The 113,904-nt window shown below is 60.0% G+C and carries 102 protein-coding genes, 2 tRNA genes, 2 rRNA genes, 1 other RNA gene, 7 pseudogenes and 1 riboswitch (1 of these 115 only partly in view); of the genes and pseudogenes, 50 read left to right on the top strand and 64 right to left on the bottom strand.

The features are described 5' to 3' along the window. The 7 genes from BZ163_RS28870 to rsmI form a co-directional block, all read right to left on the bottom strand. Positions 1-1,213, bottom strand: the 5' portion of a protein-coding gene (locus BZ163_RS28870) for a UDP-N-acetylmuramoyl-L-alanyl-D-glutamate--2,6-diaminopimelate ligase (protein WP_128873749.1). It extends 251 nt beyond the left edge of the window; the window shows 1,213 of its 1,464 coding nt (coding positions 1-1,213); the start codon lies at positions 1,211-1,213; the stop codon falls past the left edge of the window. Next, a complete protein-coding gene (locus tag BZ163_RS28865) occupies positions 1,213-2,952 on the bottom strand; it encodes a penicillin-binding protein 2 (RefSeq protein WP_178110514.1) in 1,740 nt (579 codons plus the stop codon). The genes BZ163_RS28870 and BZ163_RS28865 overlap by 1 nt, the downstream gene beginning before the upstream one ends. Then, the gene (gene ftsL / locus BZ163_RS28860; protein WP_128873747.1) at positions 2,952-3,245 is read right to left on the bottom strand and encodes a cell division protein FtsL; all 294 of its coding nucleotides are present in this window, start codon (positions 3,243-3,245) and stop codon (positions 2,952-2,954) included. The genes BZ163_RS28865 and ftsL overlap by 1 nt, the downstream gene beginning before the upstream one ends. Further along, positions 3,242-4,189 carry a 16S rRNA (cytosine(1402)-N(4))-methyltransferase RsmH gene (rsmH, locus tag BZ163_RS28855; RefSeq protein ID WP_168187419.1) on the bottom strand — a complete coding sequence of 316 codons (948 nt, stop codon included), beginning with the start codon at positions 4,187-4,189 and terminating at the stop codon, positions 3,242-3,244. Before rsmH ends, ftsL begins: the two co-directional genes overlap by 4 nt. After that, positions 4,186-4,644, bottom strand: coding sequence for a division/cell wall cluster transcriptional repressor MraZ (mraZ, locus tag BZ163_RS28850; protein ID WP_128873746.1), 459 nt, complete (start codon positions 4,642-4,644; stop codon positions 4,186-4,188). Before mraZ ends, rsmH begins: the two co-directional genes overlap by 4 nt. A 356-nt stretch (positions 4,645-5,000) precedes the next feature. Then, positions 5,001-5,354: RNase P RNA component class A (rnpB, locus tag BZ163_RS28845), an RNA gene on the bottom strand. 75 nt (positions 5,355-5,429) lie between these two features. After that, positions 5,430-6,335 (bottom strand): 16S rRNA (cytidine(1402)-2'-O)-methyltransferase, encoded by a 906-nt coding sequence (rsmI, locus tag BZ163_RS28840; protein WP_168187418.1) that lies wholly within the window; start codon positions 6,333-6,335, stop codon positions 5,430-5,432. 176 nt (positions 6,336-6,511) lie between these two features. Between rsmI and BZ163_RS28835 the strand changes: the two genes are divergently transcribed. From BZ163_RS28835 to BZ163_RS28820, 4 genes are all read left to right on the top strand, one after another. Then, the gene (locus tag BZ163_RS28835) at positions 6,512-8,323 is read left to right on the top strand and encodes a penicillin-binding protein activator (RefSeq protein ID WP_128873744.1); all 1,812 of its coding nucleotides are present in this window, start codon (positions 6,512-6,514) and stop codon (positions 8,321-8,323) included. Continuing rightward, positions 8,323-8,685, top strand: coding sequence for a YraN family protein (locus BZ163_RS28830; RefSeq protein ID WP_128873743.1), 363 nt, complete (start codon positions 8,323-8,325; stop codon positions 8,683-8,685). The genes BZ163_RS28835 and BZ163_RS28830 overlap by 1 nt, the downstream gene beginning before the upstream one ends. A gap of 104 nt (positions 8,686-8,789) precedes the next feature. Further along, positions 8,790-9,383, top strand: a complete 594-nt coding sequence (locus tag BZ163_RS28825; RefSeq protein WP_007972584.1) for a phosphoheptose isomerase — start codon at positions 8,790-8,792, stop codon at positions 9,381-9,383. Continuing rightward, positions 9,380-9,958, top strand: a complete 579-nt coding sequence (locus BZ163_RS28820; RefSeq protein ID WP_128873742.1) for a BON domain-containing protein — start codon at positions 9,380-9,382, stop codon at positions 9,956-9,958. Before BZ163_RS28825 ends, BZ163_RS28820 begins: the two co-directional genes overlap by 4 nt. 117 nt (positions 9,959-10,075) lie before the next feature. On the opposite strand, the gene BZ163_RS28815 is transcribed toward BZ163_RS28820, so the two are convergent. From BZ163_RS28815 to rplM, 7 genes are all read right to left on the bottom strand, one after another. Next, positions 10,076-10,489, bottom strand: a complete 414-nt coding sequence (locus tag BZ163_RS28815) for a ClpXP protease specificity-enhancing factor (protein WP_128873741.1) — start codon at positions 10,487-10,489, stop codon at positions 10,076-10,078. 16 nt (positions 10,490-10,505) lie between these two features. Continuing rightward, positions 10,506-11,123 (bottom strand): glutathione S-transferase N-terminal domain-containing protein, encoded by a 618-nt coding sequence (locus tag BZ163_RS28810; RefSeq protein ID WP_008155978.1) that lies wholly within the window; start codon positions 11,121-11,123, stop codon positions 10,506-10,508. A 150-nt stretch (positions 11,124-11,273) separates the two neighbouring features. Further along, entirely contained in the window at positions 11,274-12,056 is a 783-nt protein-coding gene (locus tag BZ163_RS28805; RefSeq protein WP_128873740.1) for a cytochrome c1, read from the bottom strand. Then, the gene (locus tag BZ163_RS28800) at positions 12,056-13,267 is read right to left on the bottom strand and encodes a cytochrome bc complex cytochrome b subunit (protein ID WP_064675962.1); all 1,212 of its coding nucleotides are present in this window, start codon (positions 13,265-13,267) and stop codon (positions 12,056-12,058) included. The genes BZ163_RS28805 and BZ163_RS28800 overlap by 1 nt, the downstream gene beginning before the upstream one ends. Beyond that, the gene (gene petA, locus BZ163_RS28795; protein ID WP_128873739.1) at positions 13,267-13,860 is read right to left on the bottom strand and encodes a ubiquinol-cytochrome c reductase iron-sulfur subunit; all 594 of its coding nucleotides are present in this window, start codon (positions 13,858-13,860) and stop codon (positions 13,267-13,269) included. Before petA ends, BZ163_RS28800 begins: the two co-directional genes overlap by 1 nt. Positions 13,861-14,128: 268 nt before the next feature. Continuing rightward, positions 14,129-14,521 carry a 30S ribosomal protein S9 gene (rpsI, locus tag BZ163_RS28790; protein WP_003216038.1) on the bottom strand — a complete coding sequence of 131 codons (393 nt, stop codon included), beginning with the start codon at positions 14,519-14,521 and terminating at the stop codon, positions 14,129-14,131. Between the two features lie 14 nt (positions 14,522-14,535). Then, positions 14,536-14,964 (bottom strand): 50S ribosomal protein L13, encoded by a 429-nt coding sequence (gene rplM, locus BZ163_RS28785; protein ID WP_046048262.1) that lies wholly within the window; start codon positions 14,962-14,964, stop codon positions 14,536-14,538. 245 nt (positions 14,965-15,209) lie between these two features. Here rplM and BZ163_RS28780 point away from each other — a divergent pair, with 245 nt between their 5' ends. Next, positions 15,210-16,250: an NADP(H)-dependent aldo-keto reductase gene (locus tag BZ163_RS28780; protein WP_128873738.1), complete on the top strand. Its 1,041-nt coding sequence runs from the start codon at positions 15,210-15,212 to the stop codon at positions 16,248-16,250. Positions 16,251-16,258: 8 nt separating this feature from the next. Here the strand turns inward: BZ163_RS28780 and BZ163_RS36115 are convergent. Together BZ163_RS36115 and BZ163_RS28775 are read right to left on the bottom strand one after the other, a co-directional pair. Further along, positions 16,259-16,345: pseudogene (locus tag BZ163_RS36115) on the bottom strand (outer membrane lipoprotein carrier protein LolA); the annotation flags it as partial. 105 nt (positions 16,346-16,450) lie between these two features. Then, positions 16,451-17,587, bottom strand: coding sequence for an acyl-CoA dehydrogenase family protein (locus tag BZ163_RS28775; RefSeq protein ID WP_128873737.1), 1,137 nt, complete (start codon positions 17,585-17,587; stop codon positions 16,451-16,453). A 244-nt stretch (positions 17,588-17,831) separates the two neighbouring features. On the opposite strand from BZ163_RS28775, the gene BZ163_RS28770 reads away from it, so the two are divergent. The 5 genes from BZ163_RS28770 to BZ163_RS28750 all read left to right on the top strand — a co-directional run bounded on the left by BZ163_RS28770 (position 17,832) and on the right by BZ163_RS28750 (position 24,269). Further along, complete coding sequence (locus tag BZ163_RS28770; RefSeq protein WP_178084740.1) at positions 17,832-18,728, top strand: GlxA family transcriptional regulator; 897 nt, start codon at positions 17,832-17,834, stop codon at positions 18,726-18,728. A 250-nt stretch (positions 18,729-18,978) separates the two neighbouring features. Further along, a complete protein-coding gene (locus BZ163_RS28765) occupies positions 18,979-20,925 on the top strand; it encodes an FAD-dependent oxidoreductase (protein WP_128873735.1) in 1,947 nt (648 codons plus the stop codon). A 177-nt stretch (positions 20,926-21,102) separates the two neighbouring features. Continuing rightward, positions 21,103-21,990: a nitrilase family protein gene (locus tag BZ163_RS28760; RefSeq protein ID WP_128873734.1), complete on the top strand. Its 888-nt coding sequence runs from the start codon at positions 21,103-21,105 to the stop codon at positions 21,988-21,990. 15 nt (positions 21,991-22,005) lie between these two features. Next, positions 22,006-23,223 (top strand): hypothetical protein, encoded by a 1,218-nt coding sequence (locus tag BZ163_RS28755; RefSeq protein WP_128873733.1) that lies wholly within the window; start codon positions 22,006-22,008, stop codon positions 23,221-23,223. Between the two features lie 65 nt (positions 23,224-23,288). Beyond that, on the top strand, positions 23,289-24,269 hold the full coding sequence (locus BZ163_RS28750; protein ID WP_128873732.1) for an asparaginase: 981 nt from the start codon (positions 23,289-23,291) through the stop codon (positions 24,267-24,269). A 242-nt stretch (positions 24,270-24,511) separates the two neighbouring features. On the opposite strand, the gene zapE is transcribed toward BZ163_RS28750, so the two are convergent. The 3 genes from zapE to BZ163_RS28735 form a co-directional block, all read right to left on the bottom strand. Beyond that, positions 24,512-25,606 carry a cell division protein ZapE gene (gene zapE / locus BZ163_RS28745; RefSeq protein WP_128873731.1) on the bottom strand — a complete coding sequence of 365 codons (1,095 nt, stop codon included), beginning with the start codon at positions 25,604-25,606 and terminating at the stop codon, positions 24,512-24,514. Between the two features lie 91 nt (positions 25,607-25,697). Further along, positions 25,698-27,053, bottom strand: coding sequence for a tryptophan--tRNA ligase (locus BZ163_RS28740; protein WP_128873730.1), 1,356 nt, complete (start codon positions 27,051-27,053; stop codon positions 25,698-25,700). A gap of 24 nt (positions 27,054-27,077) precedes the next feature. After that, positions 27,078-27,707, bottom strand: coding sequence for an alpha/beta hydrolase (locus BZ163_RS28735; RefSeq protein WP_128873729.1), 630 nt, complete (start codon positions 27,705-27,707; stop codon positions 27,078-27,080). Between the two features lie 145 nt (positions 27,708-27,852). Here BZ163_RS28735 and BZ163_RS28730 point away from each other — a divergent pair, with 145 nt between their 5' ends. Continuing rightward, positions 27,853-28,287, top strand: a complete 435-nt coding sequence (locus BZ163_RS28730; RefSeq protein WP_128873728.1) for a YhcB family protein — start codon at positions 27,853-27,855, stop codon at positions 28,285-28,287. A gap of 290 nt (positions 28,288-28,577) precedes the next feature. On the opposite strand, the gene BZ163_RS28720 is transcribed toward BZ163_RS28730, so the two are convergent. From BZ163_RS28720 to BZ163_RS28685, 8 genes and pseudogenes are all read right to left on the bottom strand, one after another. Beyond that, complete coding sequence (locus BZ163_RS28720; protein ID WP_128873726.1) at positions 28,578-29,963, bottom strand: aspartate aminotransferase family protein; 1,386 nt, start codon at positions 29,961-29,963, stop codon at positions 28,578-28,580. 23 nt (positions 29,964-29,986) lie between these two features. Continuing rightward, a complete protein-coding gene (locus BZ163_RS28715) occupies positions 29,987-31,459 on the bottom strand; it encodes an NAD-dependent succinate-semialdehyde dehydrogenase (RefSeq protein ID WP_128873725.1) in 1,473 nt (490 codons plus the stop codon). Positions 31,460-31,736: 277 nt separating this feature from the next. Next, positions 31,737-32,216, bottom strand: coding sequence for an Lrp/AsnC family transcriptional regulator (locus BZ163_RS28710; protein WP_128873724.1), 480 nt, complete (start codon positions 32,214-32,216; stop codon positions 31,737-31,739). 66 nt (positions 32,217-32,282) lie between these two features. Further along, on the bottom strand, positions 32,283-33,284 hold the full coding sequence (gene doeB / locus BZ163_RS28705) for a N(2)-acetyl-L-2,4-diaminobutanoate deacetylase DoeB (RefSeq protein ID WP_128873723.1): 1,002 nt from the start codon (positions 33,282-33,284) through the stop codon (positions 32,283-32,285). Positions 33,285-33,287: 3 nt separating this feature from the next. After that, positions 33,288-34,478, bottom strand: a complete 1,191-nt coding sequence (doeA, locus tag BZ163_RS28700; protein WP_128873722.1) for an ectoine hydrolase DoeA — start codon at positions 34,476-34,478, stop codon at positions 33,288-33,290. Positions 34,479-34,520: 42 nt separating this feature from the next. Next, a pseudogene (locus BZ163_RS28695) lies at positions 34,521-35,515 on the bottom strand (cyclodeaminase). 36 nt (positions 35,516-35,551) lie between these two features. Beyond that, positions 35,552-36,523 (bottom strand): hydroxyectoine utilization dehydratase EutB, encoded by a 972-nt coding sequence (gene eutB, locus BZ163_RS28690; protein ID WP_128873721.1) that lies wholly within the window; start codon positions 36,521-36,523, stop codon positions 35,552-35,554. A 105-nt stretch (positions 36,524-36,628) separates the two neighbouring features. Beyond that, complete coding sequence (locus tag BZ163_RS28685; protein WP_128873787.1) at positions 36,629-38,023, bottom strand: PLP-dependent aminotransferase family protein; 1,395 nt, start codon at positions 38,021-38,023, stop codon at positions 36,629-36,631. 290 nt (positions 38,024-38,313) lie between these two features. Here BZ163_RS28685 and ehuB point away from each other — a divergent pair, with 290 nt between their 5' ends. The 4 genes from ehuB to ehuA all read left to right on the top strand — a co-directional run bounded on the left by ehuB (position 38,314) and on the right by ehuA (position 41,426). Further along, positions 38,314-39,171, top strand: coding sequence for an ectoine/hydroxyectoine ABC transporter substrate-binding protein EhuB (gene ehuB, locus BZ163_RS28680; RefSeq protein WP_128873720.1), 858 nt, complete (start codon positions 38,314-38,316; stop codon positions 39,169-39,171). 67 nt (positions 39,172-39,238) lie between these two features. Further along, a complete protein-coding gene (gene ehuC / locus BZ163_RS28675) occupies positions 39,239-39,898 on the top strand; it encodes an ectoine/hydroxyectoine ABC transporter permease subunit EhuC (protein ID WP_128873719.1) in 660 nt (219 codons plus the stop codon). Further along, positions 39,895-40,551, top strand: coding sequence for an ectoine/hydroxyectoine ABC transporter permease subunit EhuD (gene ehuD, locus BZ163_RS28670; RefSeq protein ID WP_128873718.1), 657 nt, complete (start codon positions 39,895-39,897; stop codon positions 40,549-40,551). The genes ehuC and ehuD overlap by 4 nt, the downstream gene beginning before the upstream one ends. A gap of 80 nt (positions 40,552-40,631) precedes the next feature. Further along, positions 40,632-41,426 carry an ectoine/hydroxyectoine ABC transporter ATP-binding protein EhuA gene (gene ehuA, locus BZ163_RS28665; protein ID WP_056740927.1) on the top strand — a complete coding sequence of 265 codons (795 nt, stop codon included), beginning with the start codon at positions 40,632-40,634 and terminating at the stop codon, positions 41,424-41,426. A gap of 142 nt (positions 41,427-41,568) precedes the next feature. On the opposite strand, the gene BZ163_RS28660 is transcribed toward ehuA, so the two are convergent. The 6 genes and pseudogenes from BZ163_RS28660 to BZ163_RS28635 all read right to left on the bottom strand — a co-directional run bounded on the left by BZ163_RS28660 (position 41,569) and on the right by BZ163_RS28635 (position 51,413). Beyond that, positions 41,569-42,309, bottom strand: a complete 741-nt coding sequence (locus BZ163_RS28660; protein WP_128873717.1) for an OmpA family protein — start codon at positions 42,307-42,309, stop codon at positions 41,569-41,571. A 114-nt stretch (positions 42,310-42,423) separates the two neighbouring features. Further along, a complete protein-coding gene (locus BZ163_RS28655) occupies positions 42,424-43,065 on the bottom strand; it encodes an MBL fold metallo-hydrolase (protein ID WP_128873716.1) in 642 nt (213 codons plus the stop codon). A gap of 88 nt (positions 43,066-43,153) precedes the next feature. Continuing rightward, positions 43,154-45,891: pseudogene (locus BZ163_RS28650) on the bottom strand (LuxR C-terminal-related transcriptional regulator). A 171-nt stretch (positions 45,892-46,062) separates the two neighbouring features. Beyond that, positions 46,063-47,427, bottom strand: coding sequence for a DUF1329 domain-containing protein (locus tag BZ163_RS28645; protein ID WP_128873715.1), 1,365 nt, complete (start codon positions 47,425-47,427; stop codon positions 46,063-46,065). Between the two features lie 28 nt (positions 47,428-47,455). Further along, positions 47,456-49,393, bottom strand: a complete 1,938-nt coding sequence (locus tag BZ163_RS28640) for a DUF1302 domain-containing protein (RefSeq protein ID WP_128873714.1) — start codon at positions 49,391-49,393, stop codon at positions 47,456-47,458. A gap of 337 nt (positions 49,394-49,730) precedes the next feature. Next, the gene (locus tag BZ163_RS28635; RefSeq protein WP_128873713.1) at positions 49,731-51,413 is read right to left on the bottom strand and encodes a fatty acid--CoA ligase; all 1,683 of its coding nucleotides are present in this window, start codon (positions 51,411-51,413) and stop codon (positions 49,731-49,733) included. Positions 51,414-51,758: 345 nt separating this feature from the next. Between BZ163_RS28635 and BZ163_RS28630 the strand changes: the two genes are divergently transcribed. Next, the gene (locus tag BZ163_RS28630) at positions 51,759-52,652 is read left to right on the top strand and encodes a glycosyltransferase family 2 protein (protein ID WP_128873712.1); all 894 of its coding nucleotides are present in this window, start codon (positions 51,759-51,761) and stop codon (positions 52,650-52,652) included. Between the two features lie 27 nt (positions 52,653-52,679). Next, entirely contained in the window at positions 52,680-53,309 is a 630-nt protein-coding gene (locus BZ163_RS28625) for a CatB-related O-acetyltransferase (protein ID WP_128873711.1), read from the top strand. 46 nt (positions 53,310-53,355) lie between these two features. Here the strand turns inward: BZ163_RS28625 and BZ163_RS28620 are convergent, their stop codons facing one another. Then, positions 53,356-53,985, bottom strand: a complete 630-nt coding sequence (locus BZ163_RS28620) for a LysE family translocator (protein WP_128873710.1) — start codon at positions 53,983-53,985, stop codon at positions 53,356-53,358. 91 nt (positions 53,986-54,076) lie between these two features. Between BZ163_RS28620 and BZ163_RS28615 the strand changes: the two genes are divergently transcribed. From BZ163_RS28615 to BZ163_RS28605, 3 genes are all read left to right on the top strand, one after another. Next, positions 54,077-55,042 carry a 2-hydroxyacid dehydrogenase gene (locus BZ163_RS28615; protein ID WP_128873709.1) on the top strand — a complete coding sequence of 322 codons (966 nt, stop codon included), beginning with the start codon at positions 54,077-54,079 and terminating at the stop codon, positions 55,040-55,042. A 33-nt stretch (positions 55,043-55,075) separates the two neighbouring features. Beyond that, positions 55,076-56,074: a class I SAM-dependent methyltransferase gene (locus BZ163_RS28610; protein ID WP_128873708.1), complete on the top strand. Its 999-nt coding sequence runs from the start codon at positions 55,076-55,078 to the stop codon at positions 56,072-56,074. 52 nt (positions 56,075-56,126) lie between these two features. Beyond that, a riboswitch (yybP-ykoY riboswitch) is annotated at positions 56,127-56,249 on the top strand. A gap of 89 nt (positions 56,250-56,338) precedes the next feature. Further along, a complete protein-coding gene (locus BZ163_RS28605; RefSeq protein ID WP_128873707.1) occupies positions 56,339-56,923 on the top strand; it encodes a TMEM165/GDT1 family protein in 585 nt (194 codons plus the stop codon). A gap of 99 nt (positions 56,924-57,022) precedes the next feature. Here BZ163_RS28605 and BZ163_RS28600 read toward each other — a convergent pair whose 3' ends face one another. The 4 genes from BZ163_RS28600 to BZ163_RS28585 all read right to left on the bottom strand — a co-directional run bounded on the left by BZ163_RS28600 (position 57,023) and on the right by BZ163_RS28585 (position 59,141). Next, positions 57,023-57,841 (bottom strand): M48 family metallopeptidase, encoded by an 819-nt coding sequence (locus BZ163_RS28600; RefSeq protein WP_128873706.1) that lies wholly within the window; start codon positions 57,839-57,841, stop codon positions 57,023-57,025. Positions 57,842-58,025: 184 nt separating this feature from the next. Continuing rightward, the gene (locus BZ163_RS28595) at positions 58,026-58,649 is read right to left on the bottom strand and encodes an SOS response-associated peptidase (protein WP_128873705.1); all 624 of its coding nucleotides are present in this window, start codon (positions 58,647-58,649) and stop codon (positions 58,026-58,028) included. Positions 58,650-58,684: 35 nt separating this feature from the next. Continuing rightward, a complete protein-coding gene (locus BZ163_RS28590) occupies positions 58,685-58,945 on the bottom strand; it encodes a putative signal transducing protein (RefSeq protein ID WP_128873704.1) in 261 nt (86 codons plus the stop codon). Between the two features lie 13 nt (positions 58,946-58,958). Continuing rightward, complete coding sequence (locus tag BZ163_RS28585; RefSeq protein ID WP_008153387.1) at positions 58,959-59,141, bottom strand: CPXCG motif-containing cysteine-rich protein; 183 nt, start codon at positions 59,139-59,141, stop codon at positions 58,959-58,961. Between the two features lie 139 nt (positions 59,142-59,280). On the opposite strand from BZ163_RS28585, the gene BZ163_RS28580 reads away from it, so the two are divergent. After that, positions 59,281-60,447: a 1-acyl-sn-glycerol-3-phosphate acyltransferase gene (locus BZ163_RS28580; RefSeq protein WP_128873703.1), complete on the top strand. Its 1,167-nt coding sequence runs from the start codon at positions 59,281-59,283 to the stop codon at positions 60,445-60,447. A 72-nt stretch (positions 60,448-60,519) separates the two neighbouring features. On the opposite strand, the gene BZ163_RS28575 is transcribed toward BZ163_RS28580, so the two are convergent. Both BZ163_RS28575 and BZ163_RS28570 read right to left on the bottom strand, forming a co-directional pair. After that, a complete protein-coding gene (locus BZ163_RS28575) occupies positions 60,520-60,798 on the bottom strand; it encodes a hypothetical protein (RefSeq protein WP_128873702.1) in 279 nt (92 codons plus the stop codon). 340 nt (positions 60,799-61,138) lie between these two features. Continuing rightward, positions 61,139-61,723, bottom strand: coding sequence for a YajG family lipoprotein (locus BZ163_RS28570; RefSeq protein WP_128873701.1), 585 nt, complete (start codon positions 61,721-61,723; stop codon positions 61,139-61,141). A 198-nt stretch (positions 61,724-61,921) separates the two neighbouring features. Here BZ163_RS28570 and BZ163_RS28565 point away from each other — a divergent pair, with 198 nt between their 5' ends. Beyond that, positions 61,922-62,155 (top strand): hypothetical protein, encoded by a 234-nt coding sequence (locus tag BZ163_RS28565; protein WP_128873700.1) that lies wholly within the window; start codon positions 61,922-61,924, stop codon positions 62,153-62,155. Between the two features lie 737 nt (positions 62,156-62,892). Beyond that, the gene (gene mqo / locus BZ163_RS28560) at positions 62,893-64,401 is read left to right on the top strand and encodes a malate dehydrogenase (quinone) (protein ID WP_128873699.1); all 1,509 of its coding nucleotides are present in this window, start codon (positions 62,893-62,895) and stop codon (positions 64,399-64,401) included. Positions 64,402-64,535: 134 nt separating this feature from the next. Here mqo and BZ163_RS28555 read toward each other — a convergent pair whose 3' ends face one another. The 4 genes from BZ163_RS28555 to BZ163_RS28540 all read right to left on the bottom strand — a co-directional run bounded on the left by BZ163_RS28555 (position 64,536) and on the right by BZ163_RS28540 (position 66,585). Continuing rightward, entirely contained in the window at positions 64,536-64,823 is a 288-nt protein-coding gene (locus tag BZ163_RS28555; protein ID WP_059406169.1) for a PA4642 family protein, read from the bottom strand. Positions 64,824-64,886: 63 nt separating this feature from the next. Beyond that, complete coding sequence (locus BZ163_RS28550) at positions 64,887-65,372, bottom strand: hypothetical protein (RefSeq protein WP_128873698.1); 486 nt, start codon at positions 65,370-65,372, stop codon at positions 64,887-64,889. Between the two features lie 177 nt (positions 65,373-65,549). Next, positions 65,550-66,023, bottom strand: coding sequence for a WbuC family cupin fold metalloprotein (locus tag BZ163_RS28545; RefSeq protein WP_128873697.1), 474 nt, complete (start codon positions 66,021-66,023; stop codon positions 65,550-65,552). 4 nt (positions 66,024-66,027) lie between these two features. Beyond that, complete coding sequence (locus BZ163_RS28540) at positions 66,028-66,585, bottom strand: hypoxanthine-guanine phosphoribosyltransferase (protein ID WP_128873696.1); 558 nt, start codon at positions 66,583-66,585, stop codon at positions 66,028-66,030. 174 nt (positions 66,586-66,759) lie between these two features. Here BZ163_RS28540 and upp point away from each other — a divergent pair, with 174 nt between their 5' ends. Together upp and BZ163_RS28530 are read left to right on the top strand one after the other, a co-directional pair. Next, a complete protein-coding gene (gene upp / locus BZ163_RS28535; RefSeq protein ID WP_128873695.1) occupies positions 66,760-67,398 on the top strand; it encodes a uracil phosphoribosyltransferase in 639 nt (212 codons plus the stop codon). Positions 67,399-67,400: 2 nt separating this feature from the next. Then, positions 67,401-68,675: a uracil-xanthine permease family protein gene (locus BZ163_RS28530; protein ID WP_128873694.1), complete on the top strand. Its 1,275-nt coding sequence runs from the start codon at positions 67,401-67,403 to the stop codon at positions 68,673-68,675. 108 nt (positions 68,676-68,783) lie between these two features. Here the strand turns inward: BZ163_RS28530 and hemH are convergent, their stop codons facing one another. Together hemH and BZ163_RS28520 are read right to left on the bottom strand one after the other, a co-directional pair. After that, entirely contained in the window at positions 68,784-69,806 is a 1,023-nt protein-coding gene (gene hemH, locus BZ163_RS28525) for a ferrochelatase (RefSeq protein ID WP_128873693.1), read from the bottom strand. 13 nt (positions 69,807-69,819) lie between these two features. Next, entirely contained in the window at positions 69,820-70,722 is a 903-nt protein-coding gene (locus tag BZ163_RS28520) for a TIGR01777 family oxidoreductase (protein WP_128873692.1), read from the bottom strand. Between the two features lie 196 nt (positions 70,723-70,918). Here BZ163_RS28520 and BZ163_RS28515 point away from each other — a divergent pair, with 196 nt between their 5' ends. The 7 genes from BZ163_RS28515 (at position 70,919) to BZ163_RS28485 (ending at position 77,993) form a co-directional block, all read left to right on the top strand. Beyond that, positions 70,919-71,905: an NAD(P)/FAD-dependent oxidoreductase gene (locus BZ163_RS28515; RefSeq protein WP_128873691.1), complete on the top strand. Its 987-nt coding sequence runs from the start codon at positions 70,919-70,921 to the stop codon at positions 71,903-71,905. A gap of 121 nt (positions 71,906-72,026) precedes the next feature. Then, positions 72,027-72,986 (top strand): DUF523 and DUF1722 domain-containing protein, encoded by a 960-nt coding sequence (locus BZ163_RS28510; RefSeq protein ID WP_128873690.1) that lies wholly within the window; start codon positions 72,027-72,029, stop codon positions 72,984-72,986. Continuing rightward, positions 72,986-73,927 carry a MerR family transcriptional regulator gene (locus tag BZ163_RS28505; protein ID WP_128873689.1) on the top strand — a complete coding sequence of 314 codons (942 nt, stop codon included), beginning with the start codon at positions 72,986-72,988 and terminating at the stop codon, positions 73,925-73,927. The genes BZ163_RS28510 and BZ163_RS28505 overlap by 1 nt, the downstream gene beginning before the upstream one ends. 21 nt (positions 73,928-73,948) lie before the next feature. Then, entirely contained in the window at positions 73,949-75,394 is a 1,446-nt protein-coding gene (gene phrB / locus BZ163_RS28500; RefSeq protein ID WP_128873688.1) for a deoxyribodipyrimidine photo-lyase, read from the top strand. A gap of 116 nt (positions 75,395-75,510) precedes the next feature. Next, the gene (locus tag BZ163_RS28495; protein ID WP_128873687.1) at positions 75,511-76,293 is read left to right on the top strand and encodes an SDR family oxidoreductase; all 783 of its coding nucleotides are present in this window, start codon (positions 75,511-75,513) and stop codon (positions 76,291-76,293) included. Further along, positions 76,290-77,537 (top strand): NAD(P)/FAD-dependent oxidoreductase, encoded by a 1,248-nt coding sequence (locus BZ163_RS28490; RefSeq protein WP_128873686.1) that lies wholly within the window; start codon positions 76,290-76,292, stop codon positions 77,535-77,537. The genes BZ163_RS28495 and BZ163_RS28490 overlap by 4 nt, the downstream gene beginning before the upstream one ends. A gap of 150 nt (positions 77,538-77,687) precedes the next feature. After that, on the top strand, positions 77,688-77,993 hold the full coding sequence (locus tag BZ163_RS28485) for a YkgJ family cysteine cluster protein (protein ID WP_074880229.1): 306 nt from the start codon (positions 77,688-77,690) through the stop codon (positions 77,991-77,993). Positions 77,994-78,119: 126 nt separating this feature from the next. On the opposite strand, the gene BZ163_RS28480 is transcribed toward BZ163_RS28485, so the two are convergent. From BZ163_RS28480 to hemA, 6 genes and pseudogenes are all read right to left on the bottom strand, one after another. After that, positions 78,120-78,638, bottom strand: a complete 519-nt coding sequence (locus BZ163_RS28480; RefSeq protein ID WP_128873685.1) for an acyloxyacyl hydrolase — start codon at positions 78,636-78,638, stop codon at positions 78,120-78,122. A gap of 124 nt (positions 78,639-78,762) precedes the next feature. Next, on the bottom strand, positions 78,763-79,554 hold the full coding sequence (gene murI / locus BZ163_RS28475) for a glutamate racemase (protein ID WP_128873684.1): 792 nt from the start codon (positions 79,552-79,554) through the stop codon (positions 78,763-78,765). Continuing rightward, on the bottom strand, positions 79,547-80,302 hold the full coding sequence (locus BZ163_RS28470) for a molybdopterin-synthase adenylyltransferase MoeB (RefSeq protein WP_128873683.1): 756 nt from the start codon (positions 80,300-80,302) through the stop codon (positions 79,547-79,549). Before BZ163_RS28470 ends, murI begins: the two co-directional genes overlap by 8 nt. Continuing rightward, positions 80,296-81,126 carry a peptide chain release factor N(5)-glutamine methyltransferase gene (prmC, locus tag BZ163_RS28465; RefSeq protein WP_128873682.1) on the bottom strand — a complete coding sequence of 277 codons (831 nt, stop codon included), beginning with the start codon at positions 81,124-81,126 and terminating at the stop codon, positions 80,296-80,298. The genes BZ163_RS28470 and prmC overlap by 7 nt, the downstream gene beginning before the upstream one ends. Then, positions 81,127-82,209 (bottom strand): peptide chain release factor 1, encoded by a 1,083-nt coding sequence (prfA, locus tag BZ163_RS28460; protein ID WP_128873681.1) that lies wholly within the window; start codon positions 82,207-82,209, stop codon positions 81,127-81,129. It lies immediately after the preceding gene. Beyond that, positions 82,206-83,494: pseudogene (hemA, locus tag BZ163_RS28455) on the bottom strand (glutamyl-tRNA reductase). The gene prfA and the pseudogene hemA overlap by 4 nt, the downstream one beginning before the upstream one ends. A 349-nt stretch (positions 83,495-83,843) precedes the next feature. Between hemA and BZ163_RS28450 the strand changes: the two are divergent. The 8 genes from BZ163_RS28450 (at position 83,844) to ychF (ending at position 90,764) form a co-directional block, all read left to right on the top strand. Then, complete coding sequence (locus BZ163_RS28450) at positions 83,844-85,568, top strand: tetratricopeptide repeat protein (RefSeq protein WP_128873680.1); 1,725 nt, start codon at positions 83,844-83,846, stop codon at positions 85,566-85,568. A gap of 4 nt (positions 85,569-85,572) precedes the next feature. Continuing rightward, complete coding sequence (lolB, locus tag BZ163_RS28445; RefSeq protein ID WP_128873679.1) at positions 85,573-86,190, top strand: lipoprotein insertase outer membrane protein LolB; 618 nt, start codon at positions 85,573-85,575, stop codon at positions 86,188-86,190. 2 nt (positions 86,191-86,192) lie between these two features. Further along, positions 86,193-87,044 (top strand): 4-(cytidine 5'-diphospho)-2-C-methyl-D-erythritol kinase, encoded by an 852-nt coding sequence (ispE, locus tag BZ163_RS28440; RefSeq protein ID WP_128873678.1) that lies wholly within the window; start codon positions 86,193-86,195, stop codon positions 87,042-87,044. Between the two features lie 36 nt (positions 87,045-87,080). Continuing rightward, positions 87,081-87,155, top strand: a tRNA-Gln gene (locus BZ163_RS28435). Positions 87,156-87,200: 45 nt separating this feature from the next. Next, a complete protein-coding gene (locus tag BZ163_RS28430) occupies positions 87,201-88,142 on the top strand; it encodes a ribose-phosphate pyrophosphokinase (protein WP_003208392.1) in 942 nt (313 codons plus the stop codon). A 141-nt stretch (positions 88,143-88,283) separates the two neighbouring features. Continuing rightward, positions 88,284-88,886, top strand: a complete 603-nt coding sequence (locus BZ163_RS28425; protein ID WP_128873677.1) for a 50S ribosomal protein L25/general stress protein Ctc — start codon at positions 88,284-88,286, stop codon at positions 88,884-88,886. Between the two features lie 170 nt (positions 88,887-89,056). Next, positions 89,057-89,641, top strand: coding sequence for an aminoacyl-tRNA hydrolase (pth, locus tag BZ163_RS28420; protein WP_128873676.1), 585 nt, complete (start codon positions 89,057-89,059; stop codon positions 89,639-89,641). Positions 89,642-89,663: 22 nt separating this feature from the next. Then, positions 89,664-90,764, top strand: coding sequence for a redox-regulated ATPase YchF (ychF, locus tag BZ163_RS28415; RefSeq protein WP_064675906.1), 1,101 nt, complete (start codon positions 89,664-89,666; stop codon positions 90,762-90,764). Positions 90,765-90,856: 92 nt separating this feature from the next. Here ychF and BZ163_RS28410 read toward each other — a convergent pair whose 3' ends face one another. Further along, a complete protein-coding gene (locus tag BZ163_RS28410) occupies positions 90,857-92,074 on the bottom strand; it encodes an MFS transporter (RefSeq protein ID WP_128873675.1) in 1,218 nt (405 codons plus the stop codon). A gap of 296 nt (positions 92,075-92,370) precedes the next feature. Here BZ163_RS28410 and BZ163_RS28405 point away from each other — a divergent pair. Beyond that, positions 92,371-92,447, top strand: a tRNA-Met gene (locus tag BZ163_RS28405). A 116-nt stretch (positions 92,448-92,563) separates the two neighbouring features. On the opposite strand, the pseudogene BZ163_RS28400 reads toward BZ163_RS28405, so the two are convergent. Then, a pseudogene (locus BZ163_RS28400) lies at positions 92,564-93,666 on the bottom strand (DUF2817 domain-containing protein). A 164-nt stretch (positions 93,667-93,830) separates the two neighbouring features. Here BZ163_RS28400 and ggt point away from each other — a divergent pair. The 3 genes from ggt to BZ163_RS28385 all read left to right on the top strand — a co-directional run bounded on the left by ggt (position 93,831) and on the right by BZ163_RS28385 (position 96,617). After that, positions 93,831-95,663: a gamma-glutamyltransferase gene (gene ggt, locus BZ163_RS28395; protein ID WP_128873674.1), complete on the top strand. Its 1,833-nt coding sequence runs from the start codon at positions 93,831-93,833 to the stop codon at positions 95,661-95,663. Positions 95,664-95,939: 276 nt separating this feature from the next. Then, the gene (locus BZ163_RS28390; RefSeq protein WP_128873673.1) at positions 95,940-96,242 is read left to right on the top strand and encodes a type II toxin-antitoxin system HigB family toxin; all 303 of its coding nucleotides are present in this window, start codon (positions 95,940-95,942) and stop codon (positions 96,240-96,242) included. 3 nt (positions 96,243-96,245) lie between these two features. After that, positions 96,246-96,617, top strand: a complete 372-nt coding sequence (locus BZ163_RS28385; RefSeq protein WP_128873672.1) for a type II toxin-antitoxin system HigA family antitoxin — start codon at positions 96,246-96,248, stop codon at positions 96,615-96,617. Between the two features lie 70 nt (positions 96,618-96,687). On the opposite strand, the gene ddlA is transcribed toward BZ163_RS28385, so the two are convergent. Beyond that, positions 96,688-97,782: a D-alanine--D-alanine ligase gene (gene ddlA / locus BZ163_RS28380; RefSeq protein WP_128873671.1), complete on the bottom strand. Its 1,095-nt coding sequence runs from the start codon at positions 97,780-97,782 to the stop codon at positions 96,688-96,690. Between the two features lie 29 nt (positions 97,783-97,811). Beyond that, positions 97,812-99,125, bottom strand: a complete 1,314-nt coding sequence (locus BZ163_RS28375) for an MFS transporter (RefSeq protein ID WP_128873670.1) — start codon at positions 99,123-99,125, stop codon at positions 97,812-97,814. 202 nt (positions 99,126-99,327) lie between these two features. Between BZ163_RS28375 and BZ163_RS28370 the strand changes: the two genes are divergently transcribed. After that, entirely contained in the window at positions 99,328-100,746 is a 1,419-nt protein-coding gene (locus BZ163_RS28370; RefSeq protein WP_128873669.1) for a short-chain fatty acid transporter, read from the top strand. A 109-nt stretch (positions 100,747-100,855) separates the two neighbouring features. After that, positions 100,856-102,028, top strand: a complete 1,173-nt coding sequence (locus BZ163_RS28365) for a hypothetical protein (RefSeq protein ID WP_128873668.1) — start codon at positions 100,856-100,858, stop codon at positions 102,026-102,028. A gap of 111 nt (positions 102,029-102,139) precedes the next feature. Here BZ163_RS28365 and can read toward each other — a convergent pair whose 3' ends face one another. Beyond that, positions 102,140-102,784, bottom strand: coding sequence for a carbonate dehydratase (gene can / locus BZ163_RS28360; RefSeq protein WP_128873667.1), 645 nt, complete (start codon positions 102,782-102,784; stop codon positions 102,140-102,142). A 168-nt stretch (positions 102,785-102,952) separates the two neighbouring features. On the opposite strand from can, the gene BZ163_RS28355 reads away from it, so the two are divergent. Beyond that, a complete protein-coding gene (locus tag BZ163_RS28355) occupies positions 102,953-103,357 on the top strand; it encodes a serine kinase/phosphatase (RefSeq protein ID WP_128873666.1) in 405 nt (134 codons plus the stop codon). Between the two features lie 112 nt (positions 103,358-103,469). On the opposite strand, the gene rimI is transcribed toward BZ163_RS28355, so the two are convergent. Both rimI and BZ163_RS28345 read right to left on the bottom strand, forming a co-directional pair. Continuing rightward, complete coding sequence (rimI, locus tag BZ163_RS28350; protein WP_128873665.1) at positions 103,470-103,922, bottom strand: ribosomal protein S18-alanine N-acetyltransferase; 453 nt, start codon at positions 103,920-103,922, stop codon at positions 103,470-103,472. Further along, a pseudogene (locus BZ163_RS28345) lies at positions 103,915-104,656 on the bottom strand (energy transducer TonB). Before BZ163_RS28345 ends, rimI begins: the two are co-directional and overlap by 8 nt. 207 nt (positions 104,657-104,863) lie before the next feature. Between BZ163_RS28345 and mksB the strand changes: the two are divergent. The 3 genes from mksB to mksF are packed head-to-tail and all read left to right on the top strand — an operon-like array spanning position 104,864 to position 109,684. Next, entirely contained in the window at positions 104,864-106,156 is a 1,293-nt protein-coding gene (mksB, locus tag BZ163_RS28340; protein ID WP_224790917.1) for an Mks condensin complex protein MksB, read from the top strand. Continuing rightward, positions 106,146-106,847, top strand: coding sequence for an Mks condensin complex protein MksE (gene mksE, locus BZ163_RS28335; protein ID WP_128873663.1), 702 nt, complete (start codon positions 106,146-106,148; stop codon positions 106,845-106,847). Before mksB ends, mksE begins: the two co-directional genes overlap by 11 nt. Beyond that, on the top strand, positions 106,844-109,684 hold the full coding sequence (gene mksF, locus BZ163_RS28330) for an Mks condensin complex protein MksF (RefSeq protein WP_128873662.1): 2,841 nt from the start codon (positions 106,844-106,846) through the stop codon (positions 109,682-109,684). The genes mksE and mksF overlap by 4 nt, the downstream gene beginning before the upstream one ends. A 144-nt stretch (positions 109,685-109,828) precedes the next feature. Here mksF and BZ163_RS28325 read toward each other — a convergent pair. The 5 genes and pseudogenes from BZ163_RS28325 to BZ163_RS28305 form a co-directional block, all read right to left on the bottom strand. After that, positions 109,829-112,131 (bottom strand): annotated as a pseudogene (locus tag BZ163_RS28325) (MlaD family protein). Further along, on the bottom strand, positions 112,124-112,747 hold the full coding sequence (locus BZ163_RS28320) for a paraquat-inducible protein A (protein WP_128873661.1): 624 nt from the start codon (positions 112,745-112,747) through the stop codon (positions 112,124-112,126). Before BZ163_RS28320 ends, BZ163_RS28325 begins: the two are co-directional and overlap by 8 nt. Further along, entirely contained in the window at positions 112,734-113,393 is a 660-nt protein-coding gene (locus tag BZ163_RS28315) for a paraquat-inducible protein A (RefSeq protein WP_128873660.1), read from the bottom strand. Before BZ163_RS28315 ends, BZ163_RS28320 begins: the two co-directional genes overlap by 14 nt. 148 nt (positions 113,394-113,541) lie before the next feature. Beyond that, a 5S ribosomal RNA gene (gene rrf, locus BZ163_RS28310) occupies positions 113,542-113,657 on the bottom strand. Positions 113,658-113,814: 157 nt separating this feature from the next. Continuing rightward, a 23S ribosomal RNA gene (locus tag BZ163_RS28305) occupies positions 113,815-113,904 on the bottom strand; the annotation flags it as partial.

Below are 113,904 nucleotides of genomic sequence, written 5' to 3'. Positions count from 1 at the left end.
GCGGGTTGTCATCGGTCACCAGCACACCGTCAGCCAGGCGCTCGACCACTTCGGCCATCAGCGGACGCTTGCCGCGATCGCGATCACCGCCGCAACCGAACAGGCACAGCAAACGACCTTTGGCGTGCGGACGCAGGGCCATCAAGACTTTTTCCAGCGCGTCCGGCGTGTGGGCGTAATCGACCACCACCAACGGCTGGGAACCCCCGCCAAGCCGCTGCATGCGACCGGCCGGGCCTTCGAGTTTCGGCAGCACCTTGAGAATTTCGTCCAGGGCGTAGTCCAGGCCGAGCAAGGCGCCAATGGCGGCGAGCACGTTGCTCAGGTTGAAGCGGCCGAGCAAAGTGCTGCGCAGGAGGTGTTCGCCCTGCGGGGTAACCAGGGTGGCACGTACGCCTTCGTCGTCGAACTGCGCTTCACGGCAATATAGATAGGCGCTGGAATCTTGCAAGCTGTAGGTGATCAGGCGCGACTCGCGTTTTTCGGTGGCCAGTCCCCGGCCGAAATCGTCGTCCAGGTTGATCACGCGGCATTTCAGATCGTTCCAGGCAAACAGCTTGGCCTTGGCTTCGCCGTAGGCCTGCATGGTGCCGTGGTAATCCAGATGATCGCGGGACAGGTTGGTCATCACCGCCACATCGAACGCCAAGGCCGTCACGCGGCCCTGATCCAGACCGTGGGAAGAGACTTCCATCGCCACGGCTTTGGCACCGGCCTTTTTCAGGTCGGCCAGGGTCGCTTGCACGGCGATCGGGTTCGGCGTGGTGTGCAGGCCGCTTTGCAGCGCGCCATGGAAACCGGTGCCAAGAGTGCCGACGATGCCACAATGCTGACCGAGCAGATCCAGCGCTTGCGCGACCAACTGCGTGACGCTGGTTTTACCGTTGGTGCCGGTAACCCCGATCAGATTCAGATGGCGGCTCGGATCACCGTAAAAACGCCCCGCGATGTCCGACAACTGCGCCGCCAGGCCCTTGACCGGAATCAGCGGCACGTCGGTGATCGGCAGCACTGTGGCGCCTTCGACCTCGTAAGCCACGGCCGCGGCACCGCGCTGCAAGGCATCGGCAATGTGCGCGCGACCGTCGAACTTGCCGCCAGGAACGGCGAGAAACAGATCGCCCGCCCGTACATTGCGGCTGTCCAGGGTCAGTTCGCGGATCAGCAGATCGCGACCGGCGTGGGCAAAAATCTTATTCAGGCTCAGAGACATCAGCCGCGCCCTCCATTGGCTTTCAGCGGAACGACCGGTGTTGCGTTCGCTTGTTGAACAGGTGGCAGATTGTCCGGGGTGATGTTCATCAGGCGCAGGGTCCCGGACATCACTTTGCTGAACACTGGCGCCGATACCAGGCCACCGTAGTAACCGGCCTTGGTCGGTTCATCGATCACCACGACGATCGCATAGCGCGGATCGTTCATCGGACCGAAGCCGGCAAACAGCGAGCGGTAGGAGTTCACGGCATAGCCTTTGGTGCCGACCGAGGTTTTACGCGCGGTACCCGACTTGCCGCCAACGTGATACGCCGGGACCTGCGCCCGGAACACACCGCGTGGGGCTTCGATCACTTGCTGCAGCATGGTCTGCATGGTTTTCGCGACCGCTTCCGGCAGCACCTGGCTCGATTGCGGCGGCTTGTCGGTCTTGATCAGCGTCAGCGGCGCGAGGCGACCGTTGTTGGCCAGGGCGGAAAAAGCGTGGACCAGCTGGATCGCGGTCACGGAAATGCCGTATCCGTAGGACAACGTGGCGGTTTCAGCCTTGCGCCATTCGCGGTAGTTCGGCAGGTTGCCGACGCGCTCGCCCGGGAAACCCAGACCGGTGTCCTGGCCGAGACCGACTTTCTGTGCCAGACGGAAAATGGTTTCGCCGCCGATGTCGAACGCGACCTTGCTCATGCCCACGTTACTGGAGTTGATCAGAATCCCGGTCAGGTCGAGGACCGGGCCTTCGGATTTGGAAACGTCACGAATGGTGTACTTGCCCAGCTGCAGCGTGCCCGGGTACACCTCGACGGTATCGCTGGGTTTCCAGCGACCGGTTTCGATGGCGGCGCTCATGGAGATCGCTTTCATGGTCGAGCCCGGCTCGAACACATCGATCATCGCGCGGTTACGCATCATCGCCGGTTGCAGGTTGCGCCGGTTGTTCGGGTTGTAGGTCGGCTGGTTGACCATGGCGAGGATCTCGCCAGTCTTCACGTCCATGATCACCAGGCTGCCAGCCTTGGCGCCGTTCTCGATGATCGCGTTGCGCAGTTCGCGGTTGGCCAGGTATTGCAGGCGCAGGTCAATGGACAACGCCAAGGGCTTTCCGGCCTTGGCGTTTTTGGTGACCTGGACATCCTTGATAAGTCGACCGCGCCGGTCCTTGATGACCTGTCGCTTGCCCGGCACCCCGGCCAGCCATTCGTCGTAGGCCAGCTCGACCCCTTCTCGACCGTGGTCGTCGATGTCGGTAAATCCGACCATGTGCGCGGTGACTTCACCGGCCGGGTAGAAACGCCGGAATTCTTCAATGCCATACACGCCCGGCACTTTCAGATCGAGCACGGACTGGCCTTGCTCGGGGGTGAGCCCGCGTACCAGATAAATGAATTCTTTATTGGCCTGGGCTTCGAGACGTTCGGCCAGGGCTTTGGGATCCTGCCCCAGCGCTGCGGCCAGTGCTGGCCACTTCTCTTTGGCCAGCTGCATTTCCTTGGCGTTGGCCCATAGGGTGGTGACCGGCGTACTCACGGCCAAAGGCTCGCCATTACGGTCGGTGATCAGGCCACGGTGAGCCGGAATAGGGATATGTCGAACACTGCGCGCGTCGCCCTGGCCTTTGAGGAAGGCACGGTCGACCACTTGCAGGTCAATGATGCGCCAGGCAATGGCCGCGACCATGATGCCGAGCAAGCCCAGCACCAGGCGGAAACGCCAGGGGAAAAGCGCGCCTTCGAGTTTCATCATGGCGCCACCATCTGCACTTCAGCGGCACCGGGAATGCGCATTTTCAGCTGCTCGGTGGCCAGGACTTCAATACGGCTGTGGGCCGTCCAGGTGCTCTGTTCGAGAATCAGCCGGCCCCATTCCGCCTGGGCCTTGTCGCGCACGCTCAACTCGTTGTACAGCGTGTTCAGTAGCTGACGGTTCCAGTGGGCGCTGTAGGACACGCCGACGGCAGACACGAGCACGCCGATAAACAGCAGCAGCATGAAAAAGCTTCCGCCAGGAAGTGGCTTGGCGAAAAGCCTGCTCACCGCAATTTCTCCGCGACACGCATGATGGCGCTACGGGAACGTGGGTTGGCTTTGAGTTCGGCCTCGGAGGCGGACTGCGCTTTGCCATGGACCTTGATTTTCGGTTCGAAGGCGACGTGACGGACCGGCAGGTTGCGCGGCAGGTTGTCGGCTTCGCCTTTCACCAGTTTGCGCATGAACAGTTTGACGATGCGGTCTTCCAGCGAATGGAAGCTGATCACCACCAGACGACCGCCGATTTCCAGGGATTCCAGGGCGGCTTCGAGGCCGGCCTCCAGATCGCCCAGTTCGTTGTTGACGTGGATGCGCAGGCCCTGGAACGCACGGGTCGCCGGGTTCTTGCCCTTTTCCCACGCAGGGTTGGCGACTTTCAGGACTTCAGCCAGATCGGCAGTGCGCTCGAACGGCTTGATGTCGCGACGCTCGGCCACGGCACGGGCCATGCGACCGGAAAAACGTTCTTCGCCATACTCCTTGAACACCCGGGCAATTTCTTCCACCGGCGCGGAGTTGACGAATTCGGCAGCGCTGATCCCGCGAGACGGGTCCATGCGCATGTCCAGCGGGCCATCGTTGAGGAAACTGAAACCGCGCTCAGGGTCGTCGAGCTGCGGCGAAGACACGCCCAGGTCGAGCAGGACGCCGCTGACCTTGCCCGCCAGGCCGCGTTCGGCGACTTCCGAACCGAGCTCGGCAAAGCTACGCTGTACAACGACAAAGCGGCCGTCTTCGGCCGCTAGCGTTTGCCCGGTGGCAATCGCTTGAGGATCTTTATCGAACCCGAGCACCCGACCATCGGGGCCGAGCTGGCTGAGGATCAACCGGCTGTGTCCGCCGCGCCCGAACGTACCGTCCAGATAGCAGCCATCAGGTCGTACGGCAAGAGCCTCGACGGCTTCGTCAAGCAGTACGGTGATGTGGTTAAAGCCGCTATCAATAGTCACAGGATCAAATCACGCAGTTCATCAGGCATGGCGCCCGGTTCTTGTTTAATAGCAGCCAGGTCAGCGGCAGAAACCGCATCCCAGGCATCCTCGTCCCACAATTGGAACTTGTTCAGTTGGCCTACCAGCATCGCGCGCTTATCCAACTTGGCATATTCACGAAGACGCGGCGGAACCAGAAAACGACCACTGCCATCGAGCTCGAGGTCGACGGCATTACCAATCAGCAAACGTTGCAGACGGCGGTTCTCTTCGCGAAGCGAAGGCAGTGCACGCAGTTTGGTTTCAATAATTTCCCACTCATCGAGGGGATAAACACACAGGCATGGATCAACGGCATCGATCGTGACGATCAACTGACCGGAACTGCGCGAAACCAGCTCGTCGCGGTACCGACTCGGCATGGCGAGACGGCCCTTTGCATCGAGACTGATTGCATTAGCTCCGCGAAACACGTCAGCGTTTCTCCAAATTGTAGCGTTTTTAGCTCAAAAAACCCACTTCATGCCACTTTCCGCCACTTGCGCACACTATAGGAATGCGGCTGCCGCAGCGTCAAGGCGCACATCAAAGGAAAACCCTTACAGAACTTGGATTTAGGAGCATAAAGGAAGGGGTAACGAGGATCTGGCAGGTGAATCTACGCAATAACTTGAGCCTACACAGAAGGTTGGGCTCGAAAGTTAAAGTAGTTTGTTAAGAGTAAGATTTTTTCGATATTACCAAAGCGCTGCTGCTGACCATTTTGAAAGGAGGGAAATGGCCATCATGGCACCCTGCTCAATGAGTAAAGCAGAGGTTGGAAAAAAAGGTGGAGAGTCGATCTGTAAGCCGGGTTCTGTCTTGAACAGTCATTCGTCTACGATGGCCATCACTGGACATCTTTAGCAACCTACCCGGTCCCAGCGCGGGCCACGCCTTGGGACCCTATTTGGTCTTGCTCCAAGTGGGGTTTACCTAGCCACGAACTGTTGCCAGTCGTGCGGTGCGCTCTTACCGCACCTTTTCACCCTTACCGGCGCCGAAGCGCTTAGGCGGTTATTTTCTGTGGCACTTTCCGTAGGCTCACGCCTCCCAGGCATTACCTGGCACTTCGCCCTATGGAGCCCGGACTTTCCTCCCCCCCCTAATTTTCATAGAGGGCAGCGACTGTCCGATCGACTCTCCGCCGCGAAGGTTAACGGTAGAGCGGCCGAAGAACAAGCGCTAAACGCCTCTGGCCCTGCCTTCGCGTCGGATTTTACTCGCCCTTCTGCTTATCCAGCGCGACCTGATAGAGCACATTCTTGCGCTCGCCGGTAATCTGCGCCGCCAACGCGGCGGCACGCTTGAGCGGCATTTCCTCGAGCAACAGATTGAGGATACGCATCGCTTCACTGCTGACGGCATCCTCGGTTTCGGGCGCCGACCAGCCCGCCACCAGCACCACGCATTCGCCGCGCTGCTGATTGCTGTCCGACTCGACGAACTCGCGAAGTTCGGCCAACGGCAAGCCCTTGAGCGTTTCAAACGTTTTGGTCAGCTCGCGCGCCAGCAACGCCGGACGCTCCGGCCCGAAGACCAGCTCCATGTCTTGCAGGCATTCCAGGATGCGGTGCGGGGCCTCATAGAAAATCAGCGTGCGCGGCTCCTCCTTTACCTGCTCCAGACGCGCACGGCGACCCACGGTCTTGGCCGGGAGGAAGCCTTCGAAGATGAAACGGTCCGACGGCAGGCCCGCGGCCGACAACGCCGCAATCAATGCACAGGCACCCGGCACCGGCACCACATTGATCCCCGCGGCACGGGCCTGACGCACCAGGTGATAACCTGGGTCGGAAATCAGCGGCGTCCCGGCATCGGAGATCAGCGCCACATCGTCACCGGCCAGCAGGCGGGTAATAAAGCGGCTACCTTCATCCCGCTCGTTGTGTTCATGGCAGGCCGCCAGCGGCGTGGGAATGCCGAAGTGCTGCATCAACCGCTGCGAGTGGCGGGTGTCTTCGGCGGCAATCAAGGCCACCTCGCGCAGGATCTTCAGTGCCCGCGCACTGATGTCGTCCAGGTTGCCGATGGGCGTCGCCACCACATAAAGCGAGCCAGCAGCGGAATTCAAAGCACCTGGAGCAGTCAAAGCGCACACCTCATGATCGGTAAAAACCGCCATTGTAGCGCGTAGAGACGTTCACGACAGGCGCAAGCCATCCTCGGTTTTTCTGCCTTTTTTACCGTACTGCAACATTTGCATGAGCTAAATTGATCGATTCACGCCAGTAACATCGCGCCCCGGCCAGTGCTTGGGTACAATTCCACGCTTATTTGATCGAGTATCAGGAACACTACATGATCGCTTGCCTGCGGCTGTTCACTGCCCTCTGCCTCGCTGCCTTGCTGGCGGCTTGCGCCAGCTCGCCCTCCTCCAGCCTTGGCGAACTTCCACGGACCCCTGATGCCAGTATCGAGCAACTGCTCCAACAGGCCGCTCAAAGCAAGGACTCGGAAAAAGCCGCATTGCTGCGCCTGAATGCGGCAGACCTGGCTTATCGCCAGGGCAATGCCGGCCAGTCCGCGCAAATCCTGCAACAAGTGCCCGTCGCACAACTCAAGCCTGGCCCGCAGGTTTTCGCCAGCACCCTGGCGGCTGAACTGGCCATGGTTCGCAACCAGCCGAAAGCGGCGCTGACGGCACTGAGCCATCCGAGCCTGCAACGCCTGGGCGAACTGCCGGTCGAGCAACAAATCCGTACCAGTACCGTTCATGCCCGCGCCCTTGAAGCCGATGGCCAGACCGTGGCCGCGGCACGGCAACGCATCTTTATCGCCCCGATGCTTGAAGGTGAAGCTGCCAGCAGCAACCACGAAGCGATCTGGACCCTGATCTCATCGCTGCCAATCGATCAATTGCAGCCGGCCGCCACCGAAGACCTCGGCGGCTGGATGCGCCTGGCCCAGGTCGTGAAAACCGCCGGCACCCTCGAACAGCAGCAAGCCGCGATCGACAACTGGCTCGCCCAGAACCCCAAGCACCCTGCCGCCCTTCAACTGCCGTCGCCGCTGACCAAACTCAAGGAACTGGCCAGCCAGCCCCTGGGCAAGATCGCCCTGCTGCTGCCGCAGGAAGGCCCGCTGGCGGCGGTGGGCAAGGCATTGCGCGAAGGGTTCATGGCTGCTCACTACCAGGCGCAACAGGCCGGCCAGCAACCACCCGCTATCGAGTTCTATGACAGCTCGCGCCTGACGTCCCTGGACGAGTTCTATAGCAAGGCCCAGGCCGATGGCGTGCAACTGGTCGTCGGCCCGCTGGAGAAGCCGCTGGTCAAGCAGCTCAGCGTCCGTCCGCAATTGCCGATCACCACCCTGGCGCTGAACTACAGCGAAGGCGAACAAGGTCCGGCACAGCTGTTCCAGTTCGGCCTGGCCGCCGAAGACGAAGCCCGCGAAGTATCCCGTCGCGCTCGCGCCGATGGCCTGCATCGCGCCGCCATCATGGTGCCGAAAGGCGAATGGGGCGACCGTGTCATGAGGGCTTTCAGCCAGGACTGGCAGGCCAATGGCGGCAGCATCGTAGCCACCGAGCGTGTGGATCAGCCCGTGCAACTGGCCCAGCAGATTGCCGACATGTTCCAGCTGCGCCAGAGCGAAGGTCGCGCCAAGAGCCTGCAGAGCACCGTTGGCGGACAGGTCGCTGCCCAGCCTTCGCGTCGCCAGGACATCGAGTTCATCTTCCTCGCGGCAACGCCTCAGCAAGCCCAGCAGATCAAGCCGACCCTGAACTTCCAATACGCGGGTGACGTGCCGGTCTACGCCACTTCCCACGTGTTCAGCGCCAGCGGCGACCAGAACCAGTACAACGACATGAATGGCGTGCGCTTCTGCGAAACCCCATGGCTGCTGGACGCCAACGATCCACTGCGCCGCCAGGTGACCGCTCAATGGCCGCAAGCCGGTGGCAGCCTGGGTCGCCTGTATGCGATGGGCGTCGACGCTTATCGCCTGGCGCCACGCCTGGGGCAACTCAAGGCCTTGCCGGACAGCCGTATCGAAGGTCAGTCGGGCAGCCTGGGCATGACGCAAAACCAACGCGTGGTGCGCCAGTTGCCATGGGCCCAATTCGTCAATGGCCAGGTTCAACGCCTTCCGGACACCCCACGCTGATGCCTGACAGGTCACGCCAGCAAAGCGGAAAAGATGCCGAGCGCCACGCGCTCGAGCACCTTCAGCAACAGGGTCTGCGCCTGCTGGCGCAGAACTGGTTGTGTAAACGCGGCGAGCTTGATCTGGTCATGCTTGATGGCGATACAGTAGTATTCGTTGAAGTCCGCTACAGAAAAAACACCCAATGGGGTGGCGCACTCGATAGCATCGATGGGCGCAAACGGCAGAAACTGATTTTCGCCGCGCAGTATTTTCTTCAGCGCGAGTCGCGTTGGGCCAATTCCCCCTGCCGCTTCGACGTGGTTGCCATCGACAGCAACCTCGCTCAGTTGAATTGGTTGCAGAATGCCTTCGACAGCTGATCGCGTGTGCCGCGAACCGGACACTTTTACCCAACACTTTTGCTCTTTGCTTTGCGGGCTGCACATTCATGTGCCCAGTAGCCGCGCTAATTAAGGTCACACAGATGGACATGCAATCGCGAATTCGCCAGCTTTTTCAGGCCAGTATCGACACCAAGCAACAGGCGATGGAAGTACTTGCACCGCACATCGAGCAAGCCAGCCAGGTCATGGTCAACGCCCTGCTCAACGAGGGCAAGATGCTCTCCTGCGGCAACGGCGGTTCCGCCGGCGATGCCCAGCACTTCTCGTCGGAGCTGCTCAACCGCTTCGAACGTGAACGCCCGAGCCTGCCAGCCATCGCGCTGACCACCGACAGCTCGACGATCACCTCGATCGCCAACGACTACAGCTACAACGAAATTTTCTCTAAACAGATCCGCGCCCTTGGCCAACCGGGCGATGTATTGCTGGCAATTTCCACCAGCGGCAACTCGGCGAACATAATTCAAGCGATCCAGGCCGCACATGATCGCGAAATGATTGTCGTAGCATTGACGGGTCGTGACGGTGGCGGCATGGCGTCCCTGCTTTTGCCCGAGGACGTCGAAATTCGCGTACCGGCCAACGTCACCGCACGTATTCAGGAAGTCCACCTGCTGGCGATCCATTGCCTTTGCGACTTGATCGACAGCCAACTGTTCGGGAGTGAAGAATGACCCCTAATCGCCTAGGCCTACTGGCCTTGACCCTGTGCCTCGGCATCAGCGGCTGCACCTCGGTGGTTAACGCCAGCCGTGAAGCACCGATCGATGACGACCGCGGCACCCGCACCTTCGGCAGCAAGATCGACGACTCCCTGATCGAAACCAAGGCCGGCGTGAATATCGCCAAGGCCGATCCTGCCCTGGACAACGAGTCACACATCGTCATCACCAGCTTCAACGGTGTTGTGTTGCTCGCGGGTCAAACGCCGCGCGCAGACCTCAAGGCCAAGGCCGAGCAGGTTGCCGCTGCGGTTCAGCGCGTGAAGAAAGTGCATAACGAATTGCAAGTGTTGGCACCCTCTTCCCTGCTGGCGCGCCAGAACGACACCTGGCTGACGACCAAGATCAAGAGCCAGATGCTCACCGACCCGTCCATTCCCGGCTCGCGCATCAAGGTCGTGACCGAAAACGGCATCGTTTACCTGCTGGGCTTGCTGACCAAACAGGAGGCCGCTCAAGCGACGAATCTGGTGCAGGGCGTTTCCGGGGTGCAGAAGATTGTGAAGTTGTTCGAATACATCGACTGACACCCCCTGCTGTAGGAGCCAGGCTTGCCGGCGAAGACACCCTTGAGATCGCCTTCGCCGGCAAGCCTGGCTCCTACAGTAATAAAAAAAGGCGATCCTTTCGGATCGCCTTTTTTATTACTTCACCACCTTCAAACTCGGTCGACCGCTTGGACGCGGCGGCTCACTGTCGGGTGGCGGGATATCATCATCCGGCTCGATCTCCTCCTCGCCATCCATGGGCGATTCCAGATCGAACACCATGCCTTGACCGTTCTCCCGGGCATAAATGCCCAGGATCGATGCGATAGGCACGTACAGCGTGTGTGGCACGCCACCGAAGCGCCCTTCGAAGCTGACAGCTTCGTTATCCATGTGCAGATGGCGCACGGCCGCCGGCGATACATTCAGGACAATTTGTCCATCACTGGCAAAACCCTGCGGCACCTGCACCGACGGATACTCGGAATTGACCAGCATGTGCGGGGTGCAATCGTTGTCCACAATCCACTCGTAGAGCGCGCGGACCAGATAAGGTCGACTGGAGTTCATAGCGGCTCCTTAAGCCTTAGCGCATATCGCGTTCGACACCAGACAGACTCGCCTGGAATGCCTCACGCGCAAACGAGCGCTCCATGTAATCAAGCAGCGGCTTGGCAGGCCGCGGCAGTTCAATGCCCAGAATCGGCAATCGCCAAAGTATTGGCAATAGGCAGCAGTCCACCAGACTTTGTTCCTCGCTGAGGAAAAACGGCTTGTCGGCGAACAACGGCGACACGCCGGTCAGGCTTTCGCGCAGCTCTTTACGAGCCACGACACGGGCTGCTTCCTTGGACCGGGAATCCAGGATCAGATCCACCAGACCACACCAGTCACGCTGAATGCGATGAATCAGCAGACGGCTGTTGGCACGCGCCACTGGATACACCGGCAATAACGGCGGGTGCGGGTAACGCTCATCCAGATATTCCATCACCACGGTCGACTCCCACAACGCCAGGTCACGATCGACCAGGGTGGGCAGGCTGCCGTAAGGGTTCACTTCAATCAGTTTAGGCGGCTGGCGACCAGCTTCCACGTAAATGATCTCGGCGCTGACACCCTTCTCTGCAAGTACGATACGCACTCGGTGGGAATAGTGGTCGGCGGGGTCGGAGTAACAGGCCAACCGATTGGTCACGCCCATGGCGGTCCTCCTCGCTTGTTGAAATTATCGGAAGCGGAAAAACGAGCGCGCCCAGAGGGCGCCTCCCGTAACGCCTGGATCACCAGGCTCGTTACACCTTCAGAGACGCCCTTGGGCGCGCGCGATTAACAGCAATTGCTTGAAGCTTGATCAGTGCACGTCTTTCCAGTACTCACGCTTGAGCAAATAGGCGAATACGAAGAAGAACGCCAGGTACAGCAACACGTATGTACCGATGCGCTGATGTTCCAGCTTAACCGGGTTAGCCGAGTAAGCGAGGAAGGTTACCAGATTCTTGACCTTCTCATCGAACTGCTCTTCGGTCAGGGCACCGCTTTTCGGCACGATGGTCAGCTGATCGCACGCTTCATGAGTCAGCGGCGTACCGGTCAGCGGATCATATTGCTTCTTGCCGTCTTCGACGACCTGGACCTGTTTGCAACCGACGACCTGACGACCTTGCAGGCCGACCAGGACGTTAGGCATCCCGACGTTCGGGAACACCTTGTTGTTCACACCCCAAGGACGCGACGGGTCTTCATAGAACGATTTCAGGTAACCGTAGAGCCAGTCGGTACCTCGGACACGAGCCACCAGGGTCAGGTCGGGTGGCGCGGCACCGAACCAGGTCTTGGCGTCAGCCGGCTGCATGCCGATGCTCATGTGGTCGCCGATCTTGGCACCCGTGAACACCAGGTTCGAGAGCATCAGCTCGTGCGGAATGCCCAGGTCATCGGCAACACGCTCGTAACGCTGGAACTTGGCGCTGTGGCAGCCCATGCAGTAGTTGGCGAACGTACGGGCGCCATCCTGCATGGCGGCCTTGTCGGAAACGTCGATGTCGACCTTTTCCAGCTCGGGACCACCTTGTGCGGCCGCGAAGGACAGTACAGGCATGGCAGCAAGAATCAGTACAGCAAATAGCTTTTTCATCAGCCAGTCACCCTTTCCGGAACCGGTTTGGTCTTCTCGAGCCTGGTGTAGAACGGCATCAGAATGAAGTAGGCGAAGTACAGGAAGGTACAGACCTGCGACAGCAACGTACGCCCTGGCGTTGGAGCCAGAACACCGAGGATGCCGAGGATCACGAACGAAACGCAGAACACCACCAGCCAGATCTTGCTCAGCCAGCCTTTGTAGCGCATCGACTTGACCGGACTGCGATCCAGCCACGGCAGGACGAACAGCACCGCGATGGCCGCACCCATGGCGATTACGCCAAGAAGCTTGTCCGGAACCGCCCGCAGAATCGCGTAGAACGGTGTGAAGTACCAGACCGGAGCGATGTGCTCTGGGGTCTTGAACGCGTTCGCCACTTCAAAGTTCGGCTTCTCGAGGAAGTAGCCGCCCATTTCCGGGAAGAAGAACACGATGGAGCAGAAGATGAACAGGAACACCACCACGCCGACGATATCTTTCACGGTGTAGTACGGGTGGAAGGCAATGCCGTCCAGCGGTACGCCGTTTTCGTCCTTGTGTTTCTTGATGTCCACACCGTCCGGGTTGTTCGATCCGACTTCGTGCAGCGCCAGAACGTGCAGCACCACCAGACCGAGAATCACGATCGGCAAAGCCACGACGTGCAAGGCGAAGAAGCGGTTCAGGGTAATACCCGAAATCAGGTAGTCACCACGGATCCACTGGGTCAGGTCGTCGCCGATGAGCGGAATCGCACCGAACAGCGAGATGATCACCTGGGCACCCCAGTAGGACATCTGGCCCCACGGCAGCAGGTAGCCCATGAAGGCTTCCGCCATCAGCGCCAGGTAGATCAGCATGCCGAAGACCCACACCAGCTCACGCGGCTTCTGATACGACCCGTAGAGCAAACCACGGAACATGTGCAGATAGACCACGATGAAGAACATCGAAGCGCCGACCGCGTGCAGCATACGCAGGATCGAGCCGTACTCGACGTCGCGCATGATGTATTCAACGGAGGCAAAGGCTTCTTCCGCCGACGGGGTGTAGCTCATGGTCAGCCAGACACCGGTGACGATCTGGTTGACCAGGACGAGCAGTGCGAGGGAGCCAAAGAAATAGAAGAAGTTGAAATTCTTCGGAGCGTAGTACTTGCTGAGATGGTCTTCCCACATTTTGGTTGCGGGAAAGCGCGCATCAACCCAATCCATGAACTTGCTCATCACGCGTTCTCCGTATCGACGCCAATGACAATAATCTCATCGGTTTCATAGGAATGCGGGGGAACTGGCAGGTTCAAAGGCGCAGGTTGCGACTTGTAGACGCGGCCAGCCAGGTCGTAGTGGGAACCGTGGCAAGGGCAGAAATACCCCCCCACCCAATCCTTGCCCAGATCTGCAGGTGCCACTTCCGGACGGAAAGTCGGCGAGCAACCCAGGTGCGTGCAAATACCGATCAGCAGCAGAACCTCTGGCTTGATCGAACGCGTTTCCGGGTCGACATAGGTCGGTTGTGTCGAGTTCTTGGAGGTCGGGTCAGCCAGCTGGCCCTCGATCTTTTTCAGATTCCCCAGGATTTCCTCGGTACGGCGGACAATGAACACCGGCTGACCGCGCCACTCAGCAATCATCTGCTGACCTGGTTCGATTTTGCTGACATTCACTTTCACCGGTGCACCTGCGGCTTTCGCCTTGGCACTGGGAAACCATGACCCCACGAACGGGACCGCAGCCCCCACCGCTCCTGCAGCACCCACCACGGATGTGGCTGCTACCAAGAAGCGACGCCGGCCTGCATTCACGCCGTCATTGCTCATTCAGTCCTCTCCCATCAGCTTTGTGGCCTGTTAAATCAGGCATCTACTAAGTAAATCTATGTACTTATAAAAATTTTGCCGAATGGTAATGAAAAGCCCCAATTCTGACAAGGTAATTACCCAAGGGCTCCACTGCCAAGCCTTGCAGTATAGGGGCTCTGTGCATGTGGCAAGTTGTCACAGCGCAATTATTGCTGAATTCACGCCCATAAAAAAACGCCCAGCTCCGTGAGGAAACTGGGCGTTCTTTTTTGAACGTGGAAGCGAATTAACGCTTCGAGTACTGCGGACGCTTACGCGCTTTACGCAGACCAACTTTCTTACGTTCAACTTCACGAGCATCGCGAGTAACGAAGCCAGCTTTGCGCAGAGCGCCACGCAGGGTTTCGTCGTACTGCATCAGTGCGCGAGTGATACCGTGGCGGATTGCGCCAGCTTGACCACTTACACCACCACCGATCACGGTGACGTAGATGTCGAATTTCTCGACAGTCTCAGTCAGTTCCAGCGGCTGACGAACTACCATGCGGGCAGTTTCGCGGCCGAAGAAATTTTCCAGGGTGCGGTTGTTGATGGAGATGTTACCAGTACCCGGACGCAGGAAAACGCGTGCGGTTGCGGTTTTGCGACGGCCAGTGCCGTAATTTTGAGTCGCCGACATAATGAACTATTCCGTTAAAACTTCAGTTCTTGGGGCTGCTGAGCAGTATGAGGGTGTACAGCGCCCGCATAGACTTTCAGCTTACGATACATGTCGCGACCCAGCGGGTTCTTAGGCAGCATGCCTTTGACCGCGGTCTCGATCACGCGCTCAGGGGCTTTAGCGATCAGCTTTTCGAAGTTGATCGACTTGATGCCGCCCGGGAAACCGGAGTGGGAGTAGTAGATCTTGTCGGTGGTTTTAGCACCAGTTACACGAATCTGCTCGGCATTGATAACGACGATGTAGTCGCCGGTGTCAACGTGAGGAGTGTACTCAGCTTTATGCTTGCCACGCAGACGGCTCGCGATTTCGGTGGCCAGACGACCCAGGGTCTGACCTGCAGCGTCGACGACAAACCAGTCGTGCTGTACTGTTTCCGGTTTAGCAGTAAAAGTTTTCATTCTTTATAGCCTCAGGGGCCGCCCTGTAAATTAGACGGCGGATCTTACTGAATAGTGCGTACTTTGACAAGTCAAAGGCAGCCGGATACAGACGCTTTCGGGGGCTCGGGTCGGCGCGTCCGTTCAACGGCAAGATTCTTCGGCGGCGGCGCATCACTTCCACTGCAGAAAGAGGTGCGCAATTATGCAGATTGCGAAAAATAATTCAACCTGCTTTTATGATTGTTTTGCCGAAGGAGCACCCGATGGACTATCGCCAGCTAGGCCGAACCAATCTGAACGTGAGTGCAATCTGCCTCGGAACCATGACCTGGGGCGAGCAAAACAGCGAAGCTGAAGCCTTCGCCCAGATTGAACGGGCCAAAGGCGCCGGGATCAATTTCATCGACACCGCCGAGATGTACCCGGTGCCGCCCAAGGCCGACACCTACGCCACCACCGAACGCTACATCGGCAATTACTTCAAGAGCCGCGGCGATCGCGCCGACTGGATCCTGGCCAGCAAGATCGCCGGCCCCGGCAATACCATCGACTACATCCGCGACAAAAACCTGCGGCACAACCGCCAGCACATCACCGAAGCCGTCGATGCCAGCCTCAAGCGCCTGCAGACCGACTACATCGATCTCTATCAACTGCACTGGCCGGAGCGCAGTACCAACTTCTTCGGCCAGCTGGGTTACAAGCACCAGACCGAAGCCAACCTCACGCCGCTGGAAGACACCCTCGAAGCCCTGGACGAACAGGTCAAGGCCGGCAAGATCCGCCACATCGGCCTGTCCAACGAAACCCCGTGGGGCACCATGCGTTTCCTCGCCCTGGCCGAAGCCCGTGGCTGGCCGCGTGCGGTGTCGATCCAGAACCCCTACAACCTGCTCAACCGCAGCTTCGAGATCGGCCTGGCGGAAATTGCCATCCGCGAACAGTGCGGATTGCTCGCCTATTCGCCGCTGGCGTTCGGTTTCCTGTCGGGCAAGTACGAAGGTGGCGCCCGCCCGCCCAAAGGCCGCCTGAGCCTGTACAGCCGCTTCAGCCGCTATTTCAATCCGCAGTCGGAGGCGGCGTGCAGCCGGTATGTGGCACTGGCCCGTGAACACGGCCTGGACCCGGCGCAAATGGCGCTGGCATTCGTGACGCAGCAACCGTTCGTCACCAGCAATATCATTGGCGCGACGACGCTGGAGCAGCTTGATAGCAATATTGCGAGCTTCGAGCTGAAACTTTCCGATGAGGTGCTGGCGGGGATCGAGGCGATTCACAAGGATCACCCGAATCCAGCTCCTTGACCCCCACCTGTAGGAGCGAGCTTGCTCGCGAAAAACCTGAGTGCGCTGCAGGGTGTCAGGCTTCCAGCGTTATCGTTGACGACCTTCGCGGGCAAGCTCGCTCCTACAAGGATTCTGTGTCGATCACAAGATGGTGATCAACCCGGATCCCCTGTGGGAGCGAGCTTGCTCGCGAAGGCGGCCTGACAGTCACCTCAAGATCAAAGCGACCGCGCAATAATCTCCTTCATGATCTCATTGGTCCCGGCATAAATCCGCTGCACCCGCGCATCCGCCCACGCCCTGGCGATCGGGTACTCCCACATGAACCCGTACCCGCCATGCAACTGCACGCACTCGTCGAGCACCTTGCATTGCAGGTCGGTGCCCCAATACTTCGCCATCGCCGCCGTCGGCACATCAAGCTTGCCTTGCAGGTGCAGTTCCAGGCAGCGATCGACAAACACCCGGCCGATCTGAATCTCGGTCGCCATCTCCGCCAGCTTGAAACGCGTGTTCTGGAAATCGGCGATCGCCTTGCCAAACGCCTTGCGCTCACGGGTGTAATCCAGTGTCCACTGCAGCGCCGCCTCAGCCGAGGCCAAACCGCCGATGGCAACGGTGAGCCGCTCCTGGGGCAACTCCTGCATCAGGTAGGCAAACCCCATCCCCGCTTGCCCCAGCAGGTTTTCCTTGGGCACCCGGACGTCCTGGAAGAACAGTTCCGAGGTGTCCTGAGCCTTCATGCCGACTTTTTCCAGGCGCTTGCCCTTGGCGAAGCCCGGTGTATCCGCCTCGACCAGAAACAGGCTGGTGCCCTTCGCGCCCGCCTTCGGATCGGTCTTGGCCACGACAATCACCAGATCGGCCAGAAAACCGTTGGTGATGAAGGTTTTCGAACCGTTGATCACATACTCATCGCCGTCCAGCACCGCGGTGGTCTTGACCCCTTGCAGGTCGGAACCGGCGCCCGGTTCGGTCATGGCAATGGCGGTGACCATTTCGCCGGACACCAGTTTCGGCAAGTATTTATGCTTCAGCGCCTCACTGCCGTAATGCAGGATGTAAGGCGCAACAATGTCCGAATGAAGAGAAAAGCCGATGCCGGTCAAGCCCAGGCGTCCCACCTCTTCGATCACCACCGTGCTATACAGAAAGTCCGCCGCCAGCCCGCCATATTCTTCCGGCAGATGCGAACAGAGCATCCCCGCCTCCCCCGCCTTGTTCCAGAGTTTGCGGTCGATGTAGCCTTGTTTTTCCCATTGCCCATGGAACGGCACGGCCTCTTTTTCGAGGAAGGTCCGCACGCTGTCGCGAAACAGTTCGTGCTCGGGACTGAACAAGGTTCTGGGGATCATGCGGCACCTGTCGTTATTGCTGGAAGGAGTTGACCTTCAGAGACTAAGCCTCGCTGGCGATACAGGACACTGGACACATCAGACAAAAAATAAGACGATCCAGCCGTCTGATGACCACTTTCCCCTATAAGAATAAAGTTGAATTATGTCTAACCGAGCCTCCACGCCCTTGCGGCGCGTCAGCATCCTGGCTATCGACCGGGTTTTCGCTTCCACCCTCATGCAAGCCAAGGATTTCTTCCACCTGGCCAGCCTGCGTTACGGCAAGCAACTGGGCCACGGCCTGACCCCGGCGTTCGAAACGCGGCTGGTCAGTCCCGACGGCAAACCGGTGAACAGCTTCAGCGACGTGATCATGCCGGTGGACGGCGGCCTGGAAAATGCCGACGTCATCATCCTCCCTGCGTTCTGGGACGATTTCGAAACCCTCTGCCAACGTTATCCACAGGTCTTGCCGTGGCTGCGCCAGCAACATGCGCGTGGCGCGGTGCTGTGTGGCGAGGCCACCGGCGTATTCTGGCTCGCCGAAGCCGGCTTGCTCGATGGCAAGGAAGCAACCACCTACTGGCGCTTCTTCAACGCCTTTGCCGAGCGCTTCCCGAAAGTGCAGCTCAATCAGGACAAACACCTGACCGACGCCGACAACCTGTTTTGCGCCGGCGGTACCACCTCGGCCTGCGACCTCTACATCTACTTGATCGAGCGCTTCTGCGGCGCCAATGTGGCCCAGGCCGTGGCCCGCGACATTCTCTACGAAGTGCAGCGCAGCTACTCGCCGGGACGCATCGGATTCGGCGGGCAGAAACTGCACCAGGACGTGATCATCCTGCAGATCCAGCACTGGCTCGAAGATCACTTCGCCGACAAGTTCCGCTTCGAAGACGTCGCCCGCGAGCACGGCATGAGCATCCGCAACTTCATGCGCCGCTTCCAGACCGCCACCGGCGACAAGCCGCTGCATTACCTGCAACGCCTGCGCATCGAAACCGCCAAGGGCTTGCTGTCCGGTAGCCGCAAGAGTATCAAGACCATCAGTTATGAGGTGGGCTACGACGACGCAAGTTTCTTCGCGCGGCTGTTCCGCCAGCATACGGAGTTGTCGCCGAATCAGTATCGGCAGCAGTTTCAGCAAGCGGCATAGCACGCGCCCGTCCTTTAGGAGCACAGCTTGCTGGCGATGAACGATGGCTCGATTTGCCTGATCCACCGCGTCGTTACAATTGCGGGCAAGCGTTACTCCTACAGGCTCTCGTAACTGCCGAGATCATTTTCCCACAACAAAATAGGAATACGCTGCATCAGAGAGTGTCGTTTTGCTCTTGCATGCAATCATTCAAAAACCAAACATACTTCCCTACTTGAGATCGGCCATCGATCAGGGAAGAAAAAAAATGACCATTGGATCCAGCTACAACTACCCATCACAAATTGCCAGGAATATCGCTCGGACAAAGCGCACTGCTAAAAACAAATGGAGTGCTCGCTTCCCAAACCCACCGGATTTATGCTTCGACTATCGAACATTGGTAGAACAAGAAAGTGGCATCGCCCGAGCGACCAATCCAAACCATAAGATATGTATTGTTGGCGCAGGCGTAACCGGGCTCACCGCAGCAAGAGAGCTTTATCGCTGTGGCTTTCATCATGTAACACTGATCGAACAATCTAAACGGATAGGCGGCAGACACCTGACGGTACCGGGCAGCCGTAACTCGCCAGAAGGACATACACCTTTTGAGATGGGCGCTATGCGAATGCCTTTTTTCAATAGAGCAGACGAGGCACCGAAAGAAGGCCGTTCTCTGATGGCCTACTATGCCAGTGAATTCGAGTTGGCTATTTCAGACTTCGCAAACCCTGGCAGTCAGTGGGTAACGTCAACCGGTATTTATCTTCGAGAAGGCAGCGTGGGAGGCGAAACGCTTCCACACATGCTCATCTGGAAAAATGAAGACGGCCTGACTCCCCCTCCGGGAGACGAACTTCAAAAGGTATACGCCAAATGGAAAGCCTTTGCCGACCGAATGAGTCTTCACATCTCGGAGGTCTACGCAAGCGAGAAATGGGAATCCATCTGGGCTGCCATCGTCGAAAAATACGAGAATGTTTCGTTTCGCGACCTGGTCAGCATGCCGGTCATCACCGCTTGGGATGAAGGCTCGCCCGGTGACTTCGGCGGGATGGGCATGACGCCGGATGAATCTGCCATTTTTTATGCAATAGGAATTGGTGACGGTAGCTGGGGCGCCTTTTACGATGTGTGCTCGCTATATCCCTTGCGTACAGCCATTTTTGGATTCAGCAGTCAGTTGCAACTGGTTCATGGTCGGGTGGACTCGACTGGCAATCCCATTACCTCCCCTCACCTGCACACCGAGGCCGTTTTTGACTCAAAGGGGCTGGAATTCGATAGACCTCGATATATTGGCCTCGCCGCACTGGATGAATGTCTGTTGTTTATAAAAACGGATGTGACCGAAAAATCCTTTTATGACCACTGCCTTGAGAGAAGCGACGCCTTTCTCACCGACTCCTCCGTCACCAAACTGGAAAAACTGGATAATAAAAAGATCCGTGTCTATTACAACTGGAACGTCAGCAACCCGGAGCACGCTCAGGAACAATACGACGATTTTGATTCCGTTATCATGACCCTACCCTCCTGGTTGATCGAAACCCGAATAACACTGAAAAATTTCGACAATGAAATGCTTCCTTACGAAACGATAAATGCCTATAAAACCGCTCACTGGGAAACCAGCTGCAAAGTCTTCGCGCCTCTTAAAAAGTCATTTTTATTAAAGAACACCAATATTCCGCAAGCCATTGTCACTGACAGCTTCATTCATGACATCTATACCTACCGCTACAATAAAAATTATAGTTATGACTGCATCCTCCTGAGCTACACATGGGAAGACGATGCAATCAAACTCGCCTTGTTCACGGACAAGGAGCTGGTCAAGAAATGCGTAATAGAGCTTGATCGAATACTCATGAACTCTGCAAACATCCAGGAAAAAATTTCACCTTATATCGGTATCGAACAAGCTGTCGTGCATCGCTGGATGACCGACAAAAACGCTTTGGGCTGTGCAAAACTATATAGGCCTGGCACTTACTACGACGCTGTGAGCCTAATGAAGTACAACAGGGATTACGGCGCCAGCTCCGGCCTCTACCTTTCTGGAGAGTCTTTTTCAGTCGATGCCGGCTGGACTGAGCCTTGCTTCCGCGGCGCAGTCGATGCAGTCATTCATATCTGTGACAAAACCGAGGCCACCTTCAATGGCGGCTTCTCCATGGCAGATTACCCCGAATACAAACTCAGAACCTGACCTCGATTCCCCCACGAAAGAGCCAATGCAGGCCATGCATTGGCTCGCTTTCACCAATCTTGGGAAACGGACTACAACCGAAAAGGAAACGGCTGACTTCCTCGCACTTGAGTCTTCGACGCTTAATAAAACCGCGATTAAACAAGTTGAAGAACAATAAAAAACGAGGTCATCCGTATGAGCGAGTCAACAAGTCCTGTTCGTGTAGCAGTCGTGCAATTCGATCCACAAGTCGGCATGGCAAACCGTGAAGGAAATCTGTGCCGCTGTCTGGAATTGGCGCTGGAGGCCGTAAACGGCGGTGCAAATCTCATCGTGCTGCCCGAGCTTTCCAGTACCGGCTATTTCTTCACCAACCGACAGGACGCTTTCGACCACTCCGAAGCGGTTCCCGGCGGGCCGTGCGTCCAAAGCTGGATGGAGTTCGCCAGTAAACACAAGGTTTACCTGGTTGCCGGGCTGACTGAACGAGACGGCATGCGGCTCTTCAATACCGCTGTCCTGCTAGGACCGGACGGCTTTATCGGGAAGTACCGCAAAGCCCATTTATGGAACCTGGAAAAGCTGTGGTTCACGCCGGGGGACCTGGGCTTCCCGGTGTTTGATACGCCGATAGGCCGCATCGGGTTGTTGATCTGCTGGGACATCTGGTTCCCGGAGGTGCCGCGAATCCTCGGTCAACAAGGCGCGGACATCATTTGCAGCCTGAACAACTGGGTGTGGACGCCTCCGCCGCTGTTCGATGACGCCGGTAAATGCATGGCTTCGTATCTGACAATGACGGCCGCTCACGTCAACAATGTGTTTATTGCAGCCGCCAGCCGGATCGGCGAAGAGCGAGGAGCTCGTTACCTGGGCTGCTCGTTGATTGCCGGCACCAATGGCTGGCCGATTGGCAAAGTGGCTTCAGCGGACAAACAGGAAATCCTGTTTGCCGATATTGATCTGACCAGCTCCCGCAGTGCCCCCATCTGGAACAACCTGAACGATCTGCATCGTGACCGTCGCACCGATCTCTATGATCAGATGCTCGGTTACATCCAACACCCTCCTCTCCCACGCTGATCGGGAGACCCAACCATGGAACCCACTACCGATACCCATCGGCTGCATTCGCTTGCCGGCAGGAAGCTTGATACCTCGATCATCTTGCTGGTGATCGGCACCGGACTGCTGATCGCCTGGCTTTCATTCACCCACCGCTCAGCATGGTCTGCCCATTGGCCCGACTACAACCACATGGTGTCGAACCTCCCCGATCCGGGGGCCTGGTTGCGCTGGGTCCTGGGAGACATCAGCGAGGTTGCATTCTACAAACACGAGTTCGCTTCGATCGGGCTGCTGGCTGGAGCCTATCTGGCCTACCGGGCAAATCGAAAGGGAAAAGTCTGGCAAGGCTTTGCCATTTCCTACGGCAGCGGATTATGGCCGTGGTTGATCACCAGTTCGTTGCTTGGACTGTTGCTGAGCAATCTGTTGTGGGGCTGGACGGTCACCGCCAGCAGTTGGCAACCCACGTTTGCAGCATTTGTTTCATTACCGGCAGCGATGGTGCTGATGTTTGGCGGTGGCTGGAAGGTGACGATCAATGGCGCAATCATGGGCGCCGTGCTCGTCACCCCCCTGTGCTTGCTGATCGTCAACTACATCTGCAATCCACTGGGCTTACCCGTAGTGATCGGCAACGTCTCTGGGATGGCGGTTGCCAGCGTCCTGGCATTTCTACTGTGCCGTTACGTGCCAAACCTGGTGAAGTCCGCCCCGACCACCCAGCCCAAGGAGTCACCCGCGCCCGAAGTTGAACCAGCCAAGAGTAAGACCACCGACCACGGAATCATCTGGAGCCTGCGCCGAGTATTGGCGGATTTTTCGGAAGCACCGTTCTTCGGTAATGAGCTGGCCAGTATCGGCCTGTTGCTGGGTGCACTGCTGGCCTACACCTTGAATCCCATAAGCCCCGCTTACGGCTCAGGTTTGCTGCCGCAACTGATCGGTGCGCAGGCGCTGACGTCCGCCTTGGGCGTGGTGATGTGGCGCCGACAGTGGATGCGACTCGGTTGGTATCCCACCTACGTTCCACTGGTGTCGGTTGTACCCGCGGCAATTCTGACCTATGGCGGCAGTTGGCAGGTCATAGCGTCAAGCGCACTGCTAGGCGCACTGATTGCCCCACCATTGGCCTGTGCCCTTGCCAAGCGGGTGCCGGGCGACATGCACCCTTACATCGGTAATGTCCTCTCCATGGCCATCAGTACCCTGCTGATCATTCCCTTTATCGGACTACTGATAGCCGACTGAAGCACTGCCATCAGGCTGGACCTACGGGTACAGCCTGCTCTCGTCATCTACAAGCGAGGTAAAACATGGATCTGCCCAAACTGGCCATCGCGGCGCTAGGCGGCACCGTGAGCATGCAAGCCAGCCATGTCGGTGCAGGCGTTATCCCGACAGTCAGCGGCGAAACCCTCCTGTCCACGGTTCCGGAATTGAAGAATCTGGCGAGGACCACCGTCGAAACACTGGGACTGCACCCGAGTGCTTCTTTGAGTTTCGAGTTTTTATTGAGCGTTCTCCACTGGGCAAATGCTCAGGTCGAGAAGGGTGCGACGGGGGTGGTCATTACTCAAGGCACGGATACCCTCGAAGAGACTGCGGCATTTTTCGATTACTTGTGGCGCCACGATGCGCCGCTGGTCCTGACCGGCGCCATGCGCTCGGCAAACCAGGTGGGAGCGGATGGTCCGGCGAATCTGCTGGATGCTTGCCGGGTTGCGCTGGCGCAAGACAGTCTGTGCCGCGGCGTTCAAGTGGTCATGGGCGGACAGGTTCACCACGCGAATGCCGTGCGCAAAACCGATTCATTGGCGTTACAGGCGTTTTCATCACCGGTGGTTGGCCCCACGGGTATGCTTCTGGAAGGTAGCGTCCGCTATTTGCGCGAGCCGTGCCAACGAAAGCTTTTACCCCTGCCGCTGCAAACAACCCAGGCGATCGCCCTGCTGGAAAGCACGCTGTCGGCCGATACCCTGTTATTGAACAACATCCTCGAACTGGGTTACGACGGCTTGGTGATTGCTGGTTTCGGAGCAGGCCATGTGTCAGAACAATGGGCTGATGCTATCGAAAAAATCACCAGAAAAATCCCCGTGCTCATTGCGACACGCACCGGATCGGGCCCCACCGCTCAATCCTCATATGGTTTTATCGGCAGCGAGATGGATTTGATCCGCAGAGGCGCATTGATGAGTGGCTTTCTCTGTCCGCGCAAAGCCCGAATCCTGCTTTGGTTGCTGGTGGGCTGTCAGCGGCAGGATGAACTTGCATTTTTTCTCGCTCAAGACTGATACGCCGAGCTGTGGGAGCGACGGTGCGGCGATCTGAACTGCTCGCGAATGCGGACTGACATTCAACATTTTTTGTCGACTGACACACCGCTTTCGCGAGCAGGCTCGCTCCCACAGGGTATGTGGTGTGCCAGGTAGCTTTGGGCTGCCAGCTCCCCCCACGGGATTCTTCGGCGCGAAAAAAGGGCCTGCATTGGCAGGCCCTTTTTTATTTTCCGAATCGTCTTACTCTTTTGAAACGCTTATGGCTTATGCGCCCGGGACAGGAATTCGTGGGACTGCATTTCCAGCAAACGGCTGAGGGTACGCTGGAACTCGAAGTTCAGGCGACCGCCGGTGTAAAGGTCCTTCAGCTCGACTTCGGCAGAAATGATCAGCTTCACGTTGCGGTCGTAGAACTCGTCGACCATGTTGATGAAGCGCCGGGCGATGTCGTCGGTGGTGACGCTCATCTGCTCGACATCGCTGAGCAATACGGCGTGGAAGATCTTGCCCAGTTCGATGTAATCGTTCTGGCTGCGCGGGCCGTCGCACAGTTCGCGGAAGTTGAACCAGGCCACGTCGTCGCAGGTGCGCAAGGCGCGGATTTCGCGGTTCTCGATCATCAGCACGTCGTTTTCGATGGCGGCCGTGCATTCCGGCGTCAAGGCCCGGAAGCTCTTGCGCAGGCTTTCCTGGGCAGCTTCATCCAGCGGAAAGTGGAACAGTTCCGCTTGCTCGAGGTGACGCAGACGGTAATCGACGCCGCTGTCGACGTTGACGATCTCGGTGTTCTGCTTGATCAGCGCAATGGCCGGCAGGAAACGCGCACGCTGCAGGCCGTCCTTGTACAGGCCGTCCGGCACGATGTTCGACGTTGCGACCAAAGTAACCCCGTTTTTGAACAATTCTTCCATCAGCGTGCCGAGGATCATCGCGTCGGTAATGTCGGACACGAAGAACTCATCGAAGCAGATCACCCGCGCTTCGTCGGAAAAACGCCTGGCGATGATGGTCAGCGGGTTTTTCTCGCCGCCCAGGGTCTTCATCTCTTCGTGCACACGCTTCATGAAGCGGTGGAAGTGGGTGCGGACCTTTTCCTTGAACGGCAACGCTTCGAAGAAGGTGTCGACCAGGTAAGTCTTGCCGCGACCGACGCCGCCCCAAAAGTACAGGCCCTTGACCGGCGCCTGGTCTTTCTTGCCAAACAGCTTGCCGAGCAGGCTCGGTTTGTTGTTCGACGCAGCGACCAGATCGTCGTACAGGCGCTGCAAATGGCGCACCGCAGTTTCCTGCGCGGCGTCATGGAAGAATTCCGGGCGTTTCAGATCAGCTTGATATCGTTCTAGGGGCGTCATAATTCGTTAGCAAGGCAACAAAAAGCGGGCCGTCACTGTAGCGACGGCCCGGGGGAATGGCAATCAGCCCTTGGTCGGACCGAGCCGTTGTTTATTCCTGAACCGGGGTCAGGGCAACGCGCAAAGTGTCGATGGCGACATCGCGAGCGGCGTTGTCCGCAAATGTCGGGCTGTCGGCCACGCACTCGCCTTCCAGCCAGACGCTGAAGCTACGGTCTTCACTGCGCACATCCAGCGGCTGACCCGCTTGCAACTGCTTGGTCACCTGGCCTGCGGTTTTGCCGTCGGCGAAGTTGCGCGACAGCAGCAGCTGCTCGCCATCGGCCGCCAGCAGACGGAAACGGAAGCTGCTGTCTTCTTCGCGGAAACTGACGAAACGCGCGGCTTTCGCGACTTTCTTTTTGGTAGTCGCCGCGACTTGGGTCTGGGCGACGAAAGAGCGCAGGCCAACCGCTTCCCGCAGTTCGTGGAGGAAGGGGGTGGCGACCGAACGGGCCTTTTTCGCACCGATTTGCAGGATGTCTTCCAGGTCTGCCGGGCGCTCGATCAGCTGGTGATAGCGCTCGCGGGACTCGCCCAGTTCGCTGTCCAGCAGCTGGAACAGGCGATTCTTTGCCTCGCCCCAACCCAGGCCCTGCAACAGTTCGCTGCGGAATTCGGCGGACTGCGCCGGGGTGGCGAACGCCTGGAACAGGGTGAAGAGGTGCGAATTGTCCGGATCCTTGGCTTCGCCTGGGGCACGGGAGTCGGTGACGATCCGCGAGATTGCGTCTTTCATCTCTTTGGCGCTGCTGAACAACGGAATGGTGTTGTCGTAGCTCTTCGACATTTTGCGACCGTCCAGGCCTGGCAGCGTGGCGACACTTTCTTCGATCAGCGCCTCGGGCATGGTGAAGAACTCTTTGCCCTGGCCAAACAGGTGGTTGAAGCGCTGGCCGATGTCCCGGGCCATTTCCACGTGCTGGATCTGGTCGCGACCGACCGGCACCTTGTGCGCGTTGAACATCAGGATGTCCGCCGCCATCAGCACCGGGTAGCTGTACAGGCCCATGGTGATGCCGGCATCCGGGTCTTCGCCGGTCTCGACGTTTTTGTCCACCGAGGCCTTGTAGGCGTGAGCGCGGTTGAGCAGGCCCTTGGCCGCGACGCAGGTCAGCAGCCAGGTCAGTTCGGGAATTTCCGGGATGTCGGACTGGCGATAAAAGGTCACGCGCTCCACATCGAGGCCACCGGCCAGCCAGGTCGCGGCGATTTCCAGGCGCGAGCGCTGGATGCGCAGCGGGTCATCGCATTTGATCAGGGCGTGGTAGTCGGCCAAAAAGTAGAACGAATCGGCATTGCTGTCACGGCTGGCCAGGATCGCCGGGCGGATGGCGCCGGCGTAGTTGCCCAGGTGCGGCGTGCCGGTGGTGGTGATGCCGGTGAGGATACGGGTACGAGTCGTCATGGGTAATCGCTTGTCAGACTGCAATCAATTCGAAAGACGGGGCAGGATCAGATCCTTGAGATCGGTCAGCTTGCCATGAAAAAAGTGTCCGCATTCTGCCACTTTCAGTAGCTCATGGGGACGCTCGAGTTTTTCGGACCAGTCATAGACCAGCTGCGGATCGATGACTTCGTCGGTTTCCGGCTGGATCAGGGTCAGTGCAGCCTGCTGTGGCAGTTGATCCTGATCGCCCAGGCGCATGACTGCCGGTGCCACCATGAACAGGTGCTTGAGCTGCTCGCCCTGCGCTTCCAGGCGGCCGCCGAGACTTGCCGCAACAAAACCGCCGAAGGAGAAGCCGAACAGCGTCAATGGTAAATCAGGATGTTTCGCCCGCAACCACGCGGCGATCGCCTGGGCATCATCGACTTCGCCGGTGCCCATGTCGTGTGTGCCCTCACTGGCACCGACGCCACGGTAGTTGAAACGCAGGGTAATCAAACCGGCATCGCGCGCGGTGCGCTGCAGGGTCGAGACCACTTTATTGAGCATGGTGCCGCCCTGCACCGGGTTCGGGTGGCAGATCAGCGCCAGGCCGCGGGGCTGGTCATTGTCAAGGTAGAGGGCTTCCAGCCGACCGACCGGGCCATCAATCACTACAGGGGTTTCGCGCATAAGCAAGGAAGGAACTCCGTGACCTCGAATCGGGTCGACTCGTCTAGCAAATTGTCTGTGCAAATCTATTGCGAGTGCAATCGCGGTATACAGCGCAGGTTCGAGCCGTTAACGTAAAGCAAAGCCGTTTATAGAGGAAGGACTCGTGGAACACTCGCTCTTAGTTTGGTTGTTGCCGACTCTTGCCCTGGTTGTGGGTGTCGCCATTGGATTCCTGATCGCTCGCCTGGTGCCGAATGCCGCGCCTAACCGCACGCAACGTCAGCTGGATGACATTCAGGAACGTTTCGACAGTTATCAGAACGAGGTGGTCACCCACTTCAATAGCACTGCAACACTGGTCAAGAAACTGACTGCGAGCTATCAGGACGTGCAGGATCATCTCGCCGAGGGTGCCAATCGCCTGGCCCTGGACGAGCAGACCCGCCAACGCTTGCTGGCCGCCCTGCACGCCGACGCGGCGCAGGCTCCACGGGAACGCCTGACGCCACCGCGCAATCAGGAGCCGCCTCGCGACTACGCACCCAAAGCCCCGAACGCGCCGGGCATGCTCGATGAGCATTATGGCCTGAAGAAATAATCAGGTTTCGCGCAACGCAAAAAGCCCCCGGATGAGTGATTGTCCGGGGGCTTTTTGTTGCTGATGGTTTTGGGTTGCCTGATAGGGCCCTTTCGCGAGCAAGCCCGCTCCTACAGGATTTGTGTCTGGGCCTATATCTGTGCTGACTGTCAGGGCCCCTTCGCTGGCAAGCCAGCTCCTACAGGATTTGTGTCTGACCATTATCTTGTGATCAACACAAACCCTGTAGGAGCTGGCTTGCCAGCGAAGGGGCCCGAACCGACAACCTATAACGCTCAGGCCGGACGCGCTTAGCCAAGCACCTCACTGGCTACCTGATCGACCGCCGCCTTGGTGATGTCGACGATCAGATCGGCCTCTTCCTCAGTCAAAATCAACGGCGGTGCAAAGCCCAGGATGTCGCCATGGGGCATCGCCCGGGCGATCATGCCGCGCTCCAGACAGGCTGCCGACACTTTCGGCCCGACCTTCAGCGCTGCATCGAACGGCGTGCGCTGCTCACGGTCGGCCATGAACTCGACCGCAGCCAGCATGCCGTCGCCCCGCACTTCGCCCACCAGCGGGTGACCTTCCAGGGTTTCACGCAACCGACGGTTCAGGTAGCTGCCAACCTTCTCCGCGTTGGCGGTCAGGTTTTCACGCTCCAGAATGTCGAGGTTGGCCAGCGCCGCAGCCGCGCAAATCGGATGCCCGGAATACGTCCAGCCGTGGCCCATGGCGCCTTCTGACTGCGAGGCCTTCTCGATCACGTTCCACACTTTTTCCCCGACGATCACCGCCGACAATGGCGCATAAGCACTGGTCAGGCCTTTGGCCGTGGTGATCAGGTCCGGGCGCATGCCGTAGCGCTGACTGCCCATTTTCGACCCCAGGCGACCGAAGGCGCACACCACTTCATCGGCGATCAACAACACATCGTATTTGTTCAGCACCGCTTGAATCGCCGCCCAGTAACCAGCCGGCGGCACAATGATGCCGCCGGTGCCCATCAGTGGTTCGCCGATGAACGCGGCCACGGTCTCCGGTCCTTCGGCCAGGATCATTTTTTCCAGTTCATCGGCGCAGTAGCCCACGAACGCCGTTTCATCCATGCCGGCCGGCGCCTTGCGGTACCAGTGCGGGCACACGGTGTGCTTGACGCCTTCGGCCGGCAGGTCGAAATGCTGATGGAAGGTTGGCAGGCCGGTCAGGCTGCCCGTCATGATGCCCGAGCCGTGGTAACCACGATCACGGGAAATGATTTTCTTCTTCTGCGGGCGACCCAGCACGTTGTTGTAATACCGCACCAGCTTGACCTGGGTTTCGTTGGCGTCGGAACCGGACAGGCCGTAGTAGACCTTTTTCATGCCTTCGGGCGCCCAGTCCATGATTCGGCTGGACAGCTCGATGATCGCCTCGCTCGAATGGCCCATGTAGGTGTGATAGTAAGCAAGCTCCTTGGCCTGCTTGTAGATGGCGTCGGCGACTTCGGTGCGACCGTAGCCGATGTTCACGCAGTACAGCCCGGCAAAGGCGTCGATGAAATCGCGACCTTCGTGGTCGCGGATGCGAATGCCCGACGCGCTCTTGATAATGCGCCCCTTGAGCGCGCCGCTGGCGTGGTCATGGGCGTGGGTCGAGGGGTGCATGAAGTGCGCGCGGTCTTGTTCGAACAGCGTATCGAGTTCTTGGTTCATGGCATGTCTCCTGGGAACTGGCCTTAGCACTGGCCTTGATGGTGCAGGCAAAAGTATTTGGTTTCGACGAAGGCTTCGAAGCCTTCGGTGCCGCCTTCGCGGCCCAGGCCCGAGGCTTTCATGCCCCCGAACGGGATCGGATGGCCGGTGAACTTGACGCCGTTGACCGCGACCATCGCATGGTCGAGACGGCGAATCAGTGGGTAGATCAGGTCCAGGCGATTGGAGCAAATGTAGGCGGCCAGACCGTATTCGGTGTCGTTGGCCATCTCGATCGCCTGGTCGAGGGTGTCGAACGGCATCACCCCGGCGATCGGCGCGAAGTTTTCTTCGCGGTAGATGCGCATGTCCGGCGTGACGTCGGCCAGCACCGTCGGCTGGTAGAACAAGCCGCCGAGGGCATGGGCCTCGCCGCCGACCAGCCGTTGTGCGCCACGTTGCAGGGCATCCGCGACCCGTGCAGCGGTGACATCGAACGCGGCTTGATGCATCAACGGACCGACGTCGACGCTTTGCTCCCGATCGCCCACCAGTGCAGGTCCCACCCGCAGCTCGCGCACCGCGGCGGCAAAGCGTTGGAGAAAGGCCGGGTAGACCGAGCGCTCGACCATGATCCGGTTGGCCGCGCAGCAGTCCTGGCCGGAGGTCTGGAACTTGGCCTCGACCGCGACTTGCACCGCCAACGCCAGATCGGCATCGGCGCAGACGATGAACGGCGCGTTGCCGCCCAGCTCCAGCGACACTTTCTTCACATCCTGGGCTGCCGCTTGCAGGACCAGCTTACCGACGCGGGTCGAGCCGGTGAAACTCACTGAACGCACGCGGCTGTCTTGCACCAGGGTCTGCAGGGTCATCTGCGGATCGCCCAGCACCACGTTGAACACGCCGGCCGGAAACCCCGCCTCCTCCGCCAGTTGCGCCAAAGCCAATGCCGAAAACGGCGTTTCATGGGCGGGTTTGACCACCACAGTACAGCCCGCAGCCAGTGCCGCAGCCGCTTTACGGGTAATCATCGCCGAAGGGAAATTCCACGGGGTCAGCAATGCACAGACGCCGACCGGCTCCTTGACCGTGCCCAGATGCGCGCCGGGGATGTGACTGGGGATGTTTTGCCCGTTCAAGCGTCGCGCTTCTTCGGCGAACCACGGAATGAAGCTGGCGGCGTAGGCGATTTCGCCACGGGACTCGGCCAGGGGCTTGCCTTGCTCCTGACTGAGGATGCGTGCGAGGTCTTCCTGGTGCTCAAGCATCAAGGCCGCCCAGCGCCGCAGAATGGTCCCGCGGGTATCGAGGCTTTGTTTACGCCAGGTCGCAAAGGCCCGATGCGCGGCGTCGACGGCGGCGACGATTTGAGGCTGATCGAGCATCGGTACATGCCCGATCAACTTCTGATCGGCAGGGTTGTGTACGGCGACGCTGTGGCCGCTGTCACTGTGGACCCAGTGGCCGTCGACGTAGCAGAGCGCTTTGAACAGCAGTGGATGTTTGTAGGTCATGGCGTTCACTCCAATCCGTGTGCGTGAATCCATGCTAGGGCAGCGTGGCTTGGGTGATTTGGCGTTTGGCTGGGCTTGGCAGGTGGTTTTTTCTGATTGAACGCCAGCAAACAGAGGTTTTTTGCGGTGACAACCGCATCACCTGAATCACCGCAGATCCCCTGCAGGAGCAAGCTTGCTCGCGAAAAAAACTTGGGCACCGTGGTCATCAGGCTTCACGCGTTATCGTTGACGACCATCGCGAGCAAGCTCGCTCCTATAGGGGATTTGTGTGTTTTCAGGATTCTTGCGCCAGCTCGGCCGGCAAGGCGCCAGCCGTTTTGATGGTCTTGGTGACGATGTAGGTGAAGTAGCGCTCGATGCCCAGGTCATCGAGCAGCAATTGATCGATAAAGCGCTGGTAATGATCGATGTCCGGCGCCTGGATCATCGCCATGTAATCGACGCCGCCACCCGTGGCGTAACAGAACGCCACTTCGACGGCCTCGTTCATCCGCTGCTCGAAACGGCGCATGTCCTGAGCGGTGTGTCGGGCCAGGGTGATTTCCACCAGCACCTGCTGACTTTTGAACACGGCGTTCCAGTCGATTTGCGCTCGATATCCCTTGATCAGCCCCAGCGCTTCCAGCTTGCGCACCCGCTCCCATGCCGGGGTCACCGAGAGATTGATCGCCTCGGCCAGGCTCGACTTGGTGATACGCCCGTCTTCGGCGAGGATTCGCAGGATTTTCAGGTCGTAGCGATCGAGTTTGTGCATGGGCCGAGGGTCTCCGGTCAATGAGAGTTGTTGGGCTGAAACAGCTCGCTCCCACAGGGGTTGAGTTCAGCCTGTCAGGTCGGCGATGACTGCCACGGTATCGCCGCACTGCACCAACCCGGGGAAATGCCGTGCCGCCAGCAAACCGCTGCGCGCAGCGCGATATTCCACCGGTGCAACACCCGTGCGGGTGGCGTCGTACACCCGGGCGATCACCTCGCCCTTGCTCACCTTGTCCCCCAGATCACGACACATTTCCAGCAAACCGTCGTGTTCGCTGGCGATGAAACAATCACCATCGGGCATGTCGAGCATGATCGACTGCGTTTCCTGGACCTCGCCTTCGAGAATCCCCGCATGCACCAGCAGATTGCGCACCCCGCGCTCGGCAATCGCCACACTGCGCGCACTGGACGAGCCTCCGCCACCCAATTCGGTCGTGACAAAGACCTTGCCCTGCCCCTCGGCGGCGGTGTCGTACATCGAACCCGCATCCAGCTCCAGCATGCGCATGCCGTACGGCGCACTGAACGCGCGCATGGCGGCTTCGCATCGGGCTTGCTGCTGTTTGTCCGGCAGCACATGGCAGGCGGCGAACGGCAGGAAATCCAGGGTGCGGCCGCCGGAATGAATGTCCAGCACGATGTCCGCCAGCGGCAACAGGGTCCGGTTGAAATAATCGGCGATTTTCTCGGTTACCGTGCCGTCCGGCTTACCGGGGAAACTGCGATTGAGGTTGCCCTTGTCGATCGGCGACGTGCGCCGCCCGGCATGAAACGCCGGGGTGTTCATGAACGGGACGATAATCACCCGTCCGGTGACCTCGGCGGCCGTCAGGCCCTGGGCCAGTTTGCTCAGCGCCACCGGGCCCTCGTATTCGTCACCGTGGTTACCGCCGGTGAGCAGCGCGGTCGGACCCTGACCGCGCTGAATCACCGTGAGCGGAATCATCACCGCACCCCAGGCCGAGTCATCCCGCGAATACGGCAATTTGAGAAACCCGTGCTGCACCCCTTCGCGGGCAAAATCCACCGTGGCGCTGATCGGGTTGTCAGGTAATTCGCTCATGGCTCAATCCTTCACGAACAGTTGGCGGGGTACATTGCACAACGTCTCGACCCCGGTTTCGGTGATCAGAATGCTTTCGGTAATCTCCAGCCCCCAATCGTCCATCCACAGGCCCGGCATGAAGTGGAAGGTCATCCCCGGTTGCAACACGCTGCTGTCGCCGGGACGCAGGCTCATGGTGCGCTCGCCCCAGTCCGGTGGATAACTGATCCCGATCGGGTAACCGCAACGGCTGTCCTTGTGGATGCCGAACTTCTCCAGCACCTTGAAAAAGGCCACGGCAATGTCGCCGGTGGTATTGCCCGGCTTGGCCGCATCCAGCCCGGCAGCGATGCCTTCGACCACGGCTTTCTCGCCGTCGAGAAAGTGTTGCGGCGGTTTACCCAGGTAGATCGTGCGCGACAGCGGGCAGTGATAGCGTTTGTAGCACCCGGCAATTTCAAAGAAGGTGCCGGCGCCCTTCTCGAACGGCGAATCGTCCCAGGTCAGGTGCGGCGCGCTGGCATCGGCGCCCGTGGGCAACAGCGGCACAATGGCCGGGTAATCGCCGCCATGACCGTCGGCACCGAGGATGCCGCTGCTGTAGATCTCGGCCACCAGCTCGTTTTTGCGCATGCCCGGCTCGATCCGCTCGAGGATCCGCCCGTGCATGTTTTCGACGATGCGCGCCGCGATGCGCATGTAGGCGATTTCCTGCGGCGACTTGATCGCCCGCTGCCAGTTCACCAGCCCGACCGCGTCGATCAAGGTGGCCTGCGGCAGGTTTTTCTTCAGCGACAGATAAGCGGCGGCGCTGAAGTAGTAGTTGTCCATTTCCACGCCAATGGTCAGAGCGTCCCAGCCGCGGGCACTGATGACTTCCTTCGACAAGTAGTCCATGGGATGGCGTTCCCGGGACTGCACGTAGATATCCGGGTAGCCGACGATGTTCTCGTGCTGCATGAACACCGTGCGCTTGGCACCGTTGGCGTCTTGCCCGCGACCAAACCACACCGGCTCGCCGTCCAGCGCCAGCAGCACGCATTGGTGGACGTAAAACGACCAACCGTCATAGCCGGTCAGCCAGGCCATGTTCGATGGATCGGTGACCAGCAACAGCTCGATGCCCTGGACCTGCATGGCCGCTCGTACCTTGGCCAGACGCTGGGCGTATTCCTCCCGCTCGAACGGAAGATTGACGACTATCTGAGACATGCACATGCCCTCTGATAAATGACGCACGGATGAAAAAATCGATTAGCTGCCGAATTGAAAACCCATGCCGGCCGAGCTCGTGCGCTCGAATGCCAGATTGGCCATGGCCGTGTCCTGGGCGCCGGTGCCGGTGAGGTCGCACAACGTGACTTGCGCGGCGTCGGTTCGACCGGGACGCTGGCCCGCCAGCACTTGACCCAGTTCCACCAGGCTCGATTCGTCAGCGATGACGCCTGCCACCAGGGCGTGATGCAACTCGCCGAGGAGGCGGGTCTGGCTCAGGCGATCGGCGACATAACGATCGACCTGCGCCAGCGCCCGGGGAGCAATTTCGTTCTTGTGTTCAGCGTCGGACCCCATGGCGGTGATGTGCAGGCCGGGGTGCAAGTGGCGCGCTTCGATCAAGGGTTCGCGACTCGGGGTGCACGTGATCGCGATGTCCACGTCGGCCATGGCTTCGTCGATGCTCGCGCACGACGTGACCGCCAGACCGCTGTCGCGCGTCAGCTCAATGCTGAAGGCCACGGCCTTGGCGCTGTCGCGGGCCCAGACCCGTACGTGTTCGATCGGCCGCACCAGGCGCAAGGCCTGCAGCTGCAACGCCGCCTGCTCGCCGGCACCTGATCAGCCGCCACCCGGCGACTGTCGGCCCGTGACAGGGCCCGAGCCGCCACCGCGCCGGCCGCCGCGGTGCGCACGGCGGTCAGGTAACCGTTATCCAGCAACAAGGCATCGAGCAAACCGGTGCGGGCCGACAACAGCATCATCATGCCGTTGAGGCTTGGCAGGCCGAGCTTCGGATTGTCGAAAAAACCCGGGCTGACCTTGATCGCAAAACGCTCCAGCCCCGGCAGGTAAGCGGTCTTCACGTCCACTTCGCCGTTATGCTCGGGGATGTCCAGCCGCAGGATCGGCGGCATGGCCACGGCCGCCGTGGCCAGCAGCACAAAGGCCTGTTCGATGGCGTCGATGCTCGGCAGATCCAGCGCGACACAGGCGCGCAGGTCTGCTTCGCTCAATAAAGTAATGTCAGTCATCAGCGCTGTACTCCCGTCAGTCGTTATTGTTTGGGTTCAGGCATCAGCGCCAGCCAATACGCGCAGGTGCTGATCGATGTCGACGTTGCGGCCGCTGACCACCACCACGATCGGCCCGCGCGGCTCGATCAAGCCATCGAGCAACGCCGCGATGCCGACCGCCGCCGCGCCTTCCAGCACCAGGCGTTCCTCGCGATAGGCATGACGCATGGCATTGGCGATGGAAGCTTCGGTGAGCAGGTGCACGTGATCACAGAGGTGGCGGGTCATGGAGAAGGTGTAACCATTGTCCAGGCCGATACCGCCGCCCAGCGAATCGGCCAGGGTCGGCAGCTCGTCGACTTCCACCGGATGGCCGGCCGCCAGGCTGGCGTGCATGGCCGCACCGCGCTGCATGCTGATGCCATGGGTGACGATGTTGACGCTGGCGCTCTTGAGCGCCAGCGCCACGCCGGCAAACAAGCCGCCACCGGACAAGGGCACCAGCACTTGCGCCACATCCGGTTGCTGCTCGAGGATTTCCAGCCCGAGTGTGCCCTGCCCGGCAATGATGGCCGGGTGATCGAACGGCGGCAGCAATGTCGCGCCCTGCTCGCGGGCGATCCGCTCGGCTTCACGCTGGGCATCGTCCTGGGACTGACCGACGATGCACACCTCGGCGCCGAGATCACGAATGGCCTGGACCTTGTTCGCTGGCACCAGGCACGACAGGCAAATGGTTGCCTTCACCCCTTGCCGGGACGCGGCATAGGCCAGCGCACGACCGTGATTACCGGTCGATGCCGCCACCACGCCGCGGGCCTTTTGCTCGGCGCTGAGCTGCGCCACGGCATTGCTCGCGCCGCGCAATTTGAAGCTGCCGGTGATTTGCCAGGATTCGAGTTTGAGGTACACCGCCACGCCCAATCGCAAGGAGAGGCTGGGCGAGTATTCCATGGGCGTACGCCGGACCAGCGCTTCGATTCGCTGGCGAGCGAGGTAAACATCGTTTAACTGCAGCGCTGACATGACCGCATCCCACTGTGGTGTTGGGCGCAGTCTAAGAGGGCTGGATTGTCGGAATGAATGTACTAGGGCAATTTAGCCGACAAACTTTTGCGAACTTTTTTCCGTTCAAAAATCATGGATCTGCGGGTACTGACCGAAGATTTCGCGCATGCCCATCAGCGCATTGCGCATCTCATCATCACTGCATTCGGCGCCGACACACACCCGGACCGCCCGGGGGCGAGGCGTGCCACGTACCGTGAACGGATCGGGCGAGGTGACCGCGATGTGTTTGTGGCGCAACGCCCGTACCAGGCTGTCGAGCTCCCAATGGGTCGGGATACCGATCCAGGCATTCAAGGCGTGCGGGTGCTGGGCGAGCACGTAGTCATCCAGATATTCAGTGACCATTGCCTGGCGCCCCGCCAGCAATTTGCGTTGCAGGTTCACCAGCGTCTCGGCGCGGCCGTCGCGGATCCAGCGCGCGGCGATCTCGGACACCATGGGCGTGGCCATCCAGCTGTTGACCCGCAGAATACTCTCGGTGCGCAGTGCCAGGCGCTTGGGGACCACGAGATAACCAATGCGCAAACCGGTCAGCACCGACTTGGTCATGCTGGTGCAATAGAACGACAGTTCCGGCAGGTAATGACTGATGGGCGGCGCTCGCCGTTCATCCAGCAGCGGGCCATACACGTCATCCTCAATGATGTGCACGCCAAAGCGTCGGGCGATCTCGGCGATCTCGCGCCGGCGGCTGTCCGGCATCAGGCTGGTGGTCGGGTTGTTCAGGTTCGGCGTGCACACCAGCGCGGTGATGCGCTCGTTGCTGCACATGTCTTCGAAATGTTCCGGGTCGATGCCATGGCGGTCCATTTCCAGGCCTTTGAGGGTAAACCCCAGCACTTGGGAATTGCCGATCACGCCGTGGTCGGTCACCCCTTCGCAGAGCACCACGTCATCGGGACCGGCCAGCGACGCCAGGGCGAGGAAGATCCCGTGGGCGGCGCCGTTGGTGATCAGGATGTCATCGCGTTCGACCCGCAGGCCCTGGCGGCCGATCCAGTGCATGGCGGCCTCGCGGTGTGATTCGAACCCGGCGATCGGACGAAAGGCGTGAATCCACGGCTGATCTTCTTCGGTGCTGAGCTCGCGGCAGGTCTCGCGCCAGAACTGGTCATGCTCGCGGGTGTGCAGAATCCGGGTGATGGAAAAATCCACCAGCGCCCGTTCGGGGCTGTCGAGAATATAGGTGGCCACCCGATCGCTCATGCGCCGCGACACAAAGCTGCCGCGCCCGACTTCGCATCGCACCAGGCCCTGGCGCTCCAGTTCCTTATAGGCATTGGTAACCGTCTGCACGCTGATGCCCATGGCATCGGCCACTTGCCGTTGCGGCGGCAGCCGCTGATCGTTGGCCAACACCCCTTGCTCGATGTCGTCGGCGATCGCCTGCACCAGGATCTTGTATTTGGATTCGCCGCTGCGGGCCATTTCCAATGCTGCTTTCCACTTGTCCATCGGCGCTAAAACCCGCGTAGGTGCCAGTGCGGACAGCATCCCGCGAGAATCCATGCAAAGCAATTGTCCTAGTGCAATGCAATGTTGCGCGGGGCTTTTGTATGCTCGGTTCAAGGTCGATGCACAGGCGGGTAAAGCCGTCACAAAAAAATCAATCGATCTGTGCCGGCGCAGTGTCCCAATCGAGTATCCCACTCGAATGGACCGGCCCGTACGCTTTGCTCTTGTCACACTGCCTCCTACCACAGAGCCGTCCACGACGGGTCCACAAGAAACAGGAGATTTTATCGATGAGCAATTTCCCCTCCCGCACTCCCCATACGTTGCGCCGCCTGTTCGTGGCGTGCGCGATGCTCGGCCTGGCCGCCGGCGCCCAGGCCGCCACGACCCTGGAAACCATCAAACAGAACAGCAGTATCCGCATCGGTTACGCCAACGAAACCCCGTTCGCCTTTACCGAAACCGACGGCAGGGTCACCGGTGAATCACCGGAAATCGCCAAGGCCATTTTCGCCAAGATGGGCATTACCAAGGTCGATGGCGTGTTGACCGAGTGGGGTTCGTTGATCCCCGGTCTGCGCGCCGGGCGTTTCGATGTGATTGCCGCCGGCATGTACATCACCCCGGCCCGCTGCAAGCAGGTGCTGTTCACCGACCCGCAGTACCAACTGCCGGACGCCCTGCTCACGGCCAAGGGCAACCCGAAGAACCTGCACAGCTATGAAGACATCGCCAACAACCCTGACGTGAAGCTGGCGATCATGGCCGGTACGGTGAACCTGGCGTATGCGCGGGATTCCGGGGTCAAGGACGCGCAAATCCTCCAGGTGCCGGACACGACCGCGCAGTTGCAAGCCGTGCGCGCCGGACGTGCCGATGCGGCCGTGGGCACCCAACTGACCATGAAAGGCCTGGCCAGCAAGGGTGGCGACAAGGTCCAGGCGGTTACCGAGTTCAAGGACGATCCGTCGCACATCGGTTACGGCGCCCTCGCCTTCCGTCCCGAAGACAAAGACCTGCGTGATGCGGTCAACGCCGAACTGAAAAAGTGGCTGGGCTCCGAAGAGCATCTCAAGGCGGTCGCCCCTTTCGGGTTCGACAAATCCAACGTGACAAGCAAAACGGCTGCCGAGCTCTGCGCTCAGTAGTCGAGGCAGGCATGGCGCCCCGGTGCGATGCCTATTCCCTGCTTAATCCGGATGGCCAGGTTGACTCATGGGTGAATTACTTCCGTTATTGATACAAGGGGCCTGGGTAACCCTCCAGGTGACATTCTTCGGCTCGATATTGGCGATCGTCGCCGCCATCCTGGCGGCGCTCGGGCGCATGTCGCCCTGGCGGCCACTGCGCTGGTTTTCCATTGCCTACATTGAAGTGTTTCGCGGCACGTCGTTGCTGGTGCAATTGTTCTGGCTGTTTTTCGTGCTGCCGCTGCCACCCTTCAACCTTGAATTGAGCCCCTACGCCGTGGCCATCGTCGGTCTCGGCTTGCACATCGGCGCTTACGGCGCGGAAGTGATGCGCGGGGCAATCAGCTCGGTGGCCAAGGGTCAGTACGAAGCCTCCACGGCGCTGAACTTCAGCGGCTACAAACGCTTCAAGCGCATCATCTTGCCCCAGGCGTTGCTCGCGGCGATCCCGCCGGGCACCAACCTGCTGATCGAACTGCTGAAAAACACCTCGCTGGTATCGCTGATCACCTTGTCCGACCTGAGCTTCCGCGCTCGTCAGTTGGATCAGGCGACCTTCCAGACCCTGGAGATTTTCAGCCTGGCGCTGGTGATCTATTTCGTCTTGGCGCAAGCCATCAACATCGGCATGCGCCAGATTGAGCGGCGCCTGGCTCGCGGGCGGATGCGTGGAGGTCTGTCATGACACTGTTCGACTGGACCTACGCCTGGCAAATTCTCCCCGATCTGCTGCGCGCTTCGCTCAATACCGTGGGGATTACCCTGATCGGTTTCCTGATCGCCATTGTGCTGGGCTTGTTCCTGGCCATCGGCCGCCGCAGCCGCAAGCTTTTTATCTCGCTGCCGGCCACCGGGGTGATCGAGTTCATCCGCAGCACGCCGCTGCTGATCCAGGTGTATTTCCTCTACTACGTGCTACCCAACTACGGCATCAGCATGACCGCCATGCAAGTCGGGATCCTCGGGATCGGCCTGCATTACGCCTGCTATATCGCCGAAGTCTATCGCGGCGGCCTCGACGCGGTGCCGCGGGCGCAATGGGAGGCGGTCACGGCGCTGAACATCGCCCCGTACAGCGCCTACCGCAACATCATCTTGCCCCAGGCCCTGCGGCCGATCCTGCCGCCATTGGGCAACTACCTGGTGGCGATGCTCAAGGACACGCCGGTGCTGTCGGCGATTACCGTGGTGGAAATCATGCAGCAGGCCAAGAACATCGGTTCCGAGAATTTCCGTTACCTGGAGCCGATCACCATGGTCGGCCTGTTTTTCCTCGCCCTGAGCATCGCTTTGGCTTATCTGGTACGGCGCCTTGAAGTGCGCCTGGAGCTACGCTAATGACTTCTCCACTCTCGACACCCAGCGACTTTTCCCGGCAAAGCAACCCGACCCCGCTGCATCCGCAGGAGGCCACGGCCATGCAGGAAACCAAACCGGTCAAGCCGATCGTCAGCTTCCAGGACGTCACCAAAAGCTACGGCAACTTCACCGTGCTCGACCACTTGAACCTGGACGTCACACCGGGGGAAAAAGTGGCGATCATCGGGCCCAGTGGCTCGGGCAAGTCCACGCTGCTGCGGGTGCTGATGACCCTTGAAGGCATCGACGACGGGCTGATCCGTATCGAGGACGATCTGCTGACGCACATGCCCAATCGCAACGGCGTGCTGGTGCCGGCCAACGATCGGCATATCCGGCGGGTGCGCGGCAAGATCGGCATGGTGTTCCAGAGCTTCAACCTGTTCCCGCACATGACCGCGTTGCAAAACGTCATCGAGGCGCCCGTGCAAGTGCTCGGGATGAAACCTGTAGAGGCCCGCGAAAGAGCCGCGGACTTGCTGGAATTGGTGGGATTGGGCAGCAAACTGGGGCATTACCCTTCGCAGCTGTCCGGCGGCCAGCAACAACGGGTGGCGATCGCGCGGGCACTGGCCATGCGTCCCAAAGTGATGCTGTTCGACGAAGTCACCTCGGCGCTCGACCCGGAACTGTGCGGCGAGGTGCTCAACGTGATCCGCAAGCTCGGCACCGAACACAACCTGACCATGTTGATGGTCACGCACCAGATGGGTTTCGCCCGGGAGTTCGCCGACCGCGTGTGCTTCTTCTACAAGGGCCAGATTCACGAACAGGGCACGCCGGCGCAGATCTTCGAACACCCGCAACAGGAGCGTACTTGCGCGTTTCTCAGTGCGGTGAAAGAGGCGAACTAGGAAAGTCTGCCCAGACACAAAACCGACTGTGGAAACCAACTATGGGAGCGAGCTTGCTCGCGATGGGGCCGTATCAGTCGATATTGATGTCGGCTGACACACCGCTTCGCGAGCAAGCTCGCTCCTACAGGGTTTTGCGGTGTTACGGGTATTGCTGAACGGTACCTTGCTGCTGGGCGCCATACTGCTGACCCGGAATCGCCTTCAGGTTGACCTCGACCCGACGGTTCTGCGCCCGGCCATTGACGTCGGCGTTGCTGGCAACAGGGTTATCCGGACCGGCGCCACGGGCGCTCAAGTTGGCACCGCTGACACCCTGCGACGTCAGGTAAGTCGCCACGCTTTGGGCGCGACGCTGGGACAGGTCCATGTTGTGCTGACGGCTGCCGGTGCTGTCGGTGTAGCCGACGATCTCGATCTGGTTCTGATTGAACTCCTTGAGCGAGCCCGCCAGGTTGTTCAGCGGCTGATAGAAACTCGAGGCGATGTTCGCCGAATCGGTGGCGAAGGTGATGTTGCCCGGCATGATCAGCTTGATCTGATCGCCCTCACGCTGCACTTCAACCCCGGTGTTGGCCATGCTGGCCCGCAGTTTTTTCTCCTGCTGGTCGGCGTAGTAACCATAACCGGCAGCGGAAGCACCCACCACGGCCGCGCCGATCAACGCGCCCTTGCCACGGTTGTTGTGGTCGATGGCCGCCCCGGCCAACGCACCGGCCAGAGCGCCGAGCCCGCCGTACTTGGCGGTCTTGCTCATGCCGGTGGAACCACTGTCGGCCTGGCCCTGAGCTTGACCCTGATTGTCGTAAGGGTTAGGCGAGGCGCAGCCAGACAGCAAGGCCACAGCCGTAGCGACAATAATCAAACGCTGCTTGGTGAACATTCAAAGCTCCTACTTTCTTCATTCTGTGGTGCAACGGATCAAGGCATCGGCCTTTGCGGGCGTTGGATCATTTTTACCGGAAAAGATTCCACCCCGACTGTACACAATTGCAGATCAAGCGCGCACAAACGGGTTCTCGCGCATTTCCTCGCCCAGGCGAGTGTCGGGACCATGCCCCGTCACCACCGTCGCTTCTTCATCGAGGGTATACAGCCGCTGCTTGATCGAACGCACGATGGTCGCCTGATCGCCACCCCACAAATCCGTGCGCCCGACCCCGCGCCGAAACAAGGTGTCACCGGCAATCAGCAATTTGGCCTCGGCAAACCAGAAGCTCATCGAACCCGGGGTATGCCCCGGCGTATGCAATGCCACGCCACAGCCGCAGGCCAGCTCTTCATCATCGGCCAACCAGCGATCCGGCGACGGCACCGGCGTGTAGGGCACCCCGAACATCTGGCATTGCATTTCCAGGTTGTCCCAGAGGAATTGATCCTCCTTGTGCAAATGCAGGGTCGCGCCGGTTTTCTCCTTCAACTGCCCGGAGGCCAGGAAGTGATCCAGGTGCGCGTGGGTGTGGATGATGCTGACCACCTTCAGGCCCAGGGCGTCGAGGCGAGCCAGGATCAATTCATGATTGCCGCCCGGATCGACCACGATGGCTTTTTTCGTGATCGGATCGCCGATGATCGTGCAGTTGCACTGCAACGGGCCGACGGGGAAGGTTTCGCGGATAAGAGTCGGTTGCTGGGACATCGGGCCTGCTCGGTAAACGGGGGACGGGATATTTTTGCATAAAATGGCCATCAGGCCATTTTGCCGCAACGTGTATCGTCAAATGACCTCAGGCCAACACCCCCAATTCCTTCGCCCGCGCCACAGCTTGCGTGCGCCGCTCCACCCCCAGCTTGCTGTTGATATGACTGGCATGGGTTTTCACCGTGTGCAGGGAAATGAACAGCTGATCGCTGATTTCCTGGTTAGAACAGCCTTGGGCGATGAGTTTCAGGACGGCCAGTTCACGGGAGCTGAGTTGCTCGCACGCGGGCAAGAATTCCGGCGCAATGCGCACAGCGACGGCGGGCAGGCGCTCCGACAGGCTGAGTGCAATCGGCGATTTTGCACAGTGCTGGAGCTGCTCACGCAGCCAGTCAGGGTATTTGTTCAGCAGGCCATCGAAGGGTTGCAGGGCACCGCCACTGGCCGCTTCCAGGGACTGGACGAAGGCTTGCCGGGCCTCGGGCTCGCGGCTGTGCGCCAGAAGCAAATCGATTTTCTGGGTCAACACCAGCACGCTGAGCAACTGCCGGCCGGTCTGCTGGCCATTCTCGAGCAACGCATTCAAGCGCCCTTCAGCCAGCATCGGTTGCCCCTGGATGACGTCCAGCAAGGCCTGCTGCAATTCGATGTGCAGCGGCAACTGTGGATGGAATTCCGGAGGCGCGGCAGGATGTTCGCCGTTGTAGGTCTGGCCCAGTCGCGTCAGCCAGGCTTCGGCCAGGTCGGTACGGCCCTGTGCCAGCCACAGTTCGCATTTGACCAGGGTAATCATCGCCAGGTAGTAGATCGGCGGCACGTCCCAGATGTGCATCAGGCGTTCGGCTTCGGCGAGTTCGGCGAACGCTTTCGCGAACTCGCCGCTGCTGCCTTCGAGCTTGGCGATCACGCAATGGCCGATCAATACGCTGATATCGCGGCAGGCGCGCGCCTCGGTCAAACCCGCTTGCAATCGCAGCCGCGCAGTCTGTGGCTGCAAGCGCAGGGCCAGCAGGAAACCCTCATACAAGGTTAGGCGGGCGCGTACGGCAAACAGCCGTTGCGGGGATAATCCTTGCAGGCGTTGCAGCCCCTGACGGACCTCTTCCTCTGCCCGCAGGATCTCTCCCCGCGCCTGCAGCACTCGGGCGCGGTCGTAGTGGGCCAGCGCTTCGAACAACGGATTGCCGACCCGTTGTGCCAACTCCAGGGAATCTCGGTTCAAGCCTCGTGCACGCCACAGGTCGCCGTCGGCAATGGCCAGGTTGGACAAGGTCGAGAGGCACATCAGGCGTTGGCCGTAACGCCTGGAGGGAAGGCTCTCCAGGGCTTCGGCGCAATAGAGCATCGTCAGCTCGCGATTGCCGCGGCCCCGGGCGATGATGCCGCTCAAGGCCAGCCATTGCGCCAGCATGGATTTCTGCGCCGTGGCCGACGGGGCCGGCAGGTAACGGCTCAAATGGCTGGCCAGCTCCTCGGCGGCGTCCAATTGACAGGCCAGTCCCAACGCCCAGCTGTACAGGACGATCAGGCGTGGCGTGCTGACCAGCAAGCTGTCGGGCAAGTCCATTTTCCAGCGCAGCAACATGCCGACGTTCTGCTCGGCCAGCAGCTGCTCTTCCGAAAGGTTTTGCACCAGGTTCGCCGCGACATCCAGGTGCCCGGCCCGCAATGCCTGCTCCACCGCCTCATCGAGCAAGCCCTGGGCATTGAACCAGCGACAGGCGCGCAGGTGCAGGCTCGCCACCGGCACCATCGCCGGTGTGGCAGGCCGGGTGCGCAGCAGGTCGGAAAACAGATGGTGATAGCGAAACCAGTGCCCCTGTTCGTCCAGTGGCACCAGGAACACCTGATGGGCCGAGAGAAAACGCAGGATCTCGGCACTGTCGTGGGCTTCGCGGACGGCGTCGCACAGCTCGCTGCAAAAGCGCTCCTGCGGCGCGGTGTCGTAGAGGAATGCCTGCACCTCGGCGGGCAGGCAATCGATGACCTCTTCGAGCAGGTAATCGCGGATCAGCCCTTCCCCGCCGTGCAAGGACTGGGGCAACTCGCCGGCGGTGCCCGCTTCGGAGGCCGCCAGCAGCCAGAAACGCAGCCCGGCGACCCAGCCTTCGCTGCGCTGGATCAGGTTCTCCAGCGCTTCGCCGCGCAAGGAGGTGCTGTGTCGATCGAGCAGGGTCAAGGCTTCGTCGTGGGTCAGGCGCAGGTCCTGCTCATGCAACTCGAGCAGTTGCGCGACAGCCGCAGGCGAGCCAGGTGCCAGTCCGGACGCTGGCGGCTGGTCACCATCACCAGCAGGCCATCGGGAAGATGATTGAGGAAGAACTGCAGGCAACGATCGAGCACCGGCCCCTGGGCCAGATGGTAATCATCGAGTACCAGCAGCAGCGGCGCCGTCGGCGACACATGCACGGCCAACTCGTCGAGCAGACCGTCCAGCCATTCTTCGAAGGCGAAGGGTTGATGCCGCTGGCGCATTTTCAGCAGCCCCAGGGACTGCCTGCCCAATTGCGCAAAGTAATCCTGGAGGCCTTCGAGCAACCGTTCAAGAAAACGCCCGGGGTCGCTGTCGCGCGGACTCAACCCCAGCCACAGGCTTTGCCAATGGGCTGGCAACCCCTGGCAGAACTCCACGGCCAGTGAACTCTTGCCGAACCCGGCCGGGGCGCTGACCAGCAACAGCCTGCCACCGAGACCGGCACTCAGGCGCTCGCACAAACGCGGCCGCAGCACGTGGCCATCAGGCAAGGGCGGCCGAAAACAGCGCCCGTCCAGTGCTGCGACGGTGACGCTTGCAGGGCCTGGGAGTGGGGACAGATCAGTCATGGCCGGCTCTTGTTCGAATGCTGATGGCGGCGTTGCAGATGTCCGCAGACTAGCGGTAAACGCAGAGGGAATGAAGGTTATTGCTACAAATGGCTACAAAAAGACCCGGACAAAAAACGCCCCGAACCAGTCGGGGCGTTTTTCAAGGATGCGGCCTCTGTTTAGTAAACGTTAGCGAACACCTTCCTGACGTAGCGCCGCCGGGGTGAAGTCGCTGGTGGTCGCGGTGAAGCCGAAGTCATATGCCGACTTTTCTTCGTTCTTCATGCCCAGCGCCAGGTAACGACCCGATTGCAGGTCATACAGGGTTTCCAGGGTGTACCAAGGCACCTGGACGTTGTAATAGTTCTGGGAGTGGGCTTCCGCCACACGCCAGAGCTGATTACGACCGTCGTAGTGGTCGATCACCGCCGCTTGCCAGGTGTCTTCGTCGATGTAGAAGTCACGCTTGGCGTAGATGTGACGCTGACCTTCCTTCAGGGTCGCCACCACATGCCAGACCCGGCGCAGCTCATAGCGAGCCAGGTCCTGGTTGATGTGACCGGCCTTGATGATGTCGGCGTACTTGAGTTGCGGCGAATCGAGCTTGTAGCTGTCGGAGGCGATGTACATCTCTTTCTTGCCTTCGAGCTTCCAGTCGTAACGATCCGGTGCACCGTTGTACATGTCCAGGTTGTCGGAGGTACGCAGGCCATCGGCTGCGGTACCCGGCCCGTCATAGGACACTTGTGGTGCGCGACGCACACGACGCTGACCGGCGTTGTAGACCCACGCCGAGCGCGGCTCCTTCACCTGGTCGAGGGTTTCGTGCACCAACAGCACACCACCGGCCAGACGTGCCGGCGCGGTCACTTTCTGCTTGAAGTAGAACAGGATGTTGCCCGGGTTCGCCGGATCGTAATCCTTCATTTTGTCGCGGAACACGAACTGGTCCTGGAAGTACACCAGGCTGTACGAGCCGTTCGGCTGCGGTGTCGCCTGGGTTACCAGACGGGTCACGCTGCCGCCGCGGTAGCGGGTGATGTGGTTCCAGATGACTTCCACACCGGTTTTCGGAATCGGGAACGGGATTGCGGTTTCGAAGTTTTCCAGGCCGTTGCCACCGGACACCAGGCTGGTGCTGGTGGCGTTTTTCCTGATGGAGGCAAACACCGCATCCGGCACGGTGGCGCCGCGATGGGACGGGTAGACCAGCATCTTGAAGGTTTCCGGGTAGCGCTTGAACATCGCGTACTGGCCCGGGGCAAGCTTGTCCTTGTACTGGTCGACGTTCTGCGCCGTGATGGTGAACAGCGGTTTTTCACTGGCGAACGGGTCGGACAGGAAGCCTTTGCCGTCCACATTACCGGCGTTTTTCGCCATGGGTTTCCAGGCCGGGATCGAACCGTCGGCGTTGCCCGCCATCTCGGCGCCCATCGGGGTCAGGCTCTTGCCCAGCTTGTCCGCTTCGGCCGCAGGGACCGCCGCCATCACGCCGGTCGCCAGCAGCGAAAGCCCCAGAACACCGATGTGGAACAGACTCTTTGTTATTTTCATATGTGTGTTCGTCCTGAAAATACAGTGCTTAGAAGTTCACGCCGAAGCTGAGCGCAACAAAGTCGCGGTCATCCGTGGTGGTGTACTTGCCGTCGAAGAAGTTGGTGTATGCCAGGCTCGCGGTGTAGGTGTTCTGGTACTCGGCATCGACGCCCAGGCTGACCGCTTTGCGACCTTCCTCGAAGTTGCCGCCAGGGCCAGGCGAGTAACCTTCCACGTCATGGGACCAGGCCACGTTCGGCTTGAGGTTGACCCCGGCGAATACGCTGTTGTATTCCCAGATGGCGCGACCGCGATAACCCCAGGAGTTGGCGGTGGTGAAACCATCGTTTTCGCAATAGCGACTGACGTTGTTTTGCGGTCCGCCTGCCAGGGTGGAGGTGTTCAATGCTACGCACTGGCCAGCATTCAACGGACCAGGGCCATAGCTCGGGTCACGGCCGTAACGCGCCTTGGATGTGCTTTCCAGGCCGCCGACGTGAGTAAAGCCGACCTCGCCCACCAGGGTCAGTCGCTCGGCGCCCATCACCTGGTCGAAGAAGTGGGTCAAGGTGGTCTGCAGCTGGGTCACTTCCTTGCGACGATAGCCTTGTTGATCCTGACCTGGCTGTCCTTGAAGCACGGAGACGTTAGGGTTCAGCGGCGTCAGACCGGAGAAGAGGATGTCGGTGGTGTTGAGCTGAACCGGCGCATTCGGCCGGTAGCTGACTTCACCGCTCCACGCAGTACCGGTAGGCAACGTCGTAGAGAAGCTCAGACCGTACAGGCGGATATCTTCAGGGTATTCGACGTAGTAGCTGGAGTTGCCCGCCACCACCAACGGCAGCAAGGTTGGCGCCAAGCCTGCCGCGACGCCGAGCGGAACCCCGGCACCCACCAATGAGCCCACCAGGGCCTGCGGGCTGTACGCGCCCGCCGGGGCACCGTGGCCGCTGAAAATCGGCGCACGGCTGTGGTAGTTCATGAAATAGGCGCCGAATTCGGTGTCCAGCGGATCGAACATGTATTTGAACGACACGCCGAACTGGCCGCTGTCCCGTGCATCGCGATCCGGACCACGACGAACGATCACGCCTTCATCCGGGTCGCCCCAGGTCACGCCCCGGGCACCGAGGGTGTTGATGCTGGCATTACGCAGCCCGGCCGGCAGCCCCGCAGCCGCCAGTGCACCGTTGAGGCCGTTGCGCGTGCGCAATACCGCGAGGTTGTTGTCGCAGCCGTCGGAGATCACGTCCGGTTGCGAGAAGAAAGTACCGCAGTTGTCGGTAACGGTCTGGTCCCATTCCAACTGATAGAAGGCTTCGGCCGAGAGGTTCTCGGTGAGGCTCTGGGACACGTAGAACATGTTGACCGGGATCAGGCCTTCCTTGATCTCTGCACCTGGACGACGGAACGCGGAAACGTCGATCGGGTTGATCGAGTTGATGCCGCCGCCGATGAAGGTACTTTCACCCCAGCTGACAACCTGCTTGCCCAGACGCACGGAGCCCGGCTGATCGGCAACGGAGTAGTTGTGGTAGACGAAAGCATCGAGGATCTGCCCGCCGGCGGACTTGGCGCCTTCCTTGCGGTTGCTGTCGCTGATGTCCTTGAACGGACGACTTTCGTCCTTGAGTTCGAAGTCATACCAGTATTTGCCACGGACGAAAACGCCGGTGTCGCCATATTTCAATTCAAGGTCATGGATACCCTTGAAGATCTTCGAGAACGTTTCCCCGCTCTTGAAGTTCAAGTGACCATCATCGGAGGTCTGGGACAGGCCGCGACCACCGTTGTTGACGCCGATGAGGTTCTTGTTGGCACTCTCGGTAGACCAACTGGCTCCGATCGACAGGGATGAGTCGAACTGACCTTCGATTTCACCAACGTTGAAACTGACGCCGAATGCTGGCCCGGCGAGCGTAGAGGCAAGACTGACCGCCAGGGGCAGTTTCGCCCTGCGCCAGAACTGGTTTACTGATGTCATCGACGCTACTCCATGTGCATTATTGTTATGGCAATTAGCACTCTTAAAAACGCGATGGGTGACTGGGCGCCAAGGTGGCCCTAAGTCATTCCAAAGTTGCATCGCCCCGGTGTGTGCGTGTGCTCCGTTCTTAAAAATCCTTGAGCGGACTATAGCCAGCAGGCCCTACTGCTTGATCCCTCTAAAGTGTGATTTGCAGCGGCCAACCACTCTGGAACAGTCCTTTCGCCAAACCGACACCTGTCGGCACGGCAAGGATGGCTGAAAATTCGGATTTGACAAGCCAAGCGCTTGCTTGGTGGGCCTGGCGTGCCTTTTCGGGCACGCCAGGGGACGCTTAAAGCGTCGAGAGGAAGGTGCTGTTATTGGCTTGCCATTCGGTGATGTCGACGCGAATCCGCTTCTTGTCGAGTTTGCCGACACTGGTCTTGGGAATTTCAGTAACAAGGGCGATCTGGCTCGGGATGGCCCACTTGCTCAGGTGCCCCTGCTCCACAAACGGCTTGAGATGTTCCTTGAGTTCCTTGGCCCCAATTACCTGGCCTTCGCGGATCACCAGCAAGGCAAACGGCCGCTCGCCCCACTGCGGATCGGCAATGCCCACCACTGCTACTTCGCGTACCGCCGGGTGGCGGCTGATCAGGTCTTCGAGGTCCAGTGAGGAAATCCACTCGCCGCCGGTCTTGATCACGTCCTTGATCCGGTCGCGAATGTCGATCACCCCCATGCTGTCCAGGGTCGCCACGTCACCGGTGTGCAGCCAGCCCCCGGCCCAGAGCTCGGCGCCCTTCTGCGGTTCGTTGAAATAACCTTCGGTGAGCCACGGCGCACGCAGCACCAGTTCACCCTGGGTCTCGCCATCGGCGGGCAGGAAGTTGCCGTCGGTGTCGACGATCGCCGCCTCCACCAGGGGCCCCGGCACGCCGGCCTTGATCCGGTACGTGGTGCGTTCGTCTTCGCTGCCGGCCATCAGCTCATCGTTGAGGTGCGCGCACGACACCAGCGGCCCGGTTTCCGACATGCCGTAGGCGGCGGTCAGCTGAATGCCCTTGGCCTTGGCCGCTTCGTACAGCGCACGGTTCAGCGCACTGCCGCCGATCACGATCTTCCAGCCACCAAAATCGGTGCTTTGCGCCGCCTTGGCATTGAGGACCATCTGCAGGATGGTCGGCACGCAGTGGGAAAAGGTGACCTTCTCCTTGCGCCATAGCTCCACCAGGTATTCCGGGTCATAGCGACCGGGATAGACCTGCTTGAGGCCGAGCATGGTCGCCACATACGGCAGGCCCCAGGCGTGCACGTGGAACATCGGGGTGATGGGCATGTACACGTCGTTGGTGCCCAACAGCCTGACGCTGTCGATGGCACCCATGATCGTCGACACACCCATGGTGTGCAGCACCAGTTGCCGATGGGTGAAATACACGCCTTTGGGATTGCCGGTGGTGCCGGTGGTGTAGAAGGTGGTCGCGACGGAATTTTCGTCGAAGTCCTGGAAGTCGTACCGGGTGCTCGCGGCGGCCAGCAACTGCTCGTACTCGCCGATGAGGTTCGGCAGTTCCGCGGTTTTTTCCGGCAGGTCGGTCAGCAGCAGGGTTTTTTCCACCGTGGTCAGGTGCCCGGCGATCGCGGTGTACAGCCCGACGAACTCGCTGTTGACCAGCACGAAGCGGTCCTCGGCGTGGTTCATGGTGTAGAGGATCTGTTCCGGCGACAGGCGCACGTTGATGGTGTGGATCACCGCGCCGATCATCGGGATCGCAAACATGCATTCCAGGTATCGATGGCTGTCCCAGTCCATGACCGCCACGGTATCGCCGGCCTTGACGCCGGCTGCCGTGAGCACGTTGGCCAGCCGCGCGACCCGCTCGATCAGGGTCGGATAGCTGTAGCGCAACTGGTCGCGATAAATGATCTCGCGGGTTTTCTCGTAACGCGCGCCAGACATCAACAGCCGTTTGATCAACAGCGGGTACTGGTAAGCGCCTTCGGCTGGGGGGATAACGCGAGTCTGCAACATAAGAATCCCTTTTCTGACTGCACGGTCGTGGCTGAAAGCAAGCACTCTAGTGACCTTGGGCGCGTACCAAATCAGCCAAAGGAATGATTTAGCTTCAACGGGAAGTTGCTAGCTTTACGCTACTATTTTGCATCTGCGCCAGAATTACAGGTTTAAGTTGTTATCGTTGCAATTTCATTTACGCAAGGCTTGGGATGAGGTAAATGACACGCGAGCCTATGTAAAATTATCGATACAAGGTACGGATCGATAAGCACGCCAATAACTGCCAAGCTTGCCCGCCCTGACTGCGCATGGCGGGTTTTCCATCACACCCACGTCGTCTAGAACGTTACTGGTACAACAATGAGCATTGAAGCGACCGCCTCTGGAGCTTGCAACTTGATGCAAGCCCCTCTGGTTTCCATCGTGGCGCCCTGTTACAACGCGGAAAAATACCTGGAAGAGGCCATCAAGAGCATCTTCGCCCAGGAGTATCCGCATTACGAAGTCATCATTGTCGACGACGGGTCCAGTGACAACAGCATCGCGATGCTCAAGCAACTGCAGAAAACCTATGATTTCCAGCTATTCACCCAACCGAACCAGGGTGTGAGTGCGGCGCTCAACCACGGTTTGCGGTACGCCAAAGGCGCTTACGTGTCGACGCCGGACCTGGACGACATCATGCTCCCGGAATCGCTGCGCGTTCGCGCCGACTATCTGGACGAGAACCCGAACGTCGGATGTGTGGGCGCTCTGATCATCTACATGGACAGCGATGGCAATACCATCAAGCAGCAAAAACGCGACCAGATCCGCACCTACACCTTCGATCAAGTGCTCGGCGGTGCTGTCGTGATCGGTGCGCCGGTCGCGCTGTATCGCATGAGCGCGATGCGACGTGCCGGCTTCTATGCATCGCAGTTGCGGGTTCAAGACTTTCAGATGACCTTGCGGATTGCCCGGTTGGGGTACGAGATCCATGAACTCCCCGTGTGCACGACCCGCTATCGCCGCCATGCCAACAACCTGTCGAGAAAATACCGGGTGTTGCTGCAGGCCGACCTTGAGGCCATCGCACCGTACGCAGACCATCCTGCCTATCAGCGCGCGCGCGCCCAACTGGTGAACAAGGCCCTCAAATACGCCGTGGTCGAAGACAAGAAAGAAGCTTGGCGATTGTTGCGCTCGATTCCCTGGCGCCACTTGAACCGAACCAGCTTCAAGCGCCTGAAACGACTGATGTTGCATCGCTAGCCCTCCCTTCGCTTTCAGGCCTCATGCATGAAATTTCTCGAAAAACTCAAACAACGTAAAATCAGAAAGCACCTGAAGCGACTGGAAAAACTCGAAAGAGCACCAGAAAAAATACGCCTGCGCTACCCCAGGTACGAAGTCGGCGTGGGCACCTATGGCATCCCCGAGGTCATGGAGTTTGGCGACAACACGATTCTGAAAGTCGGTTCCTACACCTCAATCGCCGAGGGTGTGAAGGTATTGCTGGGTGGCGGCCATCGAACCGACTGGGTCAGCACCTATCCCTTTCCGTTGATGATTGACGAAGCCCGGGACATTCCCGGTTGTAGCCCGACCAAAGGCGATGTAGTGATCGGCAGCGATTGCTGGATTTGCGCCGACGTCATGATCCTGTCGGGCGTGACCATCGGTCACGGCGCGGTGGTCGCCGCCGGTGCCGTCGTGACCCGCGACGTCGAACCCTATGCGATCGTCGGCGGCAACCCATGCCGCCACATTCGCTGGCGTTTTGATGAGGACGTGCGCCAGGACTTGCTGGCGTCGGCCTGGTGGGACTGGCCGTTGGTGGAAGTCAAAGCGGTGTCGCGGATACTGAGCAGCAACGACATGGACGGCTTTCTGGACTACGTCCGCCAACGCCGCATCGACGCCAGGTAAAAGCGTTTCAACCGCGGCTGAGCATGCCGCGGCCGACTTGCAACGTCTAATGCATCTCGGTAAACGCGAGTTTCACACCGATGGCGATGAGCACCGCGCCCATGGTCCGGTCGAACCAGTGGCCCATGCGCGCGAACCCGGCGCGCACGCGCTGCTGGCTGAACAGCATCGCCACGAGGCAAAACCATACAGCGGTGGCCACCGCCAGATAAATGCCGTAACCCGCTTGCACCGTCAGTGGAGTGTGTGGATTGATCACCACGGTGAACAACGAGAGGAAGAACAGCGTGGCTTTGGGGTTCAGGCCATTGGTCACGAAACCGGAAGTGAAGGCGCCGCGAGCCGTACGCTCGCCGGCTTCCTTGTGCAGCTCGTCCGTCACCGCGCTGGCTGGCCGAGCGCGCAACGCCTTGAAGCCGATGTACAGCAGATAAGCGGCGGCGGCCCATTTCAAGGCGTTGAACAACACGATCGATTGCGACACGATCAGGCCGATGCCGAGCAGCGAGTAACCGACGTGCAGGAAAATGGCCGTGCCGACGCCCAGCGCCGTCCAGGTGCCGGCCCGACGACCGTGGGTCACGCTTTCACGGACCACCACGGCAAAGTCCGGGCCGGGGCTGGCGACGGCCAGCAAATGAATCAGGGCAACGGTCAAGAACTCTGTCCAGTACATGGGAACTCCTTTTGGCCAAGCGTAACTGTTTGTTTCATCTGGTAGGCTCGGCAGATTACGCCTTCAGTTCAATGCACAAAAGGTACAGTTGATGACGAACTCTCGCCGCGCCGTTTTCCTCGACCATCCCTCCCTGGACCTGGGCGATCTCGACCTCAGTCCGTTGCGCGCCTGTTTCAGCGAATTGCAGTTGTTCGCGCAAACCACGCCAGACCAGGTCATCGACCGCCTGAAGGGCGCCACCGTCGCCATCAGCAACAAAATCCTGATCGATGCCGATACCATCGCCGCCAGTCCCGAGCTGAAGCTGATCCTGATCACCGCTACCGGCACCAACAATGTCGACCTCGCGGCAGCCCGTGCCCATGGCATCACCGTATGCAACTGCCAGGGCTATGGCACGCCGTCGGTGGCCCAGCATACGATCATGTTGCTGCTCAATCTGGCGACACGCCTGGCCGACTATCAGAAAGCCGTTGGCGAAGGTCGCTGGCAGCAGGCGAAACAGTTCTGCCTGCTGGACTATCCGATCGTCGAACTGGAAGGCAAATCCCTCGGTTTGCTCGGTCACGGCGAATTGGGCGGCGCGGTCGCACGGCTGGCCGAAGCGTTCGGCATGCGTGTGTTGCTGGGGCAGATTCCGGGACGCCCGGCCCGGCCGGATCGCTTGCCACTGGCTGAACTGCTGCCGCAAATCGACGCGCTGACCCTGCACTGCCCGCTCAACGAACACACCCGCCACTTCATCGGTGCCCGTGAACTTGCATCGATGAAACCCGGCGCCTTCGTGATCAACACCGCTCGCGGTGGCCTGATCGACGAACAGGCCTTGGCCGACGCCTTGCGCAACGGTCATCTGGGCGGCGCGGCCACCGACGTGCTGAGCGTCGAGCCACCGACCGCTGGCAATCCGCTGCTGGCCCATGACATCCCACGGCTGATCGTCACCCCGCACAATGCCTGGGGCAGTCGCGAAGCGCGGCAGCGGATCGTTGGCCAGTTGACCGAAAACGCCCAGGGATATTTCAGCGGTACAGCGCTGCGGGTCGTCAGTTGATAAACTGCGGCACTTTTTTTCCAGGAGCAGAGTATGGATCCGCGCAGTGAAGTACTGCTTCGTCAGGCTGAGTTATTCCAGGGTTCGGTCCTGTTGGCCGGCTTGCCCGCCGACGATCTGCTGGGCCGCCTGCCCGATGCCCATGGCTGGTGCTGGCATGCCGGCGATCAAGCGGCGCTGGATGCGCGGTTTGCCGAGCGCAGCCATTTTGGCGTAACGGTGCCGGAGCACGGGTTCGACGCCGCCGTGGTGTTTCTGCCCAAGTCCAAGGACCTGACCGATTACATCCTCAATGCCGTCGCCTCGCGCCTGGCCGGGCGCGAGGTGTACCTGGTCGGCGAAAAGCGCAGCGGCATCGAGGGCGCGGCCAAGCAGCTGACCCCCTTCGGCAAACCGCGCAAACTCGACAGCGCGCGGCATTGCCAGCTCTGGCAGGTCACCGTGGCCAATGCGCCGCAAGCCAAACCACTGGAAAGCCTGGCCCAGGAATATGAGCTGCCGTTGGCCGAAGGCCCATTGAAAGTCATCAGCCTGCCCGGTGTATTCAGCCACGGCCGACTGGATCGCGGCAGCGCCTTGCTGCTGGAACACCTGGACAAGTTGCCGAGCGGCCACCTGCTGGACTTCGGTTGCGGCGCCGGTGTGTTGGGGGCGGCGGTGAAACGTCGCTATCCGCACAACCTGGTCACTTTGCTTGATGTGGATGCGTTTGCCGCTGCCAGCAGTCGCCTGACTTTGGCTGCCAACGGCCTTGAGGCGGACGTCATTACCGGTGACGGAATCGATGCCGCCCCCATGGGTTTAAGTGCCATTCTGAGCAACCCGCCCTTCCATGTCGGGGTCCATACCGACTATCACGCCACAGAGAACTTGCTGCGAAAAGCGGCCAAACATCTGAAAAATGGTGGCGAACTGCGGCTGGTAGCCAATAGCTTCCTGAAGTATCAGCCGCTGATCGAAGAGCACCTGGGTGTCTGTGCAATCAAGGCTGAAGGGCAAGGTTTCAGGATCTACAGGGCCAAGCGCGGCTGACACTTCTTTTACAAAAAGAGGCTTGCTCAATCGGATTTGCCTAGGCAGAATCCGCTCCGTCCTAGGGGAGTAGTCTCCCACGAGCGCCATGCTCGTCCGGCATACGTCAACATACTTGGTCAACAGACCATGGCGTATGCGACCCCAGCGTCCGCATCAGACGGAACGCAGGGTTTGACAAGACCTATGACACGAACACCTTACCCGGGGCGGGAAGGCTGTACGTGTCATAGCCGTGTCGACCCGCCCCTTAGGAAAACCCTGATGCTGGATTCTCTACTCGTTCCCACCGCAATCGTTGCCTTGGCCGAAATCGGCGACAAGACGCAACTGCTCGCGCTCATTCTGGCTGCCCGTTTTCGCAAACCCTGGCCAATCATCGCCGGCATCGTCGCCGCGACCCTGGCCAACCATGCCGCAGCCGGTGCGGTAGGCGCCTGGTTCGGTAGTTTCTTCTCGGATGCCACGCTGCACTGGATCCTTGCCGCCAGCTTCGCCGCGACGGCGCTGTGGACCCTGGTGCCGGACAAGATGGACGACGACGAAGCCAGCACCGCCCGCAAGTTCGGACCGTTCCTGACGACGTTGATCGCGTTTTTCCTTGCCGAGATGGGGGACAAGACCCAGGTCGCCACCGTGATGCTCGCTGCGCAGTACCCGGAGCTGTGGCTGGTGATCATCGGCACCACCCTCGGCATGCTGATTGCCAACGTGCCGGTGGTGCTGGCGGGTAACTTTGCCGCGGACAAGCTGCCACTGACCTTGATCCGTCGCCTGGCGGCGTCGGCGTTTCTCATCCTGGCCATTGTCGCGGTGTACAAGGCGATGCAGAGCAGTGGGTGGGTTTGACGCGTTTAGTCAGTAGCACCGCGTAATCGTTCTTCGCTGTAGGAGCGAGCGGTGCGGCGATCCTACAGCGAAGGCGTCAGCAGCTGCCCTATATGAACATCAGGATTTCTTGGCCTGCTCGTACAGCGGCATGACCTTAGGAATCGCCGCCTGCAACGAAGCGATACGACTCGACGAAGCCGGGTGAGTGCTCATGAACTCCGGCGGCGAACCTTCCGAGGCCTTGCTCATCTTGTTCCACAGGGTGATCGCGGCATTCGGGTTGTAACCGGCGCGAGCGGCCAGTTCCAGGCCGATCAAGTCCGCCTCGTTTTCATTGGATCGGCTGTTGGGCAAGGTCATGCCGTAGTTAGCCACGGTGTCCGCCAGCGCCAGGCTGTCCTGGCCCAGGCCGAACAAGGCACCTGCACCCTGCTTGGCCATCTCGATACCGTAGGCCTTGGACATCGCTTCCCGACCGTGCTCGCGCAAGGCGTGGGCAATTTCATGGCCCATGATCGCGGCAATTTCATCGTCGGTCAGGCTCAGGCTGTCAATCAGCCCGGTGTAGAAAAAGATCTTGCCGCCAGGCCCGCAGTTGGCATTGAGTTCATCGCTCTTGATCAGATTGACTTCCCACTTCCACTGCGCCGAGTCCGGACGAAATTTCGGCGCCTGGGCAATCAGCCGGTCGGCAATCGCCTGGACGCGCTTGGCGTCGTTACTGGTCTTGTCCAGCACACCTTTGCTGGTCGCCTCGCCCACTGTCTTTTGATAAGACTGGGCGTACATCTGGTTGACCTCATCCGTCGACAACATGCTGAACATGTACTGCTTGCGCTCAACGCCTACAGCGCCACCGCTGGTGGTATTGACCGACTGACAACCGGCGAGCAGCAAACCTGCGCTCAGCGCACACAAAACCAATGTCTTGCTCATCAAAAAACTCCCTGAAAACATGCCGGGTATCCTAGGCGCGGATGGGTATCGACGCCAGATACATCAGACATGCAGACTGATATTTCGGATAAAGCTCCCATCGCTGCGGTAAAAAATTTCACGGCGGGTGAGTCGAGAGCGGCAGCGGGGCGGGTCATAGTCCAAGGCCAGCACAGGCGCCGACTCAACCCGGCGTCAGACACTCCGGCCCATTCAGCTTCGGATCATTCACCATGTTCGCCAGCACCCGCTCGCGCAACGCCGTGGGCTCACCGGCAAGCAGCGCCTGCAACCCATGCAGCGGTGTTTCGGGATTGAGCCACGCTTCCTGCCCCGCTGCGTCGAGAATCAGCGGCCGACGCTGACTCGCCGCCGGCTGGGTGATCACCGCCGTACTCAGCCATACCTGTTCCTGCACCGGATAAGCCTCCCAGATCGCCGCAAAGAACAGCGCCGAGCCCTCTGCCGGGGTCAGCCAGTAGGGGCGTTTGCGGGCGGTGCCGCGCCATTCGTAGAAACCGTTGGCCGGCAGCAGGCAGCGGCGCGACCGCAGGGCCTCGCGGAACATCGGCTGTTCGGCCACGGTTTCGGCGCGGGCATGGGCCGGGGTGCGGGACAGGTCGGTCAACCACGGCGGGGTCAGCCCCCAACGGGCACGGGCCAACTCACGCTGGCCATCACTGCCGGCGCGCAGCATCAACACCGAATCGTTGGGAGAAATATTCCACTGGGCCTGTTGGTCGGCGGGGAAGCCAGGCAGGGCCGCGAAGGCGGGGTTCCAGCGAAACAGGGCATAACGTCCACACATGGGGCCACACAACTCTAGATAAAACGAACACCAGCCTAACAGACCAGGGTGCCGGGAAAACTCTCCGGTTCGTCGCCGGACAGCGGCAGCGCTGCATTGTACGCGGTGATCAGTTCCCTGGCGTAGGCAGCCTGATCGTTATCGACCGACAGCCCCAGCAGGCCGAAGATCGGCAATTCGCCGGTGCCCCCGAGCAAATCTCGCCCCACCAGATGCGCCTCGATGCCCTCGCTGGCCAACATACCTTGCAGCAACTCCCCTTCCATCAGGTTTTCCGGCTCGTAGATTCGCTGCATGGCGCGCCCCTTTTCATTCGTTTTCGCTGTGAACTTCGAGCAACCATTCTTGACCGTCGGTCTGCAGGACAAACGTAATGGGGCGACAACACACCGGACAATCTTCGATATACGTCTGATCGCCGCCGGACAAGTCCAGAACAGCTTCAGCCTCTTCCCCACAATACGGACATTCGTAGCGCTCGGTTTCCAGCATCGCGGTCTCCCAGGTGACTTGTGCGTATAATCGCCGGTCTATTTGCAGGGCTATTTTTGTCTGGCTACTTTTTCAGACCGTGCCCCGTTGGTTTTCGATCAAAACCTTTACTTACCCTAGCCGTTTCCAACAAGAGAGCATGATGGGCGAATTCGATGCCATCCGACCTTACGACGATAGCGAAGTCCCGGCAGTGCTGGATCGGCTGCTTGGTGACAAGGCGTTTCTAGATATCCTCATCCACTTCCGCTTCCCGCGTTATGCCGGTGCCTTCGGCTGGATGCTCAAACCTCTTATAGCTCATCGACTGCGCCGTGAGTTCGCCGGCGTCAATTCGGTGGCCACGTTGCAGGACAAAGTCGAGTTCTACGTCGACCACACCATCGAGCGAGCCACCGACGGCGTGACGTACACCGGTGTCGAGCAGTTCAAGTCCGGCAGCGCCTATCTGTTCATCGCCAACCACCGCGACATCGTGATGGACCCGGCCTTCGTCAACTACGCGGTGTACCACGCAGGCCTGCCGACACCCCGCATCGCGATTGGCGACAACCTGCTGCAAAAGCCCTTCGTCAGCGACCTGATGCGCCTGAACAAGAGCTTCATCGTGCACCGTTCGATCAGCGGTCGGCGCGAAAAGATGGCGGCCTACCAACTGCTGTCGGCCTACATCAACCACTCTATCCGTAACGATTGCGCGTCGATCTGGATCGCCCAGGCCGAAGGTCGCGCCAAGGACGGCGACGATCGCACCGAATCGGCGATCCTCAAGATGTTCCACATGAGCCGCAAGGACGAGCCCTTCGGCGAAGTCATCCGTTCGCTGAACGTCACTCCGGTGTCGATCAGCTACGAGTACGACCCGTGCGACCAGGCCAAGGCTCGCGAGCTGTTCATCCGCGCCACGACTGGCAGCTACACCAAGGTGCCGGGCGAGGACGACGTGAGCATCGCCAAGGGCATCACCGGCTACAAGGGCCGCGTCCATGTGAACTTCGCCGCGCCGATCACTCAGCTGTTCGAAGACACCAAGCAATTGGCGATCGAGATGGACAAGCAGATTCTCGGCGGCTACCGGTTATTCCCGGTGCATTACCTGGCCTATGCGCAGTGGAAAGACGCCGACCCGCAATTGCAGGTGCCGAAAGCCACCGAGGTGTTCACGGCCGACGAACTGGCCAAGGCGCAGGAGGAATGGCAGCGACGCCTGGAGGCATGCCCGGAAGAACATCGCCCGTTCCTGGTGCTGCAATATGCGATGCCGGTGCGCAATCAGTACCGGGTCAAGGCGGGATTGCCTTTGTAAGGTAACGGCTTGATACGACAACGGCGCCCTCGGGCGCCGTTTTCTTTATCCGGGATCTTGTGCTTTAACGATCTAGACCTGTGTGCTGATCCACGACACCAACAGCGCCAACCCCAGGCAGGCGAAACCGAAGCGGTAGAAAAACCGGTTCATGCGCAAGGTCGCCCAATCCAGATCGGGCTCTTCGCCAGGACGACGCTGGCGTTGCGCGTCGATGCTCGCCAGCGCACGCTGCTCACGACGACGGGTCGCATGCAGCAGCCAGCTGCCAGGGAAGGCAAACAGCAAGGCCAGCAGGTTGATCAATTTGGCGGGATGGGCGGTAAACAGCGTCATCAAATGCAGCGACATCACAAACCTCGGAAAAAACAGCTGTGGCAGGCGCCGAACCGACGACCGCGGCGCGGATTCTACCGAATGCCCCCCTGCGGCGGCGCCCTTTGCGACAAATAACGCACCATTTGGCAGATTGCTGTCCAGCGTCAGCCTGTCGTGCGCTACCCGCCGAACCCAACACCGCCCCCCTGTAGGAGCTGGCTTGCCAGCGAAGGCGATCTCAAGATCACCGCAAATCCAGCACCCCCTTCGCCAGCAAGCCGACTCCTACGGCGAAAGGGAGTGTCAGTCAGCATCATTGCTGGCTGTGACGACGCCTTCGCTGGCAAGCCAGCTCCTACAGGGGGGGATCGCGTTATTCGTTGAGAATCTGGCCAATCGTCGGATCCTTGAACAGACGCGTCAACGCATCGCTCAACACATCACTGACCAGCTTGGTATTGGTTTCCTGATTGGGCGCCATACCGAAACGCTGGTCCAGGGAGGCACCGTAGCGGCCGCTGTAACGGCGGTTGGCGTTCTGCACATCGGAGCGGAAGGTCGCGCCAATGGTCGCCTCGGTCACGTACAGGCCTTCCTTGGGCGATTGGTATTTAAGCTCCGCCAGGGTCACGGTCAGTTGCGGCGCGTTCATCGCGTTGGACGTCGGGGTAAAGCCCAGCAAACGCACGGCCGCTTCGGCCTGGGCCTGCAATTTCGGCAGAATCTGCGCGCCCTGCACGGTGATCGCACTGGTCTCGGGATACAAGCCCCCGCGGGTGCCCAGGGTTGGCGACGGACGACCATCCACCACGCGCACCACCACCGGCTGGCCACGGCCGACCGGTGCCAACTGCGTCGTCAGCTTGGGTTCCGGATTCAGTTGTTGCGGGCTGTGGGCGCAGCCGACCAGGGTCAAACTGGTCACAGTCATCAAACCGAACAACAGGCGTTGCAACATGCTCTTCTCTCCAGAATTCAGGCACAAACAAGCCCGCAGTATAGCGGTGCGCCACTGCAGCGAACCAGCGCAACCATTACGGAAGAGTCCCACACACTTTTCAGACCGCGACACCTGTCACACACCTGTCACCGCTCATACACTTTCGCGTCACGACTCAATGCCAATCTTCACAGCAGTCCCCCAAGGTACTTCGCCATGCGTTATCTCATCTCGCTGTTCGCCCCACGCCCGCTGCATCGCTGCTTCGCCCTGCTCGACCGCAATGGCCACTGCCAGGCATTCAAGCAGTGCAGCCTCCAGCCCATGGGCGATGGCTGGGTCGAAATCGAAGAAATCCGCCTCAACTGGCTGCACCATCCCCTGCCCGCCAATGCCCGCATCAACCAGCGCCAACCACGCGCGCGAGTGCAACATCTGTTGACCACCTGACCGAACGCCTAATAAAACTGATCAAACTCGACCATCTCCCTGCGTTTCTTCGCTACAATCTCCCCCCGATTATAAGGACGTCTCCTGATCGGGCCTCGCAGCATCGTCAATACCCAGGTATTGGCACCCCGCACCGCCCACAGAGAGCCGCCCACACAGATCGAGTGAAGCTGGCGTGCTTGCTGTTCCCTTAAGCAATACCCCACTTTTCGCGAATCTGCAGAGCTGTCATTACGCTCGGTCACTGAGCTGTTTGCCCGTTTTGACTGTCATGTATTGCATGGCGGCCATCCATCCGGGCACGGTGCCAGGCTGGGACAGCCCTTTTTGAGGTTCACGTCTTCAAAAGAGCGTGAAAAAAACGGGTTTTCACAACTTCACAAGAGTGTGGCGAGCAAATGAATAGTTTTGCGTCTGAATATGCACCATTAGCGTCTGAAACAGCCCAACGACACAGGACCGAGTATTCCTCGAACACCGGAGCCTGAAGCCTGTCCGCTACGGATTTGGTTGCACAAACGGATGTATCGACCATAAGTCGAATTGCCAGCCGCGCGCTGAAGTGAGTTCATGTAGCTCTTTTGGGCCCGGTCGGTAGCGTCCGTCGAAGTTGCGAAAAATTGCGAAGATTCGGACATGGCGATCCTGCCATGGTACTTGGGGCATCACTGACACGCCCCGGAACACCTGGCAGCCATGCCGACAATTTGGTGCTGCAGATTTTGGAGACGCGTTAAATGGCGCATAACGAAGCAGTCGACGTAGTACTGGTTGGGGCCGGCATCATGAGTGCCACCCTGGCGGTACTGCTCAAAGAGCTCGACCCCGCGATCAAGCTGGAAGTCGTCGAGCTGATGGATTCCGGTGCCGCGGAGAGTTCAAACCCGTGGAACAACGCCGGGACCGGCCACGCCGGGCTGTGCGAGCTCAACTACACGCCACAGGCCGCCGACGGCACCGTCGACATCAAGAAAGCCGTGCACATCAATACCCAGTTCGAGGTGTCGAAGCAGTTCTGGACCTACCTGACCAAAAAAGGCACCTTCGGTTCGTCCAAGACCTTCATCAGCCCGGTGCCGCACCTGAGCTTCGTCCAGGGTGACGCTGGCGTTTCCTTCCTCAAGGAACGTTTCGAGGTGATGAGCAAGCATCACGCCTTCGCAGACATGGAATACACCGAAGACAAGGCCACCATGGCCGAGTGGATGCCGCTGATGATGCCCGGCCGGCCGGCCGACGAAGTCGTCGCCGCCACTCGCGTCATCAATGGCACCGACGTCAACTTCGGCGCCCTGACCAATCAATTGCTCGCGCACCTGACCAGCGCACCCGATGCCCAGGTCAAGTACTGCAAGCGCGTCACCGGCCTGAAGCGTAACGGCAGCGGCTGGACCGTCAGCATCAAGGACGTCAACAGCGGCAACACCCGCGAAGTCGATGCCAAATTCGTCTTCCTCGGCGCCGGTGGCGCGGCCCTGCCGCTGTTGCAGGCTTCGGGCATCGAAGAAAGCAAAGGCTTCGGCGGCTTCCCGATCAGCGGCCAGTGGCTGCGTTGCGACAACCCGGAAGTGGTCAAGCACCACCAGGCCAAGGTCTACAGCCAGGCTGCAGTCGGTTCGCCACCAATGTCGGTGCCGCACCTGGACACCCGTGTGGTCGACGGCAAGAAGTCCCTGCTGTTCGGGCCTTACGCCGGGTTCACCACCAAGTTCCTCAAGCACGGCTCCTTCATGGACCTGCCGATGTCGGTTCGCGCCGGCAACATCGGCCCGATGCTGGCCGTGGCGAAAAACAACATGGACCTGACCAAGTACCTGGTCAGCGAAGTCATGCAGTCGATGGAGCAGCGCCTGGAATCCCTGCGTCGCTTCTACCCTCAGGCGAAAGCCGAAGACTGGCGCCTGGAAGTGGCTGGCCAACGGGTGCAAATCATCAAGAAAGATCCGAAAAAGGGCGGCGTCCTGCAGTTCGGTACCGAACTGGTCGCGGCCAAGGACGGTTCCCTGGCGGCACTGCTCGGCGCTTCGCCTGGTGCTTCGGTGACGGTTTCGATCATGCTCGAGCTGATCGAAAAATGTTTCCCGAACAAAGCCTCCAGCGAATGGGCTGCCAAACTGGCGGAAATCTTCCCGGCCCGGGAAAAAGTTCTGGAAACCGATGCCGCGCTGTATCGCAAGATCAATGTGCAGAACAACATCGCACTGGAACTGGTTGAAGCCAGCAGCGAGACCGAAAGCTACGCTTGATTCGGCAGCATGAAAAACGCCCCGTTTTCATTGAAAACGGGGCGTTTTTTTGTGCCTCTGTAGGAGCCAGGCTTGCCGGCGAAAGCGATCTCACGGACGCCTTCGCCGGCAAGCCTGGCTCCTACAGGTAATGGTTAACCGCGAGCCTTGGCGATCAACTCGATGTACTCGGCCGCATTGCGCTGATCCTTGATCAGGGCAACGAAGTCATTGCCGTGCTCATCCTTGCCGTCCAGATCCAGGCCGGCTTCGACGAAGAACGTCAGAAAACGCTCGAAATCATCGATACGCAGGCCGCGATAAGCCTTGATCAGCTTGTGCAGCGACGGCGAAGTGGCGTCGACCGGCTCAAAATCGAGGAACAGTTTGATCTGCGCATCGCCGATCTCGTCACCAATCACTTGCTTCTTATCTTTACGCATTGCCGACTCCAGCTCGCAGACATTTTCACGGGCGGGCAGTTTACCCCCCACTTGCCGCCGGGCTCAACGCGGACGAACGCCACCGGTGTGCAGATCGGCCCAGACATGGCCGTTGGCGTAGCTGAGGAACTGGCAATACACCGTGTCATTGCGCAACAGGTCGATGACCACGCGGTACTGGGCCATCGGGTAAAACAGCGTCAGGGTTTTGCTCTTGTCGTCGTAGACCGGCTTTTTCAGGCTTTTGCTTTCGCCATCGAAGTTGACCAGCACCTGGGTGATGGTCGCGCCCTTGTTCAAGGGTTTGCCCTTGAGGCGGATCAGCAACGGGGAAGTGACCGGAATCGGTTGTTGATTGGACTGGCGCTGGCTGCCCACCACCACGGCGTAGTCGGTGACCTGCAGCAGTTGTTGCTGCTCGGGAGCCGCGTCACGCAGGGTCAGGTCATCCGGGGGCAGGAACTGCGCGTGCATCGGCGCCGGGGCGGCGGCCAGGGGTAGACTGAGGGTCAGCAACAAGGCGGCGCAGCTGCGGGTCAAAAGGCTCATTACAGGCTCCGGAGGGCGGGGCCGAGCACTCTATCACGCAGATTCAAAGGTGGATCGGTGAACACGGATCCCCTGTAGGAGCTGGCTTGCCAGCGAAGGCGGTGTGTCAGCTGCATGGATGCCGGCTGATATGACGCCTTCGCTGGCAAGCCAGCTCCTACAGGGGGGGGGTGAAGCTCAATCGAACTGCGCGCGCATCCACGCCTGATACTCGGCAACCCCCGGCTCACCTTCGCGGGGCGCCCACTGAGCAAGCTCACCCTCACCGACCGGGCGATAAGGACCGGCCTTGCACTCGAACATCAGGCTGTCAGCTTCCAGCACCACCAGGCCATGAAACACGCCCGCGGGCAGGTCCACGCCGACACAGTCGCCACCGGCCTGCAGGATTTGTTTGCGCACCACCACGCCGGACTCATCGAAAATCAACAGGCCAAGCCGCCCCTTGAGGACCAGCAAGGTTTCAGCCTTGTTATCGCCCAGGTGACGGTGAGGCGGGATGTAGGTGTTCGGCTGCAACCCTACGGCCATCCGGTGACAGGCATCTTCCATCTGATGGAAGTTGTGATGCTGCCGCCCGCGCGGATTAGCCGCCGCTTTCTCGGCCAATCCAGTGAACAGGTTTTGATCAAGAAAACTCGGCGTGGTCATGTGCTTACATTCCTTTAACCGCAAAAATCCCGTTGGCGTTACGCCAGTAGCCTTTGTAGTCCATGCCATAACCGAAGATGTAACGGTCGATGCACGGCAGGCCGACGAAATCGGCTTTCAGGTCCGGACGGGCCTTGCGGTCGTGGTCCTTGTCGATCAGCACGGCGGTGTGCACTTTGCGCGCGCCGGCGTGTTTGCAGAAGTCGATGATCGCGCCCAGGGTGTGACCTTCGTCGAGGATGTCGTCGATGATCAGCACGTCGCGATCGATGAACGAGACTTCCGGCTTGGCCTTCCAGAACAGGTCGCCGCCGCTGGTTTCGTTGCGATAACGGGTGGCGTGCAGGTAGGACGCTTCCAGCGGGAACTGCAAATGGGTGAGCAGCTTGCCGGCGAAAATCAGCCCGCCGTTCATCACACAGAACACCACCGGATTGCTATCAGCCAGCTGGTCGTTGATGTGTGCACCGACGCGGGCGATGGCCGCCTCGACTTCAGCTTCGGTGTACAGGCAGTCAGCCTCTCGCATGATTTGACGGATATGCTCGAGATCAGCGGACATGGCGCTCTCCAGGGGGTTTGGGGGGAGTGACGGATTCGGAAAAGCGGGCAAAGGTACGCATCAAGCGAGGCCAGATCAAGCCTTTGTGGACTAACGTACTCTATGTCTATAGGACAACACCCTCGGATAGATTAATCTAGGCCGGTTTTTTTGCCCGCCGCCGGAGCCTTTCCCATGCCCATCCTCGAGATCCGCCATCCGCTGATCCGTCATAAACTCGGCCTGATGCGCCGCGCCGACATCAGCACCAAGAATTTCCGTGAGCTCGCTCAGGAAGTCGGTGCCCTGCTGACTTACGAAGCCACCAAAGACCTGCCGCTGGAAACCTACGATATCGAAGGTTGGGCCGGCACTGTGTCGGTCGAGAAGATCGCCGGCAAGAAAATTACCGTGGTGCCGATCCTGCGCGCCGGTATCGGCATGCTCGAAGGCGTGCTCAGCCTGATCCCGGGCGCCAAAGTCAGCGCCGTGGGCGTGGCCCGCAACGAACAAACCCTGCAGGCTCATACCTACCTGGAAAAGCTGGTGCCGGAAATCAACGAACGCCTGGCGATGATCATCGACCCGATGCTCGCCACCGGCAGTTCCATGGTCGCCACCATCGACCTGCTGAAGAAGGCCGGTTGCCGCGACATTCGCGCCATGGTGCTGGTCGCGGCGCCAGAAGGCATCGCCGCCGTGGAGAAGGCTCACCCGGACGTGACCATCTACACCGCCTCCATTGATCAAAAATTGAACGAACACGGTTACATCATTCCAGGCCTGGGCGATGCCGGTGACAAGATCTTCGGTACCAAGCAGAAGGACGCGTGACCATGCAGGATGAGTTCAACGATCCGCTCTGGCGCACGGTGCTGTCTGGTGCCCAGATGCTGTTCGTGGCGTTCGGTGCGCTGGTGTTGATGCCGCTGATTACCGGCCTCGATCCGAACGTGGCACTGTTCACTGCAGGCCTGGGGACGATTCTGTTCCAGATCGTCACCGGGCGTCAGGTGCCCGTGTTCCTGGCGTCGAGCTTTGCCTTTATCACCCCGATCATTCTCGCCAAGGGCCAATTCGGCCTCGCGGCGACCATGGGCGGTGTGATGGCGGCAGGCTTCGTCTATACCTTCCTCGGCCTGGCCGTGAAAATCAAAGGCACAGGTTTCATCGACCGCTTGCTGCCACCGGTGGTGATTGGCCCGGTCATCATCTCCATCGGCCTGGCCATGGCGCCGATTGCCGCGAACATGGCGATGGGCAAGGCGGAAGACGGCACCGAGCTGATTCATTACCAGACGGCGATGTTGATCTCGATGCCGGCGTTGCTGACCACCCTGATTGTCGCGGTGTTCGGCAAAGGCATTTTTCGCCTGGTGCCGATCATCTCCGGCGTGCTGGTGGGCTTCGCGATGGCGTTCTATTTCGGTGTGGTCGATACCGCGAAGATCGCCGCAGCCCCCTGGCTTGCGATTCCGCACTTCACCGCGCCGGAATTCAACTGGCAGGCGATTCTGTTCATCATTCCGGTGGCGTTGGCTCCAGCTATCGAGCATATCGGCGGCGTGATTGCCGTGGGCAGCGTCACCGGTCGCGATTACCTGAAGAAGCCCGGCCTGCACCGTACCCTGCTCGGTGACGGGATTGCGACCACCGCAGCCGGCCTGTTCGGTGGTCCGCCCAACACCACGTACGCCGAAGTGACGGGCGCGGTGATGCTGACCAAGAACTACAACCCGAAAATCATGACCTGGGCGGCGATCTTTGCCATCAGCCTGGCGTTCGTCGGCAAATTCGGTGCGCTGCTGCAAAGCATCCCGGTGCCCGTGATGGGGGGGATTCTGTGCCTGTTGTTTGGCTCGATCGCGGCGGTGGGGATGAACACGTTGATTCGCCATAAAATCGACCTGAGCGAGGCGCGCAACCTGGTGATTGTCTCGGTAACCCTGGTATTCGGGATTGGCGGCGTGCTGGTCGGCACCGGCACTGGCCCGGACGACTTCGGCCTCAAAGGCATTGCGCTGTGCGCGGTGACGGCGATTGCCCTGAATTTGTTGCTGCCGGGTAATGACAGCTGGAAGCACAAGAAGGCGGGTGAGTCGTTGTTGTAAGCCTGGGGTTTTTGTTGCTGCTTCAGACGCCTTCGCCGGCAAGCCGGCTCCTACAGGTTTTGTGTCGATCACGCGACCTGTGTAGGAGCCGGCTTGCCGGCGAAGCTTTTACAGCGCCAACGGCGCCCTCTCACATAACGTGTTCAACGCCCGCGCCCACTGCGGATCATCATTCAGGCACGGCACCAGCACCAACTCCTCCCCTCCCGCCTCGCGGAATTGCTCCTTGCCGCGATCACCGATCTCTTCCAGCGTCTCGATGCAATCGGCGACAAACGCCGGGCACATCACCAACACTTTTTTCACGCCCATGCCAGCCAGCTCATCAAGGCGCGCTTCGGTGTAGGGTTCGATCCACTTGGCCCGGCCCAGCCGCGACTGGAACGACACCGACCACTTGCCGTCCGGCAGCCCCATGCGTTTGGCAAACTCGGCTGCCGTGCGCAGGCACTGCCCGCGATAACAGGTCGCGAGCACTTCCGGTGGCGCACAGGCGCAGCAATCGCCGCCGCCCTCGAAACAGTGACCGGGGTTGAGTTTTTTCAGGTGCCGCTCGGGCAAGCCATGGAAGCTCAACAACAAGTGATCGAAATCCTCCTGCAAATGCGGCTTGGCACTCGCTACCAGCGCGTCCAGGTATTCCGGCTGGTCGTAGAACGGCTGAAGAATCGCGAACTGCACATCGAGGTTGTGCTCACGCACGACCCTTTTGGCTTCTTCGATCACCGTGGTCACCGTGCTGTCGGCGAACTGCGGGTACAGAGGCGCCAAGGTAATGCGTTTAATCCCCTGCCCCGCCATGCGCACCAGCGTCGACTCGATCGACGGCTCGCCATAGCGCATCGCCAGTTCCACCGGACCGTGGATCCATTGCGCGGTCATGGCCTGTTGCAGGCGACGGCTGAGCACCACCAGCGGCGAGCCTTCCTCCCACCAGATCGAGGCATAGGCGTGGGCCGATTGCTCCGGGCGCTTGAACAGGATCAGCGATACCAGCAACCGTCGTACCGGCCATGGCAAGTCGATCACATAAGGGTCCATCAGAAATTGATTGAGATAACTGCGCACATCGGCCACCGAAGTGGAGGCAGGCGAGCCCAGGTTGACCAGAAGCAATGCGTGATCGGTCATGCAACGTCCTATTTCAAAGGCGGCTGGACAGGTCGTCCAGAGCCGCGCGCAAATCAGTGAACCGGAAAGTGAATCCCGCTTGCAGCAAGCGAGCCGGTACGGCCTTCTGGCCACCAAGCAACAGCAATGACAACTCGCCCAGACACACTTTTAAAGCCAGGGCCGGCATCGGCATGAACGTCGGGCGATGCAACACGCTGCCCAGCGCCTTGGCAAACTCACGATTGCGCACCGGCTGGGGCGCGCAGGCATTATAAGGACCGCTGGCGTCTTCGCGATGCAGAAGAAAATCAATCAGGGCGATTTGATCGTTGATATGAATCCACGGCATCCATTGGCGACCGTTGCCGATCGGCCCGCCCAGCCCCAGTTTGAACGGCAGCAGCAGCCGCGACAAAAAGCCGCCCTCGGCCGACAACACCAGCCCGGTACGGATAAGGATCACGCGAATGCCCATGGCTTCGGCACGCTGCGCGGTTTCCTCCCAGGCGATGCACAACTGACTGGCGAAATCATCGATGACCGGGGGCGATTCCTCGGTCAGTTCCCGTTCGCCACCGTCGCCATACCAGCCAACGGCGGAGCCCGAGATCAATACCTGGGGTTTCTGTTCGCGGCTGTCGAGCCAGGCCAGCAAGGTTTCGGTCAGCGTGATCCGGCTGCTCCAGAGCAGCGCTTTGCGTTTGGAGGTCCAGGGCCGGTCGGCAATCGGTGCACCCGCCAGATTGATAACGGCATCGACGGTTTCTTGCCCGAGGTCTTCGAACAATGCGACGCCGCGCACCTGTGGTCCGCAAATTTTTGCGACTTTTTCCGGTGTGCGACTCAACACAGTCAAACGATGGCCCTGACTCAACCAGTGTCGACAGAGTTGACGTCCTATCAAACCAGTACCGCCGGTCAGCAATATGTGCATGACTTCTTCCTCGCGTGGCGTTTAACCCTGATCACTAGTCTATTTTTATAAGCAGGGATCTTTGGTATCGGGCAGGCTCTATGTTTAACAATAGGCCAAGCCGTCAGAACGAGAACGCTAAAAGTTATACCAAAAAACAATATTGTACAGGTTTAAACCCCGGCGTAGTCTGTACAGAAAGGTAAACGAGGCCCCTATGACTGTACCTATCGCAATCATCGGCACCGGCATCGCCGGACTGTCAGCCGCCCAGGCCCTTACGGAGGCCGGGCATGTCGTGCAACTTTTCGATAAAAGCCGCGGCAGTGGCGGACGCATGTCGAGCAAACGCAGCGATGCGGGTGCCCTGGACTTGGGCGCGCAGTATTTTACCGCGCGCGATCGCCGCTTCGTCACGGAAGTCCAGCGTTGGCAAGCCAACGGCTGGGTCGCCGAGTGGACGCCGCAGCTCTACACCTACCACGGCGGCCAGCTCAACCTGTCGCCGGACGAACAGACCCGCTGGGTCGGTACGCCACGCATGAGCGCCATCACCCGCGGCCTGCTTGGCGATCTGGAAGTGCAGTTCGCCTGCCGGATCACGGAGGTCTATCGCGGCGAAGAGCACTGGCATCTGCAAGACGCCGAAGGCTTCACCCACGGCCCGTTCGGCCATGTGGTGATCGCCACGCCAGCGCCGCAGGCCACCGCGCTGCTGGCCTCCGCGCCGAAGCTCGCCGGGGCGGCCGCAGGGGTGAAGATGGACCCGACCTGGGCTGTCGCCCTGGCCTTCGAAACGCCGTTGGATACGCCCATGGAAGGCTGTTTCGTGCAGGACAGCCCACTCGACTGGCTGGCCCGCAATCGCAGCAAACCCGGGCGCGACAACACCCTGGACACCTGGGTCCTGCATGCCACCAGTGCCTGGAGCCGGCAGCATATCGACCTGTCGAAGGAAGCGGTGATCGAGCAGCTGCATGGCGCGTTCGCTGAACTGTTGCACGACGCCATGCCCGCTCCAACCTTCAGCCTTGCCCATCGCTGGCTCTACGCCCGCCCCGCCAGCAGCCATGAATGGGGTGTGCTGGCCGATGCCGACTTGGGCCTCTATGTGTGCGGCGACTGGTGCCTGTCCGGGCGTGTGGAAGGTGCCTGGCTCAGCGGTCAGGAAGCCGCCCGCCGCTTGCATGCACATTTACAGTAGGAGGATAGCGTTAGCGCGGAATACTTGTACAAATAATTTGACTTGTACACCTTTGAATCTATGATCAAGTCATGTTGTACAGAACAGGAGTTCTGTACAGGTCTGGATTCGAGGTGCCCCGATGTCCCATCCCACCGTTAAACCGAAAATCGCCATCAGCGCCTGCCTGATGGGTGCCGAGGTGCGCTTCAATGGCGGGCACAAGCAGTCGCGGCTGTGCAGCCAGACCCTCACCGATTACTTCGATTTCGTCCCGGTGTGTCCGGAAGTTGCCATCGGCCTGGGCATCCCGCGCCAACCCATCCGCCTGGTGGGTAGCCCCGAACAACCCGATGCCATCGGCTCAGTCGATCCTGCGATCAACGTCACGCGGCCACTGGCTGAATATGGCCAGAAAATGGCGGCCGAGCTCAGCGATATCTGCGGCTACATCTTCATGCAGAAATCGCCGTCATGCGGCCTGGAACGGGTCAAGGTCTACCACGCCAACGGCGTGCCGGTGGACGGCGGTGGGCGCGGCATCTACGCCCAGGCCTTTTGCGCTTTGCATCCGGATTTACCGGTGGAAGAAGAAGGTCGACTCAACGATCCGGTGTTGCGGGAAAACTTCCTGACCCGCGTATTCGCCTACAGCGCCTGGCAGCAATTGCACCAAGCAGGCCTGACCCGCCGCGGCCTCACAGACTTTCACTCGCGCTACAAATACCTGCTGATGGCCCACAACCCGGTGCACTACAAAATCCTCGGCCATCTGCTGGGCAACATGGGCCGCAGCGATCCCCGGGAACTGGGTCCACGCTATTTCAGCGAACTGATGGCCGCCTTGAAGAAATGCGCCACGCGCCGCACCCATACCAATGTCCTGCAGCACATCAGTGGTTACCTGAAACAGGCGATCAGCGCCGAAGACAAGCAGGAAGTGCAGCACGTCATCGGCCAGTACCGCCAAGGCATCGTGCCGCTGGTGGTGCCGTTGACCCTGCTCAAACATTATTTTCGCCAGCATCCGGATCCGTACATCGCGCAGCAGGTTTACCTGCAGCCGCACCCGGAAAATCTCAGCCTGCGAAACGCGATCTGATGAAAACCCCACTCGACGCCAGCGCCAGCGCAGGCGTGGGCGCCGACTTCGCGAAGGCCCTCGATGACGGCTGGTTGCCCATTCGTGAAGTGGCCCGCCAGACCGGCGTCAACGCCGTGACCTTGCGCGCCTGGGAACGGCGTTATGGCCTGATCGTGCCGCAACGTACGCCCAAGGGTCACCGGCTGTTCCGCGCCGAACATGTTCAACGCATCCTGACGATTCTGACCTGGCTCGATCGCGGCGTTGCCGTCAGCCAGGTCAAGCAACTGCTCGACACCCCACAGGCCTTGACCGAATCGGTCGAAAACGATTGGCATGTGCTGCGCCACACCCTGCTGCACGCAATGACCCAACTGAACGAACGTACCCTCGACGACACCGTCAACCAGGCCATGGCGCTGTACCCACCGCGAATCGTGTGCGAACAACTGCTGATGCCGTTGCTGGCGGAACTGGAACAACGTTGGCAAGGCCAGTTCGGCGCACAGATGGAACGGGTGTTTTTCTTTTCCTGGCTACGCAGCAAATTCGGCGCCCGCATCTACCATAACAACCGTCAGTTGCGCAGTGCGCCGCTGCTGTTGATCAATCACTCGGACCTGCCGCTGGAGCCCCACCTGTGGCTCACCGCCTGGTTGATCAGCAGCGCCGATTGTCCGGTGGAGGTGTTCGACTGGCCACTCCCCGCCGGCGAGCTCGCGCTGGCGGTCGATCACCTGAAAGCACGGGGCGTGCTGCTGTATTCCAGCAAAGCCATGAACCTTTCACAGCTGACGAAACTTTTGAATAGCGTCAGTTGCCCAAAAATGATTGCAGGACCCACGGTGTGCATCCACCACACCGAGTTGTCCGCTAGAGCCACCGAGATCACTGACTTGTTCCTGGCCGAAGATCCGTTATCGGCTCACCAGGACCTGGTCCGGCGTGGGCTCATTTAATTGTTACCCTTGGATACCACCATGCAATTGATCTGGCTGCGCAGCGACTTGCGCCTACATGACAACACCGCCCTCTCGGCCGCCGCCGCACGGGGTCCGAGCTTGGCTGTGTTCCTGCTGAGCCCGGAACAATGGCGCGAGCACGACGATGCGCCGTGCAAAGTGGACTTCTGGCTGCGCAACCTGAGCGAATTAAGCCGCGCGCTGAACGAACTGAACATTCCCCTGCTGATCCGCCATGCACCACGCTGGGATGACGCGCCGAATGTTTTGCTCGAGCTTTGTCGGCAGTTGGCGATTGAAGCCGTGCACGTCAACGAGGAATACGGCATTCATGAAACCCGCCGGGACCTGGCGGTGGCTGACGCGCTGAAGACCCAGGGTATTGAGTTTCACCGCTATCTCGACCAGCTGCTGTTCAAGCCCGGGAGTGTCCTGACCAGGACCGGCACGTATTTCCAGGTGTTCAGCCAGTTCCGAAAGGTTTGCCATGAACGGCTGCATCATGCGCTTCCCGGCCTGGTGAACGCCCCAAAAGTGCAAGCGCCATTGAGCATCGAACCGGACAAGATCCCCGCCAACATCGAGGGTTTCGAAACGCCCGGCGACAACTTGCGCGCCCTCTGGCCGGCCGGTGAAGGCGAAGCCCGGCGCCGCCTCGACACTTTTACCGACACCCAGATCGACTACTACCAAAGCGAGCGGGACTTCCCGGCCAAACCCGGCACCAGTCAATTGTCGGCCTATCTCGCGGCCGGCGTGATATCTCCTCGCCAATGCCTGCATGCGGCCCTGCAAAGCAATCAAGGTGAGTTCGACAGCGGCAACGTGGGCGCCGTCACCTGGATCAATGAGTTGTTGTGGCGCGAATTCTACAAACACATATTGGTGGGCTACCCACGAGTGTCCCGTCACCGCGCCTTCCGCCCGGAAACCGAAGCCCTGGCCTGGCGCGATGCGCCTGAAGAACTCCTGGCCTGGCAGCAAGCCCGCACCGGCCTGCCCATCATCGATGCGGCCATGCGCCAATTGCTTGAAACCGGCTGGATGCACAACCGTCTGCGGATGGTAGTGGCCATGTTTCTGACCAAGAACCTGCTGATCGACTGGCGTGAAGGCGAACGCTTTTTCATGCGCCACCTGATCGATGGCGACCTGGCGGCTAACAACGGCGGCTGGCAGTGGAGTTCGTCCACCGGCACCGACTCGGCCCCCTATTTCCGGATTTTCAACCCGTTGAGCCAGTCGGTAAAATTTGATGCCGAGGGCGTATTCATCAAGCACTGGCTGCCGGAACTGGCCGGACTGAGCAAAAAAGAAGTGCACAACCCGGTAAACCTCGGAGGGCTATTTGGTGTGTCAGGTTATCCGTCGCCGATCGTCAATCTTAGTGAGTCGCGCACGCGAGCGCTGGTGGCGTTCAAGAATCTGCCGTCGCGGCAGAACGCAGGAGGCGGGGATGAGTGATTTCCTGCGCGAGACAGTACATTGCCACCGGGATTACTTCGATGCCCGGGCACTATCTAATGAACATCTACCCGTATTTTGGGCCAGTCGTGTGCCTGGCTGAAAAGGAGCATGGGATGAGCGTTACACTTCCACGTCGCTTTTGGCTGACTGGCGCCAGCAACGGCATTGGCGCGGCGTTGGCCGAAGAAATACTGAAAACCGGCGCCCACCTGGCTGTCAGTTCACGTTCGGCGGCACCATTGAAGGTCTTGGCCAAGCGCTATCCAGGACAGGTGATGGTGGTGGCCGGCGACCTGACCAACGGCCAGACCGTGCGTGAAATCGGTGAGCGGATTGCCCAGGAGTGGGGCTCGCTGGATTCGGTGATCCTGAATGCCGGCACTTGCGAGTATGTCGACGCCAGGCAGCTGGATGCTTCAATCATCGAGCACGTCGTACGCACCAACCTGCTCGCCAGCAGTTATTGCATCGAAGCTGCCGTGCCCTTGCTGCGAGCCGGAACTGCGCCGCATATGGTGGGAATGGCCAGCTCGGCAACCTATCTGCCGCTGCCCCGGGCCGAAGCCTATGGCACTTCGAAAGCCGGCCTGCGTTACTTGTTCGAGTCCTTGCGCCGCGATCTGGCTCCGGACGGCATCGAAGTCACCATGGTCAGCCCAGGCTTCGTCGACACACCGCCGGCCGCGAACAACGACGTGCCGCCCCCCCTCGCCTGGCCTGTGGATAAAGCCGCTCGGCATATCTTCGAAGAACTCAGGCGCCGTCCCCCGGAGATCGCCCTGCCTGCGCTGTTCATGGCCGCCCTCTGGCCGCTGTCGAAAATGCCCGACAGCGCAAAACTGGCAATCGGTAAACGCATGGTACGTGGCCAGCCGCCGATCAAGGATCAGCCGTGAAGATCGCCATCGTCGGCAGCGGCATTTCGGGGCTGACCAGCGCTTATCTGCTCAACCGCAGCCACGAGATCAGCCTGTTCGAGGCCAGCGACCGGGTCGGCGGTCATACCCATACCCTGGACGTGACTGTCGATGGCCAAAGCTACCGGGTGGACACCGGTTTCATGGCGTTCAACGACTGGGCCTATCCGAATTTCATTCGCCTGCTGGGTCAACTGGGCGTGGCGTTCAAGCCGACGCCAATGAGCTTTTCGGTCACCGACCCCGATACCGGCCTCTGGTACAACAGCAACAACCTCAACAGCCTGTTTTCCCAGCGCCGCAATCTGTTGTCGCCGGGATTCTGGGGCATGCTGCGGGACATCTCGCGCTTTAATAAAGCGGCACAGCTCGACCTGATCGAAGGGCGAATCGCGGCAGACACCACGCTGGACGACTATTTCAAAGCGAGTGGCTATGGCGAGCGGTTCATCCTGCACTACATCGTACCGATGGGGGCCGCGATCTGGTCGATGTCCATGGCTGACATCCTGGGTTTTCCAATGCGGACCTTCGTCAGGTTCTTCAACAACCATGGTCTGCTGTCCACTGACAATCGCCGGCCATGGTGCGTGATCGAAGGGGGGTCTAACGCCTATATCGCACCATTGACGGCGAGCTTTGAACACAAGATCAGGCTCAATGACCCGGTCAATCGAGTCGAACGCGATGGGGCTGGAGTGATTATCCATAGCGCCGGCGGCAGCGAGCGATTCGATAAAGTGGTGTTCGCTTGTCACAGCGATCAGGCACTGAAACTGCTGGCCGAGCCAAGCGACGCCGAACAGTCGATCCTCAGTGCCCTGCCCTACGCTGACAATGAAGTCGTGCTGCATACCGACACACGTGTGTTGCCCGAGCAAAAACTGGCCTGGGCCGGTTGCAACTATCGCCTCGGCGGCCCAGGCCATACACGGGCGGCTGTCACTTACGACATGAATATTATGCAGGGCATCCAGAGCGACACGACGTTCTGTGTCAGCCTCAATCAAAGCGCCGGCATCAGTCCGTTCAAGGTGCTCGCCCAATACACGTATGCCCACCCGCAATTCAGCCTGGCGGCCGTCGCCGCCCAGGAACGCTGGGAAGAATTGAACGGCGCGCACCACACTTACTTTTGCGGCGCCTATTGGGCCAGCGGCACCCATGAAGACGGCGTGGTCAGCGCTTTGCGCGTTGCCCGCTCGTTCGGGGAAACCTTATGACAGCGCCCGCTTCTGCAACTGAACAGCCCTGCGGCGGTGGCGCCAAGCCTCGCGAATACGGTTAGTGGATCAGCCTGCTGCCTGCCCCTGCAGCCAAGCGTCCGTCAGGCCTTTCACACAGCACCGCCGCGCTGCCTTACACTGCGCCCCATGAAGACCATCCCCCACACGCAAATCGCCGAACCGGCGGTCACTTGCTCGACCTGCGCCGCGTGCTGCTGCCAGCTTGAAGTCATGCTGATCACCGACACCGGCGTGCCCGAGCGGTTTATCGATACCGATGATTGGGGTGGCGAAGTCATGCTGCGCCTGGATGACGGCTGGTGCGCCGCGCTGGATCGCAACACCATGATGTGCACCATCTACGAAAAACGCCCGTTGATCTGCCGGGAGTTCGAGATGGGGGCGCCGGAATGCATCGAAGAGCGCCAGGGGATCACCACGGCGTATCGCTGAGTCAAACCACCGCAGACCTGTAGGAGCTGGCTTGCCGGCGAAAGCGGTGTGTCAGTCGACACATGTATTAAAACTGACCCATCGCCTTCGCTGGCAAGCCAGCTCCTACAAGAACAGCGCCGAGGGTTACAACGGCATCGTGTAATGCAGCGCGTAACTTTCCACCCCGTTGTTAGGGCTGCTGATCCCGGCATTGGAGTAGTGCGTCGCACGAATCCCGACTTCATGTCCGCCCGCAAAGCGCAGGCCAAAGCCGAACCGGTCTTCAAACTGGAACGCACTGCCGAGCTGGTTGTTTTCGACTTCGGTATTGGCGAACGCCGCTACGCCAACGCCCACCTCCACGTACGGCTTGACGTTCTGTCCGGCAAACTCGTAAACCAACACCGGCGAAAACGACAGGCTGTGGTTGCTGGAACTCTTGTCGCCTTCCCAATAGGTGTAGGCGCCACTCCAGTAACCGGTCAAACGACCGACGTCACTTTGCAGCCAGCTCTGGTCCCAATCGATCTGCATGCCCAGTCGATAAGTCATGGTCGACTCGCTGGTCTGGCCGACCGCGAACTCTACGCCTGCCGCCTGAGCAGTAAAACTGTGCCCCATCAGTGCGGCCGCAATCGCGGCCAAACAGAATAGTCGCTTCATTAGAAACATCCTTTTCCGAACGAGTATCGTGTGGTTTTTTTGTGGTTCTCAATAGAACTAAAACTATAGAAGTCGACGTTTAATCAGAAGTTCATCCCGATTATTCGATTTCCCCAAGATTTATCTACTGATTGAAGCTTCGCACAACACCAGAGGTATTCCACAGGATCGGCAAGATATTTTGAAAATGCTCAGGATCGGCACTCGTCCAGAACTGCGCAGCGCGAGCAGCTCCATCAGCGAGCAATTCGCGCTCGGTCAACAGCCGCTGTAGTTGCCGTGCCACCGCGGCGCCGGTGTCGATCAAGCTGATGTCCTCAGGGATCATCTGCTTTAGCAACGGCTTTAAGAAGGGGTAATGCGTGCAGCCGAGAATTATCGTGTCGCAACCCGCGGCAAGCAGGGGCCCGACATACCTGGCCAGCAACTCACGCAGGGCAGGGCTGTGCAGATCACCGTTTTCAATCAGCTCCACCAGCCCGGGACAAGGCTGAGTGATCACCCGGATATCCGTGGCGAAACGATCGAGTAGCGCGGCAAATTTGGCACTCTGCAACGTGCCGGTGGTGGCCAGGACACCGACCACGCCACTGCGGGTAGCTGCCGCGGCGGGTTTGACCGCCGGCTCCATGCCGACTATCGGCCACTGGGGATAATCGCGCCGCAAATCCGCAACCCCGGCGACCGTGGCCGTGTTGCACGCCAGCACCAGGGCCTTGGCACCCTGCTGCTGAAAAAATTCGGCCATGACACTGCAACGGTGTCGGATGAACTCCGGGGTTTTTTCGCCGTAGGGAATATTCCCGCAATCGGCCACGTACAGCAGTGACTCATTGGGCAATAAACGCTGGATCTCGGCCAGCACCGAAAGCCCTCCGACGCCGGAGTCGAACACGCCGATTGGCGCTTCACGCATGGGCAGTACCACAAACGCTGCAACCCGGATCACGTTTGACCCGCAGCTCACGGAAGCGCGTGCCCAAGGCATCGATCAACAACAGGCGCCCCACCAGCGGCTCGCCGAAACCCACCAACAGTTTCATCGCTTCCAGCGCCTGGAGGCTGCCCACCAGCCCGACCAGAGGCCCGAGCACGCCGGCTTCGCTGCACGTCAGTTCGGCTTCGCTGCCGTGCCCGTACAAACAGTGGTAGCACGGACTTTCCGCGCGGCGTGGGTCGAACACCGACAATTGCCCTTCGAGGCGAATCGCCGCGCCGCTGACCAACGGCTTGCGCGCAGCCACGCAGGCCGCGTTGACCGCTTCACGGGTGGAGAAATTATCCGAGCAGTCCAGCACCAGATCCACTGCGCCCACGGCGGCGGCCAGGGAATCTTCGTCCAGCGCCGCGCGGTGGGCAATCAACCGAATCTCGGGATTGATCGCGCCTAGACGACGGATGGCCGAATCGACCTTGCTGACCCCGACGCTATCCGTGTCATGGATGATCTGGCGTTGCAGATTGGTCAGGTCGACGCTGTCGAAGTCCGCCAGATGCAGTTCACCGACCCCGGCAGCGGCCAGGTACAGCGCCACCGGTGAGCCAAGACCGCCAAGACCGATGATCAACACGCGGCTTTGCTTGAGTCGCAACTGACCGTCGATGTCGACGTGTTGCAACAGGATCTGCCGACTGTAGCGCAACAATTCCTGATCATTCAGCACGGCAGGCACCCCAGACTGATGCGTTCGTGACCGCCCAGATCGGTGCGGCTGTGAACCTGTTCAAAGCCGCGGTCCAACAGCAAATCGCGCACCGCAGCGGCTTGATCATAACCATGTTCGAGCATCAGCCAGCCACCCGCTTCAAGATAATCCGGCGCCTGGGCGACGATCAGACGCAGGTCGTCGAGCCCGTCGACACCGGCCACCAGGGCACTGGCCGGTTCGAAGCGAACGTCGCCCTCGATCAGATGCGGATCGGCGGACGCGATATAGGGCGGGTTGCTGATGATCAGTTGAAAGCGCTGGCCTTGCAGCGCGCTGAACCAATGACTGCTCAGTACCGTGGCATTGTTCAGGTGCAGGCGCAGCCGATTGCGCTCGGCCAGGGCTACGGCTTCAAGCACGCGATCCACGGCCGTGACCTTCCACGCCGGACGCTCGCTGGCCAGGGCCAGGGCGATGGCGCCGCTGCCGGTGCCCAGATCGAGCACACTGGCTGGGGTCGCCGGCAGCAATTCCAGCGCGGCTTCCACCAGCAGCTCGGTGTCCGGGCGCGGGATCAGCGTGTGCGGCGCCACTTCCAGATCGAGCTTCCAGAAACCTTGCTGGCCAAGAATGTACGCCACCGGTTCTCCACCACGACGACGCTGCAAAAACCCGGCAAAGGTCAATGCGGCGTCGCTCGGGACGATACGTTCCGGCCAGGTGTGCAGGAAGCTGCGGGATTTGCCCAAGGCCGCGGCCAGCAGCAATTCGGCATCCAGGCGCGCCGTGGGCGAGTCGGGCAACTCGGCGGCGCGCAACAAACTGGCAATGATCGTCATTTACTCACCTATGGCCGCCAGTTGATCGGCCTGGTACTCGGCCAGCAACGGCTCGATCACCGCATCGACACCCCCCGCGAGGATTTCGTCGAGGGAATACAGCGTCAGGTTGACCCGATGGTCAGTGACCCGGCCCTGGGCAAAGTTATAGGTGCGGATCCGTTCGGAGCGATCGCCCGAGCCCACCAGCAATTTGCGCTCGCTGGCAATGGCATTGGCGGCAGCACTGGTCTGCTGGTCGTTGAGCTTGGCCGACAACCAGGACATCGCCCGTGCGCGGTTCTTGTGCTGGGAACGTTCTTCCTGGCATTCGACGACGATGCCGGACGGCAAGTGGGTGATGCGGATCGCCGAATCGGTCTTGTTGACGTGCTGACCGCCGGCACCGGAGGACTTGTAGGTATCGATCCGCAAATCGGACGGGTTGATCTCGATCGCTTCCTGCTCGTCCGGTTCGGGCAATACCGCCACGGTGCACGCCGAGGTGTGGATACGCCCCTGGGATTCAGTGGCCGGAACCCGCTGCACGCGGTGTGCACCGGATTCGAACTTCAGCTTGCCGTAGACGTTGTCGCCTTCGACCCGGGCGATGACTTCTTTGAAGCCGCCATGTTCGCCGATGTTCTCCGAGAGAATTTCTACCCGCCAGCCACGCCGCTCGGCGTAACGCGAATACATGCGGAACAGGTCGCCGGAGAAAATCGCCGCCTCGTCACCGCCGGTGCCGGCGCGGATTTCGAGGAACACGTTACGGCCGTCGTTCGGATCCTTGGGCAGCAGCATGCGTTGCAGGCTGGCTTCGATTTCGATCAGTTGCTCTTTGGTTTCGCGGACTTCTTCCACGGCCATTTCGCGCATGTCCGGGTCGCTGTCCTTGAGCAGCGCCTGGGCGCCTTCGAGGTCGCCTTGCACTTTGAGCAACTGTTTATAGGCTTCGACAATCGGCTCGATTTCCGCATATTCCTTGGAATAGGTGCGGAATTTGGCCTGATCGGAAATGACCTCGCCATCGCCAAGCAAGGCAGTCAATTCCTCGAAACGGTCCTGGAGGATGTCCAGCTTATTGAGCAGTGACGCTTTCATTGCGGTTTCTTATCCGAAAAGCTATCCGATGAGCCCTCACCGAGGGCAAAGAGTTCCTGGGCCATGGCCAGCGCATCGAGGCGACCTTCGGCAGAGAGCTTTTTCAATTGCACGCTCGGGGCGTGCAAGAGTTTATTGGTCAGGCCGCGTGCCAGCTGCACCAGCACGTCTTCGGCGTTGCTGCCGTTAGCCAGCATCCGCTGGGCCTTGATTAATTCTTCGTCGCGCAGGCGCTCGCTTTGTTGACGATAGGCCTTGAGCACATCCACCGCCGCCAGTTCGCGCAGGCGGATCATGAAGTCTTCGGCACCGATCGAAACCATCTCCTCCGCCGCCTGGGCTGCGCCCTGACGGCTCTTGAGGTTTTCGGCGACACTTCGTGGAGATCGTCGACGCTGTACAGGTACACGTCGTCCAGTTCGCCGACTTCCGGCTCGATATCCCGGGGGACGGCGATGTCCACCATGAAGATCGGCTTGTGCTTGCGCAACTTCAAGGCGCTTTCCACCGCTCCCTTGCCCAGGATCGGCAACTGGCTGGCGGTGGAGCTGATGACGATGTCGCTGCGCACCAGTTCCGCCGGGATGTCCGAGAGCAACACCGCATGGGCGCCGAACTGCTCGGCCAGGATGCTTGCGCGCTCCAGCGTCCGGTTGGCGACCACGATGCGCTTCACGCCCAACTCATGCAGATGGCGGGCGACCAGGGTAATGGTCTCGCCGGCGCCGATCAGCAAGGCCTGGCTGCGTTGCAGGTCGCTGAAAATCTGTTTGGCCAGGCTGACCGCGGCAAACGCCACGGACACCGGGTTTTCACCGATGGCAGTGTCGGTGCGCACCTGTTTGGCCGCATTGAACGTGGCCTGGAACAGCCGTCCGAGCAACGGACCGATGGTGCCCGCCTCGCGGGCCACGGCGTAGGCCGATTTCATCTGACCGAGAATCTGCGGTTCGCCCAACACCAGCGAATCGAGCCCGGAGGCCACCCGCATCATGTGACGAACTGCCGCATCATCTTCGTGCACATAAGCGCTCGCGCGCAGCTCTTCGAGGCTCAAATGGTGATAATCGGCCAGCCAGCGCAAGATGATGTCAGCCGAAAGGTGATCCTGCTCTATATAGAGTTCACTGCGATTGCAGGTGGAGAGGATCGCAGCTTCGCGGCTGTCGGTGAGTCGGCAGAGCTGCTGCAAGGCCTCCACCAGCTGCTCAGGGGTAAAGGCCACGCGCTCGCGGACGTCTACTGAAGCAGTCTTGTGGTTGATACCGAGTGCAAGGAAGGCCATTCAAGGTCGCTGATGGTGACGTGAAGCCGGCAATTGTCCTACTTCGACACAACGAGAACAACTACTCGATCTCTATTGGCACGGCAGGCGAAAGCCAGGCGTGCGAGCGCTTCTCGTTTACATGACCCCACCGACCCACCGCCGCCCCCCCTGTGTAGGAGCTGGCTTGCCACCGAAGGCGGCCTCCAGTCTTGCAGCGCCCTTGAAGACGCCTTCGCTGGCAAGCCAGTTCCTACAGGGGATCGGTGTACACAGGACCGGCATACAGGGGAAAATGGCGGGTCGGTTATGTTTGGCCGAAGGCTTGTGTCATGATGATCCGACCGCAGGTTAGTCGTCCTCTTCCTATATGAATAGATCCTCCGCGTTGCTCCTCGCTTTTGTCTTCCTCAGCGGCTGCCAGGCTTTGGCACCCGTTTCGCCGGACGGTACGCCGCCGGTCGAAGACAGCACTCCGGCCCCTGAAAAGCCCAAGGTTTACAGCTCGTTCAGCGAAGATACCGTCTTCAGCCTGTTGAGCGCCGAACTGGCTGGCCAGCGCAATCGCTTCGACATTGCCTTGGACAACTACGTGACCCAGGCGATCAACACCCAGGATCCGGGCATTTCCGAGCGAGCATTCCGTATCGCCGAGTACCTGGGCGCCGATCAGGCCGCGCTGGACACCGCGCTGATCTGGGCGAAAAACGCCCCGGACGACCTCGAGGCGCAACGGGCCGCTGCGGTGCAGCTGGCTCGCGCCGGGCGTTATGACGATTCGATGCTCTATATGGAGAAAGTCCTGCAAGGCAAGGGCGACACGCATTTCGACTTCCTCGCTCTGTCTGCGGCCGATACCGATCAGGACACGCGCAACGGCTTGATGAAAAGTTTCGACCGCCTGTTGCAGCGCCACCCGAACAACAGCCAGCTGATTTTCGGCAAGGCCTTGCTGTTGCAACAGGACGGTGACGCCAAGGGCGCGCTGAGCCTGCTGGAAGACAATCCGCCGGACGAGGGCGAAATTGCCCCGATCCTGCTGCGCGCACGCCTGCTGCAATCGCTCGATCGTGGCGATGAAGCCTTGCCGCTGCTGAAAAAAAGCATCAAGCAGTACCCGGACGACAAACGCCTGCGCCTGACCTACGCACGCATGCTGGTCGAACAGGACCGCATAGCCGATGCCAAGGTCGAGTTCTCGAGCCTGGTGCAGCAGTACCCGGAAGACGACGAACTGCGTTATTCGCTGGCACTGGTGTGTCTGGAAGCCAAGGCCTGGGACGAGGCCAAGGGTTATCTGGAAGACCTGATCGCCCGGGACAGCCATGTCGATTCGGCTCACTTGAACCTCGGCCGTATCGCGGAAGAGCGTAATGACCCCCAAGGTGCACTGATCGAGTACGCCCAGGTCAAACCCGGTAACGATTACCTGCCGGCACAATTGCGTCAGGCGGATATCCTGATCAATAACGGCAAGACCGCCGAAGCCCAACGCCGCTTGGCGGCAGAGCGCGATGAACAGCCCGATTACGTGATTCAGTTGTATTTGATCGAAGCCGAAACCCTGGCTGCCAACAAACAGGGGGACAAGGCCTGGAACGTCTTGCAGCAAGCCTTGCAGCAAAACCCGGACGACTTGAATCTGCTGTACACCCGCGCCATGCAGGCGGAGAAACGCAATGACCTGGCGCAGATGGAAAAAGACCTGCGGCTGATCATCAAGCGCGACCCGGACAACGCGATGGCACTCAACGCCCTCGGTTATACCCTGTCCGACCGAACGACGCGTTACGCCGAAGCCAAGGCTCTGATCGAACAGGCGCACCAGATCAATCCGGAAGACCCGGCGGTACTCGACAGCCTCGGCTGGGTGCATTACCGCCTGGGCAATCTCGATGAAGCCGAACGTTACTTGCGCCAGGCCCTGGAGCGCTTTCCCGACCAGGAAGTCGCCGCTCACCTGGGCGAGGTCCTGTGGGCCAACGGCAAGCAACGCGAAGCCAAGCAAATCTGGGGCAAGTTCCTCAAGGAGCAGCCCGACAGCCCTACCCTGCGCAGCACCATCAAGCGCCTGACCGGTTCAGAGACTCTTTAAATTTATGTTCATGCGCCACCTCATCGTTTTCAGCTTCATCGCCCTGCTCGCCGGTTGCGCGGGCTTCGGTGCCCGCGAATCGGTCCAGGGCCAAGGCAACCCGGCCCAATGGCGCGAGTACAAACAGCAGCTTACGGCGCTTGATGGCTGGCAGATCAACGGCAAGATCGGCATCCGCGCCCCCAAAGACTCCGGCAGCGGCACCTTGTTCTGGTTGCAGCGTCAGGACTACTACGACATCCGCCTGTCAGGCCCCCTGGGTCGCGGTGCGGCGCGCTTGACCGGGCGCCCCGGCAAAGTCTCACTGGAAGTCGCCAACCAGGGCCGCTATGACGCGACGTCTCCGGAAGCGCTGCTCGAAGAACAGCTCGGCTGGAAGTTGCCGGTGTCCAATCTGGCCTGGTGGGTGCGCGGGCTTCCGGCCCCGGACAGCAAAAGTCGCCTGACTCTGGACACCGACAGCCGTCTGGCCAATCTCGAACAGGATGGCTGGCAGGTGGAGTACCTCAGCTACGCCGAACAAAACGGCTATTGGCTGCCCGAGCGGATCAAACTGCATGGCACCGACCTTGATGTCACGCTGGTGATCAAGGAATGGCAACCGCGCAAACTGGGGCAGTGACCATGACCGCCCCGCGCTTGACGCTGCCCTCCCCGGCCAAACTCAATCTGATGCTGCACATCCTCGGTCGCCGTGAAGACGGTTACCACGAGTTGCAGACCATTTTTCAGTTTCTCGATTACGGCGATGAAATCACCTTTGCCGTGCGCAACGATGGCGTGATTCGTTTGCACACCGAATTCGAAGGTGTACCGCACGACAGTAATCTGATCGTGCGGGCGGCAAAAAAACTTCAGGAGCAATCCGGCTGTTCGCTCGGCATCGACATCTGGATCGAAAAAATCCTGCCCATGGGCGGTGGAATCGGTGGCGGCAGCTCCAATGCCGCGACGACATTGCTCGGCTTGAATCATCTCTGGCAACTGGGCTGGGATGAGAATCGACTGGCCGTGCTTGGCCTGACGCTGGGCGCCGACGTCCCGGTTTTCGTGCGTGGACACGCGGCTTTTGCCGAAGGCGTCGGGGAAAAACTGACCCCTGTAGACCCCGAAGAACCTTGGTATCTCGTGCTTGTGCCGCAAGTATCTGTAAGTACAGCAGAAATTTTTTCAGATCCGTTGTTGACACGTAACTCTTCTCCCATTAAAGTGCGCCCCGTTCCCAAGGGAAACAGTCGAAATGACTGCTTACCGGTGGTAGCAAGGCGTTACCCAGATGTACGTAACGCATTGGATTTGTTAGGTAAATTTACCGAAGCAAAACTCACCGGAACTGGAAGTTGTGTGTTTGGGGGCTTCCCAAGCAAAGCTGGAGCTGATAAAGTCTCGGCCCTTCTTACAGAGACCCTTACAGGGTTTGTAGCAAAAGGAAGCAACGTTTCGATGTTGCATCGCAAGCTGCAAAGTCTGCTCTAAAGGAACCGAGTACTGGGTACTCGTTGCAACAGATACAGGGGCGTCGCCAAGCGGTAAGGCAGCAGGTTTTGATCCTGCCATGCGTTGGTTCGAATCCAGCCGCCCCTGCCATTTTCTATACTCATCCAGGTTACCCTCAGCCTCTAGGTACTGCGCGTGTCCAAGATGATGGTCTTTACGGGGAATGCTAACCCCGATCTGGCTCGGCGTGTTGTACGTCAGCTGCATATCCCTCTCGGTGACATCTCTGTCGGCAAGTTTTCCGACGGCGAAATTACTGCCGAGATCAATGAAAACGTCCGCGGTAAAGATGTCTTCATTATTCAGCCGACTTGCGCTCCGACGAACGATAACCTGATGGAACTGGTAGTGATGGCTGATGCCTTCCGCCGCTCCTCGGCTACTCGTATCACTGCTGTAATTCCTTACTTTGGTTATGCCCGTCAGGATCGCCGTCCGCGTTCCGCACGTGTGGCTATCAGCGCGAAAGTCGTGGCTGACATGCTTACCGTAGTCGGCATCGATCGTGTTCTCACGGTTGATCTGCATGCTGACCAAATCCAGGGTTTCTTCGATATTCCGGTAGATAACATCTACGGCTCCCCGGTTCTGGTGGATGACATTGAAGATCAGCGCTTCGAAAACCTGATGATCGTGTCCCCGGACATTGGTGGCGTCGTGCGTGCACGTGCCGTTGCCAAATCCCTGGGCGTGGACCTCGGGATCATCGACAAACGCCGTGAGAAAGCCAATCACTCTGAAGTGATGCATATCATCGGCGATGTCGAAGGGCGTACCTGTATTCTGGTCGATGACATGGTCGATACCGCCGGCACCCTGTGCCACGCGGCCAAGGCCCTGAAAGAGCATGGCGCTGCCAAGGTTTTCGCCTACTGCACACACCCTGTGCTGTCCGGTCGGGCGATCGAAAACATTGAAAATTCCATGCTGGACGAACTGGTGGTGACTAACACCATCCCGTTGTCCGCTGCTGCTCAAGCCTGCTCGCGTATCCGTCAACTGGATATCGCGCCGGTAGTTGCCGAGGCGGTCCGCCGCATCAGCAATGAAGAATCGATCAGCGCGATGTTCCGCTAAGGGCCCTGCCCTTCTCGAATGTCTCGTTGACGAAAAGCGCCCCGCCCCGGCATTCCTGTCGGGGCGGGGCTTTTTTGCCCATATCGCCTTTAGCGCTGGTCGCAAACGCTGGGGCGAATGTGGTTATTTTGGAGATACAACATGAACGAATTTACTCTGAATGCTGAAGTGCGTTCCGACCTGGGGAAAGGTGCGAGCCGCCGCCTGCGTCGTCTCGCAAGCCTGGTACCAGCTGTAGTTTACGGTGGCGAAAAAGCCCCTGAATCCATCAGCATGCTGGCTAAAGAAGTTGCCAAACTGCTCGAAAACGACGCGGCTTACAGCCACATCATCGAGCTGAACGTTGGCGGCACCAAGCAAAACGTAATCATCAAGGCTCTGCAGCGTCACCCGGCCAAAGGCCACGTGTTGCACGCTGACTTCGTACGCGTTGTAGCTGGTCAAAAGCTGACCGCTATCGTGCCTGTACACTTTGTTGGTGAAGAAGCTCCGATCAAGAAAGGCGGCGAAATTTCGCACGTTGTTTCGGAAATCGAAGTGACCTGCCTGCCAAAAGACCTGCCTGAATTCATCGAAGTCGACCTGGCTGACGCCGAAATCGGCTCGATCATTCACCTGTCCGACCTCAAAGCCCCTAAAGGCGTTGAGTTTGTTGCTCTGGCACACGGTGACGACAAGGCTGTTGCCAACGTTCACGCTCCACGTGTTGCTCCAGAAGCTACCGAAGAAGGCGCAGCAGAGTAATTCACTCTGCGATGCCGGAGTGATCAAGTAACATCGCGGACTGGAACGTAGCGAGAAAGCGGGCGAGAACGCGGAGTTTACATAATGGTAAATGAGCACTTGTCGTCCACTTTCGCCGCACACACCGGTCGCGGCGATGTTATCCACCACTCCAAGGAAGGGCCCCTATCGTGACTGCCATCAAACTGATCGTTGGCTTGGGAAATCCAGGCGCTGAATACGAACAGACCCGGCATAACGCAGGGGCCCTTTTTGTTGAGCGCATCGCGAACGCACAGGGCGTAAACCTTGTGGCGGATCGCAAATATTTCGGCCTGACCGGGCGCTATTCGCATCAGGGTCAGGATGTTCGTCTGCTGATTCCCACCACGTACATGAACCGCAGCGGCCAGGCCGTAGCGGCACTCGCCGGTTTCTTCCGCATCCAGCCCGAAGAAATCCTCGTGGCGCACGACGAACTCGACCTGCCTCCGGGCGTTGCCAAGCTCAAACAGGGCGGCGGCCATGGCGGTCACAACGGGTTGCGCGACATCATCGCGCAACTGGGCAATCAGAATACCTTTCACCGCTTGCGGCTTGGCATTGGCCACCCGGGCGTTGCCAGTATGGTTTCAAATTTCGTCCTGGGTCGTGCGCCACGCGCCGAACAGGAAAAACTCGATGCCAGCATCGATTTTGCCCTCGGCGTGCTGCCGGATATCCTCGCCGGTGAATGGAACCGCGCGATGAAAAACCTGCACAGCCAGAAGGCCTGACACTTATCCGAGGGGAAACACCATGGGATTCAATTGCGGCATCGTCGGCCTGCCTAACGTCGGCAAGTCCACCCTGTTCAACGCCCTGACCAAATCCGGGATCGCGGCCGAGAACTTCCCCTTCTGCACCATCGAACCGAACACCGGTATCGTGCCGATGCCGGATCCGCGCCTGGAAGCCCTGGCAGCCATCGTCAATCCCAAGCGCATCCTGCCGACCACCATGGAATTCGTCGACATCGCGGGCCTGGTTGCCGGTGCCTCGAAAGGTGAAGGCCTGGGCAACAAGTTCCTCGCCAACATCCGCGAGACCGATGCCATCGCCCACGTGGTCCGCTGCTTCGAAGACGAGAACGTGATTCACGTCTCCAACAGCGTCGACCCGAAACGCGACATCGAGATCATCGACCTGGAACTGATCTTTGCCGACCTCGACAGCTGCGAGAAGCAACTGCAGAAAGTCGCTCGCAACGCCAAGGGTGGCGACAAGGACGCCGTGGTCCAGAAAGGCCTGCTGGAGCAACTGATCGCTCACTTCACCCTCGGCAAGCCTGCGCGCACGCTGATGAAGACCATGGGCGCCGACGACAAGGCGGTGATTCGTGGTTTCCACCTGCTGACCACCAAGCCGGTCATGTACATCGCCAACGTCGCCGAAGACGGGTTCGAGAACAACCCGCTGCTGGACATCGTCAAGGCCATCGCCGAAGAAGAAGGCGCCATGGTGGTTCCGGTCTGCAACAAGATCGAAGCCGAAATCGCCGAGCTGGATGACGGCGAAGAGAAAGACATGTTCCTCGAGGCCCTGGGCCTGGAAGAGCCAGGCTTGAACCGCGTGATCCGCGCCGGCTACGAGATGCTGCACCTGCAGACCTACTTCACCGCCGGTGTCGAAGAAGTCCGCGCCTGGACCGTCCGCGTCGGTGCCACCGCACCCCAAGCCGCTGGCGTGATCCACACCGATTTCGAAAAAGGCTTCATCCGCGCCGAAGTCATCGCCTATGACGACTTCATCCAGTACAAGGGCGAAGCCGGCACCAAGGAAGCCGGTAAATGGCGTCTGGAAGGCAAGGATTACATCGTTAAAGACGGCGACGTGATGCACTTCCGCTTCAACGTGTAAAAACAGCTACGCAACAAAAAGCCGCGTTTGATACGCGGCTTTTTTGTGCCTGAAATTCCGTCCACCGCAATCCTGTAGGAGATTGGCGTGGGTCAGGTCTTTTTGGTTCGCGGCAGAAAGATCGCCAGCACGCCAAACAACGGCAGGAACGAACACAGGAAGTACACGTACTCGATGCCGTGAACATCCGCCAGATACCCCAGCAACGCCGCGCCAATCCCGCCAAAACCGAACATCAGGCCGAAAAACACCCCGGCAATCATCCCGACATTGCCTGGCACCAATTCCTGGGCGTACACCACGATGGCCGAGAATGCCGAAGCCAGGATGAAGCCGATCACCACGCTGAGAATGCTGGTCCAGAACAGGTCGACGTGAGGCAGGAGCAAGGTGAAGGGCGCAACGCCAAGAATCGAGAACCAGATCACTGCCTTACGCCCGATCTTGTCGCCGATCGGCCCGCCGAAGAAGGTCCCCGCCGCTACCGCTCCGAGAAACAGGAACAGATGCAGCTGTGAACTGGCCACCGACAGGTCGAATTTCTCGATCAGGTAAAAGGTGAAGTAGCTGGTCAGGCTGGACATGTAGAAGTACTTGGAGAACACCAGCAACCCCAGCACCACCAAGGCACTGATCACCCGGTTTTTCGACAAGCCGTGCGTCGCCGCCTGACCCTGCTTGAGCTTGAACAGGCTCAGGTGATTGGCGTACCAGCGACTGATCCGATAGAGCACGAACAGGGCAAATACCGCGAACAGACCGAACCAGGCCACATGGCCCTGACCGAAAGGAATGATGATCGCTGCAGCGAGCAACGGACCAAAGGCCGACCCCGCATTGCCACCGACCTGAAAGGTCGATTGCGCCAGGCCGAAACGCCCACCCGAAGCCAGTCGCGCCACGCGAGACGCTTCCGGGTGGAAAGTCGATGAGCCGATGCCGATCAGCCCCGCTGCCAGCAGAATCATCGGGAAGGTGCCGACCACCGACATCATCAGAATGCCGATCAGCGTGCACACCGTCCCGGCCGGCAGCAGCCAGGGCTTGGGATGTCGATCGGTGTGATAACCGACCCACGGCTGCAGCAGCGAGGCCGTCAACTGAAAGGTCAGGGTGATCAGGCCGACCTGGGTGAAGGTCAGGCCATAGTTGGCCTTGAGCATCGGGTAAATCGACGGCAGCACCGACTGGATCAGGTCGTTGATCAAATGCGCCAGGGCCACGGCGCCGATGATGCGCATGACCAAAGGGCTGCTTTGTGAAGTCGCGGATGCCGGCTGAGCGCCGGTCTGGACATTACTGATAGCCATGAGAATTTCCGTACAGCGGATGGGTGCACACAGGCAGGTGCGTCAATGTGCCATTTTTCAGTGCGGCAGCGCCATCCCCTTAGCCTGCTAACGACCTCAAAAAAGGGGTGATAGCGCGACGCCTTGGTCTAACGGTGTGTCTGGATCAGCGTCTGGTTATTACGATTTCATCCCAGTTGACGCCCTCACCTGGCCCGATTTTCTGGGGCAGGTGGATAACCGGTTGAAAGCGTAGAGAAATATTTTAGATTTACGCTTGACGCATTGTCGTTTGCGGTGAATAATGCGCGCCACTTGGCTACATAGCTCAGTTGGTTAGAGCATAGCATTCATAATGCTGGGGTCCGGGGTTCAAGTCCCTGTGTAGCCACCAAGTACTAAAAACGGCTTACCGAAAGGTAGGCCGTTTTTTTATGCCCCTGAAAAACCGGCTGCTGGCGAAGGGTCCCGACCAGGCTCCACAGAACCTGAGTCGGACCAAGACACCTGTCACATCGCCGCCAACGCGGACAACCCCCGCTCCCAGATCTGCCAGGTACGCAGCCAGACCATCGCCTGCCAGTCGTTGTCGGCGGGATAGAACTGCTCGAGCAGATTCAGTTTGATCCCGCGCCCCACCGCATCATGCGGATTGCCATGCAGATGCAACCAGTGGTCATCGCGCAAGTGACGATGAACCTCTGCCCCCGGGTAAGTCCCGCACTCGATCACAAAGGGCATCAACCGTACCTGCGGCAACGCATCGATCAGCGCCTGTGAGGTATAACCTGTGGCTGTCGCGGCAACCCCGGTTTCGCTCAGCGTGTCGGCACCGGTCAGCAGTGTGTAGAGCCACGGACCGTAGATAGCCTGCGCGTCTTGCAGCGCCGGATAGGCCGACTCGGTAATCGTCAGCAACATCGGATGACCGTACTCCCCGGCCCCGGTATGCAAGTCAAAACACATCGCGACGTCGGCGTGGGCGACGTGTTGCTCAATGACCTGATGCAGCGTGCGATTCGACCAGCTCGGCGCCAGCCCGCCATAAAACAGGCCATCGGCATGACTGTGCTGGCCGCCTTCGACAATCGACATCACTGCAGGCCAACCCTGTTCGCGAATCTGCTGGTCGAGCAGCTCATCGGCACGCTCGCGTTCGGGGCCTTGCAGCTCGCCGCACGCATAAATTTCATGCAGCGCTGCATAGGCCTGATTGTCCGGCAGCGGGCGCTCGAAGTTCAGGTGATTGCGGTTCAGGTCGATATTGTCTTCATTGACCCGGCGCAGCCAGGCCGTGCCCCAGGGATTGATCAGATGCACAAACACCACCGCGACATCGGCCGGCAGTGAACGGCTGCCCAACGTCTGCAGCCACTTGATCTGACATCCCGAACCATAGAAGCCTTCGACCCCGTGGGTACCGCTCAGCGCGATCAGCAAGCGTTTGGCGGCCGGATTGCCGAGTACCGCCACATCGGTGCTCAACGGCTCGCGAACGGCCCCTGGAGTGGGTGCGGGTAGTGGGTCAGCGTCGCGCCGGCCGCCGTCGCCGCGGCGAGGAATTGTTCGCGCTGGGTGCGGTAACTTGGCTGGGTGGGGAAGTCTGTGTGCATGCTTGCCTCTTGTTGATCTTCTGCCCTGTCTGCTGCCCTCGACCCTACAGAAAATGCACTGACTGATGAAGGAAAAACGCGTCTTTGCCGTAGGCCATGGTTTGCGTCACTGGCTGTCGGCCGATAAAGTCCTCGGATCTTTTCCCACGGATGGAGTGCCCCGCGTGTCCTCAGCCTTTGACTTGAGCCGCTATCGCCTGTCAGCGCTGTCGCTGATTGCCACTGCCTTGGTCCTTGCGGCGTGCAATGCTCCGCCCGCTTCGACATTACCAATCGCACCGGAAGCCGCCTCGGGCTACCGCACCGACCTGCACACCCGGCACGCCTCGAAATACATGGCGGCAGCGGCCAATCCCCTGGCGGCCGAAGCCGGGCGGGAGATGCTGCGCCGGGGCGGTTCAGCCATCGATGCCACCATTGCGATGCAAGCGGTGCTGACACTGGTCGAACCGCAGTCCTCGGGCATCGGCGGGGGTGCGTTGATCGTGCTCTGGGACGGCAAGACCGTGCGCACTTACGACGGTCGCGAAACCGCACCGGCCGGCGCCACCGAGAGACTCTTCCTACAGGCCGACGGCCAACCGATGCCATTCCCCCAGGCGCAGATCGGTGGTCGTTCCGTGGGCACGCCGGGGGTGTTGCGCGCACTGGAACTGGCTCATCACAAACACGGCCGCCTGCCATGGGCACAGCTGTTCGAGCCGGCGATCGAACTCGCCGGGCAAGGCTTCGCCATCTCCCCGCGCCTGCATCGACTGATCGCCTCGGACTCGTCCATCCGACGCTCGCCGGACATGGCGGCGTATTTCCTCAATGCCGATGGCAGCCCGAAGGCCGCGGGCACACAACTGAAAAACCCGGCATTGGCCGCCGTGTACAAACGCATTGCCCAGGAGGGTCCCGATGCGCTGTACAAAGGCCCCGTCGCCCAAGAGATCGTCGCCAAGGTTCAAGGCCATGCCAACCCCGGCAGCCTGTCGCTGAACGATCTTCAAGGCTACAGCGCCAAGGAACGCGCGCCGCTGTGCACCGACTACAAACGCTGGCAAGTCTGCGGCATGCCGCCGCCGTCGTCGGGCGGGATCGCCGTGGCACAGATCCTCGGCACCTTGCAGGCCCTGGAAACCCGCGATCCGCGTTTGGCCCTGGCGTCCTTGAAACCGCTCAAGACGGACAAGCCTGCGGGCCTCGAGCCGGCCCCTGACGCCGTGCACCTGATTGCCGAAGCCGAGCGCCTGGCCTACGCCGACCGCGCGCAGTATGTCGCCGACATGGACTTCGTGCCCGTCCCCGTCAAAGGCCTGGTAGACCCGACCTACCTGGCCAGCCGCGCCGCCCTGATCGGTGACCGCAGCATGGGCATGGCCAAACCCGGCACGCCGCCGGGCATCCAGGTCGCCTATGCGCCCGACCGTTCGCCGCTGCGCATCTCCACCTCGCAAGTGGTGGCGGTCGATGACCAGGGCGGGGCGGTGTCGATGACCACCACCGTCGAATCCGCCTTCGGCTCGCACCTGATGGTTCAGGGCTTCCTGCTCAACAACCAGATGACCGACTTCTCGTTCATCCCCGAGGAGAACGGGCAGAAGGTCGCCAACCGCGTCGAGCCCGGCAAGCGCCCCCGCTCATCCATGGCACCAACCTTGATCTTCGACCGCCAGAGCGGCGAATTCCTCGCCACCATCGGCTCCCCCGGCGGCTCGCAAATCATCGAATACGTTGCCAAATCCACCATCGGCCTGCTCGACTGGAACCTCGACCCGCAAACCGCCATCAGCCTGCCCAACTTCGGCAGCCGCAATGGCCCCACGGAACTGGAACGCGGACAGTTCAGCGCCGGATTGATCCAGGCATTGAAGGACAAAGGACACACCGTGACCGAGATCGACATGACCAGCGGGACCCAGGCGATTGTGCGGGTGAAGGATGCGCAGGGAAAAGCCGCGTTGGCAGGTGGGGCGGATCCGCGGCGTGAGGGGGCAGCGCTGGGAGACTGAGTCGTACGCTGGAACGAGAAAGGGCTTACCGGGAGGTAGGCCCTTTTTTATGGATAACCAATCCTGATCGGTCAGCTCGTGCAGCCTTTTCCTACCCGCAAATGGCTGCATCCTGAGTAGAGTTGAAGATTGATTTTCCCCGATTTTGCATTTAGCCCCGGCTTATCGACTCAGCTGTCGGAAGCGATTGATTACAGAAATCAAACTCGCCCTCCCACAGATCGGATGCGCCGCCACAGACTTGCATCAGTCCCAGCATGGGACTAGGATCATGCCATGAGAATCATCGCCATCAGTCACCTGAAGAGTTTTTGGAAAAGTTGCCCGGACGCGGAACCATCTCTCCTGGCCTGGATTGACGAGGCAAGAAATGCAGAGTGGAAAACGCCTGCGGATATAAAAGCGCACTTTGCCACCGCCAGTATTCTTAAAAGTCGCAGAGTCGTGTTCAACATCAAGGGCAATGACTTTCGATTGGTAGTCGCTGTGGCCTATCGCTTCGGCGCCGTATACATAAAATTTGTCGGCACTCACAAGCAGTACGACGCAATCGACGCTGATACCGTCGAGATGGAGTAACCCATGGATATTCGTCCGATTCACACCGCTGAGGATTACCGTGCAGCTCTCAAGGACGTGTCTGCGCTCTTCGACAATGAGCCTGAGCCGGGCACTCCCGAGGGTGACTACTTCGATATCATGATCACGCTCATCGAGGCGTATGAATCGAAGCAGTTTCCAGTCGATTTACCGAACCCGATCGATGCAATCAAATTTCGCATGGAACAGTCTGGCCTGTCCGCAGCTGATCTGGCACCTGCCATTGGCCGGACAAACCGGGTCTACGAAGTGCTTAATGGCAAGCGCGCCTTGACGCTCCCGATGATCTGGAAACTGCATGACCTTTTCGGTATACCAGCAGAAAGTTTGATCAAGCCTGTGAAGCAGCCCTGATCACGCGACGACCGGACGATCATCCTGATGCCTGTTGGGATCACTTGACCCATTCAGCGCCACCTACAGCCTAACGCGAGATCTTCAGCGCCTGTCGCGCCTTGTGCTTCTCCAGCGCCAGCTCGATCAGGCGGCTGACCAGCTCGCTGTAGGTCATCCCGGTGGCCTGCCACAGCTTGGGGTACATGCTGATGCGGGTGAAGCCGGGGAGCGAGTTGATCTCGTTGATCAGCACTTCACCGCTGTCGGTCAGGAACACATCGACCCGCGCCAGTCCGGAACAGCCCAACACCTGGAACGCCTCGACGGCCAAGGCACGAATGCGTTCGCTGGCCTCGGTGCTGATGTTGGCCGGGACCACCACTTCAGCCGCCTGATCGTCGATGTATTTGCTGTCGTAGGAATAGAACCCGCTGCGCACCACGATCTCGCCGCAACCGCTGGCGACGGCGTCCTCGTTGCCCAGTACCGCGCATTCGATTTCGCGGCCGCTGACGGCGGATTCGACCAGGACTTTTTCATCGAAATCCAGCGCCAGTTCGATCGCCGCCTGGTACTCGGCTTCATCGCTCACCTTGCTCACGCCCACGGAAGAGCCCTGGTTCGCCGGTTTGACGAACAGTGGCAGGCCGAGCTTGCCCTGAACCTCGGCGAACCCGGTGCGCGCCGCCGTGGCGCGGGTCAGGGTCACGAACGGTGTGACCGCCAGGCCAGCATCACGCAGCAGGCGCTTGCTGATGTCCTTGTCCATGCAGACCGCCGAGCCGAGCACATCGGAGCCGACGAACGGCAGGTCGGCCATGCGCAGCAAACCTTGCAGGCAACCGTCTTCGCCCAGGGTGCCGTGGACGATCGGGAAGATCACGTCGACATGGCCCAGCAGTTCCTGGCTGGAGGTTTCGACCAATTGCTGGCTGGCCTTGCCCGGCACGACGGCGAGCTCGCGGTTGGACTGGTTGAGGGCGATCAGCGCCGGATTCTCCTGGTTGAGCAGGAAGTTCGACGGATCGTTAAGGTGCCAGTGGCCTTGCTTGTCGATACCGATCAGCACCGGCTCGAAACGCGAACGATCCAGCGCATCGACAATATTTTTCGCCGACTGCAGCGACACCTCGTGCTCGGCCGATCGGCCTCCGAAAATAATCCCCACCCGCAACTTGCTCATTCAAGACTCCTCAGCGATTGGCCATTCGATTACACAACACTCGCGGCCGGGCAACCTCCGGCCCGCGGCATCCGCGCGCCGAAATACGCCGCACTGCTCACACCGACGGCGCCCATCACCGCGCTGAAAATCACACAGATCCACGGGCTCCATGGCATCAGACCGATCAACAGCAGCGGGGTGACACTCGCCCACGCGGCGTAGGCAATGTTGTAAGTGAAGGAGATGCCCGAAACACGGATCCGCGCCGGAAACAGGCTGACCATCACCGACGGCACCGCGCCCACCACCCCGCAACAGAGACCGGCTACCGCGTACGCCAGACCGATCCAGCTGCCCCCGCCGATCAGGCAGGTATAGAGCACGCCGATGCCCAACGGCAGCAGCAGGCTATAGAGCATCACCGTGCGCCAGGCGCCGATGCGGTCGACGAGCAACCCGGCGAGGACACAGCCGATATTCAGGAAAACGATGCCCAGCGCACTCAGGGCGAAGGTATGGCCGGCCGTCATGCCGAAGGTTTTCTGCATCATGGTCGGGGTGATGACCACGAACACCACCACCGCCGAGGTCAGCACGCAGGTGAGGAGCATCGCCGGCAGCATGGCCAGGCGATGTTCACGCAAGACCGTGCGCAGCGGCAGTTCGACCGCGGCATCGCGCTGGGCCTGCATGGCCATGAACACGGGCGTCTCGCTGAGCCAGCGACGCAGCCAGACGCCAATCACCCCAAACACGCCGCCCAGCAGGAACGGATAACGCCAGGCGTAATCGAGGATTTCCGCCGGGGTGAACGCCTGGGCGAGAAAGGTCGCCGTCAGGGCGCCGATCAGGTAGCCAAAGGTCAGGCCGGCCTGGAGGAAGCCGAGGGCATAACCGCGATGGGCCACGGGAGCGTGCTCGGCGACGAACACCCAGGCGCTCGGCACTTCCCCGCCGACTGCAGCGCCCTGCAGGATGCGCAGGGCCAATAGCAGCAGTGGGGCGAAATAGCCGATTTGTGCATAGGTCGGCATGATGCCGATCAGCAGGCACGGCAACGCCATCATCAGGATGCTCAGGCTGAAGACTTTCTTGCGTCCCAGCCGGTCGGCGAAATGCGCCATCAATATCCCGCCCAAGGGCCGCGCCAGATAACCGGTGGCGAATATCCCGAAGCTTTGCAGCAAGCGCAGCCATTCGGGCATTTCCGGCGGAAAGAACAGCTGGCTGAGGGTCAGCGCGAAAAACACGAAAATGATGAAGTCGTAGATTTCCAGCGCGCCACCCAAGGCTGCAAGGCCCAGGGTCTTGTAGTCGGAGCGAGTGAACGGCGCCGGGCGCGAATCGGTGTTGGCAGTCATGAACGGAACTCTGGCACAGGGCAAAAAACCAAGGCGCCCATGGTCTACGCAAATGCGCCAGCGGACAACCCGTTAGACCAAAGTCCAATACTGGTAAAACTTCGTCACAAAAAAAGGTCGATTGAATTACTGTTGGCAGCTGTCCAGACGGGCCTGTGCAGCCCTGATGACCTCAAAAAACATAAAAATCCGAGGTACTCCCGTGACCGCTGATATCGAAGATAGCCGCTCTGCCCGTTTTGCCCTGCGCTGCTCAAGCTTTGCCGAGCGCTGGTTCCCCGACTCCTGGGTGTTTGCCGCGCTGGCGGTGATCATCGTCGCCGTGGCCACCATGGCCATGGGCGCCAAACCCACCGATGCCGCCATGGCCTTCGGTGACGGATTCTGGAGCCTGATCCCGTTCACCATGCAGATGGCCTTCGTGGTGATCGGCGGTTACGTGGTCGCCAGCTCGCCACCGGCGGTGAAATTGATCGACCGCCTGGCACGCATCCCGAAAAACGGCCGTTCCGCCGTGGCCTGGGTCGCGCTGATCTCCATGGTCGCGTCGTTGCTGAACTGGGGCCTGTCGCTGGTGTTCGGCGGCTTGCTGGTGCGCGCCCTCGCCCGCCGTACCGATCTGAAAATGGATTACCGCGCCGCCGGTGCCGCCGCCTACTTGGGCCTGGGCGCGGTGTGGGCCCTGGGCCTGTCGTCCTCCGCGGCGCAATTGCAGGCCAACCCGGGCAGTCTGCCGCCGTCGATTCTGTCGATCACCGGGGTGATTCCGTTCACCCAGACCATCTTTCTCTGGCAGTCCGGCGTGATGTTGCTGGCGTTGATCGTGATCTCGCTGATCATTGCCTATGCCACCGCACCTGGCCCGAATTCCGCCCGTGATGCCCAAGCCTGCGGTATCGACCCAAGCTTCAACCTGCCGCCGCTGCAACCGCGCACCCGCCCCGGCGAATGGCTGGAGCACAGCCCGCTGCTGACGATTTTGCTGGTGCTGCTGGCGGCCGGATGGCTGTTCCACGAGTTCTCGACCAAACCGGCGATCAGTGCGATTTCCGGGCTGAACACCTATAACTTCCTGTTCATCATGCTCGGCGCCCTGCTGCACTGGCGCCCGCGCAGCTTCCTCGATGCCGTGGCCCGCGCGGTGCCGACCACCACCGGCGTCCTGATCCAGTTCCCGCTGTATGGCTCGATCGCCGCGCTGATGACCACCGTCAAAGGGACGGACGCCCAGACCCTGGCCCACCACATCTCGACCTTTTTCGTCAGCATCGCGTCCCACGACACCTACGCGCTGTTGATGGGGGTGTACTCGGCGATCCTCGGTTTCTTCATCCCGTCCGGCGGCGGCAAGTGGATCATCGAAGCGCCCTATGTGATGCAAGTGGCCAACGACCTGAACTACCACCTGGGCTGGGCCGTGCAGATCTACAATGCCGCCGAGGCGCTGCCCAACCTGATCAACCCGTTCTACATGCTGCCACTGCTGGGCGTGCTGGGGTTGAAGGCAAGGGACCTGATCGGATTCTCGTTCGTGCAACTGCTGGTGCACACGCCGCTGGTGCTGTTGCTGCTGTGGGCGTTGGGGACGACGCTGACGTATACGCCGCCAGTGATGCCTTGACGCAAAAAAGGGCCGATATTTCCATCGGCCCACTTCTTGTCCAGCCCAGCCTGTTTCAGTATGTAGAGCGCCCGAAACCAAGGGCCCACACGCTGAAAAGGATCTGAGCATGTTCAAACTCGCAGGACTCACCCTCGCTACTCTTACCCTGAGCGCCGCCGCCCATGCCGATGTCGACCTGAAGCTGGGCAGTACCGAACGCGTCACCCGCCTGTTCGCCTACCCCAACAACTGCAACGTCATCTGTTTTCGCAACTGGACGCTGGAGCAAACCGTCGAGCATTACCTGAGCCAAAGCCTGCAGCGCGATGGCTACAGCGCGGCGACAGTGCGGGTCAAGACCGATAACGATCAGCTTTACGCCGACATCAGCGGCGTTCCCGACGGTTACGAGAAACCCTTGGCCGCGCTGCTCGACGCTGGCGACCTGGCCTACACCGGTGCCAGCAAATTGAATGCCGATGGCAAATGGGCCTTCAGCTGGAATCTGTTCCTGCCATTGGGCATGGCCCTGGAAAATCGCAAAAGCGTCGAATTGCTGCACTTCCCGCCGGACTATTCGCTGACCCAGGCTCAGGATTACCTCCGGTCCGCCACCACTGATCGCTGGGCCACGCTGCTCACCGACAACGGCATCCCCGCCGAACAGACGCCGGGCTACCAGACCATCATCGACATCGCGCCGATTGCCGCGCCGTCCAGCGCCGGCAAGGACCTGGAAGGCGTCTACGACTACTTCAAGGACTACCAGACCACCATGGTCAAAAACGTCAGCCAGAACGCCAGTGGCGCGACATTGCCCATGGTCGCCTTTGGTGCGCCGGTGCGTAACTGGATCAAGCAGCAATATGGCCCGACCGTGAATGTTCTGGGGCTGGCAACCATCAGCCCCAGCGAAGGGGTCAAGGTGCCGGTGCTGGGTTCCAACCACCCGAGTTATATCTGGTACGCCGCCAATCCGGACAGCTACAGCGGCGACAACGCCCAGGCCCAGGCTGACACCGCGGGGCTGAAAATCATGAGCCAGGATTTGAGCGCTGCCTGCTGGCAGGCCGGGATGGGCAGCCAACCGGGGAGCGATCCGAACGTTCAGCTCAAAAGCTGCACCCAGACCTGGCAAGTGACCCGCAAGGAAAAAACCTGCGAGCTGTTCTACACCTCGATCCGCAACCTGAAGCCTGAACAGGCCGTAGCCAAATGCGCGACGCCTCCGATCAAGTCCCAGCTCACACAGCTCAAGGTTCCCGCGCCGGTGGGTGCGAACTCTGCGCCGAATCTGTAACGATGAGCGGCTTTCCCGCGTAAGCCATGGCTGACGCGGAAAAGCGCGCTTTTTCCTCTGTCGGTCGACAAGCTGCAGCAGCAGTTTGCCTGCCGCTGCAGCTGAAGGCCCTTACAACACCTCGACCGGACGCAGGCGGTACTGCGGCGGCAACTGCTCGAAACCGCTGATGGTGGCGTTCAGGCTTTTCCAGCGACCATCCTTGATGCCATAGATGCAGCCGTGGATCGACAGTTTCTGCCCGCGGTGCCAGGCGTTTTGCACAATGCTGGTATGCCCGACGTTCGCCACTTGCTGGATCACGTTGAGTTCGCAGAGACGATCGACCCGCTCCTCTTCGGTGGGCAATTTGGCAAGCTCTTCGCGTTTTTCATAGTACAGATCGCGAATGGAACGCAGCCAGCCGTCGATCAGGCCCAACTGGCGATCCTGCATCGAGGCGCGCACCCCGCCACAGCCGTAGTGGCCGGTGACGAGGATGTGTTTGACCTTGAGCACGTCGACCGCGTACTGGATCACCGACAGGCAATTGAGGTCAGTGTGCAACACCACATTGGCCACGTTGCGGTGGACGAACAGATCGCCCGGCAGCATGCCGACGATTTCGTTGGCCGGCACCCGTGCATCGGAGCAGCCGATCCATAGGTATTCCGGGGTCTGTTGGCGAGCCAGCTTGGAGAAGAAGTCCGGATCTTCCTGCTTGATCGCTTCGGCCCAGCGTTCGTTGTTATCAATCAGATCTTGTAATTCGTTCATGCAATGAAGCCTCGTGAATGATGCGCTGATTTGACAGACAACCGCCCGTCGGGGTCACGCGCGAGATGCAGATTGCAGATGATGCATATTACCGGTGTTCCAGGCTGGCGGAATTCTGAGCAGCCCAGTGGGTCCACCGTAGTAAGGCCCACAGTATGAGGAATTACCATGACTGATACACGACGTCCGTACGAGGCGGCGCAACCCGAGCCCATTGACGACACCGAAGACCGCATGGGTTCGATGCGTGAGCTGGATTTCGATGAGGAAGAACCGAGCGCCAAAATCGGCGACGAGCTGCCGGAGGCGGAGCGCGCGCGACTGATGCCCCGGGAACGCGTGCAGGAAGCTGGTATGACCGGCGCCTCGACCGATGACCATGAATCCACCGACGACGACATGAGCCCGGAAACATTGATCCGTGAAGACGGTGCGCGGGATGCTCAAGAGGCCGGTGAAGGTGACCAGGCGGATTGGGATTTGAGCATTGTCGATGAAGACGACATTGGTGGCGGCAACGGGCTGGATGAAGAGGAGATGGCGCGGCGGGATCCGATGGATGGTAAACGTTGATTTTCTTCGTCTGTTAAGACGCATTCGCGGGCAAGCCTCGCTCCCACAGGATTGGTGTCGGACACAACATGTGAGACCGACGCCCCCCCTGTAGGAGCGAAGCTTTCAGGATTCAATCCACCAAGGTGCAGGCCATGACCACCGCATCTTCGCGCCCACCCACCGCCGGGTAGTAATCCCGCCGACGGCCGATCTCGTTAAACCCATACCGCTCATACAACCGAAACGCGGACCGGTTGCTGTCGCGCACTTCCAGGAAACATTCGCGCGCCTCGGCCGTGTAGGCAATCGACATCAGATGCTCCAGCAGCGTCAAGCCCAGGCCACGGCCCTGATTCTCCGGTTTGACGGTGATGTTCAGCAGATGCGCTTCATCGAGAATGATCTGCACCACACCATGACCTACCTGCTGCTGCCCTTCGAACATCAGCCAGATCTGGTACTTGCCCAGGCCATCGAGAAAAATCCCGCGGGTCCAGGGATGGCTATAGGCCGCATATTCGATTTTCAGTACGGCGTCCAGGTCCGCCTCGGTCATCGGGCGGAACGATACAGCATCACTCATTGGGTTCTTTCCAGCGCGCCATCAGCCGACGCATGGCTTGCCAGACATCAGCCTTACGCTGTGGCTCTTCCATTAATAATTCCAGGCCCGGCAGGGCCCAGACCGAGCCCAGGCCTTCGACCTGGAGTTCACGGTTGAATGCCTCGGCATTCGCTTCACCGGCAAAACGTAACGCTGGCAGGCCAATCAGCCACAGGCAGACGCACGGGGCGTCTTCCAGGCGGGCCGAAAGAAATCCTTGCACGAAATCGCGGGCGGCTTCCGGGCCCTGATCCATTGTGCCCCGGGCCAGCAACGGCCAGCGCACCGGCTCGCCGACGATTTGCGGGCTGTCCGGCAGACCGGCGGCGCGCAGCATGTCCTTGAGCAGCAGATAGGCAGGGTCGCGTGCCTGGAATGTTTCGCCTGTGGGTAACTCCACCAGCAACAGGCAGCGACCGGCTCGCAGCAATTGCAGGGCGAAACGGGGCGGCGGTACGACCGCCACCCTGCTCGGCGACCGGGGCGGCGGTTTCTTCGACCTTGGCGTTCGTGCGCGTGCTGGCCAACGATGGCCGGGGCACTTCGATCTTTACCCGTTCGGCAGGTTTGACCCGCGGCTCCACGGGCGGCTCAGCCACAGGAGCCGGTGCAACCGGGGCGACAACCACGGGCTCGGGCGTTTCCAGGAGCTCGGGCCGCGACGGCGCAGCAAAGGGCAATTCGGTGCGCGGCAGCCAGTTGACCACCTGCATGGCGGCCAAATAAGCGCGGCGACGGGACTCGATAAGCAAAGGTCGGCCACTTGTGGATAACTGAAAGTGCAGGGATTCTACCGCCCTTCGCTCAAGATCGCCCGCGCTTGATAGACAGAAAAACGACAGTCCATCCCGAGAGTGATTTGCATTGGCCCCGATGCAGTACAATCGCGGCTTTCAATCGTCAGACAGCCGGCCATCCCGATGATCGAACCCAAGCGCGTCTTGCGCGCCCTCGCTGAACACTGGGCCCTTCTGGAGCCACTGTGCGAGCACTTCGACCAAGGCACCCTGAGCCTCAGCGAATTGCGTTCACAGTTGGCCGCCCAGCAACTGGACAGTACACCGCAGGACATCACCAGCCTGCTGGACGTGTGGATTCGCCTCGACATTCTGGTTCCGGTGGCGAAAAGCCCGAACCGTTTCGAGCTCAACGCGCAGATTCACGATTTCCTCGCTTACCTGCGCCGTGAACACCGCTTGGGCCTGTGCCTGGAGATCGAAGCCTATCTGCGCCATCTCGAGCGTCTGGCCGGCTACATCCAGGACGCCTTCGACATCCGCGACGGCAACGACCTCGCGCGCCAGCTGCGCCTGCTCGACATGCGCGTGCGGGACGTATTGAAGAAGCTCGCTAACGATGAACAGGCGCTGGTGGCCGTCGCCGAACGCGCCAAGACCAGCGACCGGCAGATTCCGCTGCGCCAGCGTTACGCTGAAGTGCTGGCGACCTGGGATGAATATGTGGAGCCGATGATCCAGTTGGTGAACGCCGACGGCGCCTTCGAGCAAGGCGTGCGCAAGGTCGAAAACGTGCTGCTGAAGATGCTCACCGATCAGCAGCGTCTTGGCCACCTGGTCGATGACGACATGCTGTTGCGCACCCACGCGCGCATCCTCGAAATGCAGACCAGCGCCCAGCTGACCCTGCGCCATGCCCGAGAACTGCTGCTGCCGTTGCGTGAAGAAGCCCGCCGGCACAATGCCGTGACCCGTGGCGCGGCGCTGGCCCTGGCGGCCATCCGGCGCAAAGGCATCGACGCAGTGCCGCAAGCGGCGATGCCGATGTTCACCCGCCCGCAAAGCACCTTTCTCGGCAGCGCCAGTCAGGTTGAAGCCTACGTCTACGCCCTGGCCCGTTTCGAGCCGAAGCCGGCGCGCTTCCCCAAGGCCCACAACACCCAGAAAGGCGAAGTGCCGCGCGCGCCGCGCACGGTTCGGGAGATGCTCGAACGCTGCGAAGACGCCCTGCCGCTGCCGGACCTGATGACCTGGTTGCTGGAACAGGAACCGGACGGCGCCACCGACGAATTGCTCTACTGGTTCTCGCGCCTGTCGCGGGAAAAACGCTTTAAACGTGAGCGTCTGGAACGTCGCGATTACCACACTCACGAGCATCAGGTCAGCCTGCGCTCCTTCGCCCTGCTCTCGGCCCGCGACAGCGCCGCCGAGGATTCTGCGAGCACCCTCTATGCAAGTACCTCCCATGCACCTTGATCTATCCGAACTGTCTCAGCTGGCACCGATCTTTCGCGAGCTGTTCAAGGGCTACCACGTCAGCCGCCGTGATCCTGAGCTGTACGCGCAGCTGTCGAACTTCCAGGATCAGTACCGCACGCTGTTCAAGGCCTTGGGTTTTGAACTGGTCTGCGACACCCGTGGCTTCTATTATTTCGTGCCGGACCTCGCCGCAGCGGCGGTGAACAAGACCGCGCAACGCCTGGCGCTGTTTACCTTCATCCTGGTCGAACACCTGGCGGACCAGGGCCGAGACCCGGTCGCCGTGCTCGACGGTGGCAGCCTTGGTCGCGATGAACTGCCGTCGCTGCTGGAAAAATACCGCGACCTGTTCATCCAGGCCGAAGTGCAGACTGTCGAAGAGCTCGAAGAAAAAATCATGCGTCGCATGACCCAGCTCGGTTTCGCCGGCGAAGAAAACGGCGTCTACCGGTTCCTGCCGCCGATGCATCGCTTCCTCGACGTCTGCCTGTCGGTGCAGCAAGACCGTGATCTGGCGGCCAGCCTGCACAGCGTGCTGCCATTGCCGGCACCGGTACTGATCGATGACGACAGCGATGAACAGCTGCTGGAAACCGATGACCCGCTGGACCTCGCTGACTTCGAGGAAGAACACGAAGAAGACGCCCTGGCCCGCGCTATTGCCGAAGAACAGGAGACCGACGCATGAGCAAGGAACGCTACGGCATTCGCCGTTTTGCCCTTTTGAATACCGCCGGTTACAGCCTCGGCCTGTTCCCTCTGGAAGAGCCGCTGTCGGTTTACGGCGCGAACAACCTCGGTAAATCCGCCTCGATCAACGCGTTGCAGTTCCCGATTCTGGCCCGCATGTCGGACATGAGTTTCGGCAAGTACAGCCTGGAACAATCGCGGCGCTTCTACTTTGCCTCGGACACCAGCTACATTCTGGTCGAAGTCTCGTTGCCCCACGGCCCGCATGTGATCGGTGTCGTCGGTCGCGGCCCGGGGGGCGGCTTCGGTCACCAGTTCTTTGCCTACGCCGGCAAGCTGGACCTGGCCCATTACCAGAAAAACGACACCTGCCTGCGCCAGAAAGAGCTGTTCACCAACCTCGAGCGCGAAGGGCTGAAAGCTTACGAACTCAAACCCGACGAACTGCGTCGCTTGCTGGTCGGCGGTCACACCTCGATCCCCCTGGACCTGACGTTGATCCCGCTGCGCTCCACCAGCGAGCAAAGCCTGAAGACCTTCCGCGCCCTGTTCATCAACCTGCTGCACATGCGCGAAATCACCGCGGCCAAGCTCAAGCAGCTGTTCCTCGATGCCTTCGAACACAGCCTGCGTTCCGGCAGCGTCGATTACATTGCCGCCTGCGAAGAGGCCTTCCGCGATGTACGCCGCATGGAGCAGGACTACAACTCGCTGGTCGCGGCCGGCCCATTGGTCGAGGCCTTGGCCAACGGCGTGAAACAACGGGACATCCTGCGCGGCAAACTGCACCGGATCTCGCCATTGCTCGATTCCCTGCTCGGCACCTGGTCGGACTACGCCGGTGCGCGCAAGGAAGAGCTGACGATCCAGGCCGAGCACTACCGCAACGAGCAGGATGCCCTGCAAAACAATCAGCGCGGCGGCACTCAGGAACTGATGCGCCTGGAGCGGGAAATCGCCGGCATCCAGCGCTGGCTCGGCGAATTGTCGGTGCTCAAGCATCGCTTCGCCCTGGTCGATGACGTCAAAGTCCTGGAGCAGCAACTGCTCGCGGCCAAGGACGCGCACGATGAACTCGCCGGCGCACTGGCGCAGTCGCGACAGTTCAGTGCCGAAGACCTCGACGAGCGTCTGCGGGATCTGGAAAAACGCCTGAAGTCGGTCAGGCAGCAACTCGATCACGCCGACAACAACAGCTACGCCCGACTGCGCGAAGAGTTCTCGCAACAGGACGTCGAACGCCTGATGCGCCTGTTCAACAGCGCCTTGTTCAGCCTGCCGCTGGGCGAGCATGGCATCACGCTGGATGAGGACGGTGCCTGGGTCAAATCCCTGGAGCTGATCCTCGACGGCTTCAAGGGCGAGCGCTTCGAAGTACCGGGCCTGTCCATCGATCTGTCGTCTATCGAACCTCCCGCCCTGCAGGCCCTGGCTGACCGCGCCGCGTTGCGCGATCAGAAAGAGCGTCTGGAAAAAGAACTCAAGCAGCTTAAAACCCAGGCTGCGGTGGCCACCGACCGTGCTGCGAGCAAGACCCAGACCGAAACCCTGTACCGCCAAGTGCTGGATGCACAGAAAGCCCTGGAAGATTTCCGTCGCGCGCAAACCTTGAGCGCCGAAGAAGGCGACAAGCTGGAACAACTCGCGCAGATGGAAGCGGCGCAGGACGAGTTGAAGCGTTCCAGCGATGCCTTCACCGAGCGCGTCCAGCAACTGTCGGCCAAGCTGCAATTGGTTGGCCGGCAGATTGGCGACATGGAAGCCAAACAACGCACCCTAGACGACGCCCTGCGCCGCCGTCAGCTGTTACCGGCCGACCTGCCGTTCGGCACACCGTTCATGGACCCGGTCGACGATTCCATGGATAACCTGCTGCCGCTGCTCAACGACTATCAGGACAGCTGGCAGGGCCTGCTGCGCAGCGATGGTCAGATCGAGGCGCTCTACGCCCAGGTTCGCCTCAAGGGCGTGGCCAAGTTCGACAGCGAAGACGACATGGAACGTCGCCTGCGATTGCTGATCAATGCCTACGCGCACCGCACCGATGAAGCCCTGACGCTCGGCAAGGCTCGCCGTGCGGCCGTGACCGACATCGCCCGGACCCTGCGCAATATCCGCAGCGACTACGACAGCCTCGAACACCAATTGGCGCTGTTCAACCGCGAGATCAACAAGCGTCAGGTGTCCAACCTGCAGAGTTTCCGCATCGTGCTCGCGCCGAACAAGGAAGCGCTCAAGCACATCGACCAGATCATCCACAGCGCCGGCCAGTATGAAGAGGGCGAAACCCTTTCCGTGTTCGACCTGAACCAGAGTGCCGATCAGGACAACAAGAACGAAGAAGCCAAGGAATACCTGGCACGGCTGGTGGCCGCAAATCACAACCAGCTCGGCCTCAAGGACCTGTTCGAACTGGCCTTCGAGATCACCAAGGTCAACGGATCGCCGGTGATTCACACCGACATCGATGGTGCGGCGTCCAACGGCACCACGATGACGATCAAGGCGCTGACCAACATGTACTTGTTGCTGCACTTGATGGACCGCGACCAGGCCGGTCGCGTGCGCCTGCCGTACTACCTCGACGAGGCGGCGGACATCGATGAGAAAAACCAGGCGGCGCTGCTGGAAACCAGTCTGCAACTGGGCTTCGTGCCGATTCTGGCCAGTGTGAAGCCGCAAGTCTGCGCCAGTGTTGCCATTGACCTGGAAGGTGGCAGTGGGCCGAACGGGATCTATATCGACGAGGCGGACTGGAAGTACATTCGTCGGCATGATGAGGTGAAGCCAGCGGTCAATGTCGAAGCCGATGAACCGGAGTTGGATGCGGTCTGATCTGCATTAGATGTTTGGCAATAAAAAAGGCCGCGATCCAATGGATCGCGGCCTTTTTTTTTGATGGCCGGCAAGCGCACCTGCAGGAGCCAGGCTTGCCGGCGAAAGCGATCTTGAATACGCCTTCGCCGGCAAGCCTGGCTCCTACCTGCCGATCGCGATCTTCGGCGCCCAGGTCAGCCATTCCTCTTCAAAATTGTCAAACAACGGGAACGTCTGCTCAGGTCGCGCCGGATTACCCATGCGCTCCCCATCCGGCGTGGCAAAGGCGATACCGCCCTGAATCAGCGTCTCCAGCGATTCGGTGCGCATTGTCGCGCCTTTGAACAAGCCGTAGTCGAAACCAAAGCCACTGGAGTTCCAGAAACGCGTACCGCTGCGCACCAAGGGTGCATATTTCGGTTCGATCAAAATGCGCACCAACACCCGGTCAGCGGTCTGGCCCAGCTCGTACCCTGTGACCTTGCCCACGGTGATTTCACGGTAAGTCACCGGCACCCCGGTTTTCAACGAACCACGGCGGGCAGCACTCAAGACCAGGCTCAGGCCGGCTTCCTGGCGGGCGGTTTCCGGCGGATTCGCCAGGGCCACGAAGTTCTTTTGCGGCCCCAGGTTTTTCGCCGCCGGCTGCACTTCGATGTACTGCCCGGTGACCAGGGTTTCGAGATTGGACGTCTTGATCAGGCCCAGTTCAGGCTTGACCACCCAGAACTGACTGCCTGCCCGGGCAATACGCTCCGGCACTTCAGTAATGCGCGCCGTCAGCAGCACCGATTGCAGGTCATCGCTGAGGTCGACGTCTTCAATCTTGCCGACATCCAGACCTTTGAAACGAATCGGCGTGCCGCTGCGCAAGCCATCGGCGCGCTCCACCTTGATCGTGACCACAGTGCCTTTTTCATTGGCGTCTTCGCGGTTGGCGTGCAGACGGAACCGCGGAATCCGCTTCTGCAATGGCGCTGTTGCCAGCGGCGTTTCGAAGGCGATGCCGCCAGCCATCAGGCTCTGCAGCGATTCACTTTTGACCTGGATTCCACCGGTCAGCCCACCCGTGAGCGTAATGCCGCTGGCATTCCAGAACCGGGTCGACGCGTTGACCAGGCCTTCATATTCCTTCTCGATGTGTACGCCGATCACTAACTGTTTTTTGGTCCGCGAGAACTGATAGCTCTGGACCGAACCGACCTTGACCTGTTTGTAGAGGATCGGGCTACCGACATCCAGCGAACCCAGGTTATCGGTGAACAGCACCAGGTGCAGCCCCGGCGAACGCAAGTCGAGCGGCGGCGCCTTGGGCCGTGCCACGAACTCGCGTTGCGGTGCGGCGCCCTTGTCGCCGGGGCGTACGGCGATGTAGTTACCTTTGACCAAGGCTTCCAGCCCGGTAATACCGGCGAGGGAGATCGACGGCTTGACCACCCAGAACTGAGTGCCGTCAACCAGGTAATCCTCGGCCAGGGGATCGAGGGTCAACTCGGCACTGGCGGCGGTCAGATCCGGATCGATCTTCAGCGCTTTAAGCGTGCCGACCTGAATGCCTTTGTACATCACGGGCGTGCGCCGGCCTGCAGGCCTTCGAAGTCACTGAGTTTGACCTTGACCCGAATTCCGGCGGCGGCGGCATCGAAGTCTTCGTAGAGGCGGAACGGCAAGCTTGGATCGGTGGCCGGGCTGTCCTTGCGATTCTCCGGCGTGGCGAACGCGATACCGCCGGCGACGATGCTGGCAAGGGACTCGCTGCGCACTTTCACGCCCGACAGGTTGGCGTCGATGCTGATGCCGCTGGCATTCCAGAAGCGCGTGTGTTTGCGCACCAGCTTGGCGTAGGTGGGTTCGATAAAGACTTTGAGTTCAACGGTGCCTTGATCCTCGGACAGCAGGTAGCTTTTGATCTGCCCGACCCTGATCTGCTTGTAGAACACCGGGCTGCCGCGGTTCAGCGAGCCGAGACGATCAGCCTTGATGGTCAGGTGCAAACCGGGCTGCGCGTCGGACAGCGGCGGTTCTTCGGCCAGCGCCTTGAACTTGCGGGTCGGTTCGCCTTCACCCGGGCTGATCGCGACGTAGTTACCCGACACCAGGGTTTCCAGGCCGGTGATACCCGCCAGGGTCACGCTTGGCTTGACCAGCCAGAAGCGCGTGCTGGTCCTGAGGTATTGCTCGACGTCCTTGTTCATCTCGACGGTGGCGATGACGCCCTTGGAGGCGCCTTCGTCGTCGAGCTTGAGGGTTTTTACCTTACCCACGGACATGCCTTTGTAGACGACCTCGGTCTTGTTGGCCTGGATGCCTTCACCACTTTCGAAACGCACCAGAATCTCGATGCCGGTCTCGTTGTAGGCACGCCAGCCAAGCCAGCCGCCGATGATCAAGGCAATCAGGGGCAACACCCAGATAGCGGACCAGTTCGAGGCCGGTCGGGTTTTCGCTGTAGGCAAATCAGTCATGGTCGTCATCCGACTCCGTGTTATCCCAAATCAGTCGGGGATCGAAAGTAACGGCGGCAAGCATCGTCAGAATCACCACACTGGCGAAAGCGATGGCGCCAAGATTGGCTTCGATGCTGGCAAGCCGTCCGAAATTCACAACCGCCACCAGGATGGCGATCACAAAGATGTCCAGCATCGACCAGCGGCCGATGAACTCGATAAAGCGGTACATCCAGATCCGTTGACGAGCCGAGAGCGGCTGACGGCGCTGCACCGAAAACAGCAGCAGCGCGATGCCCACCAACTTGAACGTCGGTACCAGAATGCTGGCGATAAACACCACCGCCGCAATTGGAATCATCCCGTGCTGAACCAGTTGGATCACACCGGACATGATGGTGCTGGGGTCACCCTTGCCCAGGGAGTTGACGGTCATGATCGGGAGTACGTTGGCCGGGATGTAGAGCATCGCCGCGGTGATCAGCAGCGCCCAGGTGCGCACCACACTGTTCGGGCGGCGGGCGTGAACCAGCGCACCACAACGGGTGCAGGATTGCTCGTCGGTGTCAGCTTCCTGCTTGTTCAACTCATGGCATTCGGCGCAAATCAGAATGCCCGCATCAATCGCCCGCATGGGCATCCTCTCCTGATAAAGCCTGCCAGATCTGATGGGGCGACATCACCACCTCCAACGCGACCTGGACCAACAACAAACCGATAAAGCACGCCAGGCCCAGGCCGACGGTAACGGCTGCCATATCTGCCAGTTTTACGATCGCCACCAGTACGCCCATGAGGTAGACCTCAAGCATTCCCCAATCGCGTAGATGGTGATAAATGCGGTAGATCAACAAGCCGTAGCTGCGTCCGACATCAAAACGAATACTGAGCAATACGGCCAGTTGGCAGAGCAGCTTGAGCAAAGGGATGCCCATGCTGCACAGGAACACAATCAGCGAAACACTCTGCATGCCAGAATCAAAAAGACCGACAACGCCACTCCAGACCGTATCGTTCGACGATTGTCCGAGTAGATTGAGCTGCATGATGGGTAAAAAGTTCGCCGGGACAAACAACAACAGCGCGGCGATGACCAAAGCCAGACTGCGCTGCACAACGTTGTGCCGATGGGCGTAGAGCTCGTAACCACAGCGAGAGCACAGGGCTTTCTCGCCATGGGCGAGTTCGGGCTTGCGCATCAGCAAGTCGCACTCGTGACAGGCCACCAAGTCGTCCAGCGGTAATTCTGACAGCCCGGGAGCGTCAACCGAATCTGGCATAAAGGCTCTGGCCTCCGAAAAAGTTGGACCTATTCTAGTGTTCTGAAACGAAAATAACTGTGCAAATTTGTATTGGCCGAAACGCGCTTTATTCCAGGCAAAAACAAAACCCCTACCTGCATGCGCAGATAGGGGTTTCGGAATTTAATCTTGACGATGACCTACTCTCACATGGGGAAACCCCACACTACCATCGGCGATGCATCGTTTCACTGCTGAGTTCGGGATGGGATCAGGTGGTTCCAATGCTCTATGGTCGTCAAGAAATTCGGGTACTGAGTCGTAGCCAGTCGGCTTCGCTTCAGCAAATCGGGTATGTGATAGCTTTCGGTGTTTAGTGAGATTCGAACTTTCGGTTCATTTCGTCTTCACACACCGCAATCTGGTGCCTCTTCAGGCTCACAAATTGCTTGGGTGTTATATGGTCAAGCCTCACGGGCAATTAGTATTGGTTAGCTCAACGCCTCACAGCGCTTACACACCCAACCTATCAACGTCGTAGTCTTCGACG

The organism is Pseudomonas sp. VI4.1 (assembly GCF_002029345.1).
In the GTDB taxonomy this organism is placed as follows: domain Bacteria; phylum Pseudomonadota; class Gammaproteobacteria; order Pseudomonadales; family Pseudomonadaceae; genus Aquipseudomonas.
Note: the sequence above shows the minus strand (reverse complement) of the source record. Positions and strands in the feature narration are given on the sequence as shown.

Excerpts from the sequence above, each read along its gene's own strand:
- BZ163_RS28865 (WP_178110514.1), bottom strand. The coding sequence starts at position 2,952 with ATGAAACTCGAAGGCGCGCTTTTCCCCTGGCGTTTCCGCCTGGTGCTG.
- rsmI (WP_168187418.1), bottom strand. The coding sequence starts at position 6,335 with ATGGCGGTTTTTACCGATCATGAGGTGTGCGCTTTGACTGCTCCAGGT.
- BZ163_RS28835 (WP_128873744.1), top strand. The coding sequence starts at position 6,512 with ATGATCGCTTGCCTGCGGCTGTTCACTGCCCTCTGCCTCGCTGCCTTG.
- BZ163_RS28830 (WP_128873743.1), top strand. The coding sequence starts at position 8,323 with ATGCCTGACAGGTCACGCCAGCAAAGCGGAAAAGATGCCGAGCGCCAC.
- BZ163_RS28825 (WP_007972584.1), top strand. The coding sequence starts at position 8,790 with ATGGACATGCAATCGCGAATTCGCCAGCTTTTTCAGGCCAGTATCGAC.
- BZ163_RS28820 (WP_128873742.1), top strand. The coding sequence starts at position 9,380 with ATGACCCCTAATCGCCTAGGCCTACTGGCCTTGACCCTGTGCCTCGGC.
- BZ163_RS28815 (WP_128873741.1), bottom strand. The coding sequence starts at position 10,489 with ATGAACTCCAGTCGACCTTATCTGGTCCGCGCGCTCTACGAGTGGATT.
- BZ163_RS28810 (WP_008155978.1), bottom strand. The coding sequence starts at position 11,123 with ATGGGCGTGACCAATCGGTTGGCCTGTTACTCCGACCCCGCCGACCAC.
- BZ163_RS28805 (WP_128873740.1), bottom strand. The coding sequence starts at position 12,056 with ATGAAAAAGCTATTTGCTGTACTGATTCTTGCTGCCATGCCTGTACTG.
- BZ163_RS28800 (WP_064675962.1), bottom strand. The coding sequence starts at position 13,267 with ATGAGCAAGTTCATGGATTGGGTTGATGCGCGCTTTCCCGCAACCAAA.
- petA (WP_128873739.1), bottom strand. The coding sequence starts at position 13,860 with ATGAGCAATGACGGCGTGAATGCAGGCCGGCGTCGCTTCTTGGTAGCA.
- rpsI (WP_003216038.1), bottom strand. The coding sequence starts at position 14,521 with ATGTCGGCGACTCAAAATTACGGCACTGGCCGTCGCAAAACCGCAACC.
- rplM (WP_046048262.1), bottom strand. The coding sequence starts at position 14,964 with ATGAAAACTTTTACTGCTAAACCGGAAACAGTACAGCACGACTGGTTT.
- BZ163_RS28780 (WP_128873738.1), top strand. The coding sequence starts at position 15,210 with ATGGACTATCGCCAGCTAGGCCGAACCAATCTGAACGTGAGTGCAATC.
- BZ163_RS28775 (WP_128873737.1), bottom strand. The coding sequence starts at position 17,587 with ATGATCCCCAGAACCTTGTTCAGTCCCGAGCACGAACTGTTTCGCGAC.
- BZ163_RS28765 (WP_128873735.1), top strand. The coding sequence starts at position 18,979 with ATGACCATTGGATCCAGCTACAACTACCCATCACAAATTGCCAGGAAT.
- BZ163_RS28760 (WP_128873734.1), top strand. The coding sequence starts at position 21,103 with ATGAGCGAGTCAACAAGTCCTGTTCGTGTAGCAGTCGTGCAATTCGAT.
- BZ163_RS28755 (WP_128873733.1), top strand. The coding sequence starts at position 22,006 with ATGGAACCCACTACCGATACCCATCGGCTGCATTCGCTTGCCGGCAGG.
- BZ163_RS28750 (WP_128873732.1), top strand. The coding sequence starts at position 23,289 with ATGGATCTGCCCAAACTGGCCATCGCGGCGCTAGGCGGCACCGTGAGC.
- zapE (WP_128873731.1), bottom strand. The coding sequence starts at position 25,606 with ATGACGCCCCTAGAACGATATCAAGCTGATCTGAAACGCCCGGAATTC.
- BZ163_RS28740 (WP_128873730.1), bottom strand. The coding sequence starts at position 27,053 with ATGACGACTCGTACCCGTATCCTCACCGGCATCACCACCACCGGCACG.
- BZ163_RS28735 (WP_128873729.1), bottom strand. The coding sequence starts at position 27,707 with ATGCGCGAAACCCCTGTAGTGATTGATGGCCCGGTCGGTCGGCTGGAA.
- BZ163_RS28720 (WP_128873726.1), bottom strand. The coding sequence starts at position 29,963 with ATGAACCAAGAACTCGATACGCTGTTCGAACAAGACCGCGCGCACTTC.
- BZ163_RS28715 (WP_128873725.1), bottom strand. The coding sequence starts at position 31,459 with ATGACCTACAAACATCCACTGCTGTTCAAAGCGCTCTGCTACGTCGAC.
- BZ163_RS28710 (WP_128873724.1), bottom strand. The coding sequence starts at position 32,216 with ATGCACAAACTCGATCGCTACGACCTGAAAATCCTGCGAATCCTCGCC.
- doeB (WP_128873723.1), bottom strand. The coding sequence starts at position 33,284 with ATGAGCGAATTACCTGACAACCCGATCAGCGCCACGGTGGATTTTGCC.
- doeA (WP_128873722.1), bottom strand. The coding sequence starts at position 34,478 with ATGTCTCAGATAGTCGTCAATCTTCCGTTCGAGCGGGAGGAATACGCC.
- eutB (WP_128873721.1), bottom strand. The coding sequence starts at position 36,523 with ATGTCAGCGCTGCAGTTAAACGATGTTTACCTCGCTCGCCAGCGAATC.
- BZ163_RS28685 (WP_128873787.1), bottom strand. The coding sequence starts at position 38,023 with ATGGACAAGTGGAAAGCAGCATTGGAAATGGCCCGCAGCGGCGAATCC.
- ehuB (WP_128873720.1), top strand. The coding sequence starts at position 38,314 with ATGAGCAATTTCCCCTCCCGCACTCCCCATACGTTGCGCCGCCTGTTC.
- ehuC (WP_128873719.1), top strand. The coding sequence starts at position 39,239 with ATGGGTGAATTACTTCCGTTATTGATACAAGGGGCCTGGGTAACCCTC.
- ehuD (WP_128873718.1), top strand. The coding sequence starts at position 39,895 with ATGACACTGTTCGACTGGACCTACGCCTGGCAAATTCTCCCCGATCTG.
- ehuA (WP_056740927.1), top strand. The coding sequence starts at position 40,632 with ATGCAGGAAACCAAACCGGTCAAGCCGATCGTCAGCTTCCAGGACGTC.
- BZ163_RS28660 (WP_128873717.1), bottom strand. The coding sequence starts at position 42,309 with ATGTTCACCAAGCAGCGTTTGATTATTGTCGCTACGGCTGTGGCCTTG.
- BZ163_RS28655 (WP_128873716.1), bottom strand. The coding sequence starts at position 43,065 with ATGTCCCAGCAACCGACTCTTATCCGCGAAACCTTCCCCGTCGGCCCG.
- BZ163_RS28645 (WP_128873715.1), bottom strand. The coding sequence starts at position 47,427 with ATGAAAATAACAAAGAGTCTGTTCCACATCGGTGTTCTGGGGCTTTCG.
- BZ163_RS28640 (WP_128873714.1), bottom strand. The coding sequence starts at position 49,393 with ATGACATCAGTAAACCAGTTCTGGCGCAGGGCGAAACTGCCCCTGGCG.
- BZ163_RS28635 (WP_128873713.1), bottom strand. The coding sequence starts at position 51,413 with ATGTTGCAGACTCGCGTTATCCCCCCAGCCGAAGGCGCTTACCAGTAC.
- BZ163_RS28630 (WP_128873712.1), top strand. The coding sequence starts at position 51,759 with ATGAGCATTGAAGCGACCGCCTCTGGAGCTTGCAACTTGATGCAAGCC.
- BZ163_RS28625 (WP_128873711.1), top strand. The coding sequence starts at position 52,680 with ATGAAATTTCTCGAAAAACTCAAACAACGTAAAATCAGAAAGCACCTG.
- BZ163_RS28620 (WP_128873710.1), bottom strand. The coding sequence starts at position 53,985 with ATGTACTGGACAGAGTTCTTGACCGTTGCCCTGATTCATTTGCTGGCC.
- BZ163_RS28615 (WP_128873709.1), top strand. The coding sequence starts at position 54,077 with ATGACGAACTCTCGCCGCGCCGTTTTCCTCGACCATCCCTCCCTGGAC.
- BZ163_RS28610 (WP_128873708.1), top strand. The coding sequence starts at position 55,076 with ATGGATCCGCGCAGTGAAGTACTGCTTCGTCAGGCTGAGTTATTCCAG.
- BZ163_RS28605 (WP_128873707.1), top strand. The coding sequence starts at position 56,339 with ATGCTGGATTCTCTACTCGTTCCCACCGCAATCGTTGCCTTGGCCGAA.
- BZ163_RS28600 (WP_128873706.1), bottom strand. The coding sequence starts at position 57,841 with ATGAGCAAGACATTGGTTTTGTGTGCGCTGAGCGCAGGTTTGCTGCTC.
- BZ163_RS28595 (WP_128873705.1), bottom strand. The coding sequence starts at position 58,649 with ATGTGTGGACGTTATGCCCTGTTTCGCTGGAACCCCGCCTTCGCGGCC.
- BZ163_RS28590 (WP_128873704.1), bottom strand. The coding sequence starts at position 58,945 with ATGCAGCGAATCTACGAGCCGGAAAACCTGATGGAAGGGGAGTTGCTG.
- BZ163_RS28585 (WP_008153387.1), bottom strand. The coding sequence starts at position 59,141 with ATGCTGGAAACCGAGCGCTACGAATGTCCGTATTGTGGGGAAGAGGCT.
- BZ163_RS28580 (WP_128873703.1), top strand. The coding sequence starts at position 59,281 with ATGATGGGCGAATTCGATGCCATCCGACCTTACGACGATAGCGAAGTC.
- BZ163_RS28575 (WP_128873702.1), bottom strand. The coding sequence starts at position 60,798 with ATGTCGCTGCATTTGATGACGCTGTTTACCGCCCATCCCGCCAAATTG.
- BZ163_RS28570 (WP_128873701.1), bottom strand. The coding sequence starts at position 61,723 with ATGTTGCAACGCCTGTTGTTCGGTTTGATGACTGTGACCAGTTTGACC.
- BZ163_RS28565 (WP_128873700.1), top strand. The coding sequence starts at position 61,922 with ATGCGTTATCTCATCTCGCTGTTCGCCCCACGCCCGCTGCATCGCTGC.
- mqo (WP_128873699.1), top strand. The coding sequence starts at position 62,893 with ATGGCGCATAACGAAGCAGTCGACGTAGTACTGGTTGGGGCCGGCATC.
- BZ163_RS28555 (WP_059406169.1), bottom strand. The coding sequence starts at position 64,823 with ATGCGTAAAGATAAGAAGCAAGTGATTGGTGACGAGATCGGCGATGCG.
- BZ163_RS28550 (WP_128873698.1), bottom strand. The coding sequence starts at position 65,372 with ATGAGCCTTTTGACCCGCAGCTGCGCCGCCTTGTTGCTGACCCTCAGT.
- BZ163_RS28545 (WP_128873697.1), bottom strand. The coding sequence starts at position 66,023 with ATGACCACGCCGAGTTTTCTTGATCAAAACCTGTTCACTGGATTGGCC.
- BZ163_RS28540 (WP_128873696.1), bottom strand. The coding sequence starts at position 66,585 with ATGTCCGCTGATCTCGAGCATATCCGTCAAATCATGCGAGAGGCTGAC.
- upp (WP_128873695.1), top strand. The coding sequence starts at position 66,760 with ATGCCCATCCTCGAGATCCGCCATCCGCTGATCCGTCATAAACTCGGC.
- BZ163_RS28530 (WP_128873694.1), top strand. The coding sequence starts at position 67,401 with ATGCAGGATGAGTTCAACGATCCGCTCTGGCGCACGGTGCTGTCTGGT.
- hemH (WP_128873693.1), bottom strand. The coding sequence starts at position 69,806 with ATGACCGATCACGCATTGCTTCTGGTCAACCTGGGCTCGCCTGCCTCC.
- BZ163_RS28520 (WP_128873692.1), bottom strand. The coding sequence starts at position 70,722 with ATGCACATATTGCTGACCGGCGGTACTGGTTTGATAGGACGTCAACTC.
- BZ163_RS28515 (WP_128873691.1), top strand. The coding sequence starts at position 70,919 with ATGACTGTACCTATCGCAATCATCGGCACCGGCATCGCCGGACTGTCA.
- BZ163_RS28510 (WP_128873690.1), top strand. The coding sequence starts at position 72,027 with ATGTCCCATCCCACCGTTAAACCGAAAATCGCCATCAGCGCCTGCCTG.
- BZ163_RS28505 (WP_128873689.1), top strand. The coding sequence starts at position 72,986 with ATGAAAACCCCACTCGACGCCAGCGCCAGCGCAGGCGTGGGCGCCGAC.
- phrB (WP_128873688.1), top strand. The coding sequence starts at position 73,949 with ATGCAATTGATCTGGCTGCGCAGCGACTTGCGCCTACATGACAACACC.
- BZ163_RS28495 (WP_128873687.1), top strand. The coding sequence starts at position 75,511 with ATGAGCGTTACACTTCCACGTCGCTTTTGGCTGACTGGCGCCAGCAAC.
- BZ163_RS28485 (WP_074880229.1), top strand. The coding sequence starts at position 77,688 with ATGAAGACCATCCCCCACACGCAAATCGCCGAACCGGCGGTCACTTGC.
- BZ163_RS28480 (WP_128873685.1), bottom strand. The coding sequence starts at position 78,638 with ATGAAGCGACTATTCTGTTTGGCCGCGATTGCGGCCGCACTGATGGGG.
- murI (WP_128873684.1), bottom strand. The coding sequence starts at position 79,554 with ATGCGTGAAGCGCCAATCGGCGTGTTCGACTCCGGCGTCGGAGGGCTT.
- prmC (WP_128873682.1), bottom strand. The coding sequence starts at position 81,126 with ATGACGATCATTGCCAGTTTGTTGCGCGCCGCCGAGTTGCCCGACTCG.
- prfA (WP_128873681.1), bottom strand. The coding sequence starts at position 82,209 with ATGAAAGCGTCACTGCTCAATAAGCTGGACATCCTCCAGGACCGTTTC.
- BZ163_RS28450 (WP_128873680.1), top strand. The coding sequence starts at position 83,844 with ATGAATAGATCCTCCGCGTTGCTCCTCGCTTTTGTCTTCCTCAGCGGC.
- lolB (WP_128873679.1), top strand. The coding sequence starts at position 85,573 with ATGTTCATGCGCCACCTCATCGTTTTCAGCTTCATCGCCCTGCTCGCC.
- ispE (WP_128873678.1), top strand. The coding sequence starts at position 86,193 with ATGACCGCCCCGCGCTTGACGCTGCCCTCCCCGGCCAAACTCAATCTG.
- BZ163_RS28425 (WP_128873677.1), top strand. The coding sequence starts at position 88,284 with ATGAACGAATTTACTCTGAATGCTGAAGTGCGTTCCGACCTGGGGAAA.
- ychF (WP_064675906.1), top strand. The coding sequence starts at position 89,664 with ATGGGATTCAATTGCGGCATCGTCGGCCTGCCTAACGTCGGCAAGTCC.
- BZ163_RS28410 (WP_128873675.1), bottom strand. The coding sequence starts at position 92,074 with ATGGCTATCAGTAATGTCCAGACCGGCGCTCAGCCGGCATCCGCGACT.
- BZ163_RS28390 (WP_128873673.1), top strand. The coding sequence starts at position 95,940 with ATGAGAATCATCGCCATCAGTCACCTGAAGAGTTTTTGGAAAAGTTGC.
- BZ163_RS28385 (WP_128873672.1), top strand. The coding sequence starts at position 96,246 with ATGGATATTCGTCCGATTCACACCGCTGAGGATTACCGTGCAGCTCTC.
- ddlA (WP_128873671.1), bottom strand. The coding sequence starts at position 97,782 with ATGAGCAAGTTGCGGGTGGGGATTATTTTCGGAGGCCGATCGGCCGAG.
- BZ163_RS28375 (WP_128873670.1), bottom strand. The coding sequence starts at position 99,125 with ATGACTGCCAACACCGATTCGCGCCCGGCGCCGTTCACTCGCTCCGAC.
- BZ163_RS28365 (WP_128873668.1), top strand. The coding sequence starts at position 100,856 with ATGTTCAAACTCGCAGGACTCACCCTCGCTACTCTTACCCTGAGCGCC.
- can (WP_128873667.1), bottom strand. The coding sequence starts at position 102,784 with ATGAACGAATTACAAGATCTGATTGATAACAACGAACGCTGGGCCGAA.
- BZ163_RS28355 (WP_128873666.1), top strand. The coding sequence starts at position 102,953 with ATGACTGATACACGACGTCCGTACGAGGCGGCGCAACCCGAGCCCATT.
- rimI (WP_128873665.1), bottom strand. The coding sequence starts at position 103,922 with ATGAGTGATGCTGTATCGTTCCGCCCGATGACCGAGGCGGACCTGGAC.
- mksB (WP_224790917.1), top strand. The coding sequence starts at position 104,864 with ATGATCGAACCCAAGCGCGTCTTGCGCGCCCTCGCTGAACACTGGGCC.
- mksE (WP_128873663.1), top strand. The coding sequence starts at position 106,146 with ATGCACCTTGATCTATCCGAACTGTCTCAGCTGGCACCGATCTTTCGC.
- mksF (WP_128873662.1), top strand. The coding sequence starts at position 106,844 with ATGAGCAAGGAACGCTACGGCATTCGCCGTTTTGCCCTTTTGAATACC.
- BZ163_RS28320 (WP_128873661.1), bottom strand. The coding sequence starts at position 112,747 with ATGCGGGCGATTGATGCGGGCATTCTGATTTGCGCCGAATGCCATGAG.
- BZ163_RS28315 (WP_128873660.1), bottom strand. The coding sequence starts at position 113,393 with ATGCCAGATTCGGTTGACGCTCCCGGGCTGTCAGAATTACCGCTGGAC.